Here is a 115,343-nt window from a genome sequence, read left to right as displayed (position 1 = left end):
GCTTTCAGGGCAATGGCTCGCTCTACGTCCTGTACGCTGCCAGAGACGTTGCTCACAGAAATAAGGCCAATCTCATTCAGGCCAGTCACGCAATCGGCGCTGGCAAACTCTGCAGACTGTGCGGTGGTGCTCACCAGACCGACGGAGAGCAGCAGTGACGTTAAAGCAAGAGATCGTTTCATAAATCCGCTCCTTTTACCTATTCCTGACCGACCCTGAATGATTTTAAGCGGGAAAAAGTCTACGGACGCAAAGCAGTGTAAATATCCTTTAAAAAACAATGCGCCATTACTGACGATACAAAATAGCCTGTCCATATCGCTGGCCAGGAACGATCGTCTCGTCATCCAGAAGGATGAGATAGTAGTCAGCCTTTGCCGCCGCCGCTTTGTCTTTGATCTCTGACTCGACGTCCATTGGCGAGCCACGCACCATCACGCTAATGGTTTCCATCTTCTGCAGACCCGACGTCTGGTTGCGGCTGATCTCCTGCGGCTGGTCACTGACCGGTGGCGCGGGATGCGGCGTACCCTGCAGCATGCTACAACCGCTAAGGATCAGCGCCAGAAAAAGAGGTGTGATTCGATGCATCGCTTTTTCTCGTTTGTCGATAGCCATTTTCCTGATAGCCATAGTGTAGTGCCTCTATTAATAACCTTATGGAGAATGTTCCCATTTTGTTAGCTCTCGCGTTATTTTCAGCTGTAAATAATGCGAAAGCGTAATGTACTTCTCACTGTTTTATTATACGCGCGGCGGCTTGCGTAGAGCATGAGGACGTGGCATACCAAAGACTTTATCAGGAGAGAGCCATGATTGAACTTGAAACGCGCCAGCTGGCAGGCAGTGAGATCCTGCACGCGACGCCTGCGGGAAAGCTTGCCGTACCTCTACCTACCGTGGTCTTTTATCACGGCTTTGGTTCCTCAAAGCTGGTCTACAGCTACTTCGCCGTGGCGCTGGCGCAGGTGGGGTTTCGGGTAGTGATGCCCGACGCCCGCGACCACGGGGCGCGCTTTAACGGTGATGAGCAGGCGCGGCTGGGCCAGTTCTGGCAGATCTTACAGAGCAACTTCCATGAATTTCCGACGCTGCGGGATGCGCTGGTGGACGAGGGCTGGGTTGCAGAGGGGCGTCTGGCAGTAGGCGGCGCGTCGATGGGCGGTATGACGGCGCTTGGCCTGATGACGCATCACCCGGAGCTGGTCTGCGTCGCTAGCCTGATGGGATCGGGCTACTTTACCTCGCTCGCCCGCACGCTGTTCCCGCCGCAAGCAGAGACGGCCGACGAGCTTAACGGCATTATCGCGCCGTTGGTGGAGTGGGACGTAGAAGGGCATCTGGCCCAGCTTGCTTCCCGCCCGCTGCTGCTGTGGCACGGTGAAGAGGATGACGTGGTACCCGCTGAGGAATCGCGCCGCCTGCACCGGGCGCTACAGGATGCAGATCGGGATCGGCATCTCACCTGCCGCTGGGAGGCGGGGGTCCGCCATCGCATCACCCCGGCGGCGTTGGAGGCAGCGGTAGATTTTTTCAGAGCGCATCTTTAAACGCACATTACCTTCACGCCCTGGGCCTCAAGCTGCTTAACCACCTCTGGGCTGGCCTGCTTGCCGGTGATGACAATATCGATCTGGTCAGCGCGGCTAAAGAGCATTCCGGCGCGCTCGCCGATCTTACTGCTGTCCACCAGCACCACCAGCTTGCCAACAACGTTAAGCATCTTCTGCTCGGCCATTGCCGTTAGCATGTCGGTTTTATAGAGACCGTCGGCGGTCAGGCCGATGCCGCTGGTAAACATCCAGTGTCCGGCATAGAGGCTGTTTTCGCTGCCCTGCGGGCTAAGCGTAATGGACTGACTCTTGTTGTACTGCCCGCCCATAATCACCACGCTCTCGTGCTCCTGCTCGATCAGGTAGTTCGCCAGCGGCAGATAGTTAGTAATGATCTGCACCGGCCTGCCGCACATCTCCCGCCCCAGCAAAAACGCCGTGGAGCCGCAGTTGATCACCACGCTTTCGCCCGCGTTAACCAGCAGCGCGGCCGCTTTGGCAATACGCACCTTCTCATCCAGATGCTGCGCCTGGTGAATATTCATCGGCGACCAGCGTGGCCGCTGTTGGCTGATAGCTTCTGCACCGTTGCGCACCTTTTTCAGCCTGCCGCTCTCGTCAAGCTTGGTGATGTCGCGACGTGCCGTAGCTGGAGAGACGCCAAGCCGATCGATAACCTGCTCAACGGTCACAAAACCAGTCTGTGCTAGCTGATCGAGTAAAATTTGGTGTCGTTGCGCTTCTGTCATGAGCTATTCCGATTAAACATGATTCTTTACGATACTATTTGAAATAGCCGTGGATTACTAAGCTTTGAGTTAAAAAGTGCCGGGCGTGGCCGGCACTCTCTGCATGTTACAGGAAAGATTTAAACGGTAGGTCCGGCTCACAGGTAAAGCAGTCATCAAACCCGCGTGGAAAATGGTATTCCAGATTGTCCTTGTCCAGCGGCCAGGTGAACTTGCCCCCCGGCTGCCAGATAAAGGGCTTAAAGCCGTACTTCAGGCGATCTTTTTTCATCTCCCACAGGACGCGGATCTCCTGCGGATCGGCCTGGAAGTTTGACCAGATATCGTGATGGAAGGGGATCACTACTTTGGTGTTTAGCGCCTCCGCCATGCGCAGGATATCGGCGCTGGTCATCTTATCGGTAATGCCGCGCGGGTTCTCACCGTAGGATCCCAGCGCCACATCTATCTGATGCTCATTGCCGTGCTTCGCATAGTAGTTCGAGTAGTGGGAGTCGCCGCTGTGGTACAGGGAGCCGCCCGGTGTCTTAAACAGGTAGTTTACGGCGCGCAGATCCATTCCGTCTGGCAGCACGCCCGCGGCTTTTTGATCCGCTGGCAGGGTGATGAGCGCCGTGCGGTCGAAAGCGTCCAGGGCATGGATCTCGATATCTTTTACCTTTACTACGTCACCCGGTTTCACCACGATGCAGCGCTCGCGTGGCACGCCCCAGCCGACCCACAGATCGACGCAGGTCTGCGGCCCGATAAAGGGCACATCGCTGGCGCAGTTCTGCATCACGGCGGCGGCGACGTTAACGTCGATATGATCGTTATGATCGTGGGTGGCCAACACAGCGTCGATCTGGCGGATAGCAAAAGGATCGAGCACAAACGGCGTGGTACGCAGGTTGGGCTGCAGTTTTTTCACGCCTGCCATGCGCTGCATCTGGTGGCCGGTTTTCATCAGCGGGTTGCCGTGGCTCTGCTTACCCGTGCCGCACCAGAGATCGATGCAGATGTTGGTGCTCCCTTCGGTTTTGAGCCAGATCCCCGTACAGCCCAGCCACCACATGGCAAAGGTGCCTGGGGCCACACGCTCCTGTGCAATCTCCTCATTCAGCCAGCTTCCCCATTCTGGAAAGGTATTCAGGATCCAGGATTCACGGGTAATGGTTTCCACTTTACTCATCGCGCTACTCCTTACGTGTAGTCATTATAAATCATTTTGTGATTTCTTTTGATTTATGCTGTCACCGTTTTATCAGCAATGCAACGAGAAAATGCGGCTTTAAAAATGCATTAGGGAATGCTGTTATGGACATCACCTTGATTTAAACGCATTGGTATTTATTTAACTATTTGATATTAATATGTATTAATCACATACATATATTACCGTATGTAACGTAGGGAAATAAATTGCGCGGCGCATCACAAATAATCATATTCAATCTTTTTGTGATTATTTTTGATGGGTAGAGTAGTGAGCACATCCCGTGCCGGGCTGCAAAGATCCGGCGCATCCACTCTCTGGAGAGCGTTATGGAGACCCTCTACACCCTCTTTACCGTGTTCTTTAACCAGGTCATGACCAACGCGCCGCTGCTGCTGGGTATTGTGACGTGCCTGGGGTATATCCTGCTGCGTAAAAGCGTGAGCGTTATCGTTAAGGGTACGATCAAAACGATCATTGGTTTTATGCTGCTACAGGCCGGATCCGGGATCCTCACCAGCACCTTTAAGCCGGTCGTGGCTAAAATGTCAGAGGTATACGGCATCAACGGCGCCATCTCTGATACCTATGCCTCAATGATGGCAACCATCGACCGGATGGGGGATGCCTATAGCTGGGTAGGCTATGCGGTGCTGCTGGCGCTGGCGTTGAATATTATTTACGTCCTGTTACGGCGCGTTACCGGCATTCGCACCATCATGCTCACCGGCCACATCATGTTCCAGCAGGCGGGGCTAATCGCGGTGTTCTTCTATATCCTCGGCTATCCGATGTGGACCACCATTATCTGTACCGCTGTGCTGGTGTCGCTCTACTGGGGGATCACCTCCAACATGATGTTCAAGCCTACCCAGGAGGTGACTGAAAATAGCGGCTTCTCAATCGGCCACCAGCAGCAGTTTGCCTCCTGGATTGCTTACAAGCTTGCGCCTTACCTCGGTAAAAAAGAGGAGAGCGTGGAGGAACTAAACCTTCCCGGCTGGCTGAATATCTTTCATGACAATATCGTCTCGACGGCGATTGTGATGACGGTTTTCTTCGGCGCAATCCTTATCTCTTTCGGACTCGATACCGTGCAGGCGATGGCGGGTAAAACTCACTGGACTATCTATATCCTGCAAACCGGCTTCCAGTTCGCGGTAGCCATTTTCATCATCGTACAGGGCGTGCGCATGTTCGTCGCCGAGCTGTCAGAAGCCTTTAACGGCATCTCCCAGCGGCTGATCCCCGGCGCGGTGCTGGCTATCGACTGCGCGGCTATCTATAGCTTTGCCCCTAACGCCGTGGTGTGGGGCTTCATGTGGGGCACGGTGGGCCAGCTGCTGGCGGTGGGTATTCTTATCGCCTGCGGCTCCTCGATCCTCATCATTCCCGGCTTTATTCCCATGTTCTTCTCCAACGCCACCATCGGCGTGTTTGCCAACCACTTCGGCGGCTGGCGCGCCGCGCTCAAGATCTGCCTGGTGATGGGGATGATTGAGATCTTTGGCTGCGTCTGGGCTATCAAGCTCACCGGCATGAGCGCCTGGATGGGGATGGCGGACTGGTCGATTCTGGCCCCGCCGATGATGCAGGGCATGACGCTGGGGCTGTGGTTTATGGGCGTCATCATCCTGATTGCACTGATCTATATGGTCTTCGCCGGACGCACGCTGCGTGCGGAAGAGGACGCGGAAAACGAGCTGGCAGAGCGTTCTGCCCAGTAAAAGGAGTGAAGTTATGACCGTACGTATTCTGGCAGTGTGTGGCTGCGGGCAAGGCAGCTCAATGATTATGAAAATGAAGGTCGATCAGTTCCTCACCCAGCAGGGGATCGCCCATACCGTTAACAGCTGCGCCGTCGGTGAGTATAAGAGCGAGCTGAATGGCGCGGATATCATCATCGCCTCAACCCATGTCGCCAGCGAAATCACGGTGACAGGCAACAAATACGTAGTGGGCGTGCGCAACATGCTCTCGGCGGCCGACTTTGGCCCGAAGCTGCTGGAGGTGATCCAGGCACACTTTCCCCAGGATATGAAGCAAGGATAAGTCATGAAACTACGTGATTCGCTGGCGCAAAACCACTCCATTCGCCTGCAGGCGGAGGCCGGGAGCTGGCAGGAGGCCGTGAAAATTGGCGTCGATCTGCTGGTGGACGCCGACGTGGTGGAGCCGCGCTACTACCAGGCCATTCTCGACGGCGTCGAAAAGTTTGGTCCCTACTTTGTGCTCGCGCCGGGGCTGGCGATGCCTCATGGCCGCCCGGAGGAGGGCGTCAAAAAAACCGGTTTTGCGCTGGTGACGCTTAAGACGCCGCTGGCGTTCAACCATGACGATAACGATCCGGTCGATATCCTCATCACCCTGGCGGCGGTAGATGCCCACACCCATCAGGAGGTCGGCATTATGCAGATCGTTAACCTGTTTGAAGATGAAGCTAACTTTGATCGCCTCCGCGCCTGCCGTAGCGAGCAGGAGGTCCTTGATTTAATTGATAACGCCACTGCGGCGGCTGTTTAAAAGGAAGACGATGATGTCATTACCGATGTTACAGGTTGCACTGGATAACCAGACCCTTGCCGATGCCTACGCCACTACGCGGCTGATCGCCGAAGAGGTGGACATTATTGAGGTGGGGACCATCCTCTGCGTAGGGGAAGGGGTACGCGCGGTGCGCGATCTCAAGGCGCTCTATCCGCATAAAATCGTGCTGGCCGACGCCAAGATTGCCGATGCCGGGAAGATCCTCTCGCGCATGTGCTTTGAGGCCAACGCCGACTGGGTCACCGTGATCTGCTGCGCAGATATCAACACCGCCAAAGGGGCGCTCGACGTCGCCCGGGAGTTTAACGGCGACGTACAAATCGAGCTGACCGGCTTCTGGACGTGGGAACAGGCGCAGGCGTGGCGGGAAGCGGGCATTCAGCAGGTGGTCTACCACCGCAGCCGCGATGCGCAGGCGGCGGGCGTCGCCTGGAGCGAGGCAGATATCAGCGCGATCAAACGTCTGGCGGAGATGGGCTTTAAGGTCACCGTCACCGGTGGGCTGGCACTGGAGGATCTGCCGCTGTTTAAAGGCATTCCGATCCATGTGTTTATCGCCGGTCGTAGCATTCGTGATGCTGCCGATCCGGTGCAGGCCGCGCGGCAGTTTAAACGCTCAATCGCCCAGCTGTGGGGTTAAGGAGCGGCTATGCTGTCGAAAACCGTGCCGCTTGGCATCTATGAAAAAGCGCTCCCCGCCGGGGAGTGCTGGTATGAGCGCCTTAATCTTGCGAAAACGCTGGGGTTTGATTTTGTTGAGATGTCGATCGACGAAACTGACGTCCGGCTGGCCCGGCTTAGCTGGAGCCAAGAGCAGCGTCTGGCGCTGGTAAAAGCGGTTGCTGAAACCGGGGTGCGGGTTCCCTCTATGTGCCTGAGTGCCCACCGTCGCTTTCCGCTGGGCAGTGAAGATGACGCGGTGCGAGCCGAGGGGCTGGAGATCATGCGTCGCGCTATTCAGCTGGCGCAGGACGTCGGCATCCGCGTGATCCAGCTGGCTGGCTATGACGTCTACTATCAGCAGGCCAACGACGAGACGCGCCGCCGTTTCCGTGATGGGCTGAAGGAGAGCGTGGAGATGGCCAGCCGTGCGCAGGTGACGCTGGCGATGGAGATCATGGACTATCCGCTGATGAACTCTATCAGCAAAGCCCTCGGCTATACCCACTACCTGAATAATCCGTGGTTTCAGCTCTATCCCGATATCGGCAACCTTTCTGCGTGGGACAACGACGTGCAGATGGAGCTGCGGGCAGGCAGCGGACATATCGTGGCGGTGCACGTGAAGGATACCCGTCCTGGCGTATTCAAAAACGTTCCTTTTGGCACCGGCGTAGTGGATTTCGAACGCTGCTTCCGCACGCTGAAAGAGAGCGGCTACTGCGGGCCTTACCTGATCGAAATGTGGAGCGAGACGGCGGCCGATCCGCTGCAGGAGGTGGCGAAGGCGCGGGCGTGGGTGTGCGAGCGCATGGCACGGGCCGGACTAGTGGAGGATACCCATGCAGCAGCTTAAACAGCAGGTTTTTGCGGCCAATCTGGATCTGCCCCGCCACGGTCTGGTGACCTTTACCTGGGGCAACGTTAGCGCCATCGACAGGGTACGCGGGCTGGTGGCTATCAAGCCCAGCGGCGTGAGCTATGAGGCGATGACGGTGGACGACATCGTAATAGTGGATATGCAGGGGCAGGTGGTGGAGGGTAAACTGCGGCCCTCTTCCGATACCGCCACCCATCTGGCGCTCTATCGGCGCTATCCCTCCCTCGGTGGCGTGGTGCATACCCACTCAACGCACGCAACCGCCTGGGCGCAGGCCGGGCTGGCTATCCCGGCGCTGGGCACGACCCATGCAGATTACTTCCTCGGCGATATACCCTGCACGCGGGCGCTAACCGAGGAGGAGGTGCAGGGCGAATACGAGCTAAACACCGGTAGGGTCATCATCGAAACGCTGAAGGAGCGCGAGCCGCTGCATACGCCGGGCGTGGTGGTCTACCAGCACGGACCTTTTGCCTGGGGCAAGAATGCGCATGATGCGGTACACAATGCGGTGGTGATGGAAGAGGTGGCGCGAATGGCGTGGATCGCGCGCGGCATCAATCCGGACCTGAAGCCCATTGATGATTACCTCATGGCTAAACACTTTATGCGCAAGCACGGTTCCCACGCCTATTACGGACAGAAGTAAACGTGCTTAACGCTGCTGGTATGCCGCAGGGGTAAGCCGCATACCCAGCAGCGTAATCACGCAGATAATCGCTCCTGCGTAGAAGGTCGAAGCGGCACCCAGCGTCTCCCACAGGATACCCGCGCCGGTGCTGGCCAGCAGCATCGCGATGCCGCTAATCAGATTGAACATGCCGAAGGCGGTGCCACGCAGCTCTGGCGGGGCGGTGTGGGCGATCATGGCAGCCAGCAGGCCCTGGGTCATGCCCATATGGATCCCCCACAGACCAACGCCGATCAGCAGCGTGCCCCAGTGCTGGCTGAGCGCTAGAGCGATGTCTGCGGCGATCAGCACCAGCAGTCCGGCTTGTAACAGGCCGCTATGGCTCATGCGGTCAGACAGCTTGCCAAACGGATAGGCCGTCAGGCTGTAGACCAGGTTCATGGCGACCATCACCAGCGGGATGGCGAAAAGCGGGATTCCCATCTGATTGGCACGCAGAACAAGAAACGCCTCGCTAAAGCGGGCCAGGGTAAAGATGGCTCCTAAGCCTACTACCCACCAGTAGGCAGCGCTGAGCTTCTTTAGGCTTTCCCGGCGCAGCGGGTTGGTCCGTTTATGGGCTACAGGGTTTTTGGGTTCGCGCAGGCCAAACCAGAGCAGGGCGATGGACATGACGCCCGGAATAACGGCCACCCAGAAGATAGCCTGAAAGTCGTTGTGCCAGACAAACATCAGAGCCACCGCCAGCAGCGGCCCGAGAAACGCGCCAACGGTATCCAGCGACTGACGTAGCCCGTAAGCCGCGCCACGGATCTCAGGCGGTGTGACGTCGGCCACCAGCGCATCCCGCGGTGCGCCGCGAATGCCTTTGCCGACGCGGTCGATCATCCGCGCGGTGAGCACCATGCCTGAGGAGCCTGCGAGGGCGAAGAGCGGCTTGCTTAATGCACCAAGGCCGTAGCCGAGCATGGCCAGCCCCTTGCGTTTGCCAAGGTAGTCGCTGAGCACGCCAGAGAAGACTTTAATAATCAGGGCGGTGGCTTCGGCCAGACCCTCGATGAGGCCAATAATAATAACGCTGGCGCCGAGGGTGGTGGCCATAAACAGCGGCAGCAGGCTGTGGATCATCTCTGATGAAACATCCATAAGCAGGCTAACGCCGCCGAGAACCCAGACGCCCCGCGGAATACGACTCAGCGTCGTGGAGCGGTATTCGGTATTAGTACTTTGCAGCGTGTGCCTCACTCTCTTGCGTTGGGGGCTGGCCAGCTTCACTGTCAGTGGCGTGATTGTGGTTTATATATACTACGCCTAAGCTCATCACGTCATCCATATTGCGTTCCGGATGCGGATCGACATGAATAGCCGCCGTTGCGCTGGTGCCCAGAAGCAACGTCGTCAGTAGTGGAATGGTCAATATTTTCATCATGTTGCACCCCAACTCACTCATCAACAGCTCTCTGATGCGCGATCGTAGAGGAGCCGCTCCTCACTCGCGTTCGGGCTTCTATAAAGTGTACTCACTGGCGGGAAAACTCACCGCGATCGTTTCTGCTGCAGTTGTACAAAAATTTACTGCAAGGCTGATTGAGCAAGCTTAGACCTGCCGAAAAAGTGCACTTCACGCTTTGTGCGAATTATTTGTGCAATCACCTTGAGTTCGTCTGGCTTCGCAAGTATGATTACGCGTCAATTTTTCAGCCGCCTTTCAAAAACGTTCCTTGCTTCCATGGGCCGCGGCTGACCCTGACAGGAGGCTGAATAATCCGTAAGGAGCAATTCGATGCGTCATTACGAAATCGTTTTTATGGTCCATCCTGACCAGAGCGAACAGGTTCCGGGCATGATCGAGCGTTACACTGGTGCTATCACTGCAGCAGAAGGCACGATCCACCGTCTGGAAGACTGGGGCCGCCGTCAGCTGGCTTATCCGATCAACAAACTGCACAAAGCACACTACGTTCTGCTGAACGTTGAAGCGCCGCAGGAAGCGATCGATGAGCTGGAAACTAACTTCCGCTTCAACGATGCCGTTATCCGCAGCATGGTTATGCGTACCAAAAACGCTGTTACTGAAGCATCTCCGATGGTTAAAGCGAAAGACGAGCGCCGTGAGCGTCGCGATGATTTCGCTAACGAAACCGCAGATGCTGAAGATGCTGGGGATTCTGAAGAGTAATTTCTGATGACCAACCGTCTGGTGTTGTCCGGCACCGTGTGCAGGATGCCCCTTCGCAAGGTCAGCCCATCAGGAATACCTCATTGCCAGTTCGTGCTTGAGCATCGTTCTGTGCAGGAGGAGGCCGGTTTTCACCGGCAGGCGTGGTGTCAAATGCCTGTAATAATCAGCGGGCAAGAGAACCAGGCCATTACTCACAGTATAACGGTCGGTAGCGCAGTTACCGTGCAGGGGTTCATTAGCTGCCATAAGGCAAAGAATGGCCTGAGCAAACTGGTTCTGCATGCCGAGCAGATTGAATTGATAGATTCTGGAGACTAGCCAAATGGCACGTTATTTCCGTCGTCGCAAGTTCTGCCGTTTCACCGCGGAAGGCGTTCAAGAGATCGACTATAAAGATATCGCAACGCTGAAAAACTACATCACCGAAAGCGGTAAGATTGTCCCAAGCCGTATCACCGGTACCCGTGCAAAATACCAGCGTCAGCTGGCTCGCGCTATCAAACGCGCTCGCTACCTGTCCCTGCTGCCGTACACTGATCGTCATCAGTAATCGGGCACGGTCCATTAATACGACTTTGAGAGGATAAGGTAATGCAAGTTATTCTGCTTGATAAAGTAGCAAACCTCGGTAGCCTGGGCGACCAGGTTAACGTTAAAGCGGGCTACGCTCGTAACTTCCTGGTACCGCAGGGCAAAGCTGTTCCTGCTACCAAGAAAAACGTTGAATTCTTCGAAGCACGCCGTGCTGAACTGGAAGCTAAACTGGCTGACGTTCAGAACGCTGCAGAAGCTCGCGCTGAGAAAATCAACGCACTGGGCACCGTTACCATCGCGTCTAAAGCTGGCGACGAAGGTAAACTGTTCGGTTCCATCGGTACTCGCGACATCGCTGACGCTGTAACTGCAGCTGGCGTTGACGTAGCTAAGAGCGAAGTTCGTCTGCCGAACGGCGTTCTGCGTACTACCGGTGAGCACGAAGTGGACTTCCAGGTTCACAGCGAAGTGTTTGCTAAAGTTATCATCAACGTGGTTGCTGAGTAATCTGCGACTCTCGTTTGAGATGACACCGAAACGCCTGCCTTGTGCAGGCGTTTTGCTTTTTGCGACCCCGCCGACACTCCCAACGGTGCCAGGTATCAATTCCTTCCCCCTTCACTGATAATAAATCAAAACACGATTTTAATTTTGGTGAGGAAATGGAAACAGTCTCTTCAGTACCGGTTTTTGCCCGTAGAAACGTCGCCTACGCCGGGGCTACGCTCTGCTGTCTACTCTGGGGCAGCTCCTATCCCGCAATCAAGAGCGGCTATGAACTCTTTGCTATTGCCACCGACGATATCCCCTCGAAGATCGTCTTTGCTGGCTATCGCTTTCTGTTTGCCGGACTTTTGCTGCTGTTGTTCGCGATGGCGCAGCGTAAACCTATCGCCCGGCTCAGCCCACGCCAGTATGGTCAGCTAGCGATTCTGGGCCTGACGCAAACCTCAATTCAGTACATTTTTTTCTATATCGGCCTCGCCTTTACCACTGGGGTAAAAGGCTCGATCATGAACGCCACAGGCACCTTTTTCAGCGTGCTGCTGGCCCACCTGATCTATAAAAATGACAGGCTAAGCTATAACAAGAGCATCGGCTGCGTGCTGGGCTTTACCGGGGTGATGCTGGTGAACTTCAATCACTCGCTGCTGGATTTCAGCTTTAGCATGATGGGGGACGGCTTTGTGGTGCTGGCGGCGTTTATTCTCTCCGCCTCGATGCTGTATGGCAAACGCATCTCGCAAACCGTTGACCCGACGGTGATGACCGGGTGGCAGCTGGCGTTTGGCGGCGGGGTACTGGTGCTCGGCGGCTATCTGACCGGCGGCACGCTGGTGGTCCATAGCGTGACGGCGGCGGTGCTCCTCGGCTATCTTACGCTGCTCTCATCCATTGCCTTCGCTCTGTGGAGCGTCCTGCTCAAGTACAACCGCGTCAGCATGATTGCGCCGTTTAACTTTGTGATCCCGGTAGCGGGCACGGTGCTGTCAGCGATCTTCCTGGGGGAGAACATCCTTGAGATGAAATACGCCATTGCGCTGGTGCTGGTCTGCTCGGGGATCTGGTGGGTTAATAAACCCAAAGCGTAATCGTAGCCCCGGTAAGCGCGAGCGCCACCGGGGAAAACGCCTGAAATCAGCGGGCGCGGATAAAGCTGCCGTTGGCCTGGCGGGTAAACAGCACCTCGCCATCGCCGGTTTCAATTGTCAGGCCGGTGACCACGCCACTGGCGTTCTGGCGGATCTTCACCACCTGGCCGGTTTGCAGCGTGCTGAGCGGCTTGCCGCTGCCCTCGACCTGCGCCATTGCATAGACGTCCGTCGCCGGCAGGTTATGATCGCGGAACAGCTGGGCCAGCGTTTGGCCAGACGCAATGCGGTAGGTCCGCCACTGCTGATCGATGCCTCCTGACTCCTGGAAGGGCTGCACGACGTTAGTCTGCGCGGTATTGCTTTGCGTATCTTCCGGCTGCTCCTGCTCCTGGATTGGCTCCGGGGCAACCGGCGCAACCAGCTGGGGATCGCTCACCGTTGGCGCGGCGGGCTGGGCTGTAGGTGCTGGCTGGGACGGGGCGATATCCAGCTGGGCGTCACGCCTGACCGGCGCATCGTCGGCGTTGTCCCCGGACGGCAGCAAGAAGCCAATGATAATCAGCAGAGCCGCAATAATAATGCCGCGACGGTGCGCAGGGGGCAGCGGATCCATAATGCGAAAGTTATCCGGCGCGTACCAGATTTTCGCCAGAGTCGGTTTCAGTGCAAATCGCCCGGGCATGGCTTTCCTCCTGCTCCGCGTCGTTATTTTCCTGTATCACTGAGTATAGATTGCTAACTGCCTGACTCGCGTAGTAAAGCGCTCTTTCGTGACCTGGGATCGGGAATAATCTTACCCCTCTCTATTGTTTCTTTTTCGCTGCGATTTGTCACCCTCCCTGCGACAAAGTTTTACCCGGTGCGGCGCGGCTGCTATGCTGCCCGCTACTTTTAATACGATGAAAGGAAAACCCATGACAACCCCGACGTTTGACACTATCGAAGCACAGGCAAGTTACGGTATCGGCCTGCAGGTAGGCCAGCAGCTGAGCGAGTCTGGCCTCCAGGGCCTGCTGCCGGAAGCGCTGGTTGCCGGTATTGCCGACGCGCTGGCAGGTAAACAGCCTGCTGTGCCGGTGGATGTTGTTCATCGTGCGCTGCGTGAAATTCACGAGCGTGCCGATGCGGTGCGTCGCGAACGCTTTGCCGCGATGGCGGAAGAGGGCGAGAAGTATCTGGACGAGAACCGCGAGCGTGAAGGCGTGAACAGCACCGAGTCCGGCCTGCAGTTCCGCGTCATCAAGCAGGGCGAGGGCGCTATCCCGGCGCGTACCGACCGCGTGCGCGTGCACTACACCGGTAAGCTGACGGACGGCTCGGTCTTTGACAGCTCCGTGGCCCGTGGCGAACCGGCTGAGTTTCCGGTTAACGGCGTGATCCCAGGCTGGATCGAAGCGCTGACCCTGATGCCGGTCGGCTCGAAGTGGGAGCTGACCATTCCGCAGAACCTGGCCTACGGCGAGCGCGGTGCGGGCGCATCGATTCCGCCGTTCAGCACCCTGGTGTTTGAAGTCGAGCTGCTGGAAATTCTGTAACGCTGCTAAACGATTCCTCTCCCCAAATGGGGGGAGGAAGCGACAATTCCGCATATCCTCCACTCTTTACAGAAATGTCGATACTTAATCTTGCAAATGCATTTTTTGCGTGTATTTTTGTGAGCCAAATCCAGGTAGTGGTGTGATATCACACTCATTTTTAACATAAGTGTAACATTGCTTTTAAATCGCAGTATTCATCCCTCCGATTCTTACCTAATATCGATGAGTCCACATTCAGGCGCCCTGCGGCGTCACGCAATGAAAGGCCAGAAGAGCCTCAACAACACAGACAGGTACAGGAAATAAACACATGGTAGATCAGATCAAAGTCGCTACCGACGAGCAGGCTCCGGCCGAGCAGTCGCTACGACGTCATCTTACAAACCGTCATATCCAGCTTATTGCCATTGGGGGTGCCATCGGTACCGGGCTGTTTATGGGATCGGGTAAAACAATCAGCCTTGCCGGCCCGTCGATCATATTTGTTTATATGATCATTGGCTTCATGCTCTTTTTCGTGATGCGCGCCATGGGCGAGCTGCTGCTGTCGAACCTCGAATACAAGTCGTTTAGCGACTTTGCTGCCGATCTGCTCGGTCCCTGGGCGGGCTACTTTACCGGCTGGACTTACTGGTTCTGCTGGGTGGTCACCGGCATGGCGGACGTGGTAGCCATCACCGCCTACGCCCAGTTCTGGTTCCCCGGACTGTCGGACTGGGTGGCCTCGCTGGCGGTGATCGCGCTGCTGCTGAGCCTTAACCTGGCGACGGTGAAGCTGTTCGGTGAGATGGAGTTCTGGTTTGCGATGATCAAAATCGTCGCCATCGTGTCGCTGATTATCGTAGGCGTGGTCATGGTGCTGATGAACTTCCAGTCGCCAACCGGCGTTGAGGCCTCCTTTACCCACCTGTGGGATGATGGCGGCTGGTTCCCGAAAGGGCTGAGCGGCTTCTTTGCCGGTTTCCAGATCGCGGTCTTTGCCTTTGTCGGTATTGAGCTGGTAGGCACCACGGCAGCCGAGACCAAAGATCCGGAGAAATCACTGCCACGTGCGATTAACTCTATTCCTATCCGTATCATTATGTTCTACGTCTTCGCGCTGATTGTGATCATGTCCGTGACGCCGTGGAGCTCGGTGGTACCGAACAAAAGCCCGTTCGTTGAGCTGTTTGTGCTGGTGGGCCTGCCAGCTGCGGCGAGCATCATTAACTTTGTGGTGCTGACCTCTGCGGCCTCCTCGGCAAACAGCGGCGTCTTCTCCACCAGCCGGATGCTGTTTGGCTTGGCCCAGGACGGCGTGGCACCGAAGAGCTTCGGCAAGCTGTCGAAGCGTGCCGTACCGGCTACCGGCCTGACCTTCTCTTGCATCTGCCTGCTGGGCGGTGTGGTGATCCTCTACGTGAACCCGAGCGTGATTGCGGCCTTCACCATGATCACCACCGTATCAGCGATCCTGTTTATGTTCGTCTGGACCATTATTCTCTGCTCATATCTGGTCTACCGTAAGCGCCGTCCGGAGCTGCACGCGAAGTCGATCTACAAGATGCCGCTGGGTAAGGTGATGTGCTGGGTGTGCATGGCGTTCTTTGCCTTTGTGCTGGTGCTGCTGACCCTGGAAGAGGATACCCGTCAGGCGCTGATCGTCACGCCGCTGTGGTTCGTGGTGCTGGGCGCATTCTGGCTGCTGGTCGGCAAGAAGCGCGTAGAGAGTTTCCGTAAGTAAGGTTTCTGGAAGTAATAGTCTGTAGGCCCGGCAAGCGTAGCGCTGCCGGGCCTTTTTGTTTACTCCCCGGCTAACGCGCGTGGGAAGAGCACGTTATTCTCCAGGCTGATGTGCTCCATCAGATCGTCAATCAGCTCGTTAATCCCGTTATACATCGCTTTCCACGTCGTGCAGGCCTCGGGCGGCGGCGTCACGTTATGGGTGGTGTGCTTGATCACCTCCAGCAGCTCACCCGCTTCATCGTGCTCACTCTCCATCACGCTTACCGGTCCCGCCGCATGGCTGCCCTGGCCCTGCTTGATCATCGGGAAGAGGATCCGCTCCTCCTTCATCATGTGGCTAGTCAGCTCCTCATGCAGCATGGTCAGGTATTTGGTCAGCCCACGCGGCACGTTGGGCTTATCGGCATGAACGCGCTCAACCTTGGTGGCCTGCAGGATCAGCTCTGGCAGCTGTTCGCGGTGCCTGTCGTGATAGCGCACGATGATGTGATCAATAATCTCGGCCAGCGGGGCTACGCGCCAGTCCTTGTCTACCGGCTGCTCGGCCAGCTTCGCCAGCGCCGTCTCAATTTCTTCAACATCCAGCGCTTTGCGCTGGGCCGCACGCGCCAGAGTCTGCTTACCGCCACAGCAGTAGTCCATATCGTACTGACGGAACAGGGCCGAGGCCCGGGGGATAGAGAGCGCCAGCTCACCTAAAGATTGATCGCGAAAGGCCATAGCAGTTACCTCAAGGGTTAAATAATAAGATGTATTTTAAATGCATCTTTAAACCAGCGCTATAACCCTTTAGCGGCAGGGGGAAAATGAGATGTACTTCACAATTATGTTCAAGAAGCCGCCATGCCTGCCGATAGATACAGGCCAGACAATATCCTGCACCTAAAAGGCAATACATGTTTAAACGTATGAAAGTCATTACCCTGCTGATTTCAGTCCTGCTGGCGCTTGGCGTCATGCAGGCGATCTCAGCCAGCGTGTTCATTACCGCGCTTAATAACGATAAAGATAATTTCAATGTCTCCCAGCTCTCCAGCCAGAACGTCGCTGAATTTACCGACGCATGGATTAGCCTGAACCAGGCCCGCGTGACCCTCAACCGGGGCATGCTGCGTCTGCAAAGCAGCGAGGCGAGCCAGATCAACGGCGGGCAACTCAGCGAGCTGGTTATCATCGCGAAAAACCTGCTGGCGGAGGCTAAAGACCATTACGACAAATACTATGCCCTGCCGGAAACGCCGGGGATGGACGAGCATCTGGCCGACCGCCTGGAAGAGCAGTATCGCAATTACTCTACCACCCTGGCTCAGATGAACACTTTCCTTGCCCAGGGCAAACTGGAAGAGATGTTCAAACAGAACGCCGAGCAGAAGCAGAAAGCGATGCAGGCGGTCTACCACGAGTGGCGTCAGGCACAGGCGGATCTGGCCAGCAAGGGCGTGAAAGATAATGAGAGCGACTACAAACGTATTCTGTGGATCCTCTCTGCGATCATGCTCATGGTCATTGCCGTGATTATTACCAGCTGGATTGCGATGCGCCGCGTGCTGCTCCAGCCGCTGGATGAGGTGCTCGGCCATATCCGCGCTATCGCCGCAGGCGATCTGACCCAGCCGATTGCCGCCGAAGGCAAAAACGAGATGGCGCTGCTGGCGCGTAACGTGAAGGAGATGCAAACCGCGTTGGCAAATACGGTCGGCGTGGTGCGTGACGGGGCCGACGTAATCTATACCGGCGCGAGTGAGATCTCTACGGGCAGCAACGATCTCTCCTCCCGTACCGAGCAGCAGGCCGCTTCCCTGGAAGAGACGGCGGCCAGCATGGAGCAGTTGACGGCCACCGTGAAGCAGAATGCCGACAACGCTCGCCAGGCTTCACGTCTGGCGCTGGATGCCTCTTCTACTGCGAAGAAAGGCGGCAGCGTGGTGGAGAAGGTGGTGCAGACGATGGACGAGATCGCCACCAGCTCCAGCAAAATTGCCCAGATCACGAATGTTATTGACGGGATTGCTTTCCAGACCAACATCCTGGCACTGAACGCGGCGGTAGAGGCAGCACGCGCGGGTGAGCAGGGACGGGGCTTTGCCGTGGTGGCTGGTGAGGTGCGTACTCTTGCCCAGCGCAGCGCCCAGGCGGCGAAGGAGATCAAGGGCCTGATTGATGCCTCCGGCGATCGGGTTGACGCCGGCTCCATGCTGGTCAACCAGGCCGGGGAGACCATGGCGGAGATCGTCAGTGCGGTCACCCGCGTGACCGATATCATGGGCGAAATCGCCTCCGCTTCTGACGAACAGAGCCGCGGTATCGATCAGGTTGGCCAGGCGGTAGCGGAGATGGATCGCGTCACGCAGCAGAACGCCTCGCTGGTGGAGGAGTCTGCGGCGGCGGCGGCGGCGCTGGAGGAGCAGTCCGCCCGTTTGAGCGAGGCGGTAGCGGTGTTCAAAACTACCCGTCGCCAGGCAGATATGGCTAACGCTTAACCGATAAATCGCCGGGCGGCACTGCGTTTGCCCGGCCTACTGCACCGGTTTTCCTCTGACGGCAAGCGTTACGCCAATCACCAACAGTAGAATACCTGATGCCGTCAGCAAAGGCGGCAAACTCTGGCGCAGCAGGAAGGTATAGAGCAGCCCCGCCAGGGTTTCAAAGACAATCAGCGGACCTAAAATTACCGTCGGCAGCTTCTGGCTGGCGATATTCCAGCACAGTGCGCCCACCCATGAGCAGAGCACGGCGATCGCCACCATCAATCCAACGAACAGGCCCGGACGGGGGCCAAACGGCAGCGTGAACTCGGGTTGCTGAACGCCTAACCAGCCGCATACCGCCACATATCCTATCAACGAAACCGGCAGGGTCACCAGCGCCTGCGCGGTTGCCCACATCATTGGATTTTTATCCGGGTTATCCCGCAGCCAGCGGGCATTACGCAGGGCATACCATGCCCAGCACACCACTGAGATGACGGCCAGTAGGATCCCGGAGACGTAGCGCCATCCGCCCGCACCCGTTACGCCGTGCCGCAGCTCGGCAATGTTAACGCACGCCAGGCCGATAGCGATACAGACCAGGGCGGGAACCATTTTCGACCACGCCAGCTTGCCGTCATGGCGGCTGTAGAGCAGGTTGGCGAAGACCGGGATCACCACGGGCAGAGTGCCGATTATCATGGTTGAGACAGGTGCACCGGTGCGCTGAATAGCGCTTGCCAGGCAGGCGTAATAGATCAGGTTGCCCATCATGGTCAGCTCCAGCGCGGTAAGCCAGTCCCGGCGGACTAGCTTTTTCAGGCGCTTACGACCCAGCCACGCCAGCGGCAGGGCGATAAGCCCCAGCGCCAGATAGCGCCCCATCGACTGTAGCAGCGCCGGGTACTCCGGCACGATCAGTGGTCCGACAAAAATCAATCCCCACATTAGACCTGCAAGCAGGGCATACAACACACCGCTAATCATTTGTTCCATCCATTTATTTAAATCTGCATGCAGTGTAAGAAGGCAGCGGCCGGCCGTATTGTACGAGATTGCGCATTAGCGCCGGACTACCTGTTTCTGGTAGCGCACCGGGGTGATGCCGTAGCGGCGGGTAAAAGCGCGGGTAAGGTGCGACTGATCTGTCAGTCCGGTGACAGCGGCAACGTCGGCGGCGGGCATCCCCTGGGTGAGAAAATCTTTAGCACGCCACAGGCGGATCGCCATCAGCATCTGGTGCGGCGTGACGTGAAAATGGGCCTTGAACTGGCGCTGGAAATGGTACGGACTCAGGGAGACCACCTGAGCCAGCTCCTCCAGGGTGAGGGTGTGCATATAGTTGTCGTGCAGGTAGTCGCGCACACGCTCGAAGCGGTGCGCGCCCTCCGCCTGCGCCGGTGCATGGCGAGCCAGCGGGCGGAAGGTGTCTATCAGATCCAGCAGCAGCCCCTGCTGGGCCAGCGGATCGTCGCTGTGCCAGAGGCTGTGGATCAGGACGCAGATCCGCCGGGAGCGAAGCGGATCGTAACGGGTGGCGTCAGCGAACCACCAGTGACGGATGCCGGTGACCTGCTCCAGCAGATCCGGTTCAAGGTAGATCATGCGGTAGCGCCAGCCGTCGTCGGCTGCCGCCTCGCCGGTGTGCAGCTCATCGGGATTCATAGTGACCACCGAGCGGGCCGGCGCGACGTGCTGCGCCCCGCGATAGCGAAAGCGCTCCGCGCCAGCCTCTATGGTGCCAATGCCAAAGGCTTCGTGGGTATGCGGCTCAAAGGCGTAGCGGGAGATATGGGCATGATACAGCTCCACACCCGGAAGCTGCGCCAGATGGCGAAAGCGGGCGCTGTCTTTTTCATCGCTGAACTGCTCCGGTACACCTTGCACTGGCTCTCTCCACGCGGGTCATTACTTCATTATCAGGAATGACCCACCGGGATGCTACAAAAATTAACGACTCTGTAACCTCAGACGATTTCGCGAATGCTGTCGTGAATTGGCGTGGTAGGGCGGCCAATCAGCGTGCTCAGCGTCCGGCTGTCGTCGAACAGACCCCCTTTTGCCGCGCCGACGTCGGAGTCTGCCAGCAGGTTAGCGAATGCTTCCGGCAGACCTGCCCCTTTCAGCGCTTCAGCAAAGTCGGCTTCGCTGAGGTTCTGATACACCACCGGCTTACCGCTCTGCTTGCTCAACGCTGCTGCCAGCTCGCTGAGGGTCCAGGCTTCATCGCCTGCCAGCTCGTATACCTTGCCCGCATGGCCTTCGCTGCTCATCACCTTAGCCGCCGCCGCTGCATAGTCAGCCCGGGTGGCGGAGGCGATTTTGCCCTCACCGGCTGAGCCGATAAACACGCCATGCGCTAACGCCGCTGGGGCGCTGGCCAGGTAGTTTTCGCTATACCAGCCGTTACGCAGCAGGGTGTAGGGGATACCAGAGGCTGCCAGGTTGCGTTCGGTTTCAATATGTTCAGCTGCCAGGCCCAGCGGGGAGCGATCGGCATGCAGCAGGCTGGTATAGGCGATGAATTTCACCCCCGCCGCCTTCGCCGCGTCGATGACGTTACGGTGCTGAACCGCGCGCTGGCCCACTTCGCTGGAGGAGATCAGCAGCAGCTTCTCAACGCCCTCAAGGGCGGCCGTGAGCGCGGCCCGATCGGTATACTCCGCCTGGCGTACGGTGACGCCCTGCTGAGCCAGGGTTTCGGCTTTCGCCGGGTTACGCACAATGGCCACCAGCTGGCTGGCGGGGACGGTTTTCAGCAGTTCAGTAAAGGTTAGCTGGCCCAGGTGGCCGGTTGCACCAGTAATGGCGATCATAGAATTTTCCTTCTTGTGGGTAGTGAGTTATGGCACACTAGCACCCTAACTAACTTTTAGTAAGTACGTACAAAAAGGTAAGTATGAAAATAACTAACGCACCCCAGACGCTAAGTGAACGGCTGCGCGAAGGTAATCTGTTCGCCGAGCAGTGTCCCTCCCGCGACGTGCTTAAGCATCTGACCAGCCGCTGGGGCGTGCTGGTGATGGTGGCCCTGCGCGACGGCACGCATCGCTTTAGCGATCTGCGCCGCAAGATGGGTGGCGTCAGCGAGAAGATGCTGGCGCAAACCTTACAGTGGCTGGAGCAGGACGGCTTTATCAACCGCGTGGCTTATCCGGTCGTGCCGCCGCACGTTGAGTACAGCCTGACGCCGCTGGGGGAAGAGGTGAGCGAGAAAGTCGCCGCGCTCGCCGACTGGATAGAGCTGAACCTGCCGGAGGTACTGGCGAGGCGCGACGAGCGGGCGGCGTAGGGTCGGAAATCGCCGGGCGGCGGCCTTCGCCTTGCCCGGCCTACGGGTTACTTCGCGTTTAGATTAACTTTGTAAATTGCGAACCCGATGTCATCGCTGCCGACCTGGCTCATCGGGTACTGGGCCTTCTCTTTGATAAACGCTGCCGCCTTGTCAGAAGGAGAGGTTTCGAAGCGAATATCCAGCGTCGTATCGCTGTGGATCGGTGCAAGACGCCAGTTGTTATCTGCCGCCGGGTGGATTGCCCCCGAGCGGGCTGACTCAGTGCTTATCCACGCCGCCAGCACGGAGCGGTTCTCATCCGGCGAGGCAAAGGCGATGTGACTGTCCCCCGTCCCGGCAAACTTGCCGCCGTAGGCGCGGTAGTTGTTAGTGGCAACGAGGAAAGTGGCGTTGGGATCGATGGGCTTGCCGTTGAAGGTCAGATTTTTAATGCGCTCCGCCTGCGGATTCAGACTCTGGCACTCGCCATCATAGCGAGCGGGCTGGGTAACATCGACCTGGTAATTGACGCCGTCAATCACATCAAAGTTATAGGTGCGGAAGGTATCCCAGTTAATCAGCGACTGCGGCTTGCTGCTGTGCGGATCGATCTGGTTAAACTGCCCGGCAGAGCACTCCAGCCACTCCTTCACCTCTTTTCCACTGGCCTTCACCACCACCAGCGTATTTGGGTAGAGGTAGAGATCGGCGGCGTTGCGGAAGGTCAGCTGGCCTTTTTCCACCTCGACGAAGCTGGCCGGATCGTTCTTGCGACCGCCTGCTTTGAATGGCGCGGCGGCAGAGAGTACCGGCAGCGAGGCCAGATCCGGATCGCCCTGAATATAGTGCTCTACGTAGGCCTTCTGCGCCATGTTGACGACCTGCACGGTGGGGTCATCCTGTACCAGCGACAGGTAGCTATACATGTTATCGGCAGACTGCCCGATGGGCTTGCTGACAAACTCCCGGGTAGCGTCGTGAGACTCTTTCAGAACGGAAATCAGCTTGCTGTCTTCTGCCGCCAGCGATTTCTTCGCCGCTGCGTCGTAGATGGGACGCGCCTCAGCGCGGGAGTGGGTCACCTGCCATTTGCCGCCGTCGTTGTTCAGCACCAAATCGACCACGCCGAGGTGATCTCCCCACATGCCGGGCATCACCGCCGGTACGCCGTTAAGGGTGCCGGTAGCGATATCCGCACCTTTGATATCGGCAAAGTCTTTACCGGGGAAGACCGCATGAGCATGCCCAAAGAGGATCGCGTCTACGCCGGGAACCTCGCTGAGGTAGTAGACTGAGTTCTCTGCCAGCGCCTTGTACGGCTCGGCTGAAAGTCCGGAGTGAGCAATTACTACCACGATGTCCGCCCCTTTGCTGCGCATCTCTGGTACGTACTTGCGTGCGGTCTCGGTAATATCGTTCACCGTCACCTTGCCGCTGAGGTTAGCCTTATCCCAGGTCATGATCTGCGGCGGCACAAAGCCGATATAGCCAATGCGCAGCGTCTGCGTTTTGCCCTCTTTATCCTTCACCGTGGTCTCTTTGATCAGGTAAGGCGTGAACAGCGGCTTTTGCGTTTTCGCGTCGATGATATTGGCATTCACGTAGGGAAACTTCGCTCCCGCCAGGGCGCGGTGCAGATAATCCAGACCATAGTTGAACTCATGGTTGCCGAGGTTACCCACCGCATAGTCAAGGGTATTCATCGCCTTATAGACCGGGTGTACCTCGTTCTGGGTTAATCCCTTCGCCGCCATGTAATCCCCCAGCGGACTGCCCTGAATCACGTCGCCGTTATCCACCAGCACGCTATTGGCGGCCTCCTGGCGAGCGGCATTAATTAGCGTCGCGGTGCGCACCAGGCCGAACTTCTCTGTCGGCGTATCTTTGTAGTAGTCAAAGTCCATCATGTTGCTGTGCAGATCGGTGGTTTCCAGCAGGCGGAGATCCACGGTGGCAGCCTGGGCACCCACCGCCGTCAGCATGGCCAGGAGCGTTGCGCTAAACTTAATCATCAGAGAGTCCTTTTAGATCTAATCCACAAAAGAGAATGTATTTACATCTGGTTGCTTACAAATTTGTGAATCTTGCCATAAAAGTGAGCGATAAAACCGCAGACGTGGTCACAGATGGCAGTTCTGGTCGTGATAGGGTATAAGTAAAACAACGAGTTAAAACCACTGACATAGAGAGGTGGAAAATGTTAGAAGCGATTTGTCAGCTTGCGCGGGAAGCGGGCGAAGCCATTATGCAGGTTTACGACGGGAACAGCCCGATAGACGTGAACCGTAAGACCGACGATTCACCGGTAACCGCGGCTGATATTGCGGCCCACAAGGTGATTGTTAAAGGTTTGCAAGCACTTACTCCTGATATTCCGGTGCTTTCGGAAGAGGATCCGCCTGCCTGGGAAGTACGTCAGCACTGGCAGCGCTACTGGCTGGTGGATCCGCTGGATGGCACTAAGGAGTTCATCAAGCGCAACGGCGAGTTCACCGTTAACATTGCCCTGATCGAGGAGGGTAAGCCGGTGCTGGGCGTAGTTTATGCCCCCGTACTGAAAGTCATGTACAGCGCAGCGGAAGGTAAGGCCTGGAAAGAGGAGAGCAACATCCGTAACCCGATCCAGGTGCGTGAAGCCCGCCCGCCACGGGTGGTGATTAGCCGCTCTCATGCCGCTAACGACAACGAGCTGAAAGAGTATCTGGAGCAGATGGGTGAACACCAGACCACGGCGATCGGCTCGTCACTCAAGTTCTGCCTGGTGGCAGAAGGTGAGGCACAGCTCTATCCACGCTTTGGGCCGACCAGCGTCTGGGATACCGCCGCGGGCCACGCGGTGGCCGTCGCTGCCGGGGCGCACGTCCATGACTGGCAGGGAAAAACGCTGGACTACACGCCGCGTGAATCCTTCCTCAACCCCGGCTTCCGCGTCTCAATTTTTTAACCTTTAGCTCTCCAGCAGCTTACGCAGCAGGGCAACTACCTGCTGCGACTCCTGCTGGGTGAGGGCACCATCTTTGGCGTAGTGCACCCGTCCCTCTTTATCCAGCACCGCGACGGCGGAGCTTTCTTCCTGCAGCTGCCAGGCTTTACGGGTTACCCCTTCGCTATCAACAATAAACTGTGACCAGGGGTAGAGCTGCTTATTGCTCTCAATGCTGCTGCGCACAAACATCGCAGATCCGGGAATAGCATCATCGGTATTGATGATTGTGGTGGTCTGGTACCTGTCGTGCGGTAAATTGGCGTTTTTAATCGCCTCGATCAGCGCGGCATTTTTATCCTTCGCCGAGGTGCGGCCAGCGATGTGCATCACCACACGCACTTTTCCGGTCAGCTGCGCGCTATTCCAGTTTTTATAGCTAAACTTATCATTGTTGAGGACCAGCTCGCCGCGATCGGCCACGCCAACGGGGGGAACGCGCTGGTTCTCTTCGAAGCGGTGGGCCGAAGCCACCAGCGGCAGCAGCAGGCAGGTTACAGCCAGAGTCTTGCGTAACGTCATCATGTTCCCCTTATTCAGTGCAGGTGATCCGACCACTTGGTCTCTGCCCTTAATGATAAATGCAATTAATCTTCTTTTCTCGCAAACCGGGTGCCAGTTTGCGGGTGAACGCACACATTTGCGCAAAAACCATGGCTTATACTGTCCTGATAAGTACTCGGAATAGAAAATTCTGATTAATTGTCATCAAACGGTAAATAAACTTATGCATGCTGGGTATCAATGAGTTTGTGGTCTATAGTCACTAGGCAACAAAATTTGCGTTCATCAAAGTCGAGCCAATTGTGGCGTCGCTTGAGCGTAAGATTTAGCAGGAGAGATAGAAGAATGAAAATTTTCCAACGTTACAATCCGCTCCAGGTAGCGAAGTACGTGAAGATCCTGTTTCGTGGACGGTTGTATATCAAGGACGTAGGCGCTTTTGAGTTCGACAAGGGTAAAATCCTGGTCCCGAAAGTAAAAGATAAGCAGCACTATTCTGTGATGTCTGAAGTCAATCGCCATGTTATGCGACTGCAAACCGATATGGCGTAAGCACGTGCTATGCAGTAGTTGAGTAATATAATAAGACGGCCCCAAATGGGGCCGTTGATGTTTCCAGGGAAGGGGCTTTACGCCGCGCCTTTGTTCTCGGCGTCTGGCAGCTTCGGCGTCAGCGGAGTAGGCTTGCTGTCGAGGCGGGTAACCAGCAGCTGATCGATGCGGTAGTTATCGATATCCACCACCTCAAACTTGTAGCCGGAGTACTTCACCGAGTCGGTGCGTTTCGGGATTTTACGCAGCATAAACATCATAAAGCCGCCGATGGTTTCGTAGTTGCCGGACTGCGGGAACTCGTCGATATCCAACACGCGCATGACATCGTCGATTGGCGTCCCGCCGTCGATGAGCCAGGAGTTCTCGTCACGGGCTACGATCTGATCCTCCTGTCCCTGACCGACCAAATCACCCATCAGGGTGGTCATGACGTCGTTGAGGGTAATGATCCCCACCACCAGCGCATACTCGTTCATGATCACCGCGAAGTCTTCCCCCGCCGCCTTAAAGCTCTCCAGCGCTTCGGAGAGGGTCAGGGTGTCTGGCACAATCAGCGTATTGCGGATCTGCACGCCGCTGTTCAGGGCCAGGCTCTGGTTGGCCAGCACGCGGTTAAGCAGATCTTTGGAATCGACGTAGCCCACGATGTGATCGATATCCTGATTACAGACCAGAAACTTGGAGTGCGGATGCTCCGCCACCTTGCTCTTCAGGCTCTGCTCATCTTCATGCAGATCGAACCAGATGACGTTTTCGCGCGAGGTCATGGATGACGGCACGGTGCGCGACTCCAGCTCAAACACGTTCTCAATCAGCTCGTGCTCCTGCTTACGCAGCACGCCTGCCAGCGCCCCGGCCTCAAATACCGCGTAGATATCATCGGAGGTAAGGTCGTCCTTACGCTCCATCGGCAGCTTGAAGATGCGGAAGATGACGTTGGCCAGCCCGTTAAAGAACCACACCAGCGGGCGGAAGATAAACAGGCAGAAGCGCATCGGGTTGATGATACGCAAAGCCACGGCTTCGGGCGCAATCATACCGATGCGTTTCGGGGTCAGGTCAGCAAAGAGAATGAACAGCCCGGTCACGAGGGTAAAGGAGAGAATAAAGCTCAGCCGATCCGCCAGCTCCGGCGACACCACGTTGAGCAGCACGCTGTAAAAGGCCGGTGAGAACGCCGCGTCGCCCACGATACCGCCGAGAATGGCGACGGCGTTAAGGCCGATCTGCACAACGGTAAAGAAGGTGCCGGGGTTTTCCTGCATTTTCAGGATGCGCTGGGCGTTGATATTGCCGTCGTCGGCAAGCAGCTTAAGTTTGATTTTACGGGAGGCCGCAAGCGAAATCTCCGACAGCGAGAAGAACGCACTTACGGCAATCAGACAAAGTATCAGTAGAATACTGTTTAACATATCTTATCCAGCCATCGGCCAGATCCTCAAGAAGGGAAGGTTGAAAATCCATGTAATACATCAGGTAAACGCCGATCCATAGCGAGTGGACCGGCGATCCAGGGCCTAGTATAGCGTAAGCCGGGGGAGGCCTGCCAGCATCGGGAGTACAATGTTTAAACAGAGGGGGCGTGGCAATTATTGATTTAATTAGCCCAAATATCAGACATAGCCCGCTAAAAAAGGGGCTTTATTAAAAAAAAGAAACTACTAGATTTATAAAAGTCAGGCTGGCTCTCCTTATTAATAATCAATATTATTGTTGAGGTATCATCATGAGTGCAAATTACTATTCACAAACGCCTAATTTTATTAGCGCCTCCTCTGAAGATGTCGATCCACGTACCCGTTTGTTTAGCTTTCAGCACTCGCTGGGACAGCTCATTGGTAATAATGCCATGGGGCCGGAGCTTAACTTTGCTATAAGCTACTCACCAACCTCGTCAACCGACGATTTTGGTTTAGGTATTGGCATATCCCTTCCGTTAACAATAGTCGATACCGTTAATCAACAGCTTTCATTGGCTTCGGGGGAAAGCTATAAGGTGGATTTCACTATGAATCCACCTGTCATTAAGCAAAATAAGATGCAAACCTTTACCCTGGTACAGATGGTTAACGATTACGGCACCACCTTTTACCGTCTTACCGAGCATGATGGTAGCGTGACTGACTTGAATACCTATGAATACGGAAAGTATATTCCAACAAGAATGTATACGGCGTTAGGCTATTCAATAAATATAAAATGGAAGAATACCTCGAAAGCATATGTAATAGATAATATTACGGACGATAGCGGAGTAACGCTATTGAAATGTAACTATGATTCATCACCGATACTGACCTTTTATCCTGGTTCTTCTGAAGAGTACTCCCTGACCCTGCACAAAACGAACAGTTATTTATCCGCTATTTCTCATTCAGGATTAAACGGTGGAAGCTGGCAATATTTTTATCAAGATATTGGCATCGGGGGAGATCTGCAGACGCTAGTAAAAACGCAGTCTATCACCGGGCTAATAAAAGAGGTTGTTTACAATAATGATAATAATATAACTAAAGGTATTATGCTGTTTCCTACGCAGTCGGGGCAACAACCGTTACCTGCCGTTACCCGATTAACGGTCTCTCCGGGCTTTGGTCAACCAGACATGGTGACCGACTATGGGCCAAACGACTCACAAGGGTTCCCTAACTATCTGGGCTTTGACTCGCCGGAGGGGGGTCAGTGGGATGCCACAACCGATTACGTCTATAGCCTGGCGGGTCAGGACTATTTCTACTCCACAACGCTAACGCAAACCGACAGCGATGGACAGAAGATCACGACAACCTACACCTACAATAACTACCATCTTTTAAGCAAGTTAGAGGTGCTGCAGGGTGACACTTCCTACGTTGTAAATACCTCGTACTATGCCGACGCCTGGCAGGCCGATCATCCTGATACAAGCTATGACGATCTGCCGGCACAGTATCAGTATCCGCAGACCCAAACATTAACGTGGAAGGACAGCAGTGGCACGCGTAGTGAATTGACCCAATACCAATACGATGATTTTGGCAATCTGACGCAGCAGATCGATCCCGACGGTACCCAGACCGACTATGAATTTTATAGCGCAGACGGCGAAGCGGATAGCGCCGACGGTTATACCGGGTGCCCTGCTGATGTCAATGGTTTTGGCAACCTGGTAAAAAGCAAAAAAGTAACCCCTGCTCCCTCGGATTATGACGATGTACCTGTTCGGGTAACGTATACTCGCTATAGCTCCTTCGATGCGCTTAACGATCGTCCTATGGTGACCGCGATTGTAAAAGATAAAGAGTCGCTGGTGAAAGTAATTGATAACGGTACTGGCACACCTGATAAACAGGCATTAATAACGAGCGATACGCAATACTATTCAGATATCAATTCTCAAAGCAACTATGGCTTGATTTATATTAAAACTACAAATGTTTATAATGCTGACTCAACGAACAATGGTTTAAAAAGTCCTGTAGAGTTCTCAAGCTCACAAGTTCATGTTTATACATTTCAAGATAACACCATTCAGTGTGACATGACTATTAACAGTTATGATGGTTATCAGTTGGAAAGCTCTATAAAACGCTCCTGCTATTCAGGGAAGCTGGTGTCATTGACTGAATTTTTAGGTGCGCAATATAATTTTTATTACGATACGGCTGGGCGTTTTTTAAGAAAAGTTAAGTTTGAGGGTAATGATAAGTATGAAATGACGACTACTGCTGAGTATAATATATCGACTGACAGCGACAAACCTAATCTCAGTACCACTTTTACTGATTATAATAACAGTGTCACTCGTTTAAGTCATGATGCGCAAGGCCGAGTTATCTCTATTGAAAAAAGTGCAATAGAGCAGATTAATAAAGATTTTGCAACAGTATTAACACGTAATTATGATTCGCTTGGAAGACTTTTGTATGAAACTGTTTTCGATAGTTATATCAATAGTTCTGGTTCTGTAGAAAGTTTTGAAATTAATGTTAAAAACGAATGTGACAATTGGGGCAAGCCATGTGCATATAATTTCTTCAGTGATAGTGATAACCCCGATGGCAGTGTTTATCAAAGGCGAGGTTTTCAATATACGCCTATTGATAATATTTTTAATAGATACATTCGTGCTGAAAGCGGCAATGTATCGTCAAATACCAAAGTTTTTCTTAATAACATGTATAAGCCAGAAACAGTCATCCATTATGATGTAGAGGGTAATGAATACAGCCGTTCATATTCTTATTATGATGGACTCAAGCGCCTGCGCCAATCCGTAGACGAAATGGGTTACACAACTGTTTATGAATATGATGATTTTGACCGAGCCTATAAAAGTACTTTTGCCGACGGCACAGTTATTGTTAATGAATATGCGCCGCAATTTAGCCTCGACATTGTGCAGAAGATTACTGTTATTGATAAATATGGCGTATCTAATGAGGTAGGTAGCCGTGAAATAGATGGCTTGGGGCGGGTGAAAAACGTAACGGTTGGCGGACGGCATGAGGTTTATACTTATATCGATAGCACGCTGGAACCTAATACATTCACCGATAGTTTGAATAGGGTCTTTACCTATACATATGATCCATTATTAGATAATGCAATAACCCATGTTAAAGCAAGCTATGATGATCAAATAATAAATCAAAACTATACCTATTTTTATGATAGAGGGCTACTTGATACTGCCACGGAAGATGATAAGAAGGCCAATTCATACACTTGGTTTACATCTGGGCAAATGGATACTGAAACTGTATTAAATAATTTGGGCACTAAAGTACCCGTTTACACATGGAGCGTATTGAATAAACCAGTAAGCTATACCGATATCGCAGATAATGCACAATGGTCAAGTTACTATGTTTCTGGAGTGAGGGTAGGTAAGCCTGAGACTATTACAGATCCAGTCGTCACGCTCTCATTCGATTATGACGAGTTTGGGCGACTGTATACTCAGAATGCTGAGTTGACAGACGGTAGCGCTAATCTTGAAACGAAAATCACCTATGATGATTATGGCCGCGAATATGTTCGTACCATTACCCCTGATAGCGGCGAAAAAATTACTATTACTACCCACTATTATGAGAATAATCAGGTTTTCACCGTTAAGATTGAACAGGGTTCGGAAACGCTAAGTTATAATGAATATTATTATGATACCCGTAATAGGATTCAGCTCCATAAATGCAGCGGCAATGTGCTGCCAAAAGATGGTTACGGGCAGGCATTTACTTCACAAGAATTTGAATATGATAGTCTGAATAATATCAAGACCTGCACCACAGTTAATGAGAGCGGTGTAACCGATACAGCAGAATTTATATATATAAATAGTAGCATTGACACCACTAATTCGTATATAAATAGCGACGATCCTACTCAGCTTACATCAATTAAGCACAGTGGAAATCCTGCGTATCCGACAGTTATTAATTTGGCCTACTATAGTGATGGACGACTAAAGTGTGACGAGGCTGGCCGTACTTTAACTTATGATGCATCGGGGCGTTTGATTAGCGTAGAGGCTTCTGACGGTACGCAAGCACGCTATGGTTATGATGGGCTGAATAATCTTATCTACCAATCAGTAAGCAGTGAAGAGCAATATCTTTACTACCGTGGATCTCAGCTAGTTAATCAGATCCGCCAAAGCGAGCAGCAGCAGGATCGAATTATTTCTGGGTTGGCGGGTAATGCTGCTGTAAGCCATGAAAAACTGTAAAAATATCGTCAGCGATATACTCAATCACTGGAGCATAATTATGTCTTTACAACTTATTGGCACTAATCAAACTAACAGCACGCTGATGGCTTACGAAGGCAATAATCAGTATGTTTCCCTTTATTCTGCTTTTGGATCTGTTAATAACTCACAGAATGGTCTGCTTCCAGGCTTTAACGGTGAGCGTCCCGATCCTTTCACTGGAGTTTCACATCTTGGAAATGGTTATCGCGGCTATAATCCGATTTTGATGCGTTTTACCTGCCCCGATAGCGAAAGCCCTTTTGGCATTGGTGGCATCAATCCCTATGCCTACTGTGAAAACGATCCTGTAAACCATACCGATCCAAGTGGGCATGGACTAATAGTTGATATGTTGACTATTGGCTTAAAGTCTCTTTTCAAATATTTATTTTCGGAAGAAACGTCAGAAGCAATGGCTAATATTATTGTAAGAACAACAAAAGGCGCATTGACATACGGTACACAGGTTGCAAAAAATATAGTTGATATTGTTGGGCGTGTTGAAGAAGGGAGTAACCCTCAGGCTGCTGCAAAACTTCAAACAGCGTCGTTCGCATTAGGCATTATTAATGGTATAACAACGCTGTATAGTTCAGCAACAGATATTATTGAGCAGACATTTAGAGGGCGCGGGAATCGAGGCTCTATTGATGTTCAAAGAGGACTTGAAAGGGGTACTCGTTTTGGCAGGGGCGGGAGAGAGGTTTTCTCAAGCCTTGGGAATTCCTTAGAGAGCAGATTTTCTACTTCCAACGGTAAATTAGGTCATGTTTTTGAAGATATATTCAACAGTCTTGTAGGTAGTGGAAGGCGTGAAGGCTCAATGTTTTCTTCCAAAAGTAAAACAAAGATAATTTATCAATTGATAAATAGTAGCTCTGCTATTATCTCAACAGTATTTGCAATAGCAAGCAGGGCTGTTGAAGAAAAAAACCCCGCTGCGGCGCAAAAACTGTCACTGGTATCTTCCATATTGGGTTACTTCAATCTTGGCATGAGTTTTGGGAGTAATGCACATGAATTTTATGGTGACCTCAAGGACCAAAAAAATGATTTTAAAATCATTGGCAATAAGATGAGTGATCATATTTCAAATGGCTTAAATAAAGCTTCATCTAAAATTCCTTCTCTAAGTAATTCTCGATAGAATTTAATATGTAGGGTTAATTTTAATAAGTTAGCTATAAATGATAGCAGCCCATGTTTAGTGGGCTGCTATTTAATAGCAACGCTTTTTCACCCCGCCGTCTGCGGCGGCAGACAGACCCCAATCCCACCGATTCCGCAGTAGCCATACGGATTCTTATGCAGGTACTGCTGGTGATCGTCCTCGGCATAGTAGAACGGGCCGGCGGTTTTGATTTCAGTGGTCACGGTACGATCGTCCCCGGCGGCGCGCATCGCCTGCTGGAAGCGGGTAAGGCTCGCCTTCGCGGCAGCGTCCTGCTCCGGTGTCAGCGGGTAGATGGCCGAGCGGTACTGGGTGCCGTGGTCGTTACCCTGGCGCATGCCCTGGGCAGGATCGTGGTTCTCCCAGAAAACCTGTAGCAGTTGCTCGTACCTAATCACGCTTGGGTCATAGACCACGCGCACGGCTTCGGCATGTCCGGTCTGGCCGGAGCATACTTCGCGGTAGGTCGGGTTTGGCGTATAGCCGCCCGCATAGCCTGCCGCAGTGCTATAGACGCCAGGCAGCACCCAGAACAGGCGCTCCACGCCCCAGAAGCAGCCCATCGCAAACAGCGCGGTCTCCATTCCCTCGGGAACGTTGGTCATTGAGTGTTCGTTAACGGCATGCAGGCTGGCAACCGGCATGGGTGTATTGCGTCCTGGCAATGCATCCGTTTGAGTAACAAGGTGTTTTTTATCAAATAGACTCACGGTGTGGCCTCCCAGGAACAGATATGTGATCGAGGTTGTAACGCAGCGTTGAATTGAACACAATAAATGCTGCAAATACGGCTAGATTTAAACATTAAGAAATATTGGGCTAGCCAGCCATTTTTCAACCCACTATGGTGGGAATTTGTTAAGCCGGGGAGCGGCATTTCGGTTTCCTTACCTCAGGAAGCCTGATATTCAGGAGAGAACGTGCCACACATCCGACTGATAGGTTTTGCCACTCTGCTGCTGGCAAGCGGGACGGCCTTAGCGGCAAACGTTCGTTTGCAGGTGGAGGGGCTAACGGGTGCGCTGCAAAAAAACGTCCGCGCCCAGCTCTCAACTATTGAGAGCGACGAAGTAACGGCGGACCAGCGTTTCCGCGCCCGCGTTGATGATGCTATCCGCGATGGATTAAAAGCGCTGGGCTACTATGAGCCAACCATCGATTTTGAACTGCGTCCACCGCCGGCGAAGGGTCGCCAGGTATTGATCGCCCGCGTCTCGCCCGGCACGCCCGTGCGCGTAGGGGGAACGGATGTGATCCTGCGCGGCGGGGCGCGCACTGACAGTGACTACCTCGACCTGCTAAAAACCCGTCCGGCAATCGGCACGGTACTGAACCACAACGACTACGACAGCTTCAAGAAGGGCCTGACCAGCGTCGCGCTGCGCAAAGGCTACTTCGACAGCGCCTTCAATAAAAGCCAGCTCGGCATCGCTCTCGACCGCCATCAGGCCTTCTGGGATATCGACTACGACAGCGGGCAGCGCTACCGCTTCGGCAAGGTGACCTTTGAAGGCTCACAGATCCGCGACGAGTATCTGCAAAACCTGGTCCCCTTTAAAGAGGGTGACGAGTATCAGACCAAAGATCTGGCGGAGCTGAACCGCCGCCTCTCCGCGACCGGCTGGTTTAACTCGGTGATTGTCGCCCCAGAGTTTGAAAAATCCCGCAAGACCAAGGTGCTGCCGCTGCATGGCGTGGTCTCACCACGAACACAGAATACGATAGAGACCGGGGTGGGCTACTCCACCGACGTCGGTCCGCGCGTGAAGGCCACCTGGCGTAAGCCGTGGATCAACTCCTACGGGCACAGCTTTACCACCACCACCAGCATCTCGGCACCGGAGCAGCAGCTCGACTTTAGCTACAAGGTGCCGCTGCTGAAAAACCCGCTGGAGCAGTACTACCTGGTGCAGGGCGGCTTTAAGCGTACCGATCTCAACGATACCGAGGCGGACTCCACTACTCTGGCACTCTCCCGCTACTGGGATCTCTCCAGCGGCTGGCAGCGCGCCATTAACCTGCGCTGGAGCCTGGATCACTTTACCCAGGGCAGCGTGACCAACACTACAATGCTGCTCTATCCGGGGGTGATGATTAGCCGGACCCGCTCCCGGGGCGGCCTGATGCCGACCTGGGGTGACTCTCAGCGCTACTCCATCGACTACTCCAACACCGCCTGGGGGTCTGACGTTGATTTCTCGGTCCTTCAGGCGCAGAACGTCTGGATCCGCACCCTCTACGATCGCCACCGCTTTGTGGTGCGTGGCAACCTCGGCTGGATTGAAACCGGCGACTTTGACCGCGTGCCGCCGGATCTGCGCTTCTTCGCCGGGGGCGATCGCAGCATTCGTGGCTATAAGTACAAATCGATCTCGCCCGAGGATAGCGAGGGCAAGCTGAAGGGGGCCTCGAAGCTGGCAACCGGCTCGCTGGAGTACCAGTATAACGTTACCGGCAAGTGGTGGGGCGCGGCCTTCGTTGACAGCGGCGAGGCAGTAAGCGATATCCGGCGTAGCGACTTTAAAACCGGTGCGGGCGTGGGCGTGCGCTGGGAGTCCCCGGTCGGGCCGGTGAAGCTCGACTTTGCTCTGCCCATCGCGGATGACGATAAACACGATCTACAGTTCTACATCGGTCTGGGGCCTGAATTATGAGTTTATGGAAGAAGATAAGCCTCGGAGTGGTGGTGTTTATTGTACTGCTGCTGGGGGCGGTGGCGTTTCTGGTGGGCACCACCAGCGGGCTGCATATTCTGTTCAAGGCCGCCAACCGCTGGGTGCCGGGGCTGGAGATTGGCCAGGTCACCGGTGGCTGGCGCGATCTGACCCTGCGCAATATTCGCTACGACCAGCCCGGCGTGGCGGTCAACGCCGGAGAGATCCACCTTGCGGTGAAGCTTGCCTGCCTGCGGGACAGCAGCCTGTGCGTCAACGATCTGGCGCTTAAAGACATCAACGTGACGGTAGACAGCACGAAAATGCCGCCAGCCGCCCAGGTGGAAGAGGAAGATAGCGGTCCGCTCGATCTCTCCACCCCGTATCCGATTACCCTCAGCCGCGTGGCGCTGAACAACGTCAATATTAAGATCGATAACACCACCGTCTCGGTGATGGATTTCACTACCGGTCTGAACTGGCAGGAGAAAAACCTGACCGTTAAGCCGACCTCGCTACAGGGGCTGCTGATCGCCCTGCCGAAGGTGGCCGACGTGGCCCAGGAGCAGATCGTCGAGCCGAAGATCGAGCAGCCGAGACCTGAGGAGAAGCCGCTCGGTGAAACGCTGAAGGATCTCTTCTCTAAGCCAGTGCTGCCGGAGATGACCGACGTCCACCTGCCGCTCAACCTCAATATCGAAGAGTTCCGCGGCGAGCAGCTGCGCCTCACTGGCGATACCGACATCCTGGTACGCAGCCTGCTGCTGAAGGTGAGCAGCATCGATGGCAATACCACCCTCGACACCCTTGATATCGACTCTAACCAGGGTACGGTCAATGCCAGCGGCACGGCGCAGCTGAGCAACAACTGGCCGGTGGATATCACCCTTAACAGCACCCTTAACGTCGATCCGCTCAAGGGCGAGAAGGTGAAGCTGAAGATCGGCGGCGCGCTGCGCGAGACCCTCGACGTGGGCGTGAATCTCTCCGGTCCGGTGGATATGGTGCTGCGGGCGAAGACGCAGCTGGCAGAGGCGGGGCTGCCCCTGAACCTGGATATCATCAGCGAGCAGCTCTACTGGCCCTTTACCGGCGAGCGGCAGTACCAGGCGGATGACCTGCGGCTGAAGCTGAGCGGCAAGATGACCGACTACACGCTCTCTTTCCGCACGGCGGTGAAAGGGCAGCAGGTTCCGCCTGCGACCATCACGCTGGATGCAAAAGGTAACGAGCAGCAGATCAACCTCGACAAGTTGACCGTCGCCGCGCTGGAGGGCAAAACCGAGCTGAAGGCGCTGCTCGACTGGCAGCAGGCCATCAGCTGGCGTGGGGAGCTGACCCTCAACGGCATCAATACCGCCAAAGAGGTGCCCGACTGGCCGTCGAAGCTCAACGGTCTGATCAAAACCCGCGGTAGCCTCTACGGCGGCAGCTGGCAGATGGAAGTCCCGGAGATGAAAATCACCGGCAACGTCAAGAACAACAGGGTAAATGTGAACGGTTCGCTCAAGGGCAACAGCTATATGCAGTGGACCGTGCCGGGGCTGCACCTTGAGCTGGGGCGCAACAGCGCCGACGTAAAAGGCGAGCTGGGCGTGAAGGCGCTGAATCTTGACGCCAACATTGATGCACCGGGGCTGGATAACGCCTTGCCAGGCTTAGGCGGCACGGCGAAGGGATTGGTGAAGGTACGTGGCACGGTGGATGCGCCGCAGGTGCAGGCGGATATCACCGCCAATAGCCTGCGCTGGCAGGAGCTATCCATCGCCCGCGTGCGCGTTGAGGGTGACGTAAAATCTACCGACCAGATCGCCGGTAACCTCACTGCTCGGGTGGAGCGTATTGTGCAGCCGGGCGTTAACCTGAGCCTGGTGACGCTGGACGCCAAAGGCAGCGAGAAGCAGCATGAGCTGAACCTGCGGGCGCAGGGCGAGCCGGTCTCCGGCCAGCTGCGGTTAGCGGGCAGCTTTGACCGGGCTAACCAGCGCTGGAAAGGCACCCTGAGCGATACGCGCTTTGCTACCCCGGTCGGGCCATGGTCGCTGAACCGCGCTATCGCCCTGGACTACCGCGGCGAGGAGCAGAAGGTAAGCATCGGGCCGCACTGCTGGACGAACCCCAACGCCGAGCTATGCGTACCTCAGACCGTGGATGCAGGCGCAGAGGGGCGGGCGGTGGTTAACCTGAACCGCTTCGATCTGGCGATGCTGAAACCCTTTATGCCGGATACCACCCAGGCCAGCGGATCGTTCAGCGGCCGCGCGGATGTCAGCTGGGATACCACTAAACCGGGTCTGCCGCAGGGTGAGGTCACCCTGGCCGGGCGCAACGTGCGGGTGACGCAAACCGTCAACGATGCGCCGCTGCGGGTGGCGTTTGATACGCTCAACCTCAACGCAAAGCTGCGCGACAACCGCGCCGATCTCGGCTGGATGATGCGCCTGACTAATAATGGACAGTTTGACGGTCAGGTGCAGGTGACCGACCCTCAAGGGCAGCGCAATTTAGGTGGTACGGTTAACATCCGCAACTTCTCCATCGCGATGATCAATGCCATCTTCTCGCGCGGTGAGAAGGCAGCGGGGACCCTCAATGCGAATCTGCGGCTGGCGGGCAACGTGCAGAGTCCGCAGCTGTTTGGTCAGATGGGGCTGAACGGCGTGGATATCGACGCCAACTTTATGCCGTTTGAGATGCAGCCTAGTCAGGTAGCGATGAACTTCAACGGCCAAAGCTCGACCCTACAAGGGGTGGTGCGCACCCGACAGGGTGAGATCAACCTGAGCGGCAACGCCGACTGGAGCCAGCTCGACAACTGGCGCGCGCGGATAGCGGCGAAGGGCAGCCGGGTACGCATTACCGTCCCACCGATGGTACGCCTTGACGCCTCCCCGGACGTGGTGTTTGAAGCCACGCCGCAGCTCTTTACCCTCGACGGCAGCATTGACGTGCCCTGGGCGCGTATCGTGGTTCACGAAGTACCAGAGAGCGCAGTGGGGGTCTCCAGCGACGAAGTCATGCTCAACAGCCAGCTGCAACCGGAGGAGCCGCAGAGCGCGGGCATCCCGATTAACAGTAATTTGACCGTTCACGTAGGTAATAACGTGCGTCTGGACGCGTTTGGCTTAAAAGCGCGCTTAACGGGCGATCTTAAAGTTGCTCAGGATAAACAAGGACTTGGACTTAACGGGCAAATTAATATTCCTGAAGGACGCTTCCACGCGTACGGTCAGGATTTGATTGTGCGCAAAGGTGAGTTATTGTTCTCGGGTCCGCCGGATCAACCTTTGCTTAACATCGAAGCGATCCGTAACCCGGAGTCCACCGAAAACGACGTGATTGCCGGTGTGCGTGTGACCGGAACCGCCGACGAACCGAAGGCGGAGATCTTCTCTGACCCGGCAATGTCGCAGCAGGAGGCGCTCTCCTATCTGCTTCGCGGTCAGGGGTTAGAGAGCACACAGAGCGACAGCGCAGCGATGACGTCGGCGCTGGTGGGCCTGGGCGTTGCCCAGAGCGGGCAGGTTGTGGGTCGAATCGGCGAGACCTTTGGCGTCAGCAATCTGGCACTGGACACGCAGGGCGTAGGCGACTCCTCCCAGGTGGTGGTCAGCGGCTATGTTCTGCCGGGATTGCAGGTGAAGTATGGCGTGGGTATTTTTGACTCTCTGGCGACGCTCACGTTACGCTATCGCCTGATGCCTAAGCTATATCTGGAAGCGGTGTCTGGCGTAGACCAGGCACTAGATCTGCTCTATCAGTTTGAGTTTTAGCAATGCGAATATTTGTTTACGGCAGTTTACGACGCAAGCAAGGTAACAGTCACTGGATGACTAATGCTCAATGGTTGGGCGATCACAGCGTTGAGGATTATCAACTCTACAGTCTGGGGCACTACCCAGGTGCGGTGCCCGGTCCGGGCCATGTGCTGGGCGAGGTTTACCGTATTGACGCCGAGACCCTGGCCGAGCTGGATGAGCTTCGCACCGCAGGTGGGGAGTACAAGCGTCAATTGATTCAGACACCGTACGGCAGTGCATGGATGTATGTGTACCAGCTTTCGGTAGATGAGCACACGCGGATAGAGACCGGGAACTGGTTAGACAGGGATCGGGATTAACAGCAGCGCCACCTTCGGGTGGCGCTGTTTTTATCCATAAAAAAACACCGCCGTAAGGGCGGTGTTTCTGTTTTTACTGCGGGCAGAGATTACTTCTTCGCAGCGCGCTCGAAAGAGGCCACGATTTCCGCTTTTGCCGCGTCGGCGTTATCCCAGCCGTCAACCTTAACCCATTTGCCTTTCTCGAGATCTTTGTAGTGCTCGAAGAAGTGGGTGATCTGCGCTTTCAGCAGCTCTGGCAGGTCGTTCACGTCTTTAATGTGATCGTACTCTTTGCTCAGCTTGGTGTGCGGAACCGCAACCAGCTTGGCATCTTCGCCCGCTTCGTCGGTCATCTTCAGCACGCCAACCGGACGGCAGCGAACCACTGAACCCGGCTGCAGCGGGTACGGGGTCGGGACCAGCACGTCAACCGGGTCACCGTCCAGGGAGAGGGTGTGGTTGATGTAGCCGTAGTTGCACGGATAGAACATCGCGGTAGACATGAAACGGTCAACGAACAGCGCGCCCGTGTCCTTATCGATTTCGTATTTGATCGGATCGGCGTTCGCCGGGATCTCGATAACAACGTAGATGTCTTCTGGCAGATCTTTACCCGCCGGTACGTTCAGTAAGCTCATGTTTGTTTCCTTTAAAATGTGTGGCAAACAAGTGCCGGGTATTATAGCCAACTCACGCCGAAAGTCTTCGCCTGTTTTTGTTTTCACCTCGCCGATTGCGCGTTTATCAGACCATTCAGATGACCGAAAAGTACATAACCTCAGCCGCATTTTTCATAGCTAAATGAAAGCGATTACAAACTTGTGATTAACGTTTTATTTACTTTTTTGAAGTGTGATGTAACGCAATTCGTTACATATTCCATTCGCTATAGTCTCTTCGCGAACATCTTTTAGCCAAACAATAATCACCCCTACGAGGACGTTATTATGTGGAAGCGCTTACTTCTGGTCACAGCAGTCTCAGCAGCCATGTCGTCTATGGCAATGGCAGCCCCGTTAACCGTCGGTTTTTCGCAGGTCGGCTCCGAGTCCGGCTGGCGTGCCGCTGAAACCAACGTCGCGAAAAGCGAAGCCGAGAAACGCGGCATTACGCTGAAAGTCGCCGATGGTCAGCAAAAACAGGAGAACCAGATCAAGGCGGTACGCTCGTTTATCGCTCAGGGCGTGGATGCCATCTTTATTGCTCCGGTGGTGGCGACCGGCTGGGAGCCGGTGCTAAAAGAGGCTAAAGACGCCGAGATCCCGGTGATCCTCCTCGACCGTTCCATTGATGTGAAAGATAAGTCGCTCTACATGACCACCGTTACCGCCAATAACGTGCTGGAAGGCCAGCTGATCGGTGAGTGGCTGATTAAAACCGTTGGCGACAAGCAGTGTAACGTCGTTGAATTGCAGGGCACGGTAGGGGCGAGCGTGGCGATCGACCGTAAAAAAGGGTTCGCTGACGCCATCGCTAAAGCACCTAATATCAAGATCATTCGCTCCCAGTCCGGCGACTTTACCCGCAGTAAAGGTAAGGAAGTCATGGAGAGCTTTATCAAAGCCGAGAACAACGGCAAGAACATCTGCATGGTTTACGCCCATAACGACGATATGGTGATCGGCGCCATTCAGGCTATTAAAGAGGCGGGCCTGAAGCCGGGCAAAGATATTCTGACCGGCTCCATCGACGGCGTGCCGGATATTTTCAAAGCGATGATTGACGGTGAAGCCAACGCCAGCGTCGAGCTGACGCCAAATATGGCTGGCCCGGCCTTTGACGCGCTGGAGAAATTCAAAAAAGACGGCACCCAGCCTGAGAAAATGACCATGACTAAATCGACGCTCTACCTGCCGGATACGGCAAAAGAAGAGCTAGAGAAGAAGAAAAATATGGGCTATTAAGCCCGGCGGTTCGTTTTCGGGGAGGCCATCATGACCACCGACCAACACCAGGAAATTCTCAGTACCGAGGGGTTAAGTAAATTTTTCCCTGGCGTAAAGGCGCTTGATAACGTCAACTTCAGCCTGCGCCGGGGCGAAATTATGGCCCTCCTCGGAGAAAACGGGGCCGGTAAATCGACGCTCATCAAAGCGCTGACCGGCGTCTATCATGCCGATCGCGGCGTTATTCGCCTCGAAGGGCAGGAGATCTCGCCTAAAAACACCGCCCATGCCCAGCAGCTGGGCATCGGGACAGTCTATCAGGAGGTTAACCTGCTGCCGAACATGTCGGTGGCAGATAACCTATTTATTGGCCGTGAACCACGGCGCTTTGGCTTTCTCCAGCGTAAAGAGATGGAGCGGCGCGCCACGGCGCTGATGGCCTCCTACGGCTTCTCCCTCGACGTGCGCGAGCCGCTGAACCGCTTTTCGGTGGCGATGCAGCAGATCGTCGCCATCTGTCGGGCTATCGACCTCTCGGCGAAGGTATTGATCCTCGACGAGCCTACCGCGAGCCTCGATACCCAGGAGGTGGCGATGCTCTTCACCCTGATGCGCCAGCTGCGCGCCCAGGGGGTAAGTCTGATCTTCGTCACCCATTTCCTCGATCAGGTGTATGAGGTCAGCGACCGCATCACCGTTCTGCGCAACGGCGGCTTTGTCGGCTGTCGCGAAACCCGCGAGCTGCCGCAGATCGAGCTGGTGAAAATGATGCTGGGGCGCGAGCTGGAGACCAACGCCCTGCAACGGGCGGGCCGGACGCTGCTCAGCGACAAACCGGTGGCCGCCTTTACTGATTTTGGCAAGAAGGGGACCATCGCGCCCTTTAGCTTCGAGGTGCGTCCCGGCGAAATTGTCGGCCTCGCCGGGCTATTAGGATCCGGGCGGACCGAAACCGCCGAGGTGATCTTCGGCATCAAGCCCGCCGACAGCGGTAGCGCGACGATCAAAGGCAAGCCGCAGACGCTGCGCTCGCCGCATCAGGCATCGTGTCTGGGGATCGGTTTCTGTCCAGAGGATCGTAAAACCGACGGTATTATCGCCGCCGCCTCGGTACGGGAAAATATTATTCTCGCGCTACAGGCCCAGCGCGGCTGGCTGCGGCCCATTCCCCGCCGGGAGCAGAATGAGATCGCCGAACGCTTTATTCGCCAGCTGGGGATCCGCACCCCCAGCGCCGAGCAGCCGATTGAGTTTCTCTCCGGCGGCAACCAGCAGAAGGTGCTGCTCTCACGCTGGCTGCTGACCAAACCCCAGTTCCTGATCCTCGACGAGCCGACGCGCGGCATCGACGTAGGGGCACATGCCGAAATCATCCGGCTTATTGAAACCCTGTGCGCCGACGGCTTAGCGCTGCTGGTGATCTCCTCCGAGCTGGAGGAGCTGGTCGGCTATGCCGATCGGGTGATCATCATGCGCGACCGCAAGCAGGTGGCAGAGATCCCGCTCGCGGAGCTGTCGGTTCCGGCGATCATGAATGCCATTGCGGCATAAGGAGTAGAGTGTGATGCCCCGTTCCCTTCCGCAAACCGGCCAGCCGAAGCGGCGCATAAGCTGGCCGACGGGTATGCCGCAGCTGGTGGCGCTGATCCTGGTGCTGGTGGTTGACAGCCTGGTGGCGCCGCATTTTTTCCAGATCGTTCTGCAGGATGGGCGGCTGTTCGGTAGCCCCATCGATATTCTTAACCGCGCCGCACCGGTCGCGCTGCTGGCGATTGGCATGACGCTGGTGATCGCCACCGGCGGGATCGATCTCTCCGTAGGGGCCATTATGGCCATCGCCGGGGCGACGGCGGCCTCAATGACCGTCGCCGGACACAGCCTGCCGATTGTGCTGCTGGCGGCAATCGGCAGCGGCGTGCTGGCCGGGCTGTGGAACGGCGTGCTGGTGGCCATTCTCAAGATCCAGCCCTTCGTCGCCACCCTGATACTTATGGTCGCCGGGCGCGGCGTGGCGCAGCTGATCACTTCCGGACAGATCGTCACCTTTAACGCCCCCAGTCTCTCCTGGCTCGGCAGCGGATCGCTGCTGCTCTTCCCGACGCCGGTGATTATCGCTCTGGTAACGCTAATTGTGTTCTGGCTCTTCACCCGCAAGACGGCGCTGGGCATGTTTATCGAAGCGGTGGGGATCAACATTCGCGCGGCGAAAAACGCCGGGGTAAATACCCGGGTGGTGGTGATGCTGACCTACGTGCTGAGTGGCGTTTGCGCCGCTATTGCCGGCATCATCGTCACGGCGGATATTCGTGGGGCGGATGCCAACAACGCCGGGCTGTGGCTGGAGCTGGATGCCATCCTCGCGGTAGTGATTGGCGGCGGCTCACTGATGGGCGGACGCTTCAACCTGCTGCTGTCGGTGGTCGGGGCGCTGATTATCCAGGGGATGAATACCGGGATCCTGCTGTCAGGCTTCCCGCCGGAGCTAAACCAGGTCGTGAAGGCCATCGTCGTGATGTGCGTGCTGATTGTGCAGTCGCCGCGCTTTATCGACCTGATTAAGAGGAGCCGTGGTCATGATAAAACGTAACCTGCCGCTGATGATCACGCTCGGCGTGTTCGTGCTCGGCTATCTCTACTGCCTGACCCAGTTTCCCGGCTTTGCCTCGACGCGGGTCATCTGCAATATACTGACCGATAACGCTTTTCTGGGTATCATCGCCGTCGGCATGACCTTTGTGATCCTCTCCGGCGGTATCGACCTGTCGGTGGGATCGGTGATCGCCTTTACCGGCGTCTTTCTGGCAAAAGCAATCGGCTTCTGGGGGATCTCACCCCTGCTGGCCTTCCCGCTGGTGCTGGCGATGGGCTGCGCCTTCGGTGCCTTTATGGGCCTGCTGATCGACGCCCTGAAGATCCCGGCGTTTATCATCACCCTCGCCGGGATGTTCTTCCTGCGCGGCGTCAGCTACCTGGTCTCTGAAGAGTCGATCCCGATTAACCATCCGATCTACGACACCCTCTCCAGCCTGGCGTGGAAAATTCCCGGCGGCGGTCGCCTGAGCGCGATGGGGCTGCTGATGCTGGGCGTGGTGGTGATAGGCATCTTCCTCGCCCACCGCACGCGCTTTGGTAACCAGGTCTATGCTATCGGCGGCAGCGCCACCTCGGCCAACCTGATGGGCATCTCTACCCGCAGCACAACGATTCGTATCTATATGCTCTCTACCGGGTTGGCGACGCTGGCGGGTATTGTCTTCTCCATCTACACCCAGGCGGGCTACGCCCTGGCGGGGGTAGGGGTGGAGCTGGACGCCATCGCCTCGGTGGTGATTGGCGGCACGCTGCTTAGCGGCGGCGTGGGGACGGTGTTAGGCACGCTGTTTGGCGTGGCGATCCAGGGGCTGATCCAGACCTATATTAACTTCGACGGCACGCTCAGCTCGTGGTGGACAAAAATCGCTATCGGCATTCTGCTGTTTATCTTTATCGCCCTGCAACGCGGCCTGACGGTGCTGTGGGAGAACCGGCAGAACTCTCCGGTAACACGGGTGAGCATTCCGGCAACGAAGTCATAACTTTTTGATATGGCTAAAAAATAACTAAAGCTTTCCCGGTAGCGGTCGATAACTGTTCGAATCAGCACTATCCACGCTACGAAGTCTCTCTGCTACCGGGATCGCCATTATGCTTAGAACGCTTTCGATTCGCACAGGCCTGCTCTCTCTGCTGGCCGTCATGACGTTACTTCTCCTTCTGGTCAGCGGCATGGGTATTTATGCCCTGAGCCAAAGCTCCTCCTCGCTACAGCGTATTAATCACCTCCAGGGTGAGCAGATAGCGCGCCTCAACGAAGGCTATACCCTGATCCTACGTGCGCGCAACGAGGCCGGGCAGGCGGTGCGCATGATGGAGGTCGGGCTGCTGGACGACGCGGGCAAGTCGGTCAAAAACATCAATAGCGAGGTCGCTCAGGCCCAGAAAGGGTTGCAGGCGACCATCGACGCGGGCGTAGAGGACGAGAGCGGCCAGGCGCTGCTGGCAGCGGTGGCTAAAAGCTATCAGGCCTACAATACCCAGGGCATCGTACCTATGCTAACGGCGCTCAATCAGCAGAGCGCGGACGACTACTACTCCCTGCTGGAGAATCAGCTGGTGCCGGTATCGCGTCAGTTCGATAACGATATGCAGGCCTTTATGAAGTGGGGTGAGGCGCGCGGCAAAGCGGAAGTAGACGCGGTGCAGGCGAGTAAAAAACGGGTGATGGCGCTGATCGTCATCGCCGCGCTGGCAACCGCCGGGATGATTGCGCTGGCGTGGCTGGCGCTACGTCATATGCTGCTCAGGCCGCTGGATGCCTCTATTCAGCAGCTGGAGCAGGTAGCGGCAGGTAATCTGACGCCTACCCAAGCCGATGCCGCCAGCAAGGAGTTCTCCCGCCTCAATGCTGCGATTGAGAATATGCGTCACGCGCTGGTGAGTTCGGTGACCCGCGTTCGCGATGCCAGCGCACAGATCGATACCGGCAGCCGGGAGCTGACCGCCGGTAACGTCGATCTGGCTCAGCGCACCGAATCTACTGCCTCCTCCCTTGAGCAGACTGCTGCCAGCATGGAGCAGATCACCGCCACGGTGAAGCAGAACGCCGCCAACGCCGAGCAGGCGCACCAGCTGGCGAAGACGGTCTCCGATACTGCCGATCGCGGCAGCGAAATGGTCTGCTACGTTATCGAGAAGATGCAGGATATCTCCGGCAGTTCGGCACGTATCGCCGACATTCTTAGCGTAATCGACGGCATTGCCTTCCAGACCAATATTCTGGCTCTTAACGCCTCGGTAGAAGCGGCGCGAGCGGGGGAGCAGGGACGCGGCTTTGCCGTGGTGGCGGGCGAGGTGCGTAACCTGGCGAGCCGCAGCGCCGATGCGGCGAAAGAGATCCGTACCCTGATTACCGACTCGCAGACTCACGTTGGCGAGGGCAGCAATCTGGCGATGCAGGCCGGTGAGACGATGGACGAGATCGCCAGCGAAGTGACGCGTATGACGAAGCTGATGCGGGAGATTGCCAACGCGTCCCACGAGCAGAGCCGGGGCATTGAGCAGGTAAATATTGCGGTGAACCAGATGGATGAGACCGCCCAGCAGAATGCGGCGCTGGTGCAGCAATCCTCTGCTGCGACCCACTCGCTGGAGCAGCAGTCCCGCGAATTGTTAGCCGCCATGGCTTCGTTTCGCCTGCAGGCCGCAGGCTAATGCAACTTACCCTCTCCAGGCGGAGAGGGTAGCATAACGGCGTTTTATGCGTCCGGGAACTCGCGCATAAAGCGCTCTACGTCTTCAACCATCGCTTTGGTGCCGACGAAGAATGGACGGCGCTGGTGCAGCGACTCCGGAATAATATCCAGAATACGCTCTTTACCGTCGCTCGCTTTACCGCCTGCCTGCTCGGCCAGGAAGGCCATCGGGTTGCACTCGTACAGCAGGCGCAGCTTGCCTTCCGGGTGGGTTGCAGTGCTCGGGTAGAGGTAGATCCCGCCCTTCACCAGGTTGCGGTGGAAGTCTGCCACCAGCGAGCCGATGTAGCGCGAGGTGTAGGGGCGGTGGGTAAGCTTATCTTCTTCCTGGCAGAACTTGAGGTACTTCTTCACGCCCTGCGGGAACTTGATATAGTTGCCTTCGTTAATGGAGTAGGTGTTACCCAGCTCAGGGAACTGCATGCGCTCCTGGCAGAGGGCGAAAACCCCGAGAGAAGGATCGTAGGTGAAGGCGTGTACGCCGCAGCCAGTGGTGTAGACCATAATGGTCGAGGAGCCGTAGAGCACGTAGCCCGCTGCGACCTGTTTGTTGCCCGGCTGCAGGAAGTCTTCCACGGTGACCGGGGTGCCTACCGGCGTGACGCGGTGGTAGATAGAGAAGATGGTACCGACGGAGACGTTAACGTCAATGTTGGAGGAGCCATCCAGCGGATCCATGAGAACCACGTATTTCGCGTGCTCATAGCCATCAAAAACAACGATCTCGTCCTCTTCCTCTGACGCGATACCGGCCACGATATTCCGCGCGCGCAGCGCCGCCTTCAGTTTCTCATTCGCGAACAGATCGAGCTTTTGCTGTACCTCGCCCTGCACGTTTTCGGCCCCGCTGGCCCCCAGAATATCGACCAGCCCCGCTTTATTGATATCGCGGTGGATGATTTTGGCGCCCAGCTTTATCGCCGACAGGAGCGAGGTCAGTTCCCCGGTAGCATGAGAGAAATCATGCTGCTTCTCGACGATAAATTCACCTAACGTTTTCATAACACTTTCCCTGCAATTAATGTGGAGTAAAGCGACTGTAGCAATACTAACAAAGATCTAAATTAATGCGCACAGGTGAATCGCGCCAGCAAAAGTGAGATTCCGCTTAAATGCATTTCTCTGTGCCGGACATGGGGGTAATATGAGCGCCAGTTAAAAGAAGGACAGACGTATGCGCATTCATATTTTAGGAATTTGTGGAACCTTCATGGGCGGGCTGGCGCTGCTGGCGCGTGCTTTAGGTCATGAAGTAACGGGATCGGACGCCAATGTGTATCCGCCGATGAGCACTCTGCTGGAGAAGCAGGGCATCTCCTTAATTCAGGGTTACGACGCCAGCCAGCTCGATCCGGCCCCGGATCTGGTGATTATTGGTAACGCCATGACGCGGGGAAATCCGTGCGTTGAGGCAGTGCTGGAGAAGAGCATCCCTTATATGTCCGGTCCGCAGTGGCTGCACGACTTTGTCCTGCGCGATCGCTGGGTACTGGCAGTAGCCGGTACCCACGGTAAAACCACCACCGCGGGCATGGCGACCTGGATCCTCGAAGCCTGCGGCTATAAGCCAGGCTTTGTGATTGGTGGCGTGCCGGGCAATTTTGACGTCTCTGCCCGTCTGGGCGACAGCCCGTTCTTTGTGATTGAGGCCGACGAGTACGACTGTGCGTTCTTTGATAAGCGCTCCAAGTTCGTGCACTACGCGCCGCGCACGCTGATCCTCAACAACCTTGAGTTCGATCATGCCGACATCTTCGACGACCTGAAGGCGATTCAGAAGCAGTTCCACCACCTGGTGCGTATCGTGCCGGGGCAGGGCAAGATTATTTTGCCGGAGAGCGACATCAACCTGAAGCAGGTGATGGCGATGGGCTGCTGGAGCGAGCAGGAGCTGGTAGGCGAGCAGGGCCACTGGCAGGCGAAAAAACTCACCACCGACGCCTCAGAGTGGGAAGTGCTGCTGGACGGCGAGCGCGTGGGCCGGGTGAAGTGGGATCTGGTCGGCGAGCACAACATGCATAACGGCCTGATGGCGATTGCCGCCGCCCGCCACGTTGGCGTCACGCCAGCGGACGCGGCCAACGCCCTCGGCTCCTTCGTGAACGCCCGCCGCCGCCTTGAGCTGCGCGGCACCGCTAACGGCGTCACCGTTTATGACGACTTCGCCCACCATCCGACTGCGATCCTCGCCACGCTCGCCGCGCTGCGCGGCAAGGTCGGCGGCACGGCGCGCATTATTGCCGTGCTGGAGCCGCGCTCCAACACCATGAAGATGGGCCTTTGCAAGGACGATCTGGCGCCGTCGCTGGGCCGTGCCGATGAGGTCTTCCTGTTACAGCCGCAGCATATTCCGTGGCAGGTGTCGGAAGTAGCAGAAGCCTGCGTGCAGCCTGCCCACTGGCATGGCGATGTTGATGCGCTGGCGGATATGATTGTGAAAACCGCCCAGCCGGGGGATCACATTCTGGTGATGAGCAACGGTGGCTTTGGTGGCATCCACCAGAAGCTATTAGACAAGTTAGCGCAGAAATAGCACTGTAAGCCGGGTAAGCGAAGCGCCACCCGGCGTTTACCAACTACTCTTCGGCTTCCGACAGCTCGCGCAGATACTGGAAGATCAGACGCGCGGACTTCGGCGGCTTATTGCCGTCACGCTCTTTCTGCGCGTTGCGGATCAGCGAGCGCAGCTGCTGGCGATCGGCGTTCGGCCACAGGTTTAATACCTCCGGCACCGCGTCGTCACCCTCGGCGATCAGGCGATCGCGAATGTGCTCCAGCTTGTGGAAGAACGCCACCTGCTGGTTATGGCGGTTTTTCAGCTTATCCAGCGCCTGGCGGATCGGATCGACATCGCGCTGGCGCAGCAGTTTGCCAATCAGCTGCATCTGGCGGCGGCGTCCCTCTTTCTTGATACGCTGCGCCAGCTCAATGGCGGCGCGCAGATCGTCATCCAGCGGGATCTTATCGAGGGCATTCTTGCCCAGGTCTACCATCTCTGCGCCGAGGCGTTTTAACTCTTCTGCATCGCGCTTAATTTCACTTTTACTGACCCAGATGATCTCATCATCTTCATCGTTGATATCATCACCGGGTACGTCATCGAGCCAGTCATCGGGCTGCTTGGTCATCTCAGGCTCCTTAAAAAAGAGGCTAATACTAACACCCTGGGAGCACACTGAGAATGGGTTCTCTGTTAGACTTCTTTAAAACTCCCCTTACATTATGGCATTGGCGATGAAAGTAATCACACAAGTTGCAGAGCAACGCAAAGCACTGGAAGAGGCCGTCTCCACCGCCCTGGGCTTAGCCGCAGGTAAATCAGACGGTGCGGAAGTAGCGGTATCGAAGACCACCGGTATTAGCGTCAGCACCCGCTACGGTGAGGTGGAGAACGTTGAATTTAATAGCGACGGTGCGCTGGGCATCACCGTTTATCACCAAAACCGCAAGGGCAGCGCCTCGTCTACCGACCTGAGTCCGGACGCGATCGCCCGTACCGTGCAGGCGGCGCTGGACATTGCTCGCTACACCTCGCCGGATCCCTTTGCCGGCGTTGCGGACCGCGAGTTGCTGGCATTTGACGCCCCGGATCTCGATCTGTTCCACCCGGCAGAGATTACGCCGGATGAAGCCATTGAGCTGGCCGCCCGCGCCGAACAGGCGTCGCTGAAGGCGGACAAACGCATCACCAACACCGAAGGCGGCAGCTTCAACAGCCACTACGGGATTAAAGTCTTTGGTAACAGCCACGGCATGCTGCAGAGCTACTGCTCCAGCCGCCATTCGCTCTCCAGCTGCGTCATCGCCGAAGAGAATGGTGATATGGAGCGCGACTATGCCTACACCATTGGCCGCGCGCTGGGCGATCTCAAGACGCCCGAGTGGGTTGGAGAGGAGTGCGCCAGACGCACCCTGTCTCGCATTGCGCCGCGCAAGCTCTCCACCATGAAAGCCCCGGTGATCTTCGCCAACGAAGTGGCCACCGGGCTGTTTGGCCACCTCGTCGGAGCCATTGCCGGCGGCGCGGTCTACCGCAAATCCACCTTCCTGCTGGACTCACTCGGTAAGCAGATCCTGCCGGAGTGGCTGACCATTGAGGAGCACCCGCACCTGCTGAAAGGGCTGGCCTCAACGCCGTTCGACAGCGAAGGGGTACGCACCGAGCGCCGGGACATTATCAAGGATGGCATCCTGACCCAGTGGCTGCTGACCAGCTACTCGGCGCGCAAGCTGGGGCTACAGAGCACCGGGCACGCGGGCGGCATCCATAACTGGCGTATCAAAGGCCAGGGCCTTAGCTTCGAGCAGATGCTGAAAGAGATGGGTACCGGGCTGGTGGTCACCGAGCTGATGGGCCAGGGCGTGAGCGGCATTACCGGCGACTACTCCCGCGGCGCGGCGGGCTTCTGGGTAGAGAACGGTGAAATTCAGTATCCGGTGAGTGAAATTACCATCGCTGGCAACCTGAAAGAGATGTGGCGCAATATGGTGACCATCGGTAACGATATTGAAACACGCAGCAATATACAGTGTGGTTCTGTGCTGCTGCCGGAGATGAAGATCGCCGGGCAGTAAGCCATTTTAAAAATAATAAAAGGACATGAGCAATGCGGAAAAAGTTGTTAGCGATGTTAGCCGTCTCCTCTTTAGTTCTGGCCTCCTCTGCCGCGTTTGCGGCAGATCTGGACGAGGATATGGAGACCCTGAACGACAATTTGAAAGTAGTACAGAAAACCAATGACGCGGCTGAGATGAAGGATGCGTTAACTAAGATGCGCACCGCCGCGCTGGACGCGCAGAAAGCGACCCCACCGAAAATGGAAGATAAAGCGCCGGATAGTCCGGAGATGAAGGACTTCCGTCACGGGTTTGATATTCTGGTTGGTCAGATTGACGGCGCACTGCAGCTTGCCAACGCCGGTAAGGTCAAAGAGGCGCAGGCGGCAGCGGAAGAGTTTAAAACCACCCGCAATACCTATCACAAGAAGTTCCGCTGATATATTTCAGGCGGGAGTCACCTCCCGCCTGGCCTGTTTTATTCCACCCCGCTATCAGGGTTATTATTCGCCTCGACGACCTTCACCTCCACCGAAGAAATAGCCTGCTGCAAATCCTGTCGCGTTATTCGCTGCCCGGACAGGGTATCAATAATTTCCTCGGTGCCATTCGGATATTTAGTGACTGAAATGAGACGGCCGCCATACAGCGGAATACCGGTTAATTCCATCGTATAGTCGGTCTTCTTTATCTCCTCTTGTTTTATCTGCTGCTGTTTATCGATCTCATCCTGCGTTTTAGACGTAAGCGTAATCTTCGTACTGCCGTCGTCAGAGTGAGTCTTATTATTGTCGCTATTAATCTCTGCTAATTTGCTGTTATTTAGCAGAGTGGATGGGTTATCGCCGTTAGATAAATGCGAATCACCCTGCGCGCTTACGGCGCTTATTTTATCTATGCTATTCATCATCATCTCCGGAAAATACTATGCTGTGCGAAACGCAGGGGAATAATGTCCCCTGGGGAGGTGACTACATCTGCGTTGGGTAAACGAGACAGAAAAGTTATCGGCAATAGCGGGAAATGATTTAATAAAAGCCTGCGCCAGATTAGCGCAGGTGGTGGACTACCTGATTGCTGCTGCCGCGCCAGATTAGCATCGGGTCTTTCAGATCCTGCACAAACTTACCGTCGATAAGCACGTTAATCAGATCGACGACCGCCAGCTGGTCGCGGCTTAGCTCGTCCAGCTTATAGCCGGTCCAGACCCAGATATCCTTTCCGGGACATTCGGCACGGATGCGCTGCACCAGGCGGAGAATATCCGGCACGTTTTGCGGATGGAGCGGATCACCGCCGGAGAGCGAGATGCCCTGGCGTTTAATTCGCGTATCGTTGAGATCGTTAACGATGCGATCTTCCATCTCAACGGTAAAGGGCTTGCCCGAGTTGAGCCGCCAGGTGCTTTTGTTATAGCACCCAGCGCATTCGTGCACGCACCCGGAGACAAATAGCGTGCAGCGCGTGCCGGGGCCATTAACAATATCGACAGGGTAATACTGGTGATACTGCATTACCCAATCTGCCCGTTACCCAAATGCTTGACGCGGCGCTTCACCTCTTCCTGCTTACCGGCGTTAAACGGCCGGGCATCCGGGCTGCCTAAATAGCCGCAGACGCGGCGGGTCACCGAGACGCGGGCGGCGTCGTGGTTGCCGCATTTCGGGCAGGTGAAACCTTTGCTGGTGCACTCGAACTCGCCGGTAAAGCCGCACTCGTAGCACTCATCGATCGGCGTATTGGTACCGTAGTAGGGCACATGCTGATAGCTGTAATCCCAGACATCCTCCAGCGCCTTCAAATTGTGCTGAATGTTGGGGTACTCGCCGTAACAGATAAAGCCGCCGTTGGCTAACGGTGGGTAGGGCGCTTCGAAGTCAATCTTGTCGTACGGGTTAACCTTCTTCTCAACGTCGAGGTGGAAGCTGTTGGTGTAGTAGCCCTTGTCGGTGACGCCCGGCACCACGCCAAATTCGGCGGTATCGAGACGGCAGAAGCGGTCGCAGAGGTTTTCACTCGGCGTGCTGTAGAGGCTGAAGCCGTATCCGGTCTCCTCTTTCCACCGATCTACCGCCTGGCGCATCCGCTCGACGATAGCGATGCCTTTGGCACGCAGCGTTTCGCTGTCGTACATATGCGTATCGCCACACAGGGCGTTAATGGTTTCGTGAATGCCGATATAGCCCAGCGAAATCGAGGCGCGACCGTTTTTAAAGATAGAGGCGATCTCGTCGTCGGCCTTCAGCCGCACGCCGCAGGCGCCTTCCATATAGAGAATAGGGGCCACGCGGGCCTTCACCCCTTCGAGGCGAGCGATACGGGTCATCAATGCCTTGCGGGCCAGCACCAGGCGCTCGTCGAGCAGCGTCCAGAACGCCGCCTCGTTGCCTTTCGCCTCCAGGGCGATGCGCGGTAGGTTGAGGCTGATCACGCCGAGGTTGTTGCGCCCGTCGTGGATCTGCTCCCCGTTCTCATCTTCATAGACGCCAAGGAAGCTGCGGCAGCCCATCGGCGTTTTAAAGGAGCCAGTCACCTTCACTACCTGGTCGTAGTTGAGGATATCCGGGTACATGCGCTTGCTTGCACACTCCAGCGCCAGCTGCTTGATATCGTAGTTGGCGTCGCCAGGCTTGTGGTTTAGTCCATCGCGGATGGCGAACACCAGCTTCGGGAACACTGCCGTTTTGCGGTTTTTACCGAGGCCGGCAATGCGGTTACGCAGGATTGACTGCTGGATCAGGCGCGATTCCCAGCTGGTGCCCAGCCCAAAACCGAAGGTGACGAAGGGCGTCTGGCCGTTGGCGGTGTGCAGGGTATTCACCTCATACTCCAGTGACTGGAAGGCGTCGTAACACTCTTTCTCGGTGCGTGAACGGGCATAGCCGTCGGCGTCCGGGATCTGCCACGCCTCCGCCGTCTTGTGGTGCTTGTTGAAGCTCTCGGTCACGAACGGGGCCAGCACCTCATCGATACGGTTGATGGTGGTACCGCCGTAGATATGGCTGGCAACCTGGGCGATGATCTGCGCGGTGACCGCCGTGGCGGTAGAGATAGACTTCGGCGGTTCGATCTCGGCGTTGCCCATCTTGAAGCCCTGGGTCAGCATCCCTTTCAGGTCGATGAGCATACAGTTGAACATCGGGAAGAAGGGGGAGTAGTCGAGATCGTGGTAGTGGATATCCCCGCGCTCGTGAGCCAGCACCACGTCACGCGGCAGCAGGTGCTGACGGGCGTAGTGCTTGGCGACGATACCGGCCAGCAGGTCGCGCTGGGTCGGGATCACCTTGCTGTCTTTGTTGGCGTTCTCATTGAGCAGGGCGGAGTTGGTTTGCTCTACCAGGCCGCGGATCTCCTGATTCAGGCGGCCGCGTTTCTCCCGGGAGATGTCGCGATCGTGTCGATACTCAATATAAGCCCTGGCCAGCTGCTTGTAGGGACCGGACATTAGCTGGTTTTCCACCGCGGTCTGGATCTCGCTGATGTCTACCTGCGAGCGCGCCTGCATCTGCGCTCTGACCACCTCTGCGACGGTAGCGCAATAGTCGGCATCATCAACGCCCGCCGCAGCGGCGGCGCGCAGAATCGCTTCCCGAATACGCTCTGATTTGAACTGTACCTTACAGCCATCTCGCTTCATCACATGCGGGGTCATGATCTCTCCATAGTTAAACGGTTATCCACGGTAGTGTTGGAATAATAGGCGATCACTACAATATGTAGCGCCGGGACGGCATTTTAAGTGCTACATATAGTGATTTGCATCAAACAAGTTTGCGATTTTATTGACCCAGGACAAGGTAAAACGGGGAGCGTACAGAGGGCGTGCGCTACAAGGAAATGTAAATATTATGAGAGAAAATGGCTTTGCTGGACGCGCAGGCGAACCTGCTCTGGTTTAGCGAACGTTTAATTATCCGGGCGTATCGTACCGCCCGAATAGCCACAAAAAGTGTAGCGCTATCCGTATACTACACGTCAACTTTACTCTTTACCTTACCGGAGGCGACATGGATCCCGATCCCACCCCTCTCCCGCGATGGAGAAACACTTTTTCCCGGTAAGCCGCTGTTCATTGCCTTACCGGGTGTGTAGGGCAGTGACGTCCTGAACGTTTCTGCATAAATTTTCAGTGCCTGTCAGGTACGGCTTCGCCACGCCTGATGGCAGAACTGCGCTCGCTCCGGCGAGTGCGGGGGACTTATTATGCTTATCAATATTACTCGCCGACTGCTTGCGCGGCTGAACCGCCACCTGCCGCGCCGTCTTGTGCAGCGCGATCCCTTGCCCAATGCGAAAAATCTGGCGGGCGCAGCCATTCCGCCGACCCTGACGGAGCAGTGCCTGCGCGCGGCCTCCATGGAGAAGCACAAACTATGGCGCGCGTTTAACTCACATCCCGAGGGGCTGAACGCAGCGGAAGTCGAAAAGAGCCGCGCCAGGCAGGGTGATAACCATCTCCCGTCGGAGACACCCGCGCCATGGTGGGTACACCTGTGGCTATGCTATCGCAACCCCTTTAACCTGCTGCTGACCGCGCTTGGCATTGTCTCTTACGCGACAGAGGATCTCTTTGCCGCGGGCGTTATCGCACTAATGGTGGCGATCTCTACCCTGCTGAATTTTATCCAGGAGGCGCGATCCACAAAGGCGGCAGATGCGCTTAAGGCGATGGTCAGCAACACCGCCACGGTTCTGCGCGTCATCAATGAGAAGGGCGAGAACGCGTGGCTTGAGCTGCCAATCGATCGGCTGGTGGTGGGCGATATTATTAAGCTGGCGGCCGGAGACATGATCCCGGCAGATTTACGCCTTGTTCAGGCGCGGGATCTCTTTGTCGCCCAGTCGTCGCTTACCGGTGAATCGTTGCCGGTTGAGAAGGTGGCCTCCAGCCATAACCCGCAGCAACCTAACCCGCTGGAGTGCGATACGCTGTGCTTTATGGGAACCACGGTGGTTAGCGGAAGCGCGCAGGCAATCGTCATTGCCACCGGGGGCAACACCTGGTTTGGCCAGCTTGCCGGGCGAATTGGCGAGCAGGAGAGCGAGCCAAACGCTTTCCAGCAAGGCATCAGCCGCGTCAGCCTGCTGCTGATCCGCTTTATGCTGGTGATGACGCCGGTCGTGCTGTTGATCAACGGCTACACCAAAGGCGACTGGTGGGAGGCGGCGCTGTTTGCGCTCTCGGTTGCGGTGGGATTAACCCCGGAGATGCTGCCGATGATCGTTACCTCCACCCTGGCACGCGGTGCGGTGAAGCTGTCCCGCCAGAAAGTGATCGTTAAGCATCTTGATGCCATCCAAAACTTTGGCGCAATGGACATCCTCTGCACTGACAAAACCGGCACGCTAACCCAGGATAAAATTGTGCTGGAGCACCACACCGATATCTCCGGCAACGTGAGCGTGCGCGTCCTGCAAAGTGCCTGGCTGAACAGCCATTACCAGACCGGGTTAAAAAACCTGCTCGACGTTGCGGTGCTGGAGGGCATCGACGAAGCGTCTGCCCGCACGCTTTCCAACCGCTGGCAAAAGGTGGATGAGATCCCGTTTGATTTCGAGCGACGCCGTATGTCGGTGGTGGTCAGCGAGCAGGCCGAGGCGCATCAGCTGATTTGCAAAGGCGCGTTGCAGGAGATGCTCAGCGTCTGTACTCAGGTGCGCTACCACGACGATATTGTTCCGTTGGATGAGACCATGCTGCGCCGCATCGGGCGCGTGACCGATAACCTCAACCGCCAGGGGCTGCGGGTGGTCGCCGTTGCCAGTAAAATCTTGCCGGCGCGGGAAGGGGACTACCAGCGCATCGACGAATCCGATCTGATCCTTGAAGGCTATATTGCCTTCCTCGATCCGCCGAAGGAGACCACCGCCCCGGCGCTAAAGGCGCTGAAGGCCAACGGCATCACGGTGAAAATTCTTACGGGCGATAGCGAGCTGGTGGCGGCTAAGGTGTGCCATGAGGTAGGGCTGGAGGCGGGCGAGGCGATCACGGGCAGCGATATTGAAACGCTCTCCGATGACGAGTTGGCCCGGCTGGCGAAACAGACCACGCTGTTTGCTCGCCTGACGCCGCTGCATAAAGAGCGTATCGTCTCGCTTCTGCGCCGCGAGGGGCACGTAGTAGGCTTTATGGGCGACGGCATAAACGATGCCCCCGCGCTGCGGGCCGCGGATATTGGCATCTCCGTCGATGGCGCGGTAGATATCGCCCGTGAGGCGGCGGATATCATCCTGCTGGAGAAGAGCCTGATGGTGCTGGAGGAGGGCGTTATTGAAGGCCGCCGTACCTTTGCCAACATGCTGAAGTACATCAAAATGACCGCCAGCTCCAACTTCGGCAACGTTTTTAGCGTCCTGGTCGCCAGTGCATTTCTGCCCTTTTTACCGATGCTGCCGCTGCATCTGCTGGTGCAGAACCTGATGTACGATCTCTCCCAGGTCGCGATCCCGTTTGATAACGTGGACGAGGAGCAGATCCGCAAGCCTCAGCGGTGGAACCCCGGCGATCTTGGCCGGTTTATGCTCTTCTTTGGCCCGATCAGCTCCATCTTTGATATTCTGACTTTCTGCCTGATGTGGTTTGTTTTTCATGCGAACACGGTGGCGTCGCAATCGCTGTTTCAATCCGGCTGGTTTGTCGTTGGGCTGCTGTCGCAAACTCTGATTGTGCATATGATCCGTACCCAGCGCGTGCCGTTTATCCAGAGCCGTGCCGGCTGGCCGCTGATGCTCATGACGCTGCTGGTGATGGGCATCGGCATTGCGTTGCCGTTCTCCCCGCTGGCGAGCTATTTGCAGCTTCAGGCCCTGCCGCTGAGTTACTTCCCGTGGCTGATTGCTATTCTGGCGGGGTATATGACGTTAACGCAGCTGGTCAAAGGCATTTATCGCCGCCGGTATGGCTGGCAGTAGGCGTTCGTCTTTCAGATCAGCTGCACAATACCGTATCCGAGGGCGCAGATAATAAGGACGATGGTGATCCAGCAAAACTGGTAAAACGCATTATTTGCCCCTAACCCATAGCGGGCGAGAGCGGTGTTTTCCGCTTTAATGTGCTTTGCCGATATAGTGCGAAAGCGGCGGATATAGTGAATGCAATAGAGCAGGAAGAGAGGAATAACCAGCGCGCCGATGGGTTTAGAGAAGACCAACGTGAGCAACAGGGCAACGGCGATGGAACCCAAAAAAACCTTCCCGGCGTGAGACTCGGCCTGTTTTAACTCGCGTCTGATGCCTTCAGCGTGTAACGCTTGCCAGCGGCGAAGCGTGCTTATGCTGAACCCATATTGCTCGCACAGTAGCTTGTCGGGCACGCCGTTTTTGGACTGGTAAAGAAAGTCGGCAATTTGCTCATCGGTAAAACGTGCTTTTGCCATTAACGTTCTTCTCTGGCTGGGCAAGAGGCGTAGAGCCGGGCGTCGTTGCGCCGCCCGGCGCTGCACCGACGATTAACGACGCACGGCGATCGCTTCGATCTCGATCTTCACATCTTTCGGCAGACGGGCCACTTCCACGCAGGAGCGTGCCGGGAAGGCCGCCTGGTGCTCATTAAAGAACGCTTCGTAGGTCGCGTTAACGGTGGCGAAGTCGTTCAGATCCTTTACGAACACCGTGGTCTTAACAATGTCGCCTACTTTCAGGCCAGCGGCTTCAACGATAGCCTTAACGTTCTCCAGCGACTGGCGCGCCTGAGCGGCGATATCGTCCGGCACGCTGCCGGTTTTTGGATCGACCGGGATCTGGCCGGAGGTGAGGATCATGCTGCCGAGATCGACCGCCTGAACATAAGGACCAATGGCTGCCGGTGCATTTTCCGTCGCGATAATTTTTGTCATCATTTCTCCTGAAGCGAATGGTAGTGAGGTTCCGCGCCATTATAGGCAGCGCGGAGGGGATGACCAATCTGAATTAGATGATGTTTATTAATGCTTAGTTCGCCAGCACCACCGTATGGGAGAACTCTTTTTCACAATATTTGCACTTCAGAGCAATGTCATTGGCGCGCTGCTTCACTGCAAAGCTGGAGAACACCGGCTCGGCATGACTGATGCAGTTGCTGTTGGGGCAGACCAGCACCGCCTCGATACGCGCCGGCAGATTAGGCCGCGATTTACCCACTACCTCATAGTCGTCGATGCGGTTTACCGTGGCGTGCGGGGCGTAGAGCGCCAGCTGGTTAACCTGCTCGTCGGTGAGGAAAGTGTTTTCGATCTTGATCAGATCTTTACGGCCCATCTCACCCGAGGGCAGGTTCAGGCCGATGGTGATCCGCTGATCGGTTTCGGTCAGCTTAAACAGGGTCAGGAGCTTAAAGCCCACCTGCGCCGGGATATGGTCAATCACCGTGCCGCACTTGATCGCTTCGACCTGCAATTTATTGTCGTGTGTCATCTCGTTTTCCCCCTCTCTTAAGCCAAATCGCGGTTGAGCACCAGCGCCAGCAGCGCCTGACGCGCATAGATGCCGTTGCCAGCCTGCTGGAAGTACCAGGCGTGCGGCGTCTTATCTACGTCGGTGGCAATCTCATCGACGCGCGGCAGCGGGTGCAGCACCTTCATATTATTGCGGGCGCTGTGCAGGTCGCTGGCGCGGAGGACAAACTGCGCCTTTACGTTGGCGTATTCGGACGGATCCAGACGCTCTTTCTGTACGCGGGTCATGTAGAGGATATCTACCTCCGGGATCACCTCTTCAATGCTGGCGTGCTGGCTCCAGGCAATCCCGCGCTCATCCAGCATATCGAGGATGTACTGTGGCATCGCCAGCGCATCGGGAGCGATAAACAGGAAGCGGTTGCCGTTGAACTTCGCCAGCGCCTGCGCCAGCGAGTGGACGGTGCGGCCATACTTGAGGTCGCCCACCATCGCAATGTTGAGGTTCTCCAGCCGCCCCTGGGTCTCCTGAATGGTGAAGAGATCGAGCAGGGTCTGGGTCGGGTGTTGGTTTGCGCCATCCCCTGCGTTCAGCACCGGAATGCCGCCAGAGAACTCGGTGGCCAGCCGCGCCGCGCCCTCCTGCGGATGACGCATCACAATGGCATCCACGTAGGTGCTGATAACGGAGATGGTATCCGCCAGGGTCTCGCCTTTTTTACCCAGCGAGGTGTTGCTGCTGTCGGAGAAGCCGACAACGCTTGCGCCCAGGCGGTGCATTGCGGTCTCAAACGACAGGCGGGTACGGGTCGAGGCTTCAAAGAAGCAGCTGGCGATCACCTTGTGCTTCAGCAGCTCCGGCTGCGGGTTAGCCTTCAGGCTGGCAGCGGTCTCCAGCACCTGTTCCAGTTCTTCGCGGCTGAGATCGTTTATGGAAATGATATGTTTCTGATAGAGCGGATTAGCCATGGTTATCTCCTGACGTCTGCGCAAAAAAAAGCCCCTCAAAAGAGGGGCTATAGAAATAGGTGAGCATTGGGAAGAAAAACGGCAGGCCAGCGCCCTCTTTCAGACGCGGTGAGACAGTGTGTCGAACGGACTTGACCATGCTTCCTCCCGGCAAATTGTCCGCGATTATACTCAGCTCATTAGATGAATCAAGCGATCGATGCGCTATTGATCGGAAGCAAACGGTTATTTTGCATATAAATGCATTTTTAATAGATGGTTAACGCGATTGTGCACCTGCGAAGTGCGCTGTACGTCGCGCGGGGCAACCCAGACGATGCTGCTGCCCGCCACGACGCCAAGAATTTCAGGCAGGGCGTGGTAGTCGAGGATACGGGCTACTGCCCGCCCGTAGCCTGCTGCCGTATGGATAAGAATGAACTCGCGGTTGTGCTCGACGTTGACCACCATATCGGAGAGGCAGCGCGCGGCATCCGGCGTCGGACGCAGCTGGGGATTAAGGGCATAGATCCGCTGCCCCTTAGCATTGCGGATCTTAATAATGCCCAGCAGCTTCAGCAGGCGCGACACCGTGGACTGGCTAATGGAGTCAAAGCCGTGCCGTTGGAGATCGCGACGGATCGCCTCCTGTGACAGGTAGCTCTTCTCGGTCACCAGGCGCTGGCAGACGGCAAGCTGCTGCTGTTCTCTGCTAGAGCAGTCGCGGTATTCCTTCATACTCTTTACTCCCTGTTGTGGTTAAAGCAGTGCCCCGAGGCTTAATATCAGGCAGATCAATACGGTCAGCATCAGCAACAGCGGCGCGATCCATTTCAGAAAACGGACGTAGGGCACGCGGGCAATGGCCAGACCGCCCATCACCACCGCTGAGGTGGGGGTGACCAGATTGACAATGCCGGACGCGGCCTGGTAGGTCGTCACTACCAGATCGCGATTAACGTTGGCAAAGTCCGCCAGCGGAGCCATGATCGGCATCGTCAGCACCGCCAGCCCGGAAGAGGAGGGCACCAGAAAGGAGAGCACCACCTCCAGCCAGTACATCACGTTAATAAACACCACGCTGGAGAGACCGCTCACCAGCCCTTCGGCGCTGTGCAGGATGGTATGGGTGATCATGCCCTTGTCCATCACCACCACGATGCCGCGAGCGATGCCGATAATTAACGCCACGCCCAGCAGATCCCGCGCGCCATCAATAAAGGTGGAGGTCAGCTCCTCCTCGCTCATGCGGGCCAGCAGACCGGTGACAATGGCCGCGCCGAGAAAGACGCCGGAGATCTGTCCCATCCACCAGCCCAGCACCGCCACGCCGTAGATCATCACCGCAAACGCGAGGGCGAAGATGACCAGGATCAGCTTGCGCGTGCCGGTGAAGACCAGATCCTGCTGGCGCTTACCGCCAAGGAAATGAGCGATGTTCTCCTCCTGCTTATCCGCCACGATGGATCGGCTGGGATCCTGCCGAACCTGACGCGCATAGCGCATCACCCATGCGACGCAGATAAGCCAGCCCGCCACCAGCAGCGCTACGCGCAGCCAGATGCCGTGAGTAAACGGAATGCCTGCCGCGTTGGCGGCAATCACCGTGGCAAAGGGGTTAATGGTCGATCCGAGGGTACCGATCCCCGCGCCCAGCAGCACGGTAGCAGCGGCCACCAGCGGATCGAAGCGTGCCGCCATCATCACCGGCACCAGCAGGGTGTAAAACGGCAGCGACTCTTCCGCCATGCCGTAAATCGTACCGCCGGCGGCAAACAGCCCCATCAGGATCGGGATCATCCACTCCTCTCGCCCGCTCAGCTTCTGCGTGACGCGTTCGATCCCGGCGTCAATGGCCCCGGTTTTATTGACGATCCCCAGAAAGCCACCGATGATCAGCACAAACAGCGCAACGTCAATGGCACCCGCCTGTCCGGTATCGGGATCGTACAGGCCGCTGATGGGGGCCATAATAACGGCAACGATCCCCTGCGGCTGGGCGGCAACGGGCGCATAGGTCCCTGCCACGGGCACCTCTTTACCGAGCGTCTCGTTCATCACCATCTGGTAGTGTCCGGCAGGGACGATCCAGCTCAGCGCGGCCACCAGCGCGATTAAGACAAACAGAATGGTGTAAGCAGAGGGGAATTTGAATCTGCGCATAGGGTTCTCTCCCTGTTTGGGCGTCGCAGATGCCGCGACGCCCGGGGTGGTTACTCGCCGAGGGTCGCCACCATCACCGCTTTGATGGTGTGCATCCGGTTCTCTGCCTCATCGAACACAATGGAGTGGGCGGATTCGAACACCTCCTCGGTGACCTCCAGCCCCTTCAGTCCGTAGGCCAGCTCAATTTCGCGTCCGACGGTGGTGTGCTCGTTATGGAAGGCGGGCAGGCAGTGCATAAATTTCACCTGCGGATTGCCGGTGGTCTCAATGACCTGCTGATTTACCTGATAGGGTTTCATCAGGCTGACACGCTCGCCCCACGCCTCTTTCGGCTCGCCCATAGAGACCCACACGTCGGTATAGAGGAAATCAACGCCGGCGACACCCTCAGCAACGTTTTCGGTGAGGGTAATTTTTGCCCCGGTTTCCCAGGCGATCTCCCGGCACTGCGCCACCAGCGCCTCTTCCGGCCAGAACGCTTTCGGGGCCACCAGCCGGATATCCATGCCCATTTTGGCCGCGCCAACCATCAGGCTGTTGCCCATGTTGTTCCGCGCATCGCCCAGGTAGGCAAAGCGCAGCTGAGAGAGGCGCTTACCGGGGGCGTGCTCCAGCATGGTCATCAGATCGGCAAGGATCTGCGTAGGGTGAAACTCGTTGGTCAGGCCGTTCCACACCGGGACGCCTGCGTACTCTCCCAGCTCTTCGACTATCGCCTGTCCATAGCCGCGGTACTCAATGCCATCGTACATGCGACCGAGCACGCGTGCGGTGTCTTTCATAGACTCCTTATGGCCAATCTGCGAGCCGCTCGGTCCGATATAGGTCACTTGCGCGCCCTGATCAAACGCCCCGACCTCAAAGGCGCAGCGGGTGCGGGTAGAGCTTTTCTCAAAAATCAGCGCGATGTTTTTACCGCGCAGGGTCTGCTTTTCACGGCCCGCTTTTTTGGCAGCTTTTAGCTCCATTGCTAAATCGATCAGGAAGTGGATCTCGTCTGGCGTAAAGTCCAGTAGCTTGAGAAAATTGCGTTTTTTCAAACAGATATTCATAACTCGTCCTTAAATATGTTTATTGCAGAGGGTCGTTACGGATCAGGGTTCCTCGCGCGCCGGCGAGAATGGCCAGTCCATCAGCCAGGGAGCCGATCCCGGCGATGCCGTCACAGGCCTTAACAAAGCGGCAGCAGGCGGCGACTTTCGGTCCCATCGAACCGGCGTCAAAGACAAGCCCGCTGAGCTGCTGCGGCGTAGCCTGGGTGAGCGGGCGCTGCTCCGGCGTGCCCCAGTTGAGATAGACCGCGTCGGCATCGGTGAGGATCAGCAGCGCGTCGGCTTCCAACTGGCGGGCCAGCAGCGCGGCGGAGAGGTCTTTATCAATGACCGCTTCAATACCGTGGTAGCCGTCAGCCTTCTCAACCACCGGCACGCCGCCGCCGCCGTTGCAGATCACCAGATGGCCGCGCTGGATAAGCGCCTCAACGGCATCGCGCTCGACAATGCGCATCGGCTGCGGGGAGGGGACCACGCGGCGGAAATAACTGCCGTCGGCCTTAAAACGCCACCCTTTTTCGGCGGCCAATGCCTCGGCCTGCGGCTGGTCATAAACCGGGCCAATGTATTTGGTGGGATTAGCCAGGGCGGGGTCGGCGGGATCCACCGCGACCTGAGTGAGCAGGACGCTTACTTCACAGCCGGGAAGCCTATTTTTCAGCGACTGTTGCAGCATGTAGCCAATCATTCCCTGGCTCTCGGCACCCAGCACATCCAGCGGGTAGGGCGTGACACCGGTATAGGCGCTGTTTTGCAGGGCCAGCAACCCCACCTGTGGCCCGTTGCCGTGAACCAGCACCACCCGCCAGTGCTGTGTAAGCTGGGCGATCGTCTCGGCGGCTAGATCGATATTCTTACGCTGAATCGCCGCCTCCAGCGGCTCGCCGCGTTTTAGCAGGGCGTTGCCGCCAAGGGCGACCACGAGGGTAGGTTTTATCTCCGTTTTCATTCTCAGCTCCTTGCCTTAGATCGCGTCGCGTTCCAGCGGACAGCTCATGCAGCGTGCGCCGCCACGGCCGCGTCCCAGTTCATCCCCTGGGATCGGCAGAACGGTGATCCCCGCCTTGTCGTACTTCTCGTTGGTCCAGACGTTACGCTCGTAGCCGATCACCACGCCGGGGCGCAGGGTCAGCACGTTATTGGCATCGTTCCACTGCTCCCGCTCGGCTTCAAAGGCATCACCGCCGGTGGTGATGAGCTGGATTTGCGTTACGCCAAGCGCTTTTTCCAGCGCCTGCAGCAGGGTGGTCTCCTGGCGACGGGCGATCCCGCCGTGACCGTCTGGCGTCAACGTCCAGCACTGCACGTCCGGGCGCACCACTTCCGGATAGACGGAGAAGGTGTCAATATCGATATGGGTCATCACCGTGTCGAGATGCATACAGGAACGGTGCTTAGGCAGCTCAACGGCGATAACGCGTTCGGCCTGGCGGTGCGTAAACAGGGAGGAGGCAAGGAACTCGACCCCTTGTGGCGTGGTGCGTTCAGACATGCCGATCAATACCGTACCCCGGCCAATCACTAATACATCCCCTCCTTCAAGGGTGGCGTGGTCGTAATTGATATCTTCATCACCGAAATATTTAATAAATTCGCCGTTAATAAAGTGCGGATGCCAGCGGTATATTGCCCGTAAATTATTGGTTTCACGCTGGCGAGCCGGTTTTGCCATTGGGTTTATTGAGACGCCGTTATATATCCAGCAGGAAGTGTCCCGGGTGAAAAGGTGGTTAGGCAGCGGCTTCATAATAAAATCATTTGAGGTATGAATATCCACAACCATATTGTTAATTGAAGCGGGTATTTCACCGTAGGTCAGCCCGCCGCTTAAACGTCGCGCCAGCTCGCGGTGGGGCATATCCGCCAGCCAGCGGCGCACATCGCTGGCAAATGCTGGGCCGAGGCGGTAATCAGATACCTGGGTTTGCAGCAGCCAGGCCTTGGCATCTGGCGTATCCAGCGTCTCGGTTAATAGATCGGTAAGTAACAACACTTCGACGCCCTGCTCACGTAGCGTATTAGCGAAAATATCGTGCTCTTCACCGGCGCGCTCAACGGATAATACATCATCAAATAACAGCTCCTGACAATTTGAGGGGGTCAGTCTTTTCAGGCTCAGGTTTGGGCGATGCAGCATGACGCTGCGTAACTGGCCAACTTCCGATCCGACGTAGTGTTTTTCCATAACTATTCCTTACGTTTTACGGCAATAAGAGGGGGAGGTTATGAAATGGGGTATTTCATAACGCACGGGGCTTCGCTGGATTTCGTGGCTATAGTAAATGTCTGTTGCATTAATAATGTGATGCTGTTCACGTGGAAAGGGGTATGGAATAACCCTGCTCAGGTTATTTGAGGTGACGCAGAGAATGCGGATTTGATTAAAATTACATTATGCATTACTACGCATTAGTCTTTATAAATATTTGAGATTGTTAATGATCTGTTGGTGTGCACCACCGAAAGGGGTTTTTATGCCATTGATATTATTGATTAAATTTCTGTGTTGGCATGCTTATGCATAAATAAAGTGATTTTATTTGTGTGCACTCTTTTGTTTAAAGATAATTATTCCTTTCATACAGATTTAATAGCAAAAAGTAACTTGTGACGCTGCGCTGGGTTTTTTAATTCTTACATCTAATTCAAAATGCTAAAGCCATTTATTTATAACTGGGTTCACCTTTTATGCATTCAGGATGCATATTGTTGTGCTTTTAATTAACATTGCATTAACTTATTTTATAATAACTATGCACAGATGGCGATCGAAGCAGAATACGCAGCGAAGAGAAGTAACACTAATTAGAATGGAAATAAGAATGATTTCATGATGGCGCTTCATACGTAAATGTAATAAATCGCTAAATTACATTTAGTACAGCCAGGCGTAATGGTATACGGCTTAATCTTCAAGGCGGGATAACATAACTTATGAATTTTTAAGGTAAATGTAAGTTAAAAGGCAATATGATATTACTGAGCAAAGTGGTATTTTCATGTAACAAAATGAAACGTTATTTCGCTTCGCGCAAAAAGTAATAGAAATTCTCGCGGCATCAATTTAGAATCGATTCCGATTGATAGAAATTATTAATCACTGTTAATAACTACCGCAATATTTGGGGTGGTGGCTAACCGGTTAGCGGCCGGGTAACCACCTGAAAAACGCATGTAGTTATGCGAGTTAGCGGCCTGCATAACGACTTGCTTTTACTAATCGTTTACAACAAATCGATTTTAACAAACATGATGAAAAAATCTATTCTTTCGCTCGTGATTGCAACAGCGATCGCATCTATTGCTACAAACGCGTTTGCTTCTGTTATTACCCCGACGGTTCAGGGCGACAGCGGCACTCTGACTGTTAGTCGCTAAAATATGAGTGACTTAGCGAAGCTGTTTCAACACACGCCTGCCGTCCCGGAAAACACGCCATTGATTAATTCAGCAGACCTCTTTGACGATGACGGCGTATTAATCCCGCAGCCGGCCTTATTCTGGGAGAGTAAACGGCGCGAAGAGAAAGTGCTTTTCGGTCATACCCACGGGCTATATGCGTTTCCAACCACCGAGCTTATCGGCACGGTTAAGAGGATAATCGATGGCCGTCGGGCCATCGAGATTGGCGCGGGCAACGGCGGCTATGCCCGGGCGCTGGCGATCCCGGCGACGGATAATCATCAGCAGGCGGATCCGAAATTTACCCGAATTTACCAGCTTGCCGGGCACCCGACGATTAACTATGGCCCACACGTTGAAAAGCTTGACGCTACGCTGGCCGTGGCTAAATACCAGCCAAACGTTGTTTTAGCGTGCTGGGTAACACATCTGTACGACCCGCGCCGCCATGAGCTGGGCGGTAACGTTATTGGCGTTGATGAGCAATCCATCATGGAGGCCGTAGACGACTATATCTTTATCGGTAATACCGATGTTCACAGCTCGAAGCCGCTGCTACAGGATCTGCATAACGGGCTGATCGCCACACATACCGTTGCGGAATATGTTGTCGGCCAGCCGATGCTGCAAAGCCGCGCCGCTCGGGGTTCAGAGTTTCTGTTAAGGCTGACGCGCAAGTGAAGAGCGCTGAATTTATCTTCAAGTGCATGGTGGTTGGGCTATGCCTGGCCATGTTAGTGGTCTTCTTTGTTTCAGTGCTGGCCGGGTTTGCCAATTAAACGATTTAAAAAGGATCGAAAGATATGAAAAAAGCTATTACGCCGATGCGTTTTGATCGCGTGACGTTAGGCCTGTGTGTCACTGGTCTGGCCGTCGGTATGGCGCTGACGCTTACCAGCTGTCAGTCCTCTGCCTCCCGCATGGCTGAATGTGAAGCGCAGGGCATCTCCCGCGATACCTGTTATCTGTCGGAACAGAATCGTAAGCAGAGCATCAATGCGGTTGCAGAGAAGCAGGCCATGGAGAACGCCGCTAATGCCGTGCAGCATGCGCAGGCAGCTCATCAGGCACCGGCAGAGTACAAACCCGGTAACCTGAAGCCGATTAACGTCAAAGCCCACGGTATCGAATTTAAGCGCAGCCGGGATGGCTTTGCCTACATCAACGGTAGCCTTGCCGCTAACGATGAAAACAATGCCGACGCCTCAGTCTATTCGGCAGGACTGTACACGGTCATCGTGTATAAGACGGGAAAAATTAACGCGATGAAAGAGGGGCAGTATGTAGGGCGCTTAAAGTAACGGACAATCGCCTGAGTTAATGAATACGCTTTTATGCGCTACCGCAAGGCTTCGGCAAAAAGCAGTGGTAGGGTAGCCAAAATTCTCGTATAAACGTTAAAAATGAAACAATGTTTTATATTGAGGGGTTACGTATGATCACAGGCAACATCCACAACCTTCAGTCCTGGCTGCCGCAGGAGCTGGCCCAGGCCATTGAGTACGTCAAACAGCACGTTAACGATGCGACGCCGACGGGCAAGCACGATATCGACGGCTCATGCCTCTTTTTCCTGCTCTCGGAAGATATGACCGAGCCGTTTGCCAAACGCCGCGCGGAGTACCACGCTCGCTATCTGGATATTCAGATCGTATTGAAAGGTCAGGAGGGAATGACCTACAGCACCCTGCCTGCCGGTACGCCGGACACTGACTGGCTGGCGGATAAAGACATCGCGTTCCTGCCGGAAGGGGAGCAGGAGAAGACCGTGGTGCTCAGCGAAGGGGATTTCGTGGTCTTCTATCCGGGCGAGGTGCATAAGCCGCTGTGCGCGGTGGGCAATCCGGCCCAGGTGCGTAAGGTAGTGGTGAAGCTGCTGGTGAAATAGAGAATACGCCGGGCGGCGGCATTCGCCTTGCCCGGCGTACATAGATTACTCGGCGAGGGTGGCGACCATCACCGCTTTGATAGTGTGCATGCGATTTTCTGCCTGGTCGAACACGATGCTGTTCGGCGACTCAAACACCTCGTCGGTCACCTCCATGCCGCCGTGCAGACCAAATTCCTCTGCCATCTGCTTGCCGAGCGTGGTCTGGTCGTCGTGGAAGGCGGGCAGGCAGTGCAGGAACTTCACCTGCGGGTTGCCGGTCAGGGCCAGCATCTGGCTGTTCACCTGATAGCCGCGCAGCAGCGCGATGCGCTCGGCCCACTTCTCTTTGGCTTCGCCCATCGATACCCAGACGTCGGTATAGATAAAGTCTGCGCCTTTCACCCCCTCGGCAATGTTCTCCGTTAGGGTGATCCTGCCGCCGTTCTGCTGTGCCAGCGCGCTGCACTCGGTTACCAGGCTCGCTTCTGGCCAGCAGGCCTCGGGGGCTACCAGACGCAGATCCAGCCCCACCAGCGCGGCGGCCTCCAGCATGGAGTTGCCCATGTTGTTGCGCGCGTCGCCGGCATAGACCAGCGTCATCTCGTTAAGGGCCTTGCCCGGCAGATGCTCCTGCATGGTCAGCAGATCCGCCAGCAGCTGCGTCGGATGAAACTCGTTGGTTAAGCCGTTCCACACCGGCACGCCAGCAAACTCAGCCAGCGCCTCGACGATCTCCTGGCCGTGGCCGCGATACTGAATGCCGTCATACATGCGGCCCAGCACGCGGGCGGTATCCTTAATTGACTCTTTATGCCCGATCTGGCTCCCGCTCGGCCCCAACCAGGTCACGCGAGCACCCTGGTCGTAGGCGGCAACTTCGAAAGAGCACCGGGTGCGGGTAGAGTCTTTTTCGAAGATGAGCGCGATGTTTTTGCCAACCAGCTTCGGAACTTCAGTCCCTTGTTTTTTATCTTTTTTAAGTTGGGCGGCGAGCTGGAGCAGGGCGTGAATTTCGGCAGGGGTAAAGTCGAGCAGTTTTAAAAAGTGTTTTTGGTAGAACGCAGACATGTTTCCCTCACATGGCTCAGGCCAATTATTGAATTAAAATTCACTTTATATGTCTAAATATTCATTTGCAAGCCTGTTTAACAAATCTTTTCCGCCAGGAGTGGAGGCATTGGCAACGGTATGTGAAAATAAGAGTATCTGCCGCACATTATGAGGAACAAGCTATGGCAAACCCGGAATTACTCGAAGAGCAGCGTGAAGAGACCCGTTTGATTATTGAAGAGCTGCTGGATGACGGTAGCGATCCTGATGCGCTCTACACCATCGAGCACCATCTCTCCGCTGACGATTTTGAAACGCTGGAGAAAGTGGCGGTAGAGGCGTTCAAACTGGGTTATGAAGTGACCGAGCCGGAAGAGCTGGAAGTGGAAGAGGGCGACACGGTGATCTGCTGCGACATTCTGAGCGAGTGCGCGCTGAATGCCGATCTGATCGACGCCCAGGTCGAGCAGCTGATGACTCTGGCAGAGAAGTTTGAAGTTGAATACGACGGCTGGGGCACCTACTACGAAGATCCCAATGGCGAAGAGGGCGAGGATGACGACGAGGATTACGTTGACGAAGATGATGACGGTACTCGCCACTAAGCAATTACGTAACAGGCTTTGATTGTTCGTGCGGCAGCGCCCGCTGCCGCACTGCAAGGAACTCCATGGACTACGCTCAAATACTCTCCCCGATACGCCATTTCCTGCACTGTCCAACGCCTCAGGCGTGGATCGACAAAGCCCGCGATCCGGCTAACCTTCCTCTGCTGCTGACCGACCATATGGTGTGCGAGCTTAAGGCCGCGCAAACGGCGATGCTGCTGGTACGCAAATACGTAGCGGACAAGAGCGGCGGCGATACGCTGCTTGAGTGGCTTAAGCCCTACGAGGCTTTTACCTTCCGTGAGGGACCGGAGCCGGACTTTGTCGCTCTTCACAAGCAGATTGGTAAAAGCGTGATGCCGCAGACTGACGATCCCTGGGGCCGCCAGCTGATCGACAGCATGGTGCTGCTGATTAAAGAGGAGCTGCATCATTTCTGGCAGGTGCGCGAGGCGATGGCAGCGCGAAATATTCCCTACGTCAAAATTACCGCCAGCCGCTACGCCAAAGGGATGCTAAAGGAGGTGCGGACCCACGAGCCGCTAACGCTGATTGATAAGCTGATCTGCGGGGCGTATATCGAGGCCCGCTCCTGCGAGCGCTTTGCTGCTTTAGCGCCCTTTCTGGAAGAGGACTTGCAGAAGTTCTATCTGTCGCTGCTGCGATCCGAGGCACGCCACTATGAGGACTACCTGAAGCTGGCCCAGGCGATATCACCTCAGGATATTACTCCCCGGGTGCGCTTTTTTGGTGAGGTGGAGGCAGCGCTGATTGCTACCCCCGACAGCGAGTTTCGTTTTCACAGCGGCGTTCCGGCCTGATTCAGGCCAGCGCTTTGAGCATCCGCACTTCACAATCGACGTGCCCGGTACAGCCCAGCGGCCCGTCGATGTGTTCAAATCCCAGATGCTCGTAGAGGCCAATCGCCTCCTTCAGGAAGGCAGTGGTCTCCAGATAGCAGCGGGTAAAACCCTGCGCACGAGCGTGATCCAGCGCGGCAAGCGCGAGCTTTTTCGCCATCCCTTTGCCGCGTACGGCGGGCAGGAAGTACATCTTTTGCAGTTCACAGATATCCGGTTCACTGCACTGGAGTGGCGCGATGCCGCCACCGCCCACTACCTGTCCATCCTGCTCAATCACCCAGTAGGCATGGTCCGGCTGGCTGTAGAGGGCATATAGCTCATCAAGATTAGGATCGGCCACGGTATAGCCTTTATCGGCGGTCAGGCCATACTCCGCTGAAACCTGGCGGATAACGGCGGCGATAGCCGCATTGTCTTCAGGCGTGATGCGGCGCATGTGCAGTTGAGTGGCAGTTGCAACATTCATGGTGAGGCTCTTTGTTGAGAAGTGCCCCTTACCAGAGAGGTAAGGGGCGGACGCGATTACAGCGCGCTGATAACGCCCTGCTGCTCGACCAGTTTGGTTTTCGCTTCGGCCAGGCTGCTCAGACGCTCACGCTCTTTGGCAACGACCGCTTCCGGCGCGCGCGCCACAAAGCCTTCGTTACCCAGTTTGCTCTCGATACGACCGATCTCTGCTTCAACCTTAGCAACTTCTTTCGCCAGACGCTCCAGCTCGGCGGCTTTGTCGATCAGGCCAGCCATCGGGATCAGCAGCTCTGCGCCGTCGATGATCTTGGTCACGGAGACCGGACCTTTATCATCGGCAGGCAGCAGGGTGATGCTCTCCAGGCGCGCCAGGGTCTGCAGGAAGCTGCGGTTATCGTTCACACGACGTGCCGCATCGCTGCTGCAGCCGCGCAGCAGCAGCGCCAGCGGTTTAGCCGGGGAGAGATTCATCTCGGCGCGGATGTTACGCACCGCGACAATCGCCTGCTTCAGCCACTCGGTATCCGCTACCGCTGCGTCATCAGCCTGTGCCGCATCGAACGCCGGGAACGGTTGCAGCATGATAGTGTCAGCGGTGTTACCGGTAAGCACCTTCACGCGCTGCCAGATGGTTTCGGTAATGAACGGAATAATCGGGTGCGCCAGGCGCAGCAGACCTTCCAGCACCGTAACCAGGGTGTTGCGCGTGCCGCGCAGCTCGGCTTCAGAGCCACCGTTCATCACCGGCTTGGTCAGCTCCAGATACCAGTCACAGAACTGGTTCCAGGTGAACTCATACAGGATGCCCGCGGCAATATCGAAGCGGTAGCTGTCCAGCGCTTCACGGAAGGCTTTCACCGTCTGGTTGAACTCGGCACGGATCCAGCGATCCGCCAGGGAGAAGGTCATCTCGCCGCCGTTGAAGCCGCAATCCTGCTCTTCGGTGTTCATCAGCACAAAGCGGCTGGCGTTCCACAGCTTGTTACAGAAGTTACGGTAGCCTTCCAGGCGCTTCATGTCCCAGTTGATGTCACGGCCGGTAGAGGCCAGCGCCGCCAGGGTAAAGCGCAGGGCGTCGGTGCCGTGCGGCTCGATACCGTTCGGGAACTGCTTCTCGGTGCGCTTGGCAATCTTCTCTGCCAGCTGCGGCTGCATCATGTTGCCGGTACGCTTCTCCAGCAGATCCGCAAGGGAGATACCGTCCACCATATCCAGCGGATCGATAACGTTGCCCTTGGATTTGGACATCTTCTGGCCTTCGTCGTCGCGGATCAGACCGGTCATGTAGATGGTTTTGAACGGGATCTGCGGCTTGCCGTCTTCATCTTTGATGAAGTGCATGGTCATCATGATCATGCGGGCGATCCAGAAGAAGATGATGTCGAAGCCGGAAACCATCACGCTGGTCGGGTGGAACTGGCGCAGGGCGTCGGTGTTCTCCGGCCAGCCGAGGGTTGAGAAGGTCCACAGCGCGGAGGAGAACCAGGTGTCCAGCACGTCTTCGTCCTGGCGCAGGGCGACGTCGGCGCTCAGGTTGTTCTCCTGACGCACTTCCTCTTCCGTACGGCCAACAAAGACGTTGCCTTCGCTGTCGTACCAGGCCGGGATGCGGTGACCCCACCACAGCTGACGGGAGATACACCAGTCCTGAATATCGCGCATCCAGGAGAAGTACATGTTCTCATACTGCTTCGGCACGAACTGAATGTCGCCGTTCTCAACCGCTTCCACAGCCGGTTTTGCCAGCACGTCAGCGCGGACGTACCACTGGTCGGTCAGCATTGGTTCGATCACTACGCCGCCACGGTCGCCGTACGGTACGGTCAGGTCGTGGGGTTTTACCTCTTCCAGCAGGCCGAGAGCATCAACGGCAGCCACCACCGCTTTACGGGCAGCAAAGCGCTCCAGGTTCTGGAACTCTGCCGGGATCTCGCTGGAGTAAACGGCGGATTCGTTACCTTTGGTATCGAACACCTCTGCACTTTCACGAATATCGCCGTCAAAGGTCAGGATGTTGATCATCGGTAGGGCGTGACGACGGCCCACTTCGTAGTCGTTAAAGTCGTGCGCCGGGGTGATCTTCACGCAGCCGGTGCCTTTCTCCATGTCGGCGTGCTCGTCGCCCACAATCGGAATACGACGGTTAACCAGCGGCAGCACCACGAATTTGCCAATCAGGTCTTTATAGCGCGGATCTTCCGGGTTCACCGCGACGCCGGTATCCCCCAGCAGGGTCTCCGGACGGGTGGTCGCCACCACCAGGTAATCTTTACCGTCGGCAGTTTTTGCGCCATCGGCCAGCGGGTAGCGGATGTGCCACATAGAACCTTTCGATTCGCGGTTCTCTACTTCCAGGTCGGAAATCGCGGTGCGCAGCTTCGGATCCCAGTTTACCAGGCGCTTGCCACGGTAGATCAGATCTTCTTTATAGAGGCGAACGAACACCTCTTTCACGGCGTTGGAGAGGCCTTCATCCATGGTGAAGCGCTCGCGCTCCCAGTCCACGGAGTTGCCGAGACGGCGCATCTGGCGGGTGATGGTGCCGCCGGACTCTGCCTTCCACTGCCAGATTTTATCGATGAAGGCGTCGCGACCGTAGTCGTGGCGGGTTTTTCCCTCTTCAGCGGCAATCTTACGCTCCACTACCATCTGGGTGGCGATACCGGCATGGTCCGTACCGGCCTGCCACAGGGTGTTTTTGCCCTGCATGCGCTGGTAGCGGATCATGGTATCCATGATGGTCTGCTGGAAGGCGTGGCCCATATGCAAACTGCCGGTCACGTTCGGCGGCGGGATCATGATGCAGAAGCTCTCCTGGCTCTCATCGCCATTCGGTTTGAAGTAGCCCTGCTGCTCCCAGTGCTCGTAAAGCGGCTGTTCGATATCTTGGGGGTTATATGTCTTTTCCATTATTTCCAGGTTGCCGTGTTCAGGTTGAAACCAGCCAGGCGATAGGCTTTATAGCGTTCGCGAGCCAGTTGTTTCAGAGTTTCTTCGTGAGGAACGAAGTCTATCACTTCTGTGAAAGCGGTGGCAAAATCTGCAAAGTTTACCCGCAGGCTGATCAGCAGATCGCGCGGGCTGCTGTTTCGTTTTTGCGGCCAGGCGATCTCCACCGGCGCACCGCCGCGCGGCCCTTCGCCCGCCAGATTATGCGGCACAAAGCTCTCCGCCGGACGCGCCCACAGGGCCTCGTCGAGGCGAATCGCCTGCTTTTCATCTTCGCAGGCGATCAGAATACGCTTGCCTGCGCGCCAACGTTCTGCGGCAATCTCACACACCAGTTGTTCAACGGCGCTTAAGCCATCCTGCTGCGTGTCATTGTCCAGAAGGTAGAACGTTGCATTCTTCATATATGGGGCTTCTTGTGGTCACTTTAAATGCGAAGCCGGGTGGCGCTACGCTTACCCGGCCTACGATTTACTGCTGTATTACGCTTACTCTTCGCCGTTAAACCCGGCGCGGTTCAGCAGGAACTGCGACAGCAGGGCGACAGGGCGGCCGGTTGCGCCTTTGGCTTTGCCGGAGCGCCATGCAGTACCGGCGATGTCGAGGTGCGCCCAGTTGTACTTCCGGGTAAAGCGCGACAGGAAGCAGCCCGCGGTGATCGCTCCACCCGGACGCCCGCCGATGTTTGCCATATCGGCAAAGTTGGACTCCAGCTGCTCGTAGTACTCGTCGCCCAGCGGCAGACGCCATGCGCGATCTCCCGCCTGCTCGGATGCGCCGATCAGCTCGTGTGCCAGCGGGTTGTGGTTCGACATCAGGCCGGTGATGTGGTGGCCGAGGGCAATCACGCATGCCCCGGTCAGGGTGGCGATGTCGATCACCAGCTCCGGATCGAAGCGCTCAACGTAGGTCAGGACGTCGCACAGCACCAGACGCCCTTCGGCATCGGTGTTCAGCACTTCCACGGTCTGGCCGGACATGGTAGTCAGGACGTCCCCTGGACGGAAGGCGCGGCCACCGGGCATGTTCTCACAGCCCGCCAGCACGCCGACCACATTCAGCGGCAGCTTCAGCTCGGCCACCATGCGCATCACGCCGTACACCGCCGCCGCGCCGCACATGTCGTACTTCATCTCATCCATGCCTTCGGCTGGCTTGATGGAGATGCCGCCGGAGTCAAAGGTCAGCCCTTTACCCACCAGCACAATCGGACGCGCGTCGGCATCAGTGCTGCCCTTGTATTCGATGACCGACATCAAGGATTCGTTCTGCGAACCCTGGCCCACCGCCAGGTAGGAGTGCATCCCCAGCTCGCGCATCTGCTGCTCGCCGATCACCCGGGTGGTGATGTTCTCGCTGTTAGAGTCCGCCAGCTGACGCGCCTGCGACGCGAGGTAGCCCGCGTTACAGATATTGGGCGGCATGTTGCTGAGATCTTTCGCCGCCTTAATGCCGCAGGCGATCGCCAGACCGTGCTGGATTGCACGCTCGCCGCTGGTCAGCTCCCGGCGGGTCGGCACGTTGAAGACCATCTTGCGCAGCGGACGACGCGGCTCGGATTTGTTGGTTTTCAGCTGATCGAAGCTGTAAAGCGTCTCTTTCGCCGTCTCTACCGCCTGGCGCACTTTCCAGTAGGTGTTGCGTCCTTTAACGTGCAGTTCGGTCAGGAAGCAGACCGCCTCCATCGAGCCAGTATCATTCAGCGTATTAATGGTTTTCTGAATAACCTGCTTGTACTGGCGCTCGTCCAGCTCACGCTCTTTCCCGCAGCCAATCAGTAAAATGCGCTCTGACAGGACGTTAGGAACATGGTGCAGCAACAACGTCTGTCCCGGCTTGCCTTCCAGCTCTCCACGGCGCAGCAGCGCGCTAATGTAGCCGTCGCTGATCTTATCGAGCTGCTCGGCGATAGGGGAGAGTCGGCGCGGTTCAAACACGCCAACCACGATGCAGGCACTCCGCTGTTTCTCCGGGCTACCGCTTTTTACACTGAACTCCATGCACTACGCTCCTGAATCTTAAAGACAACAGCCGGGGCTACGGATAGAATTGCAAGCTTTCGTAACTCATGTCCGCTGTTGCGGTGACTTCGTGTTAATCTTAGTTCGACACGTCAGAACATATCCTGAAACGTGCATCCGCTGAGTTTCTTATATCTTAGCGATGCTTTCGACGACTCAAGAGAATAAATGACGTTTAAGCCATGAAACAAGCGATTTTCCTGCAAAAAGACGGGTTTTTACGGGCGTATTTATAGTGATAATCATAAGATATCTGGTTCGGGAGACGCTAAAAAGTCAACTTGCGATCCTATTCATCCTGCTTCTGATCTTCTTCTGTCAGAAGCTGGTGCGGATCCTCGGTGCAGCCGTTGACGGTGATATCCCGACAAATCTGGTGCTCTCCTTACTGGGGCTGGGCGTACCTGAGATGGCGCAGCTGATCCTGCCGCTTAGCCTCTTCCTTGGGCTGCTGATGACCTTCGGCAAGCTCTACACCGACAGTGAGATCACGGTGATGCACGCCTGCGGCCTGAGCAAGGCCGTGCTGGTGAAGGCCGCGATGGTGCTGGTCATCTTCACCGGTATTCTCGCTGCCGTAAACGTGATGTGGGCCGGGCCGTGGTCCTCTCGTCATCAGGACGAGGTGCTGGCGGAAGCCAAAGCCAACCCTGGCATGGCGGCGCTGGCCCAGGGCCAGTTCCAGCAGGCCACTGACGGCAACTCGGTGCTGTTTATCGAAAGCGTCAGCGGCAGCGACTTCAACGAGGTCTTCCTCGCGCAGCTGCGGCCTAAAGGCAATGCCCGCCCATCGGTGGTGGTTGCCGACTCCGGCCAGCTGTCGCAGCGCAAAGACGGCTCGCAGGTGGTGACCCTGACGAAAGGAACGCGCTTTGAAGGCACCGCGCTGCTGCGCGACTTCCGCATTACCGACTTCCAGGACTACCAGGCGATTATCGGCCATCAGGCGGTGGCGCTGGATCCGGACGATACCGAGCAGATGGACATGCGTACTCTGATGCGCACCGACACGCCGCGGGCGAGCGCAGAGCTGCACTGGCGTCTAACGCTCATCTTTGCGGTATTTGTGATGGCACTGATGGTCGTACCGCTCAGCGTGGTCAACCCGCGCCAGGGCCGCGTGCTCTCCATGCTGCCAGCGATGCTGCTCTATCTGGTCTTCTTCCTGGTGCAGACTTCGCTGAAGTCTAACGGCGGCAAGGGCAAGCTCGATCCGATGATCTGGATGTGGGCAGTCAACCTGTTCTATCTGGCGCTGGCGGTTGCGCTCAACCTGTGGGATACGGTGCCGATGCGCCGGATACGCGCCCGTTTTGTGCGTAAAGGAGCGTTATAATGCAGGCTTTTGGCGTACTCGATCGCTATATCGGTAAGACCATCTTCACCACCATCATGATGACGCTGTTCATGCTGGTCTCCCTCTCCGGAATCATTAAGTTTGTCGATCAGCTTAAACGTGCCGGACAGGGGAGCTATGACGCGATGGGCGCGGGGATGTATACCGTGCTCAGCATTCCAAAAGATATTCAGATCTTCTTCCCGATGGCGGCCCTGCTGGGCGCGCTGCTGGGTTTAGGGATGCTGGCCCAGCGCAGCGAGCTGGTGGTCATGCAGGCCTCCGGCTTTACCCGTTTCCAGGTGGCGCTGTCGGTAATGAAGACGGCGATCCCACTGGTGCTGCTGACGATGGCCATCGGCGAGTGGGTTGCTCCCCAGGGTGAGCAGATGGCGCGTAACTACCGTGCCCAGGCGATCTACGGCGGTGCGATGCTCTCTACCCAGCAGGGACTGTGGGCTAAAGATGGCAACAGCTTTGTCTACATCCAGCAGGTCTCCGGCAACAACGAGCTGAACGGCGTGAGCATCTACAGCTTCAACGACCAGCGTCGCCTGCAGTCGGTGCGCTATGCGGCGCATGCGGCGTTTGATGAGCAGCAGAAGGTCTGGAAGCTGTCGCAGGTAGACGAGTCTAATCTTCAGGATCCGAAGCAGATCACCGGCTCCCAGACGGTAAGCGGCACCTGGAAGACCAACCTGACGCCGGACAAGCTGGGCGTGGTGGCGCTGGAGCCGGACGCGCTCTCCATCAGCGGCCTGCGCGACTATGTGAAGTATCTGAAGTCAACCGGGCAGGACTCTGGCCGCTACCAGCTCAATATGTGGAGTAAAATCTTCCAGCCGCTGTCGGTTGCGGTAATGATGCTGATGGCGCTGTCGTTCATCTTTGGCCCGCTGCGCAGCGTGCCGATGGGCGTGCGCGTGGTGACCGGGATCAGCTTTGGCTTCGTCTTCTACGTGCTGGACCAGATCTTCGGCCCGCTGACGCTGGTTTACGGTATCCCGCCGGTTATCGGTGCGCTGCTGCCGAGCGCCTCGTTCTTTGCCATCAGCGTCTGGCTGATGATGCGTCGGGCGTAATCTCACCTCCCCCCGCTCTTTTTAGGCGGGGGAAATTGCGCTTTCATACTTTGCGCTTCGTCACACCGTCTATGCTTTCCTTACGATTAATTAACCGTTCGGGAAGCTATGTCCAAATTTTTCTTCAACGACCGCAAGCAGCTGGTCAATGATGCCATCGAAGGCTTAATTATCTCCGCACCGCACGCTAACCTGGTGCGTCTGGATATCGATCCCGCTATCCGCATCGTCGCGCGGGGCGACTGGGATAAAGGCCGCGTGGCAGTCATCTCCGGCGGCGGCTCCGGCCACGAGCCAGCCCACGCCGGCTTCGTTGGCAAAGGGATGCTCACCGCCGCCGTCTGCGGGGACGTCTTCGCCTCCCCCAGCGTTGATGCCGTGCTTAACGCCATCGTTGCCGTCACCGGCGATCGCGGCTGCCTGCTGATCGTCAAAAACTACACCGGGGACCGCCTCAACTTCGGCCTCGCGGCGGAGAAAGCCAAACGCCACGGCCTGAAGGTTGAGATGGTGATCGTCGCCGACGACATCGCCCTGCCGGATAACAAGCAGCCGCGCGGCATCGCCGGGACGGCGCTGGTGCATAAGATCGCAGGCTACGCCGCCGAGCAGGGTAAATCCCTTGGTGAGGTGCGGGCGATAGCTCAACAGGCCAGCGACAGCGTCTGGAGCCTCGGGCTGGCAATGGAGACCTGCAACCTGCCGGGCAGTGGTGAAGAGGAGGAGAACCGCATCCAGCGCGGCAAGGTCGAACTGGGCCTCGGCATCCACGGCGAACCGGGGGCCAGCACCGTTGACAGCCACAACAGCAAAACCCTCATTGATACCCTCGTCGAGCCGCTGAAGGCGCAGGCGGGTAACGATCGCGTGGCGGTGCTGATCAACAACCTCGGCGGCGTCTCGGCGCTGGAGATGGCTCTGCTCACCAAAGAGCTGGCGCACTCGGCGCTGAAGGATCAGATTGCTTACCTCATCGGCCCCGCGCCGCTGGTCAGCTCCCTGGATATGAAAGGCTTTTCGCTCTCGCTGCTGCGCCTCAACGATGAGTTTGAGCGCGCCCTCAAGGCAGACGTCGAGACCGTCGGCTGGCAAAAACCGGTGGCCTTCGCCCCGGTGCGCACGGTTAAGCACAACGCGATTAACACCGGCATCGAGACCCAGCCCTCCGACAACCCGGAGGTTAGCGCCAGGGTCAAAGCCGCTACCGAGACGCTGATTAGCCTCGAGAACCGGCTCAACGCGCTGGATGCCAAAGTTGGCGACGGCGACACCGGCTCGACCTTTGCCGAAGGGGCGCGGGATATCGCCCAGCAGCTTGAGCAGGGTAAGCTCCCGCTGGACAACAGCGCCCAGCTCTTCCAGCTCATCGGTGAGCGATTGGCGACGGTGATGGGCGGCTCCAGCGGGGTACTGATGTCGATATTCTTCACCGCTGCCGGGCAAGCCATTCACGACGGGGCCAGCATCGCCGATGCGTTGCTGAAAGGCCTCAAGCAGATGAAACACTACGGTGGGGCGGATCTGGGTGACCGGACGCTGATCGACGCGCTACAGCCTGCCCTGGAGGCGTTGCAGAGCCAGGGTCTCAGCGCTGCGGTAGCAGCAGCCAAAGAGGGGGCGGAGAGCACCGCTAAGATGCAGAAAGCGGGGGCGGGGCGCTCGTCGTACGTTAACAGCGACAACCTGACGGGCGTCACCGATCCGGGTGCAGTAGCGGTAGCCGAAGTCTTTGCCGCCCTGGCGAAGGAATAAGGTTTATGGCCCGGCGTACTAAGCGCCGCCGGGCGTTTACGATTTAAAAATCCGCCTTCAACACCACGCGATAGCGAGCCTTGCCGTCACGAACGTGCTGCAGGGCCTCGTTGATCTGCGACATCGGGAACATCTCGGTCTGCGGGGCAACCTTGCTGCGACCAGCAAAGCGCAGCAGCTTGCGCAGCTCGTATGGCGTGCCGGTTGCTGAACCGGAGATGCTGCGGTCACCACCGATCAGGGTGAAGGCCGGAACCGGGAGCGGCTTCAGCACCGCGCCGACGGTATGGAAGTTACCGCCGTGGGCCAGCGCCTCGAAGTAGGGCTGCCAGTCGAGATCGACGTTAACGGTGTTGATAATCAGATCGAACTGGCCCGCCAGGGCTTTTAACGCCTCTGGATCGCGGCTGTTCACCACCTTATCCGCGCCGAACCGCAGCACCTCCTGCTCCTTCGCCGGGTTAGAGCTGAACGCCGTCACCTCGCAGCCCATAGCGTGCAGCAGCTTGATGGCGATATGACCCAGCCCGCCGATACCGATTACCCCGACTCGGCTGGTGGCGGTGATGTGGTGCATCAGCAGCGGTTTAAATACCGTGATGCCGCCGCAGAGCATCGGCCCGGCGGATTCAATATCGATGCTGTCCGGAAGCGGGATCACCCACTGCCAGTCGGCACGCAGCTTGTCAGCAAAGCCGCCGTGGTTAAGGATGGTCGGCGTCGCGCCTTCCAGACAGTTGATCTGGTTGCCGCTGATACAGGCATCGCAGTGGCCACAGCTACGCGCCGTCCAGCCGATACCCACACGCTGGCCTACCTTCAGACCCTTGTCCTGCGCCGCACTGCCCAGCGCCACTACGCGACCAATCACCTCATGTCCGGCGATCAGCGGATACTGGGACATGCCCCACTCATTGTCGATCATCGACAGGTCAGAGTGGCAGATCCCGCAGTAGTCTACCTGTACCTCAACGTCCCCCGCCTGCAGTTCGCCAGGATCGTACTCGTATAACTCCAGTTCGCTCCCAGCTTCTTTGGCGGCATAGCTTTTTATTGTGCTCATTGTGGTTTCCTCAGGTTCAGCGTTGAGTAGGAAGTGTAGAGCATGGGGTAGGGCGGCGCATGGGCGGAAGGTGCGAGATGGAAGTCTATTCAGACAGATGCTTACGCAGCAGCGCGTTCAGCCAGACCTCGTCGCGATCGGGACGTTTGTCCTGGGTCGTCCACTGCTCAACGATGCTCACCTGCGGCAGAGCTGATACCAGTGTTTGCAGGCCAGCCTCATTCAGATCGGTAAAATGGCGACCCTCTTTTTCCCGCTCGCTGGTGCCGTATTTAAACGACAGATACCAGACGCCGCCAGGCTTCAGGGCGCGGGCGAGACGATGCATCGCCTCGGACAGCTCGGCTTGGGGAAGGTGCAGCAGCGAGGCGCAGCACCAGATCCCGTCGTAGCGCTCTACAGCTTCCAGCGCGTTGAACGTCATCTGCTGAACCGGCAACCCGGTATAGGCCGTGGCAAGCTCCACCATCTCCGCCGAGGCGTCAAAGGCTTCCACCCGATAGCCCAGCGTGCTGAACGCTTTGGCATCGCGCCCAGAGCCACATCCTGCATCCAGTACGCATCCGCCAAGAGTAACAAGATGCAGGAAAGGCGCGTAGAGGGAGGACATATCCACCTCTACCGTCGCGTCAAAAAACGTCTGCGCGTTGCGCTGGTAATACGCCATCGTCATCTGAACATCACCTCTCCGGCAGCGACCGGCTGCCAGGTGTGGAACCGGCAGGCCAGAGCGGCGTTCCAGCGATCGTTTAAGAACATCCGCCGCACTGGCTCGCTCTTGCCGGTCTGGTTAATGATCGCCTCATGCAGCGGCAGCCTGCTATTAATAAAATACTCGTTGCGGGCATGGAGACGATAGAGCAGATCGAGGGCTGGAACTTGCGCGAACTTGCCATTCTCCCCCCGGTTGCAGGTCTGACAGGCCAGCACCAGGTTCCAGACGCCGTTGAGGTTCATGCCTGGCATCTCCTTCTGGGCAACCAGCGGGATAAAGTGATCTACATCGGCCAGCAGCGGATGCCCGGACTCCAGACTTATCGGCGCATTGCAGTAGAAGCAGTGCCCCTTTTGATAGCCGTTCAGGCTGTTGCGGCAGCTGGTGAGCGAGATGCGATAGCTGTTGAGCTGGGTGAAGAGGGTTTCACTTCCAGCGTCGTAATGTACGTCCAGCAGCTGCGGAGGCAGATCCATCTCCCAGGCCTTCTCAACCAGCCGCCAGCGGGCGTCGGTTTCATGCACCAGGTTGTGGAACTGCTGGGTCTCGGTCAGGCGGTAGAACTCATCCGTCAGACGGATGCCCTTGTGCTCCCGACGTTCGTTGATGAAGAACTGCTTCTCCAGCGGCCCGCCGTTGACATTGTGGAAGGCATCCAGCACTACCGAGAAGCCATAGCGAACCGTCATTCGGTACAGCTCATCCTCGTCAATCTCACCGAGGTTGTATTGCAGGCAGGCGGTAATCAGCTTGCCGGGTTTTTTGTCGTTGAGGATCTGCCGGGGGGCATTTTTCAGGTGCTCGCAGATGTGCCTGCTGAACGGCACGGCCAGATCGTCGAGCTTAACCAGGGTGTCGCTGCGATCGACATCATACAGGGCATGGGCCAAGGCGAACTTGTAGGTGGCAAAGTTGTTGCCAAAGAGGATCACGCCGCGCCAGTAATTCTCCAGCGTGGGATCGACCTGATAGAAGCGCATGCCTGCATCCTGATCTCTGTTGATGGGGTAACCCCAGGGGGTAACAGAATCAAATAACAATCAGGCGGTAATGTAAACCTCGGATTGTGTTGCAGGTTTTTGCGAGCAAGGGCGAGAGGATGGAAAAGAAGGGAAGGGGGCGGTGGTTTTTTATGCGGTTAGCGCTGGAGGCGGGAAGGGGAGCTTGCATGCCGATCCGCAACGGGTATAATGCATCCGCTATCTGTACATCCCCTTCAGTGCCGGAGTGGCGAAATCGGTAGACGCAGTTGATTCAAAATCAACCGTAGAAATACGTGCCGGTTCGAGTCCGGCCTTCGGCACCATCGGAACATCAATAGACGTCAACGGACGTCTTTTTTTGTGCCTAAAATCCAGTATTTAACCATCATTCCCGATATATTAACTCTCTCAAGGTCAACCGACTTCAACATACATCTACCAACAGATGTTGGTACAGATGATGGTATTTCCGGTTCGATAATGCTTGTAACAACAGGGAGGGGATAAGCATGGCGTTAACAGATATCAAGGTCAGAACAGCCAAGCCAACGGATAAGCAATATAAGCTGACCGATAGCAACGGTATGCATCTTCTCGTCCACCCAAATGGTTCAAGATACTGGCGTCTGCAGTACCGCTTTGGCGGAAAGCAAAAGATGCTGGCTTTAGGCGTATATCCTGAAGTTTCTCTTGCAGATGCCAGAGCTCGTCGCGATGAAGCTCGTAAGTTGTTGGCAAACAGCATCGATCCGGGAGATAAAAAGAAAAATGATAAGGTTGAGCTGGAAGAAGCGCGTACTTTCGAACAGCTCGCTATTGAGTGGCATGCCACAAATAAAAAGTGGTCGGAAGAACATAGCCGACGTGTGCTGAAAAGCCTGGAAGACAATCTCTTTCCTGCCATTGGCAAACGTAATATTGCCGAACTAAAAACGCGAGACCTGTTAGCCCCTATTAAAGCTGTAGAACTTTCGGGGAGGCTAGAAGTGGCTTCCCGGCTACAACAGCGAACTACTGCAATTATGAGATATGCCGTTCAGAGTGGTTTACTTGATTACAATCCTGCACAGGAAATGGTTGGTGCTGTTGCTTCAAGTAACAGGCAGCATAGACCTGCATTGGAGTTGAAACGTACCCCTGAACTGCTTCAACGTATTGACAGCTATACAGGCAGGCCACTAACTCGCCTTGCTGTTGAGCTAACTCTCTTGGTCTTTATCCGCTCCAGTGAACTACGTTTTGCCCGTTGGTCTGAGATCGATTTTGAAACATCGATGTGGACGATTCCTGCCGAGCGAGAAGCTATTGAGGGAGTAAAGCACTCACAGCGAGGTTCTAAAATGCGTACCCCTCATCTGGTTCCACTTTCCCGACAAGCTCTGGCGCTTCTTGAGCAGATAAAAATGTTCAGCGGTGATCATGAACTGATCTTTATTGGTGATCATAACCCTCGTAAACCGATGAGTGAAAACACAGTTAACAAGTCATTGCGAGTAATGGGATATGACACACAGGTTGAAGTGTGCGGCCACGGTTTCAGGACCATGGCATGTAGTTCGTTGATTGAGTCAGGATTGTGGTCGAGGGATGCAGTCGAACGGCAGATGAGCCATATGGAGCGTAACTCTGTGCGGGCTGCTTATATCCATAAGGCCGAGCATCTTGATGAGCGCAAACTGATGCTGCAATGGTGGGCTGATTTTCTGGATGTTAATCGGGAAGGGGTAGTGAGTCCGTTTGATTTTGCGAAAATTAATTCAGGGAAATAGATAAGCCTTATTGAGTATAGTATTTGCAACATACGACATAGTGTTGCTGGCGATCTATCTCCAAGAGGACCTTTGATAAAAAATGTCAGTAAAGCAGGCATCTGAACATGAGGATGGTTGGATGTCTGCTTTAAGCTTCACTGAATAGATTAACCAATACTCAATTTCATCTATTTACATACTTCAGGAAGCATGCTTTTAATTGGCGTGTTTTTGTGCAACTGTTCCCACGAAAATAATATCATCATCTTAATATATTTTCTCGATGCCATTTTAGATAGTGATGATGCTGTTCCGAGAATGGTGGGATATTTTCAGGTAGGTTTAGTTGTGTTTTTACTTCAAAATCAAGTTCGGTGCTAATTAGGATGTACCCATTATTACTAAATGACAGCCATCCTTGGTCAAAAAGAGCATCAATATGAGCTGCCAACATTATTCCATTATAAGGATCCAGTCGCTCATGACCATTCTGACACGCGGCCCAAGGCTTAATATGGCTAGCCCTTAATAGCGGTTGAAAAGAAATACCAGTTATAGGGCAGGCAGGGAACAGTTTAAGGCATTTTTTCCTGAATTCACCTTGTCCAAGCCTTGAAGCGACTAATCGTTCTTTCATCGTTTCATCCAGACTTTTATCTTGTTGAATAGGTAATATATCAGCCAGTTCTTGTTCTGAAGAGGTTATCGACAGCCAAGATAAAATTTTTTGTTCAATAAGTGACTCTGGTAGTTTGTTCATTTTGTTCATAACAATCTGAGCAGACAACGGGAGCTCGCTAGGAGAACCATCAGCATTCCGCCAGCCTGTGCGTACATCACTTAGCCAAGAATCAAAACGATCACGGTGGTTTTTTAGACTGTTATAAAATTCAATTCTCGTCTTACCTGCACCAAATGTTGAATAAAATAGTGATATTGCTGCTTTCCATGTATCAACATCCAGAGCTTCAGGAGGCTTTTTTTTTCCATACTTAGCGAGATACCAAGCTACTTCTAATAGTCCATTTTCAGATGCATTCAATTTTTTATCCTTAGTACGAAGATTCATTTTTATATCAAGCTGAATAAATTAAATCAGACTAATGATATTTGTGTTTATAAGAGAGTACAGATGATCACTAAGTGCTTCTGGAATCCCTCCGCCTGTAATAAGTACTCCTGCTTCAATATTTCTCTCCATAGCATACCCAGTTAGATTTGCGCTTGTAATAAAACAAGTGTGACCATCGGCAACAATTACTTTCGCATGCACGCGACCTTCTGAAAATTCATTGTTTTTATCATTCCAAGCGTAAATATGTGCGCCAGGTATAAGCGCCTGCATCTTACCGATTATATCAATATTGATACTGCCACCATGCTCTTGTGAAGATTCCAGCAACATTGTAATGGTAACGCCACGCTTTATAGCTATGTTCAATTCATTCACAATACTCGACACATCATAGGCAACAAAGCTGGTAATAAATAAAGACTGTTTTGCAGCATTAATTATTTGTAGCAGTACTTGTTCTGTACGGCGAACAGATACAAAAGGTGTCGTTGGGCCAGTCCATACAAGTTCAGTACTTTGCTCAGAGCTAACTTTAAAGTAAACATGGCTTGCAGCGAGAAGCATAGATGCTAGTTCATCTGAACTGACCATTGTGTTTTGCCATGCAATTGCTAGTCTCTCAATAGCGTTACTTGCCTTGGGAGTTCCTACTGCACTTGGCAGTACCAGCAGAGCCTTGCAGGCTTCAGTCCGTCGAATTCGGGTAGCGATCGCTTGTACCTTTTCAGGAGAAACCAGACAAACTAGAACGTTAACAGCATCTAAGAGTTCATCCATGTTAAAAACCCTTAAAAAATGCAGAGTGAATACGCTCAAGTGTTGGTATTAATAGCGATCGATCCAAATAGCGATTGCCTTGCTCACAGGAGGTTTCCGCTACCAGGCTACATGCATGGCAGGCCGCGGCATGTAACGACCGATCTTTCTCCGGGTTATGTTCAGAACATAGTGGGTCAGAAGAACAGATCTTAGAACGATTTAATGCTTGTACCAGTAGGCGACCAAGATTCTCTGGCTTACCAAGATCCACAAGGCCTCCCAGCGTGCCATCAGAATCAGCTGCTGCTGTGTAGATCAAGATACCAGCTTGTGGACTACCGTTTGAGGTATCAGCATAGATACGTTCGCGAATACTTGCTGCGTTATATCCACATTCCAGAGCTAGTTCACGGATCAACAAATGAGATAGGGTATGCAGCATGGCATATCGGATACCTGGGTAATCTTCATTCGGATCGAGATTACGAGAGTTGCGCCAACCGGTATGCCCACCACGAAGCATCTCGTCTACTTGCTTGACGGCATCCAGTGATTCCCAAGCTACAAGAGCCTTTTCATCGAATTGGATGAAGATACCTTCCCCATGCACCTGGTTAGCTGGCACCCATTCAGGTTTATTGCGAGCTAAGCTAGCCATCTGAGGACGTTCATTTATCTCTCCGGATCCTTCTGGTGCCTCTACTCGAGTAAAACCAAGCAGAGCATTAACCTCTCGTAGTCGTTCAAGTAATAATACACGGCTGATGTACGGTATGAATTGTGCTGGGGTTCCGATCTTCTTACTCATGAAGTGTGGATAATCCGTGGGAGGGTTGGCCTCCGTCAGCACTTCCCATTCTGGACCTTTGATATCGGCTTCACCGACAAATTCGCTATCGCCACCAGAACGATGCATTTCGATGGCTGACCAGATGTCTGACACGCTATATTTGTCGATTCCAGGGAGACTACTAGTTAGCTTGAGTGTTTGCACAACGATGGGAACCATGACTTCAGCTGTAATTGCTTCAAAGAACGGCCATCCGTCTTGAATCAGCTGACTGAGAGGATTCTTTGATTGGGGTATGGCCAATGCAGAAAGTGTGATCGGAAACCAGCTGTTTGTTGCTCCTAGCAGAACGGCCCGTGGTTCTTCACCGCAGTCAATGTCGAATTGATCCAAATGTGGGTGTCGACCTCGACAAGCTGGAAGGTTTTCTTTACCTGCTTTGCCGAAGGCATGGGCCATGCTTCGTGACGCCTCACAGCTATCACACCGTACCCACAGGTTTTCGGTTTGTAAGGATGCACCACTCTCAAAGAAGCGCAGTGTCCCTTTGCATGTACTATTACCACCATGGACAAAGTAGTGCCAGGGAAAGTCATCTAAGTGACCGTCACGACAGGCTAGCAGAAAACGTGCAGGAACGGCATCAGCATCCTTTGCTGGTAAATTCCCTTTAGAACCTGTACAGCCTTTGTGAACAAAGCGAGTTCGTTCGGCTCTGAACCGATCCTCTTTGATCTCAAGCAGACCATCATCAAAGGGCGATAGCAATCCACACTTTACACAGCGCATCCAGCGGGGAAAAGGCCGAACAGGTACACCTATGTTGGCCTCGGCTGACCAAGGGTCGACGAGCTCGCTTTTTTGAAAGGGTGGCATTCGCAAATTTTCGACTTGTGGGCCTAATACCTTCCGCACAGCAGCAAGAAGCCGGGCCTCTTGAATTGGCTGGCAGCGCTCTCGCTCCCACCGGTCAATACCGAGTGTCACTACTGATAGGCTTGGTAGATCGATTAGCGCGCCAGGCCCATAAGTCCATAGCAATTGGCTAGGGCGTACTTCGCCGACTGGAGTTTTGTTATTGATGATCATATTCAATCCTCGTCTTTCGTTGCAGGACGAGGTTTCCAATCGTGATCGTCCTTGATAAATTTGGTGTCCATAATCAGGCGTACACCAGACTCAACTTCTCGCATTGACATAGGTACAGTCCAGTTGTCCCAAGCCTGAAGCCCAGGTGATTTGATCAACGCCACAGTCTTGTCTTTATCAGGACCTCTCTTTTCATATCCCAAAATTCGGCCGCCTTTACTGGCCTCTTTGGCCCATTCGTCTGCACGCTCTTTCAGTTCATTTTCAGCTAACAGCTTACGTGCATTGTCTTCTGCGACATTGCCTGCACGAGTCGCTAAAACTTCAATTGCATGAGTGAGTTCACTCTGGTTTGACATATCCAATTTACCCGCACCTTCATTCGGGCTGAACTCGTTATTCTTCAGGCGCATAAGACTTAGTAACGACCCCGTCAAACCACGATCCATTGCACGTGGAGAGAATGGCGTTACCGATTGTGCCTCAACATGCTTGTAGAAGGTGGCGTGGTAATGTTCGAATGTTTCGTAGTGAGAGAGGTCACGCGGTCGGGCCCAAGTAAGTACGGTGCAGACTAGGCCAGGGAATGAACGTCCAACACGACTAGTAGCCTGAATATACTCGGCAGTTCCCTTAGGTTGTCCATTCACTGCCATCAAGCCGAGTCTATTCACATCGACTCCCACTGACAGCATATTGGTTGCCAGGACCACGTCAATAGCCCGAGTATCACCTTCCCGCCACTTCGTCACGTATTTACCTGCAGAGCTATCAAACTCGGCCTTAAACTTGACCTCAAGATTGTCGAGGTATTTTGGGATGTCCTGGCTAGATACGCGAGAAGTCAATTCGCGAATGTTGTTGACACTACGTTGTGCCAATGCAGGCCGTTCCACCATGCTCATTTGCACGCGATAGGAACGAGTCTGTACATCATCTTCTGCCAATCGCTTCATCCCGCCTAGTTCACGCAGCGAGTTGAAGTAGCCGACCATAGTCATATAAGGATCAGCAGGTTCACCGAAGTGGTCAAATAGCTCCTGTGCCGCAGTTAAGAAAGCGGTATAGACTCGAATAAGCATTGCTGGGCGCGAGCTACCGGGTGAGCAGACTCCCAGATAACGTCGCCCAAATTTATCCTTTATGTGGCGTTGAACTGAGAAGAAGTTGTCTTCCACATCTAGTCCATGTGGTGGGAATACCGAAACTTGGCGCATAAATACATTATTTACTTGCTCTTTGGCTTTGCGCACCGTCGCCGTTGAGGCGATGATTTTCGGTTTGACCGTTTTTCCGTTGAGCGTCCAGCTACACAGCTCGTCGACTGCAGTTTCATACAAACCTACCATGGTACCCAGTGGCCCACTTATCAGGTGGAACTCATCCTGGATAATTAAATCAGGCGGTCGGATAGGGGGGATGGCTTTCACTTTAGCGGAAGGTTGTCCTTTGAAAGCTTGGTGGTTTCCGGTGCAATTGGCCCCAGGCCAGAGTAAACCGTGCCGCTCACATTCTTTTTCAACTCGGCCAAAAAGAGTCCGCACTTGGCCACGCCATGCCATCATGGCGAACTTATCCACTGTGGCAATCATCATTGTCGGAGGACGATGGTAGATTTCTTCATCTACTACCAGTACTGGTATTCCTGGGTGTGGTTGCGTGCTGGATTTTCCCTTGGAAAATTCGCAGCGTCCTTTTTTGTCACCACAATAGACAAACGTTCGGCCGCCAGCTTTATCCTTTTTAACTTCGACATCTTGCCCAGGAACGATTTCGGTACCACACCATGGACAGCTGGTTAGTTGGACGGGGGAGGCTGTTCCTGCATTATAACTACCCGGATTACGTGTTTTTTCGATAGCATTATGGCTATCTTCAGTCGTTCCCGGAGTCACTTTATTGCCGACCCATAGGCCAATAGTGAATGGCTCCGTTCCGAGGGATTTATCACCCTTATTTAGTGCTTCGCGTCGCAGCACTTCCATTGCACAAATAAGTGCTGTAGCACGCTGGAACTGTTGCAGTGTCAGTAAACGAAGGGTGTAGCGCATGATTACAGTCAAACCACGCGAGCTATCGTACCCGCCTAGATTGCCCTGCATACGTCGAATGGCCATGGTGAAGGCGGCTACACCCAGATAGGCTTCAGTCTTACCACCCCCGGTAGGAAACCACAGCAGGTCCGCATAAGCCTCAATAGGTTTGACTCGGTCTGGGTGACACGGATCCGCAAGGGATGGAATCGACAGCAACAGAAAAGCTAACTGGAATGGACGCCAGCTGCGGTTCTTAAGAACATCGAACTTATCTAGGGTAACGTCCTCGCCTCGGCGCATGGCAAGTGCATACAAGCTGCGTATGCGTTGCGTGGCCATCGCTTGATTGGCAAAACGGAAGGCCGCCAGAGCATTCTCATTAGACTTAAGTGTATTGATACCTTCTTGCAGGCGGGTATGGATCTCCTGACAACGATTTATGGCCGTTTGTGCTTGGGTATCGAAGCCCTTGGCCTTGCTGCTCACATTCAAGTTCTGTTCATCAATCCAGGTAGCGTAGTCATTAGTTAGCACACTCAAGGCATCAACTAATGGATCAATGTCCAAAGTGGCTAGTCGTTGCATATCAAGCAGACCACTACTTACCATTTCTCGCATAGCAGGACGATCGGATAGCTCAAGCCCAGGAGTCTCAGTTGCCTGAACCTCGTACTGTGGCATCACTGTAGTACGCACTTCTGTGGCTAGTGTGACGTCATCCGCTATTTCTGCATGAACTGCAACTCCATGACCCACGGCGAACTCAACACGATCTCGGTAGATCATCTCAAGTGCTTCGCGCTCTGGGTCCATACCATCTGCATCTAGTACCGGTCTGCGCCTAAAAATGGCAGGCTTGGCAGCATCTTTCGCTGCTCGAACGATCAGCTCTGGTTGAAACACCCATGCTGTATCACGGTTTGTATCCGGTTCTTCCTGCGCATTAACGAGGAAGAGTGTAATCAGCCGATCACCATTGTCATTTTTGGCTCGAATAGAGCCCTGCACTCTAACTTCCGGGGAGGCACTATCCGGAGCATTGTGTGAAATCGAGCCTTCGATCAGGGGGAGTACGATCTTGCCGCCACAAGGAATGCGTTTCCAAACCTTAGCTTTTTGCCCATTGGACTTAAAGAATTGATGTTCATCATTTGGCACACGCTCATATCGCCCCCAACACGCTTCGATCTCGATCCGATCGACGTCGCCATCCACGCAGAAAGTCATGCCGAGGCTACTGGGCACCAATGACTGATTGCTGGCTGCATCAATCTCTTCTGCCGTATCGGTTTCGCCGCTACCAAGGACTGAGGGAGAGTTCACCTTTGCAGTCTTCGCCTTGACGATCAGGTCTGGCTCTTCATCTTCAATATCTTCAGCATCAATAGGATACTCCTGCCCTCTTTCGGCTGCTTCACGTGGTGCTAGCTTGCCAACTAGGTAGCGGTCGCGTACACCCATATCGACGATGAGTTCATTAGGGCCACCAGCAGGGCCAAGCAAGTCGTCCATCACAGCCAATTGCAGCAGTTCGCGGATATAGGTTTGATCCCCGATTTTTGGTATTTCAGCAATATTCGTATTTAGTGCATTTGGGAGCATTTCAATGAATTCTTTCCATTGAATACGACCAGAACTTCCTTTTGCTGGTAGTGTGAGTGAGGTCATACCAACCGAAATAGATGGCTTGACGTGCAACATGCGATCGAAAAACAGCGTAGTACTTTCAAGATCGGAACGAATACGCAGAATGCGTCCGATTCGCGTGATATGGCCTGAGGTATCTAGAATCACGATCCAATCGTCATTTGAGATGCCTTGATTGAGTTCTCGCTCGCCTTTTAAGCACTGCGTATAGAGGGCTAAGGTCGGATCTTTCACTTGGGCACGGTCAATCGCGAACCATGCATTAGGTGATCTGGTTGGTTTATCATTTATCATTATTTCCCTCCATACCGCTCTAGACGAAATTTTGAGCCGTGACAACAAGATCAACGGGGGTTGCGTTGATCATTAATGAACTACCTTTCTCAAACTCAAACTTAGTTTGAAATTAATGTTGGGGATTATTTTCGTGGCGTGCTTAATCTCTTAGCTTTAGCCGCTTTTACATGCAAGTCAGCAGCAAGTTCCTCCTGATAGCGAAGGCGATTCAGTTCTGACAACCGCTGCAGTACTTCGACACGGGCAGTCTCCGATATAGTGAAACGGACGCGATCTCTCTCGGGCAGATATGGTACTTCGTGGAAGCCGTGCCCGAGATCGAGATCGTCCCAGCCGTAGGCGTGTGTGACGCTGATGTCCATTTCACATTGCAATGCGCGTAATCCCTCAATACGGGGATCGCGTTCGGTGTGTGTATGGAAGCGATTATAAAACTTAGTCAGACCGATGCGATCAGCAAGCATAATTTCAATGCGTGCTTCATGGAACCTATTACCTAAGTCATCAAGCAAACAGTCCTTTACATCATTGAATCCATCCGGGAAAACGAATGGTTCAAGCGCATCTGTAGGGCTGTATCGCAAGTCTGTCTTGAGTCTTGATGCATGCTGCCATGCGAAGACAGCATGTATATTCGATTGTAACAGAGCAAAATTTCTACCACGATTGTGTGAGAACACAACGGTAGCATCTGAAAACACAATGTTGGAATCGACAAATGAGAAAGCTAGTGTCTTACTGACACGCGTGATCGCAATCACTTTTGAAGACAGTGCTCCATTGGGAGAGCAGTTATTTGGGTGGCATTCGAAATGATGACCACGACCAATTACATGGTAGAGTTCCGGACGATGGCGCCAGAACAACCACCACATAGACATGATGTCGCGGTAGGACTTTTCTTTGCTCTTACCCAGCCGCTCCAGGTACACATTTTCTTTGATCCATTCATAAGGTTCTTTGTAAGTAGCTGCTTTTTTTTCCGGCCAATCCCAGAAATTGATTACCCAACGGCTTGGTTTCTGCTCTGGGTCCGAATTGAGATCATCTCCGTTTATGAAGGGGAAGATCACCTCGGCGTTTCTAGGATCTGCATCCAACATCCTGCGAGCTTGAATAGGGGAGAGTAAGAAACCCTTACCTAGTACGATCGAGCCTTGATATGCTAAACCCGCGTTCGCTTTCAGTCGCTTCGGACTCCATTCTTCACGATCAGATAGGAATGCTGAAATGAAAGATTTCTTATTTCCGAGTAAATTGCGTTGACCTTTCCATACGCCCTTGTGGATATGCACACGGCTTGTAACGACAGCTGCTTTTCCTGGCCAAGGTTCGTTAGGATAGGCTGCGTAGATGATAGCTCCATCGTTCAGCATCCATTCAAGCCCACCTTTTCTAGTATCGCCCTCCGCAATAGAGTTTGTAGCAATAAATCCGAAACTACCACGGCCTCGAATAATATTCCAAGCACGGCGGAAGAAATGCGCTACCAAATCAGCGTTTTTACCAGCTCCCGGATGTTCAATGGAAAGCCAATCGTTGTAGGCAGCTCCTGTCACAGTGCTGATACGCTTTCCTCCAAGAAAAGGGGGGTTACCTACAATGCCATCAAATCCTCCACAATGCTCAAACACCTCAGGAAATTCTAATGGCCAATGGAAAGGTTTACGAGAAAGCTTACCGGTGGGCAAATCAGTAGAAAAAGCAGTGATTGCCCTTTGCTGCATTAACGCTAATTGTTCATTATCACCTTCCATAGCTTGCTCGGCTTGGATGGCAAGAGATGCTAAAGCTGTTTCCAATGCTACGGCATTGCCGCCAGTAGCAAATACTTCCCCAATAAACGCGTCTGCAATACATTCCGGCACATTTAGTCTGCCTCGTGCATTGGCATTCAGCTCTGCCATAGATTCCACATCGTGCATATTACGGATGGGTGTTTCACGTAATTGCTGGCGCAGCGCAATGGCTTCGTGTATGGCCTGCTTGATATCTTTACCAAACAGACGCAGCTGTCCTTGAGTTGTAGGACTCATCGAAAGCTGGGTAAGTTGATCCATCCGATGGATGCCTAGCAAACTGTCACCGCAACGTAAATTGTGGTCAAGAAACCCAAATGGTCGGCCCTTAGCTAACGTTACTAGCCAGATGGAAAGCTTGGCGAGTTCGACTGCCAGCGGGTTGAGGTCAACACCGTATAAGCAGCGCTCGGCGATGAGGCGACGGGCGATAACGATACGTGCATCAGTATCTCGTGGTAGTGGCTCCCTGGCGTCTAGATCTTCCAGTACGTCTCCGTCCACACTTATCATCCTTCCTGTTGCTTCAGCCTGCAACCAGGCTTCGACGAGACGATCGGCCAGCCAGCGACAAGCCTGTACCAGAAAAGCACCCGACCCCATGGCTGGGTCGCAGATCTTGAGGTCAAGCAGTTCGGCGGAGGATTTGAGTCGCCAGCCTTCACGCGGCGAACCTTCTGCAGGACCGACATAGGCCACCGGCGTCAGTGTCTCGGCGACGATGGCTTCGGTGAGCGACTTGGGAGTGTAGTGAGTGCCAGTCTCGCGTCGGTTGGAACCGCTTGTGACGATGAAGGCACCAGCGGGGTAGACTAGCGGATAACCCCAAGGGTCAGTGCGCAGCAGATGGGCATAAGGTTTGATACGGTCACGTAACTGGATGTCACCTTGGCAGGTAGTGAGTAGGCGATCAGCCAAGGTGTCATCGACATTTTTGTATAGGCTGTTGCGTACTCGGCTGACAGAACTGCCGGAGCGCTCTTGCAACAACTTCATTAATTGTTCGGCACCAGCAGTGTTCGCTGCATCCAGCTCGGCCAGTGTAACCCATGGATACTGTGATTTTTTGGTGGCATCCAGTTCCAGTGTGACTTCATCGGTGCGCCTTACGGTGCGTTCCAGCAGACCTTCATACACGTAACCGATTTGTTCGACGTCCAGTGCTCGATATGAGAGTGTTCGGCCCTGGAATTGCTGGATAGCCTCTAGCAACAACAGAACTGTGCGGTTATCAATCGGCAGTGGCTTGGTTGTATCTGTCCGCCAACTGGAACCTTTAGCCCGTCCTTCCAGAAAAGGAAAATGATCAGGATCGAATAGTGAACTACCCAGTGCAGGCAGACGAAGACTTTCATGTTCCACCCCGCAGAAAACAGCACGGAAGACCGCCAGCAGGCGCGACCAGGCGTCCCAGCGTCGTTCTAGGATTTCTTCGGGTACCTTGCGTAACTGCATACGTAAGGTGGAAAGTGCATAGTTGGCTTCGTATCGTTCATCGCCCAAAAGAAGCAGGCCGCGCTCCTCTGCTGAGAGCAGAAACACCAAGCGCATCATCACTGTCAGAGCCGCTTCATAGAGTTCGGATTCTTTTACGTTGTAAAGTAGTTCACGGTTGCGATCCTGATCAGCTTTATCAAGGGACTGGATTAATACTTCTACAGCGCGACGTACTTGTTCTCCCAGTGCATCGGTTACTTCATCCTGATATTTCAGAGAACTGTCGAACAATGCGGGTAGTTGTTCGGATTCATCGACGAAAAAACGGCGGATACCGAGCAGGTGCACGAAGGCCTGCAGTGTTATGGGCTCTAGGTTCCAGAGTCGAGCATACCAGCTGGCGAAGCTGGTGACAGCGCCTACAGGGGCATCCACCAGCATCCAGCGTTCGCCATTGGTCACCAAACCAAGGCGACACTCCCTGGAGCGGCACAGCTGAACCATACGTTCCGTGGGTGTAGTGGCCCATCCGTCTATTTTCAAAGTTGCGTCAAGATCGATATCTTGCGCATAGGTATGAATGAGCATCAAAGGCTTGTTCGCACATTGCTCGTCGACAATTGCTAGAGTTGGTGACAGAGCTACGCCATGATCAGGGAGAAAAGTGTTCAAGTTGGCGGCGCACCAATCTGTGCCCTTCAGTACATCGCCTTTCCCATCCTCATCAAACTCAAGGCCACGTGAAAGAACCTCTTCAATCCACGCGAAATGCAATTTGTTGAACTGAGAATCTTCTTGTTCCAGCGCTTCTCGCCACTCATCGTAAGCTTGGCGCAGTCGTTTACGCTTAGCTGCGTCTAGCTCTTCCAGCCCTTGCGGGAATGCATCTTTTAGTACTGGTACGGCAAGGAAGGGGCCTGAAATGTCGATTAGCGAGAGCCAATCATCGTGTATGCTGGCCATACTCATGCTTCCTCCCTATGAATAGTAGATTCAGGTACGAGGAAGATAACAGCAACAGGAAAAGTACGATCGTCGAGTTTAGCGTAGCGAGTTTCGATGGCTTGGATCTCCTGTTCACGCTCTTCAGGAATACGTGAAAGGCGAGCTTTCAGAGCTGCGGTGTCACGTTTGAGCTGGGTTCGTTCATCCTCTGAGAACAGTGAAAATTGCTCAGGTTGTTGATCTTTTTTTAATTCGATACAGATGGTTTTTTCAAGTTCATCAAGCACTGTGCTAATGTCCGTCAATTCTCGATTCTTACTGAGCTGAAGAGTATTACTCAAATCTTTGAGCCGGTCTTTTGACCTAGCGTTCACTGACTGTAAAATCGCGTGTTGAGCACGCTCAAAACGAATACGGATATCATCAAATAGTGAGTCAGAAGCTGTCATTGGCTTACTATTATCTAGCCATAGCTGGACTTTATTGACCCCTTCTTCACGGCGGAAGGATTTATCCCCAAGATAACCTCCAGCTGTTGTTAACTCTTCGTGGAGGCGATGGTAATTGCCTCCGGTGATGACCAGCCTTGAACTAACTACTACGGCAGGGCCATCAATTAGTGTGTCGGGCACCGAACGTACAGTAACACGATGCAACTTCTTCACGTCATCGCGAGCCCATACTTCTGCTCGTAACAGACGTAGGCACATCTGCACCAGTCGATGATTCAAATGAACGAGTACGACATCGTCACGCCCTTTCGCCACGGTATGGTCAAAGGTGATAGGGCGAGTTTGTAGAGTATAGGGATGGCGTAACCCCTCCAGGCAACGGGCCCAGGATCCTGACAATGCTGGCATTTTGAATGTTGAACCAGCTGGAGCATCCGGAAGAGCATAGGGCTCCAAATGTGGTCGGCCTGCCAAGGAAAGTCCCGTATTTACAGCTATAAGGATATGCTCTGGAGTGAGATGGAAATCGTTTTGAGTGGATAGTAGCCGGTCATGTAACCGGGCTATCCTTTCTTTCAGTTCACGCTCGACGCTTACGAATCGTTTAGTTTTGGCGATCCTAGCTTCTGCAATACGAGTATCAAGATCCCTAATAGATCCTTCAATCAGTTTCGACATCTGTGGCGCGATAACCGGATTGACGCTCCCCATGTCTGATCGCATAGATTCGAGCTTACGTAGAGCTCGGATGATGTCCCCACTATGACCTCCAATGCTAGCTTGGCTATTTTCATCACCATCGACAGGATGCCAAATCAATACTTCTTTCTGGCGTTGACCATGACGGTCAATACGACCATTGCGCTGTTCCATCACATTGGGGTTATAGGGGATCTCAAGATGGATTAGGCAGTTACAATGGTTCTGCAGGTCGATACCTTCAGATGCTGCATCGGTAGCAAGAAGAATACGAACGGCAGAGTCTTTGGGAGCGGTCTGGAAGGCTGCTTTTACTTTCTCACGTTCGTCCTGCGCTATGCCACCATGGAGGATCGCGAGGCGCTCCCCGCCAAATCCATGGCTGGCTAGGATCTCGTGTATCCACTGGAGGGTAGTGCGATATTCAGTGAATAGGATTACCCGGCACTCGTTCCATTGACCGTTTATTTTTAGATTGGTATCAAGCCAATTGAGTACGGCTTTAGCTTTGGAATCGACTTGGTTTCTGGCTATTTGTGCCCATTTACGTAGTTCACTCAGCATTTGTTGCTGGTCGGTCGTGAGCGGCTGAGCTCGACATGAAGCTTCTTCAACAGCCTCAGATTGCGCGTTCTCTACCTCTTGGTCGTTAGCGTAATCTTCATCAACACGAAGAATAGCTTTGCGCAAGATGCGGTCGTCCATCGGACTATTATCACTACGCAGGTTTCCATAAGTCAGACTAGCGATGTGTTTTTCGAGTGTTGATGCGAAGGCCGCAGGGGAGGAGAAGAGCCGTTTTTTTAGTAGCTGATTCACGAAAGCAGTTCCGAATGTGCTACCGGTTTTCTCTGCACCTAGTTCTCGGCTCTTGCAGTAGTCATTGAGTTTTGAGTGAATTTCGCGTTCTTTGGCGGTGTAGAAGATCGGTAAGGCTTCAAGCTTACGTTGGGCGTAAAGTAGATTGCCGTCAGCATCGACGAGATCGCTCTTGAGGCGACGAATCATTACTTGATTGAGCTGCTTATCGTCCGGGAGTATATTTCTGGCGAAACGTTGGTCATCCAGAAGTTCGAGCAGTGAGGTGAAGGATTCGGTATAGCCATTATGTGGCGTAGCGGTCAGAAATAACCTGTGCTGGAAGTGAGGACTGATTGAACGGATGAAGCGCGTTCTCTGACTCTCTAATGCGTAGTTTGCCCCAGCAGCCGGTGCGATATTATGTGCTTCGTCAATGACCAATAGATCGAACTTGCGTGGGTAGCTGCTATACAAGGGCAACACATCGCGCATAGCTCTCAAGCCTTCGCCACTTTTGGCCCAATCCATGGATGTGATCAGTCGAGAATGCGATGTCCACGGGTTGGCATGGATCCCTCGTTCTCGGCGTAATTGCTTGATATAGCGAGTGTCGACGATTTGAAATTCCAGTCCAAACTTTTCCTGCATCTCCATCCGCCACTTTTCCTGTAGCGACGCAGGGCAGATAATCAGAACTGTACGGGCTCGATGCCGAAGCAGCATTTCCTGAATGATTAATCCCGCCTCAATAGTCTTACCTAAACCGACATCATCGGCTATGAGGAGATTGACACGTGCCATATCAATTGCACGCACCAACGGATCGAGTTGGAAGTCTTCTATACTAACGCCACTGCGAAATGGGGCCTGCAGGAAGCCTCGGTTAGCATTAGTGGCTGCTCCCCAGCGCACTGCGTCAAGGAAAGCATCAAGAGTGCTGGAGTCGTCTTGGCCACTGATTGTGGGCAGCCCAGCCCGTTCAATAATCTGGGCACCTACCTCAATTTCCCAAATAACCTCAAGTTCTTCCCCCAAACCATCTTCATCAATAGATGACAAAGTTACTGCGTGCTGTTGAGCTGAGGCTGGTAACAATTGAGATGAAGTAACTTCCACAACAATCCATTGACGCCGACGGACCTCAACCAACTGACCGGGTTCTGGAATAGTTCGCTGTACTCGGATATCAGGTGTATTAGAAATTTCCATATTGTTTTCAGGCTCTAATTCAGATAACTAAATGATTTATATATATTTTATTTCACAGCGACCATTTTTACATTTGCAAGATGTGAATTAATGCTACGTGCAATTGCTCGGCCAAGTTCAACAGGAACTGCATTCCCGATTAGGCGCCCTAGAATCCTTAAACTTACCGGCCCATCATGGGGAATAAATGCATAGTTACGAGGAAAACTCTGAAGAATTGCCGCTTCTCTCAGGGAGATTGCGCGGTTCTGTTCAGGATGCCCAAATCGACCATTTCCGAAACCATAGCACTGCGTTGTCATGGTTGGTGCTGGTTTGTCCCATTCCATACGGCCATAAACACTAGCGTAAGTTCTGCCACTTTCTGTTCGATGACAATCGGCAACAAGATGTTCTGGCCAGTCACGCCAGGTTCCTCCTGGTTTTGAGGCCTTAATACGTTCCAGATTCTTATCTGACAATGTGGAGGTAACATGCAGTTTATCTCTTGGAGCGGCTTCACCAGCTTTTAATGCGCGCAGATGGCCTATAGCTTCTCTTACTGTTTTGGGTTTTGTACACGTTGGAGAAGACATTTTTATCTCGCCATGGAGTGATGCCAATAAAACCATTCTCTTACGTGTTTGTGGGACACCGAAATGAGTGCAATCAACAATGCTAAACCATACGCTGTAGCCAATACACTTCAATGCCTCGACGAAGTCGTGGAACACTTGGTGTTTAGCCACAGTAGGAACATTTTCCATCGTGATCACGTCTGGGCGGGTACCTTCTGCTAGGCGTGCAAACTCATACAGGAGCCCCCATTTACCATCCTTACCATCCGACTCATAACGCTGTGTATAGGTAGAAAATGGTTGGCAAGGCGCGCAGCCTGCGAGAATTTTGATGCCAGCATCGCCAAACAATGCATCTAATTCGGTTGTTGTTACTTTGCTTATGTCACGTTCTATAAATTTGGCATTGTTGTTTGATTCATAAGGAAATTTGCAGGCTGGATCCATGTCAATTCCTGCAACTACAGGTAAGCCTTCAAGTACAAGGCCATGCGTTAATCCACCTGCACCACAAAACAAATCGACACAAGATACTTTCTTCATTTAACTCTTCTCATCTTTTCAAAGACTTAGAGATACTCATAAATTAATTACTACAAGAGTATCAAGATCTTATTTCCACTTCATTAGTATTTGCACAACGTCCAAGATGCAACCATTTGCGAGCGCCTTCAGCTTACAACTTCCATGATGAAGTATTTTATGTATAAAAATACAGCATTTTGGGGCTGCATATAAATGGTGATTTTGCTGTTACCAGAGTCTTCTATGATTCATTCAACCGATGACCAGCGATCTAGACTGAAAAGCCCCATACCAGAAGTTGTTTGCTTGTATGATCTCATGAACAGCTGGTAGGGTAAATGAATACTGGATACAGGTTTGGTGCCTGGTTGTGGGCGTTGAACAAGATAGTGGCAGGTTGATAGTCCGCCTGCCTGATGTAGCACCCATCAACGAGGTTTATAATTGTGCGGAACGTACTTATTGGATTTCTACTTAAGGCTATTTCCCGAGCTCCACCTCAGAAAAATATACGTTATATTCCTCAAGCATTTGTTGCTGATGAGCCAATGCTAGCACGTCATTCCACTGCTCATTTTCATAAATAAGTGCCAACTTGAGTGAGTCCACCCTGCTCTGGTTACGCTCAATGAAACGAGCCCGTTTTTCAACATAGGGTTTGTTGCCGTACTCTGAGTTGATACTGCGTGAAACTAGCCCTAAATTACCAAAACAGTCCAGTATTTCAGAGCTCACTCGGTTGGAATCAAAATGCTCAGGCTGCTGTGGGGAAACATGCTCCACTGAATTCCTGGCCGTCATTCGGAATGCCTGCCAGGCACTCCCTTTTTGAAAGCGGTACCGCTCCCAAAGAATATATTCCAGCTTGTAAAACCAGTAGTGAGAAAATCCGGTTCCCTCATCAGCTTTCAGCACTGCCTGCATATCGCGGATCGAATAGCTATCGCACCATGGATTTAACACAAACGCACGGGTTCGTTCGATCAGTGGCTGTTCACTGCCACTGCAAAGCAAGTGATTGTCCAGATATTGCAGGTATCGGTGGGCACCTTCACCTCCATGGTTTAGTAGGTAACTAAGCAGGGGAGTTAGCCAGTAATGGGTAGTCAATTGCTGTGAGTGATAGAGCATGCTTTGTAACATAGCAAACCCGCTATCGGCATCACGGCTAGCGCGAATAAGGCTTTGGTAACCGTTCCGATTTTCATTCACTCGGAGGCGACGAATACCATGACTTTCTTCATTAGCATCATCGCTAATCCATTTGATGATATGTTTGTCAAACAGATAGCGGCAACGCCACAACAACTCGATAAAGCGACGTATCTGATTGGCTTGTTCTGATTTCTCACACTGGGCTAGCCCCGCCAGCCAATGAGTCTGGAAGATCTGTAACAGTTCTTTGTCTAGGATTTTGCTGATATCATCGCGTTGCTGATGTAACAGAAAAAGGCGTAAAACATGCTGTAAGAGCATGGAAAAGCCGATAATACTGCGTACATCATCGGCTTCATAGGCCTCGTTATTTTCAGAAGCATTGTTAGATGGCTCCGTCAGGAGTGTCTCATTATTAAGGATATCGTCTAATGAGTGGTGTCTGAGGTCTTGTTGTGTACCTAATTCCAGCAGTACGTCACGTATAACCAAGGGATCAGAGAGCATCTCCCGGTCTCGTTTAGCATCCTCGACATTATAAAGCGGGATCAGCTTTATTCCTTTAACGGTACGTAGGTTCTTTTCGACATAGGCCCCCATAAATGAGCAGGCATCCCACATCTGGCCATAGGCTTCGCGCTCAGCGCTATCTGGCAGTAACGCCAGCAAGCGAGCTTTCAAAATTTCATGGTGCTGCAGCTGCACACCGCGATTGTTGATGACCTCAAACAACTTGTTAAGGTCCGTGTTGGCCGGTACCAGGGTCAATACCAGTTGAACCCGATCACGGATGAACGTACCCAATTTGACAAGATCAATCCGGTGGGTGTCATCCGTTCTATGGGTGAAGTAACCCTCCATGACCTGCATTGCATAACTCAACGCAGCGGCCTTTTGCTCATCAGATGCAGCTCGGCCATCAAGTAAGGCTGCAAAAAAACGGCTTACCTCAGGGCGAATGGCAAACCGAATCCGCGGCTCACGACTATTTCCCAACTGGGCATAGAGAAAACAGGAAAGGGGATTTTGGCTTCGCTCACTGTTTTTCGATGATGAGAGCAGCCGCTCGATTACTACGCTAAGCAACCACAAGGTGGTAAAACGTTGCTGCCCATCAATCAGATCCAACAAGGGGTGCCCAGATTCTGTCCTTCCTTGCTCAATCACCAGCGTACTACCCAAGTAAAATACATCCTTGTCGGCATTACAGGCGTGGACTAGATCATCAAGTAATACTTTGATCTGGTCACTACCCCATACATAGAGGCGTTGATAGATAGGAATATTGAAAAGTCTTTTTTCATCAATGAGTTGAGCCAGTGACATTAATTTTGATTCATATTGCATCTACTTTTCCATCCCTAGCCAACCTTTAAGTACCCAACTGTCACCCTCAGGGATACCATCAAGATTGAAATAATCCAGCAACGCATTAAGGTAACGCCCCTGAACGCCCTTAGAGAGGACGATGGAGACAGCATTCCCGTATCCCTTACTACGTTCGATTTCAGAACGCAAGAATGCCATCACCTCTTGTGGGCGATAGGCCCCACATATCTCGTCAAGCAGATTGTAAGGAGCGTCACGTAAGTACTTGAGTGGTGATTCTTTAAAGATATAACTTTTCTCCAACCGTAATCCCCCCAACACCAGTTCCAAACCCACTGCAAAGGCTAATAGATGTTGATAACCAAAACGGTCGACATACATCAGAAGGGCCAAGTTAAAGAGCTCCTGCAAGTAATAGGCATTAGCACGTACCACACGTCGATAAAACTCTCGGAATGCCTCTAATTCGTGGCAGGTATTCTCTTGGTATAAAAGAGCATCAAGTAAAGAGGCATATTTTTGAGCGTAAAGGAAAAAACAGATGCCTTTATGAATGGGCTGGCGCAAGGTAAATGGTAAATTGGCCGCACTTTCACTAATTTGTAAAGGGTTCAATGCCAAGCGATAGTCATCGCTACTTTGCAATTTAAGGGAATTGGCAAATTGATTGTGATAACCCGGGTAGAGCGGGATCTCATCAATCTCACCACCACCAACACTCTGTTGTTGAAAGGCTTCCAGCAGACTATCGTGATCTTCACGCTCCATTTTCTTATTACCCCGCCAATTGCGGGCACGCCACAAATAGTACTGAAACAGCTCGGGTGCAAAATCTTGCTGTTCACAATCCTGCCGCCTAGGGCCTGCCATTTGAACATGCTCCCAACGTCGAGCACAGATTTGCTGCAATGACTCTACATGCCGTACGTTGGGCCCGTTCACAGCCCGCAGGTGATAAGCTTTGAGCAAATCAGTCGCTTTAAGTGGTACTCCGCGAAAATTCTGAGTATCAAAAAAGGTAAAAGCGAGATCTTCGCGCTCAACTGTGATCACCGTAAAACACAATTGCTCAACTATGGATGGCTCTAGAGCTGATTCACGATGTTCGCTCATTAGCTTGCGTGCTACTCGCAAATTACGAGCTGAGATGGGAGAGCGGTAATGAAATTCTAACCCTTTGGGTAATTCATTGTGCAAAGTATGATACAGCACTGCTAGGGTACTGAGGCGTTGTTGGCCATCGATCACATAGCGGGCTTTTTTTTCGTCATTCCGATGCAGCAATAGGGTACCTAGATAATAGACTTTCTGCCCATTGCCGCTGTGCCTGAACTCGTCCAAATCCTCTAGCAACTGATTGACCTTGTGTCTATCCCAAACATAGGGGCGTTGGTAGTGGTCGAGCTGTAAAGTTGCCCCATTGTCGCACAAAGTGGCAAAATCCATCATGCAGACCTCGACGGGCTGCTTAATCGTCATGATTGTGGCTCCAATGGCTGCTGGGTAAAGTCACTTAGCGGTTTTTCTTTACCATATCTTGATAAATAGGAAGAAATTTCCAGCAGCTCTTTTTTTGATGTCCTCATGTCCGCTCCCTATGAAGCATTTTTACATACCCATCGTTGCATGACATTATTGAATCAAGGAATGATAATGAACATATAATTTTTTGTATCGATGTGAGCTTATCCAACATCGCTTGATATGGCGCTAACATGTAGAATTTTAGGGGGCTAATCCTTCAGTACATCCCACTTCCGACAGTAGACCCCGTCTTACACACCGGGCATTTTTTCTCACCGCGAAAATCTACGCTGCACATGACGTACTGCCAGTCACGCATCGGCCATGTCATTCAGAACCGTCTAAAATAGGGCCTGAGTTTTGCTCTTTCCGTAATTAATCACAACGGCGGTATGTTTTGGTTTGATGTCAGCTTCGATATGTCAGACGTAAGCTTTCAAGTTGAGAGTGGCGGAATAAAAGGCGGCTTGAGTGGCGTAGATGGCAGGTATAGCGCTCGTAAGGGGGGCTGAGCCGTTTTAGTACCGATCAGGCTAGCGTTGCCGCCGAGAGCGAGAAAGGATTTAGCAAACATCATCCGACTCCTGCGGGTAGACGTAAGTCGATCCTGAAGCGTAGTGACCGGATGCGTCTATGCTGAGTTGATGATCAGCCAAAGCCCATCTCGGTTAAGATAATGGCAGAATCCTACATTCCGCCTAGATAACTGTTTTGAAGAATGGGCGAGTGGACCACCACCATTACCGCTAACATATCCTTAACTCGCACTTTTTTCCTTAGTCTGATATCCATCAGCACACGAGGACATTTTCATGATGATACATACTAGGTTATCTCAGTATGACTCAGAACATAGTTGCCCTAGGAACAGATTAGTAAACTGATTGACAACAATATCCTTTCACCTTTAATTACATGTATTAAAGATTCGATTTTGTCGGTAGTGCGATTTAATTAATTGCTAAAGCCTGCAGTTGCTGAGCTCTGAAAAGGTCATGTATGAAAAGAATATCAGTTGAATTTGGTACCACTCTTGATGTTTGCTTGAAGCTTCTGCTTTGGATCAACGCACAGCATCGACTTTTCATCATATTAGACCAAGGCCACTGATGTTCAACACCAAATTCGGGCCATTTAACGGATCTACCTGGGAAGGTCTTTGTCAGCAGGTCTTTAAGCGGAAGTATCAAGCTGAATGCTATCAGCAGATGCCAGCATCTCCAGGAGACTACGGCATAGAGGGCTACACCTCAGACACTGGGTGGGCATTTCAGTGCTATTGTCCTGAGAAGCACTACGAACGCACTGAGTTGTATGATAAGCAGCGCGACAAAATTACTACTGACCTTAGAAAGCTGAAAGATTACGGGCAGGAGCTTCAAACACGACTGGGAAGCACGAAGATTTCTCGATGGGTGTTTGTCACCCCCGAGATAGATCGTAATGCGCTCCTTGCACATGCAAAGGCCAAGGAAGCGGAAGTCCGTGCTTGGAAACTGCCCATCCTAACCGATGACTTCACAGTATTGCTCCACGATGGCGATCACTATTTGGTCGAAATTAATGAGGTACGTGCTGCCTGTGGAGAGGCTTTGGTCTTCGACGACACAGCACCAGTCCTAGCTGCCTTAACTGGTCAGCAAGAACAGTACGAGATAAACGTTCATCGTAAGTCAGGCTATCGACTCGCCGAAAAGGCTCAGGTGCCGGACTTTCAGACTCGCGTACAAATGCTTAGTCAGCGCACCATTGAGCAGTTCCTTGAGGCTGACGGATATTTCCGCCGTGTCGCATCAGCGTCACCAATGACACATGTGCGACTTATTCGCCTTATCAACGAGTACGAACAATACGTCATTGAAACTTCAGCTACTTGGTCTGGAACCGCAGAAGAGTTGACTATCCAAGTTCGTGATGGATTGGTAAAGATTATTTCCGACGAACTCGCACCTGAGTTTGATAAGGCCAACACTTTGAAAGTGGCAAGATACATGACCGCTCGGTGGTTGGCAGTCTGCGAGTTGGACTATGGTTGAGGTCAAGGAGCGAAAACGGCTTCGCTTCGAACGGCGACCGTCACCAGTATTAGCTGAACATAGGCCTATGTATAAGATTGGGCAAGTGTTGCTTATCCTGTCTCTGGCTTCTCGCGGAGGGAAGTCAAGTTTACCGCGCCTGCAACTATTCAACTGGGCTATGAAGTCGACCAAACGCCAGCAACAGTTGGTCCTAGCTGTTGAAGAGAAAATCTTGCAAGTTCCCGCATGGGGTTTCGATCCTGCATTAGCTATTGCTGTTCGACTTGCCATTGCGGAAGGCTTAATCATTGAAAACTCCTCTGGCTATGAGATTTCGACGGCTGGGAAAGTCTTTACCAAAGAAATATTGAAAGACTCCAATTTGTTCGGACGCGAGCGTTCGTTTCTATCTGATATCGGAAAAGGGCTGACAGAGAAAATGATCGAAGCAACTGCTAGTGGCTGGGAGGCACAGTGATCATTCGTGGCGTAAAATTCAGGGCTACCACTAATGAAGGGGAATATGGGTTTAGTTTCAACTTTGCGCGGACCCTGACCATCATCCGGGCCAAGAATTCAAGCGGGAAAAGCACATTATTCAACAGCTTGCTCTACGGTCTAGGCATGGAAGAACTTGTTGGGGGTAAAAATGAAAAGTCCCTTCCTTACGCCCTCAAGGAGTATATCGAATACAATGATCGTCGAATCCTAATCACAGCTTCGGAGATGATGCTTGAAATAGAGAGTCGCTCTGGAGAAATAGTTACGCTTCGACGTGCAATCAGGGATGCGGTGAGGGACCCTAGGCTCATTGAGGTATTTGCGGGAGCTCATTTAACTGAAAAAAAAGCATTTGGCGAAGCCAGGCCTACCTACGTGCACGATGGCGGTGGTGCTAAACGGCCCGAGGGTTTCCATCTTTTTCTTGAGCGTTTCTTGGATTTGAGTTTGCCGAGAGTGCCAACTACGAACGGTGGTGAGGCAAAGCTGTACCTACAGGTGGTTTTTGCAGCTTTAGCCGTGGAGCAGAAGCGAGGATGGACAGACTATATCGCGAACATTCCGTTTTTTGGCATTCGTGATGCGCGAACCAGAGTGGTTGAGTTCTTGCTTGGTTTGGATGTATTCGAGACGAACGCTACACGCAATCGGCTCAACGTCGAATCGGTTAAGATTGATGCTGACTGGCGCAAGCTTTATTCGGAGTTGCTACAGGAAACGAGTCCGCTTGGAACAGAAATCTATGGCGTTTCCTCAATCCCTTCGGCTCTCTTCAAAGAGGATGAGGCAAGCATCAGAAAACTGGCTGGCAATTCATCTGTTCCATTGAACGAGTACATCAGCCAACTACGATCCGAGTACGCTACCTTGCAGAAACAGGCTGAGCAGTATCATAAGACATCTGGGGTCGAGGCGATTCATAGCGTTACAGTTGCTATGGACGAACTGCAGGAACTTGTTATGTTGCATGAGCGTGCTACAACCTTCTACGCGGAGCAGCGAAGATCCCTGAAGGATTACGAGAATCTGCTCGTCGAGGCTAACGAGGACCTGGAACGGAACAAGACAGCAGCGAAGCTCCGTGACTTGGGTGCGAAGTACGATGTGGCGACCGCTATTGGTAAGTGTCCTACATGCAATCAGCCGGTTGAGGACACACTTTTGGCCGGGGCAGTGACTGGTCCCCAAATGGACTTAGCGGCCAATATCACCTATTTGGAGAGCCAACGTCGTATGCTTATACGTCAGATTGCTGGCTTGAAGAGTGGTTTGCAGGCGACTGACCTTCGAGTAATTGAGTTGGCTGCTCGTATAGCTAGCAAGCGTGACCTACTCGTCGCAATGCGCGGTGATATAACATCTGGAGCATCGGAGTCGAAGGCAATCGTGCGTCGACAGGTTCAGATTGAAGTTGAGGTAGAAGCGCTTGAGAAGCTCCAGATCACATCTATGGAGCTGTTAGCAAAATTCAGGCTGATTGCAGAGCGCATGAGCGTCAATCAGGCGACAAGAAGAGGCATGCCAAAAGAAAACTATAGCGAGGCAGACATCGAGCGAATCCGCCGCTTCCAATTAAATTTCAGAGCAAATGCTGGATCGTTTGGCTACGAAAGTGCTCCGATTAGAGAGATCGAAATCAGTAAGGACACGCTCATTCCATGCCTAGCCCAGATGGCATTAAGGGAGATACGGACTGACATTAAATCGGACTCTAGCGCCAGTGACTTTGTTCGCCTCATCTGGAGTTACTTGCTTGCCTTGTATCAGACCTCGACCATACCCTCATCCCTCGGAAATCATCCTGGCCTGTTGATGTTTGACGAGCCAGGACAACATTCAATGGCGGTTGGCAGTCAGCATGCTCTTCTCAAGCAACTAGCGAACGAAGCAAGCTTGCAGAGCATCGTCGCCGCCTCTTTCGATGAGTCGGAAGAAGTGTTCCGTCAGGCAACACAAGGCGTCCAATACACTCTCATCGAATGGGATGGCAAACTTTTGCAGCCCCAGTAAATGTGATAATCCTTTTTTCATCAGTGCCCATCATTCAGCCTTAACACCACATAGAAAACCCAATCTTTTGATTAGATTGGGTTATTCTTATCATTTTTTCAGTATGCCGTTTGCTGATGATTAGAGTGTTACCTAACTGAATCATATTGGGTGGGTTAAATGTATTTTTCGTTGCTGACTCTGTTCCACTCGATCACTCGCTTACGCCAATGAATGTCGATGGCTTGGGTGAAATCGGGTCGAACCAGCTTAGCGCGAGCTTCGCACCACTCTGCTGATTCTCGGCGGACCACAATACCCTCCAGTGGTCCTTTTCGATAATGACTTTGCTGCGTAATGACTAATTGCTTAAGTGAATTTAGGGAAGTTTTTATTTTGAGCAATTGCGGAACAGTAACCAAACCCGTGCTAGTGGCTAATGCATTACGGCGAGAGGTACTCCAGAAACGCCCCATAGCACGGTCATACACATCAAAGATCAGGAACCAATCAGGCAGTGCTACATAATCCAGAGAATGGCGCGCAGCGCACCATTCTCCGAACAAAATTATGTTTGGTGTAAGCATTGAGTATAGTGAGTCAGCATGCTGTACCAACCAGGATGGTAAGCGGGCAAACTGTCCAGTATGGGGCCCCGACAGATATTGACCTCTATTCTGGACTACTAAATTACCATTTGCGTCAAGCGACAAGCCAACATTTGCACCATCCAATTTTTCCTCTACCACAACTTCACCCGAAAGTAAGGATGCCACCTCACCGTGCGAAAGCACCTTATCATCGCGTGGTGAGCTATTACCCAGCCAAGCAAGGTGTGGGGTATGAGGAAAACGAAAGAATTTAGTAGTCATTAAGAAGCAACCTTTGAGCTATACCATTCATCGGGCAATAGTCTATGAAAACAAAGACCTATTCCTCTTAGTTGTTCTTCTGCTATGAACCAGTCAGTTTCTGCCCCATATACAATTGGTGGCACTTGGTCGAAAAGAATCTGTGCAGCCAGTGCACAAGCAGCCCATTTTCTATCCTCTCGATCTGATACCAGTGCTTCGTGCACAGGATCAAGCACAGCAATGTGCTCACCGTTTGCCTCAATCGAATTGATAGGTACATAAACGACCTGATTTCTATCTAACTTGTATTGCAAAACTTGCATGCCATATTCTTGCTCAAGAAAGTTGTAAGGCATGTTTCGTTCGTATTCGTCTCGTACTAGCCCTTCTTCATCTAGGACAATATTCTGCTCAGACTGTTCAAAAGAAGAAAGCCAGTCGTAAATCATTTCGCGCAGCTCAATCTCACTCGGCATGGCTCTCACTGCTTGATTTGACAACTCAGAGACAGCACTTGCTGCGAGCATAACATTGGTATCAACTAGGTACATTACCATCCCTCGCTCTTAATTCCTTTGCACGCTTAATGGCCAAGGCTGTCTGCTCTCTCGTCTCCCCCAGAGCATCTCCGAAGAAACCTTCTGGCCAGTTTTTCACACGACCAAAATCATCCAGCACTAAAGACCGCAGTTGTGCAGCTTTGCCTTCACGCTCAACAAAATACATTGCAGAATCTTTAGGGGTGATAAGTTGCTTAGCGATCAGTGTTTGCATCCGTCGGAACAGGTGCTCAGAGTGCGTTTCGACGATGAACTGAACATTTCGCTGCTTGCTGATCTCTACAAACAGCTCAGCTAACACAGACTGTGCAAGCGGATGCAGATGTATCTCAGGCTCTTCAAGGATAATTGTGCTGCCACTTGGTGCGAAATAGGCGATTATCAAGACAGGTAAGACTTGTGAAATTCCGATACCCACATCACGCAAATTTGCTTCTACACCATCACGGTGTACCACTAATTCATAGCGTGTCGAACGGCCCAGTTGTTTAACTTCTAACTTGTCGGCAACTTTCATCCGCACAAGCCACTTCGATACACCTTCAATAATGCGATTTTGGTCATCGCCTTTCATTAAGGCGCTGGCTAGGAGCACATCAAGCGCACGATGACCATCACTACCCACCTCACCCGGATTAGACTTGTTCCAAACATAATCTCGTTCAGGTTTCCGGCGTAATGGGCCAAGATAGACGATGTTTTCCAACTCACGGCGAATAGATAAACTCAAATCTTCAAGCAGTGCGCCATCATGACCCAATATTGCTATAGCTTCTGCAGACAACGATACCGAGCGCTCAGGACATAGGTGACGACCTTTACCCCGCGGTTGACCCTCTTCATCAACCATAACCGAATAAGCGCCTCTATCGCGACGTATAGATTTAAACTGGCGTTGACCGGTGCTGACGCTCCATTCCTTGATGGTCACTCCACCTGCAGAATTTTGACCATAACTACAGGAAAAACTTCCGTTATTGATTCGGGAAGGTGAATGGGGCTGAAAGGTGAAGTTCAATGAAAATTGGCGAGCACCCGCAAAATTTTTGTGTAACACATCGTCAAAATCGCCAAAATTAAAGATATCGTTGACTTCATCGCCACCAAGGTTGAGATATATGCTGCGATCGGGTGATTGCACGGTTTGCTTGAGTAGCAACAGACTTTGAATCAAAGTTGATTTGCCGGATGAGTTGGTGCCGAGCAACATTGTGACAGGCTTCAGGTCAATGTCACCCGTGTCTTGCCACGCCTTGAAATTTGTCAATTTTAGTCCGGTAAACATCAGTATAATTCTCCAGTTTCTGATTTATCCCACACTGCATGCAATAGACATTGGATTCGGTATTGTTTTACTTTTCTGGTCATATTACTACCTATCAATAAATGCATATTCGTGAGCTGGCCCAGCCATCTCCGACAGCTTTTATAGCTTAAGTTAACGATCCGCTGTCGTCGGTATACTTTCGGGGAGTGATAACCTAGCGCACTATGCAGGTGATTTTCTTTGTAATGCGTGAATGTTACTACTGGTTAACTTTTCGACTCCACTCCACTCCACTCCATTCAGTTTGCACGTTCCGATTAGGCTGTGCAGCAGCGGTCCCCCGCCCAGCCATCGTCTGCATAGTACATCAGTAACAGCCACTGGTTCAGAGCATACACGAACACTTTCGCCAGCTCAGAGGGTCGTGATAGGGTTTTCATATTTTCACGCAGCCAGCTTTCCAAGGATTTCAGCAGTGGTTTAGCTTTCTGCTGACGTTCGGCAAGGCTCTGCTCTGCCGGTAGTATCCTTATGGGCAGCGTGGCAAGGTATGAATAGCGCAGCCGCTATGCATTAGCGGAAGATGATTCGTTGTATGCAGTCTCTGCAGACCACCGGAATTAAGGAATATCAGTCCTGGCTGCAGCCAAATGAGCGTTCGGTATTGCTGTATCGCTTGGTGCGATGCTTTGCCATGTAGCTCAGACGGAAAGTCAGTGCATCCACTTTCTTTCTGAAATCCGGCTTATTGATTTCCAGAAAAGCCAGGGGGTTATCCGGAAAATGGACTAACGTCAGATACTCAGGCCAGTCTCGCTTCTTCATTGCACTCAGCCAGGCGTTTTGAATCAGGGATGCCAGACCTTTCCCCTGTTCATCGTAGCTTCCCAAAGCATTGAACGTGTCGGTGTTGACGAGGAGAGCCAGGTGATAATGCTTCTTGCCGCCCAGTTCCGGTTGCTCCAGCACCCAGACGTAACGTACTGAAGTACGATGGCTACGTTTCCCTTCCTTGGCTCTTCTCTGCCGATAAGCGGCTATCTGAGCTTTCAGTGAGTCGATAAAGCGGGACATCAGTCCCGGGCTCAAATCAGCATCGCTGGTAATACTGTCTCCCACATCCCCGTTTTCCGGTAAGTGCAAATCCACCCTGATAACTGTGGTTTGTGGATGATCCTGCAGTGAGTAAGAGAGCACCTCAGCGACTCTTTGCAGATAAACCACATTGAAAGGTGCCTGGCTTGGGTCGAGCTTCATAGGGTTAGTATTATCGAATATGAACACAGTGGTTTCCTCCACCTGTCGAGGAACAGCAGGCATGGTGCTGCTATCCCGTAAGGCAGGCTGGCATAATGGTTTGGTTGGGGGAATAGGGGGGGATGCTGATGTTCTTAGTTGATTGACCAACGACTGTCATGGTTGCACAGCATCATTCACAACATAAGTGTTATTAACTGATTGTATTGAAGTAATATATTACCTATCCGACATTATCATCATTCAGCGAGTCCTTTTGACACAAGGCTTAACTGATTGTTTTACCGTCAATAATCACTCCGAAGTTAGCTGTCTCATATAATAAGCATTTACAATGGAACAACGATGTTTCCTGCCAATACTTCAGAAGGTTAAATCAGTGGATCGACAACTGTGCGATACGCGAAAGTAACGTATTCATCCATTACGCTAGTTATCATCAGGTTCTCCTCCTGCCGCCCGATGATCCAGTTGCAAAGCTCCTCATAGGTCCCGCGCTTCAGATTGTCGGTCCAGTCATCAGGACAGTTTCCTAGCATCAAATCGTACCAGCACAACCAAACCATCTTCAGACGTAACTCAGAGCCACTGAACTGGCGGAACAGGCTGATAAGCTTATTTGCCAGAGGGCGCTGGTTTAATCGCACACACTCAGACAGCAAAATCCCCTCCAGCATGGGATGATGAGCTAGCAGATGCTCTTGGGTAAATAAACTGACGCTCAGGTCATCATTAACCGTCAGTGGGGCTGCTGCTCTGCCATAAATAATCCGGTGCAGGCACTGGGGAACAATCGCAATAACCTCTTCTGCTCCCGGAAACTTAAGGCTGCCAACCGTCAGGGTATGATGGTGGTAGATATTCTGGTGACACATACCTGACCTGACCGTTAACTTCGTAAAGTCGGTCAGCCAGGTCTGGTAGTATTTGTGAAGTTCTTCGTAACGCGGTTTATAGTCTTTCATGATACTTATTCCTTCAGGGGCAAATGACAGGCAGCAGAAAACCTCCGGATGAGACGGATAGTTATTTTCTTGCCAGTAGGATTAGTTAAGAGTGAGGTTATTTACGGGACTGTTCGACACGTTCCTGAAGCCAGGACTCCACCTCGCTCTTCCGCCATCGGGAGCTACGCCCCAGCTTGATAGGTTTGGGGAAGGATCCGTCCTTAATAAGCTTGTAAATCCACTTGTCTGTCATATGCAGCAGGCTGGTAATAAATGCCATGTCAATCAACTGGTCTTCGGTAAGTAAGGGATGCGTGTTCATGATTTAGTATCTCCGGTTAAGAAAGGTAACCCGGATGAGTGATATTTAATTGCGGTCACTGCTCCGGGGCATACCCATGGG

100 protein-coding genes, 1 tRNA gene and 1 pseudogene (1 of these 102 running past the window's edge) are annotated in these 115,343 nt (G+C 53.9%); 46 read left to right on the top strand and 56 right to left on the bottom strand.

The window, feature by feature from the left end; all coding sequences use genetic code 11:
• Together yjfN and bsmA are read right to left on the bottom strand one after the other, a co-directional pair.
• Positions 1–182: the 5' portion of a DUF1471 family protease activator YjfN gene (gene yjfN / locus RTN40_RS17120; protein ID WP_042388511.1), read on the bottom strand. 94 nt of this gene lie to the left of the window's left edge; only the first 182 of its 276 coding nucleotides appear in the window; it begins with the start codon at positions 180–182; its stop codon lies beyond the left edge, outside the window.
• A gap of 106 nt (positions 183–288) precedes the next feature.
• On the bottom strand, positions 289–618 hold the full coding sequence (gene bsmA / locus RTN40_RS17115) for a biofilm peroxide resistance protein BsmA (protein ID WP_312229546.1): 330 nt from the start codon (positions 616–618) through the stop codon (positions 289–291).
• A gap of 194 nt (positions 619–812) precedes the next feature.
• Here bsmA and yjfP point away from each other — a divergent pair, with 194 nt between their 5' ends.
• Positions 813–1,550 carry an esterase gene (gene yjfP / locus RTN40_RS17110; RefSeq protein ID WP_312229515.1) on the top strand — a complete coding sequence of 246 codons (738 nt, stop codon included), beginning with the start codon at positions 813–815 and terminating at the stop codon, positions 1,548–1,550.
• Here yjfP and ulaR read toward each other — a convergent pair.
• Both ulaR and ulaG read right to left on the bottom strand, forming a co-directional pair.
• On the bottom strand, positions 1,547–2,302 hold the full coding sequence (gene ulaR / locus RTN40_RS17105; RefSeq protein WP_312229514.1) for an HTH-type transcriptional regulator UlaR: 756 nt from the start codon (positions 2,300–2,302) through the stop codon (positions 1,547–1,549). The two genes, yjfP and ulaR, sit on opposite strands and share 4 nt — an antisense overlap.
• Before the next feature lie 106 nt (positions 2,303–2,408).
• Positions 2,409–3,473 carry an L-ascorbate 6-phosphate lactonase gene (ulaG, locus tag RTN40_RS17100; RefSeq protein WP_312229513.1) on the bottom strand — a complete coding sequence of 355 codons (1,065 nt, stop codon included), beginning with the start codon at positions 3,471–3,473 and terminating at the stop codon, positions 2,409–2,411.
• Positions 3,474–3,826: 353 nt separating this feature from the next.
• On the opposite strand from ulaG, the gene ulaA reads away from it, so the two are divergent.
• Genes ulaA through RTN40_RS17070 form a run of 6 tightly spaced genes read left to right on the top strand, consistent with a single transcriptional unit; the run spans position 3,827 to position 8,233 of the window.
• Entirely contained in the window at positions 3,827–5,224 is a 1,398-nt protein-coding gene (ulaA, locus tag RTN40_RS17095) for a PTS ascorbate transporter subunit IIC (protein WP_312229512.1), read from the top strand.
• 13 nt (positions 5,225–5,237) lie between these two features.
• Positions 5,238–5,549, top strand: coding sequence for a PTS ascorbate transporter subunit IIB (ulaB, locus tag RTN40_RS17090; RefSeq protein ID WP_312229511.1), 312 nt, complete (start codon positions 5,238–5,240; stop codon positions 5,547–5,549).
• Between the two features lie 3 nt (positions 5,550–5,552).
• Entirely contained in the window at positions 5,553–6,020 is a 468-nt protein-coding gene (ulaC, locus tag RTN40_RS17085; protein WP_312229510.1) for a PTS ascorbate transporter subunit IIA, read from the top strand.
• Positions 6,021–6,033: 13 nt separating this feature from the next.
• Entirely contained in the window at positions 6,034–6,684 is a 651-nt protein-coding gene (locus tag RTN40_RS17080; protein ID WP_312229545.1) for a 3-keto-L-gulonate-6-phosphate decarboxylase UlaD, read from the top strand.
• A gap of 9 nt (positions 6,685–6,693) precedes the next feature.
• On the top strand, positions 6,694–7,560 hold the full coding sequence (locus RTN40_RS17075) for an L-ribulose-5-phosphate 3-epimerase (protein ID WP_312229509.1): 867 nt from the start codon (positions 6,694–6,696) through the stop codon (positions 7,558–7,560).
• Positions 7,547–8,233 carry an L-ribulose-5-phosphate 4-epimerase gene (locus tag RTN40_RS17070; RefSeq protein WP_312229508.1) on the top strand — a complete coding sequence of 229 codons (687 nt, stop codon included), beginning with the start codon at positions 7,547–7,549 and terminating at the stop codon, positions 8,231–8,233. Before RTN40_RS17075 ends, RTN40_RS17070 begins: the two co-directional genes overlap by 14 nt.
• Positions 8,234–8,239: 6 nt before the next feature.
• On the opposite strand, the gene RTN40_RS17065 is transcribed toward RTN40_RS17070, so the two are convergent.
• Together RTN40_RS17065 and RTN40_RS17060 are read right to left on the bottom strand one after the other, a co-directional pair.
• A complete protein-coding gene (locus RTN40_RS17065; RefSeq protein WP_409418536.1) occupies positions 8,240–9,460 on the bottom strand; it encodes an MFS transporter in 1,221 nt (406 codons plus the stop codon).
• Positions 9,435–9,644, bottom strand: coding sequence for a hypothetical protein (locus RTN40_RS17060; RefSeq protein WP_312229507.1), 210 nt, complete (start codon positions 9,642–9,644; stop codon positions 9,435–9,437). Before RTN40_RS17060 ends, RTN40_RS17065 begins: the two co-directional genes overlap by 26 nt.
• 354 nt (positions 9,645–9,998) lie before the next feature.
• On the opposite strand from RTN40_RS17060, the gene rpsF reads away from it, so the two are divergent.
• From rpsF to RTN40_RS17035, 5 genes are all read left to right on the top strand, one after another.
• Entirely contained in the window at positions 9,999–10,394 is a 396-nt protein-coding gene (rpsF, locus tag RTN40_RS17055; protein ID WP_042388484.1) for a 30S ribosomal protein S6, read from the top strand.
• A 6-nt stretch (positions 10,395–10,400) separates the two neighbouring features.
• Entirely contained in the window at positions 10,401–10,715 is a 315-nt protein-coding gene (gene priB, locus RTN40_RS17050) for a primosomal replication protein N (RefSeq protein WP_042388482.1), read from the top strand.
• 4 nt (positions 10,716–10,719) lie between these two features.
• Positions 10,720–10,947 (top strand): 30S ribosomal protein S18, encoded by a 228-nt coding sequence (gene rpsR, locus RTN40_RS17045; RefSeq protein WP_000135199.1) that lies wholly within the window; start codon positions 10,720–10,722, stop codon positions 10,945–10,947.
• 41 nt (positions 10,948–10,988) lie between these two features.
• Entirely contained in the window at positions 10,989–11,438 is a 450-nt protein-coding gene (gene rplI / locus RTN40_RS17040) for a 50S ribosomal protein L9 (protein WP_238081777.1), read from the top strand.
• 155 nt (positions 11,439–11,593) lie between these two features.
• Positions 11,594–12,523, top strand: coding sequence for a DMT family transporter (locus tag RTN40_RS17035; RefSeq protein WP_312229506.1), 930 nt, complete (start codon positions 11,594–11,596; stop codon positions 12,521–12,523).
• A 46-nt stretch (positions 12,524–12,569) separates the two neighbouring features.
• Here the strand turns inward: RTN40_RS17035 and RTN40_RS17030 are convergent, their stop codons facing one another.
• The gene (locus RTN40_RS17030) at positions 12,570–13,208 is read right to left on the bottom strand and encodes a LysM-like peptidoglycan-binding domain-containing protein (RefSeq protein WP_312229505.1); all 639 of its coding nucleotides are present in this window, start codon (positions 13,206–13,208) and stop codon (positions 12,570–12,572) included.
• Positions 13,209–13,440: 232 nt separating this feature from the next.
• Between RTN40_RS17030 and fklB the strand changes: the two genes are divergently transcribed.
• Together fklB and cycA are read left to right on the top strand one after the other, a co-directional pair.
• Positions 13,441–14,061: an FKBP-type peptidyl-prolyl cis-trans isomerase gene (gene fklB, locus RTN40_RS17025; RefSeq protein WP_312229504.1), complete on the top strand. Its 621-nt coding sequence runs from the start codon at positions 13,441–13,443 to the stop codon at positions 14,059–14,061.
• A gap of 313 nt (positions 14,062–14,374) precedes the next feature.
• Positions 14,375–15,787 carry a D-serine/D-alanine/glycine transporter gene (cycA, locus tag RTN40_RS17020; protein WP_312229503.1) on the top strand — a complete coding sequence of 471 codons (1,413 nt, stop codon included), beginning with the start codon at positions 14,375–14,377 and terminating at the stop codon, positions 15,785–15,787.
• A 59-nt stretch (positions 15,788–15,846) separates the two neighbouring features.
• Here cycA and ytfE read toward each other — a convergent pair whose 3' ends face one another.
• Complete coding sequence (ytfE, locus tag RTN40_RS17015; protein WP_312229502.1) at positions 15,847–16,509, bottom strand: iron-sulfur cluster repair protein YtfE; 663 nt, start codon at positions 16,507–16,509, stop codon at positions 15,847–15,849.
• 176 nt (positions 16,510–16,685) lie between these two features.
• On the opposite strand from ytfE, the gene RTN40_RS17010 reads away from it, so the two are divergent.
• The gene (locus RTN40_RS17010; protein ID WP_312229501.1) at positions 16,686–18,269 is read left to right on the top strand and encodes a methyl-accepting chemotaxis protein; all 1,584 of its coding nucleotides are present in this window, start codon (positions 16,686–16,688) and stop codon (positions 18,267–18,269) included.
• A 36-nt stretch (positions 18,270–18,305) separates the two neighbouring features.
• Here the strand turns inward: RTN40_RS17010 and RTN40_RS17005 are convergent, their stop codons facing one another.
• From RTN40_RS17005 to RTN40_RS16995, 3 genes are all read right to left on the bottom strand, one after another.
• Positions 18,306–19,244: a DMT family transporter gene (locus RTN40_RS17005; protein WP_312229500.1), complete on the bottom strand. Its 939-nt coding sequence runs from the start codon at positions 19,242–19,244 to the stop codon at positions 18,306–18,308.
• A 75-nt stretch (positions 19,245–19,319) separates the two neighbouring features.
• The gene (locus tag RTN40_RS17000; RefSeq protein ID WP_312229499.1) at positions 19,320–20,144 is read right to left on the bottom strand and encodes an AraC family transcriptional regulator; all 825 of its coding nucleotides are present in this window, start codon (positions 20,142–20,144) and stop codon (positions 19,320–19,322) included.
• An 80-nt stretch (positions 20,145–20,224) separates the two neighbouring features.
• On the bottom strand, positions 20,225–21,073 hold the full coding sequence (locus tag RTN40_RS16995; protein WP_312229498.1) for an SDR family oxidoreductase: 849 nt from the start codon (positions 21,071–21,073) through the stop codon (positions 20,225–20,227).
• 83 nt (positions 21,074–21,156) lie between these two features.
• Here RTN40_RS16995 and RTN40_RS16990 point away from each other — a divergent pair, with 83 nt between their 5' ends.
• Positions 21,157–21,549 (top strand): helix-turn-helix domain-containing protein, encoded by a 393-nt coding sequence (locus RTN40_RS16990; protein ID WP_103818604.1) that lies wholly within the window; start codon positions 21,157–21,159, stop codon positions 21,547–21,549.
• A 47-nt stretch (positions 21,550–21,596) separates the two neighbouring features.
• Here RTN40_RS16990 and RTN40_RS16985 read toward each other — a convergent pair whose 3' ends face one another.
• On the bottom strand, positions 21,597–23,543 hold the full coding sequence (locus tag RTN40_RS16985; RefSeq protein ID WP_312229497.1) for a bifunctional 2',3'-cyclic-nucleotide 2'-phosphodiesterase/3'-nucleotidase: 1,947 nt from the start codon (positions 23,541–23,543) through the stop codon (positions 21,597–21,599).
• A 185-nt stretch (positions 23,544–23,728) separates the two neighbouring features.
• Here RTN40_RS16985 and cysQ point away from each other — a divergent pair, with 185 nt between their 5' ends.
• Positions 23,729–24,475 (top strand): 3'(2'),5'-bisphosphate nucleotidase CysQ, encoded by a 747-nt coding sequence (cysQ, locus tag RTN40_RS16980; protein WP_312229496.1) that lies wholly within the window; start codon positions 23,729–23,731, stop codon positions 24,473–24,475.
• 3 nt (positions 24,476–24,478) lie between these two features.
• Here cysQ and RTN40_RS16975 read toward each other — a convergent pair whose 3' ends face one another.
• The gene (locus RTN40_RS16975; RefSeq protein ID WP_312229543.1) at positions 24,479–25,036 is read right to left on the bottom strand and encodes a YtfJ family protein; all 558 of its coding nucleotides are present in this window, start codon (positions 25,034–25,036) and stop codon (positions 24,479–24,481) included.
• Between the two features lie 327 nt (positions 25,037–25,363).
• On the opposite strand from RTN40_RS16975, the gene RTN40_RS16970 reads away from it, so the two are divergent.
• Complete coding sequence (locus tag RTN40_RS16970; RefSeq protein ID WP_312229495.1) at positions 25,364–25,570, top strand: DUF1107 domain-containing protein; 207 nt, start codon at positions 25,364–25,366, stop codon at positions 25,568–25,570.
• Positions 25,571–25,647: 77 nt separating this feature from the next.
• Here RTN40_RS16970 and RTN40_RS16965 read toward each other — a convergent pair whose 3' ends face one another.
• Complete coding sequence (locus tag RTN40_RS16965; RefSeq protein ID WP_312229494.1) at positions 25,648–26,985, bottom strand: hemolysin family protein; 1,338 nt, start codon at positions 26,983–26,985, stop codon at positions 25,648–25,650.
• Between the two features lie 314 nt (positions 26,986–27,299).
• Between RTN40_RS16965 and RTN40_RS16960 the strand changes: the two genes are divergently transcribed.
• Positions 27,300–31,286: an RHS repeat domain-containing protein gene (locus RTN40_RS16960; protein WP_312229493.1), complete on the top strand. Its 3,987-nt coding sequence runs from the start codon at positions 27,300–27,302 to the stop codon at positions 31,284–31,286.
• Positions 31,287–31,326: 40 nt separating this feature from the next.
• Positions 31,327–32,457, top strand: a complete 1,131-nt coding sequence (locus tag RTN40_RS16955; RefSeq protein ID WP_312229492.1) for an RHS repeat-associated core domain-containing protein — start codon at positions 31,327–31,329, stop codon at positions 32,455–32,457.
• An 89-nt stretch (positions 32,458–32,546) separates the two neighbouring features.
• On the opposite strand, the gene msrA is transcribed toward RTN40_RS16955, so the two are convergent.
• Entirely contained in the window at positions 32,547–33,191 is a 645-nt protein-coding gene (msrA, locus tag RTN40_RS16950; RefSeq protein WP_312229491.1) for a peptide-methionine (S)-S-oxide reductase MsrA, read from the bottom strand.
• 210 nt (positions 33,192–33,401) lie between these two features.
• On the opposite strand from msrA, the gene tamA reads away from it, so the two are divergent.
• From tamA to RTN40_RS16935, 3 genes are read left to right on the top strand one after another with little or no spacing between them, the layout of a single operon-like run.
• Entirely contained in the window at positions 33,402–35,135 is a 1,734-nt protein-coding gene (gene tamA, locus RTN40_RS16945) for an autotransporter assembly complex protein TamA (protein ID WP_312229490.1), read from the top strand.
• On the top strand, positions 35,132–38,908 hold the full coding sequence (gene tamB, locus RTN40_RS16940) for an autotransporter assembly complex protein TamB (RefSeq protein ID WP_312229489.1): 3,777 nt from the start codon (positions 35,132–35,134) through the stop codon (positions 38,906–38,908). The genes tamA and tamB overlap by 4 nt, the downstream gene beginning before the upstream one ends.
• A 2-nt stretch (positions 38,909–38,910) precedes the next feature.
• Complete coding sequence (locus RTN40_RS16935; RefSeq protein WP_312212492.1) at positions 38,911–39,255, top strand: gamma-glutamylcyclotransferase; 345 nt, start codon at positions 38,911–38,913, stop codon at positions 39,253–39,255.
• Between the two features lie 89 nt (positions 39,256–39,344).
• Here the strand turns inward: RTN40_RS16935 and ppa are convergent, their stop codons facing one another.
• Positions 39,345–39,875: an inorganic diphosphatase gene (gene ppa, locus RTN40_RS16930; RefSeq protein ID WP_103818593.1), complete on the bottom strand. Its 531-nt coding sequence runs from the start codon at positions 39,873–39,875 to the stop codon at positions 39,345–39,347.
• Between the two features lie 309 nt (positions 39,876–40,184).
• On the opposite strand from ppa, the gene ytfQ reads away from it, so the two are divergent.
• The 5 genes from ytfQ to RTN40_RS16905 all read left to right on the top strand — a co-directional run bounded on the left by ytfQ (position 40,185) and on the right by RTN40_RS16905 (position 46,373).
• Positions 40,185–41,141: a galactofuranose ABC transporter, galactofuranose-binding protein YtfQ gene (gene ytfQ, locus RTN40_RS16925; protein WP_312212493.1), complete on the top strand. Its 957-nt coding sequence runs from the start codon at positions 40,185–40,187 to the stop codon at positions 41,139–41,141.
• 30 nt (positions 41,142–41,171) lie between these two features.
• Entirely contained in the window at positions 41,172–42,674 is a 1,503-nt protein-coding gene (gene ytfR, locus RTN40_RS16920; RefSeq protein ID WP_312212494.1) for a galactofuranose ABC transporter, ATP-binding protein YtfR, read from the top strand.
• A 10-nt stretch (positions 42,675–42,684) separates the two neighbouring features.
• A complete protein-coding gene (ytfT, locus tag RTN40_RS16915) occupies positions 42,685–43,710 on the top strand; it encodes a galactofuranose ABC transporter, ATP-binding protein YtfT (protein ID WP_312229488.1) in 1,026 nt (341 codons plus the stop codon).
• On the top strand, positions 43,697–44,698 hold the full coding sequence (yjfF, locus tag RTN40_RS16910) for a galactofuranose ABC transporter, permease protein YjfF (protein WP_312229487.1): 1,002 nt from the start codon (positions 43,697–43,699) through the stop codon (positions 44,696–44,698). Before ytfT ends, yjfF begins: the two co-directional genes overlap by 14 nt.
• 109 nt (positions 44,699–44,807) lie before the next feature.
• On the top strand, positions 44,808–46,373 hold the full coding sequence (locus tag RTN40_RS16905; RefSeq protein WP_312229486.1) for a methyl-accepting chemotaxis protein: 1,566 nt from the start codon (positions 44,808–44,810) through the stop codon (positions 46,371–46,373).
• Positions 46,374–46,417: 44 nt separating this feature from the next.
• On the opposite strand, the gene fbp is transcribed toward RTN40_RS16905, so the two are convergent.
• Complete coding sequence (gene fbp, locus RTN40_RS16900; protein WP_312229485.1) at positions 46,418–47,416, bottom strand: class 1 fructose-bisphosphatase; 999 nt, start codon at positions 47,414–47,416, stop codon at positions 46,418–46,420.
• Positions 47,417–47,588: 172 nt separating this feature from the next.
• On the opposite strand from fbp, the gene mpl reads away from it, so the two are divergent.
• Complete coding sequence (gene mpl, locus RTN40_RS16895) at positions 47,589–48,947, top strand: UDP-N-acetylmuramate:L-alanyl-gamma-D-glutamyl-meso-diaminopimelate ligase (RefSeq protein ID WP_312229484.1); 1,359 nt, start codon at positions 47,589–47,591, stop codon at positions 48,945–48,947.
• A gap of 43 nt (positions 48,948–48,990) precedes the next feature.
• Here mpl and yjgA read toward each other — a convergent pair whose 3' ends face one another.
• Positions 48,991–49,542, bottom strand: a complete 552-nt coding sequence (gene yjgA, locus RTN40_RS16890) for a ribosome biogenesis factor YjgA (protein WP_312229483.1) — start codon at positions 49,540–49,542, stop codon at positions 48,991–48,993.
• Positions 49,543–49,636: 94 nt separating this feature from the next.
• On the opposite strand from yjgA, the gene pmbA reads away from it, so the two are divergent.
• Positions 49,637–50,989 carry a metalloprotease PmbA gene (gene pmbA, locus RTN40_RS16885; protein WP_312229482.1) on the top strand — a complete coding sequence of 451 codons (1,353 nt, stop codon included), beginning with the start codon at positions 49,637–49,639 and terminating at the stop codon, positions 50,987–50,989.
• A 32-nt stretch (positions 50,990–51,021) separates the two neighbouring features.
• Positions 51,022–51,411, top strand: coding sequence for a cytochrome b562 (gene cybC / locus RTN40_RS16880; protein ID WP_312212501.1), 390 nt, complete (start codon positions 51,022–51,024; stop codon positions 51,409–51,411).
• Positions 51,412–51,449: 38 nt separating this feature from the next.
• On the opposite strand, the gene RTN40_RS16875 is transcribed toward cybC, so the two are convergent.
• The 3 genes from RTN40_RS16875 to nrdD form a co-directional block, all read right to left on the bottom strand.
• Positions 51,450–51,878, bottom strand: coding sequence for a hypothetical protein (locus RTN40_RS16875; RefSeq protein ID WP_312229481.1), 429 nt, complete (start codon positions 51,876–51,878; stop codon positions 51,450–51,452).
• 142 nt (positions 51,879–52,020) lie between these two features.
• Positions 52,021–52,485 carry an anaerobic ribonucleoside-triphosphate reductase-activating protein gene (gene nrdG / locus RTN40_RS16870; RefSeq protein WP_312229480.1) on the bottom strand — a complete coding sequence of 155 codons (465 nt, stop codon included), beginning with the start codon at positions 52,483–52,485 and terminating at the stop codon, positions 52,021–52,023.
• Positions 52,485–54,623 carry an anaerobic ribonucleoside-triphosphate reductase gene (gene nrdD / locus RTN40_RS16865; RefSeq protein ID WP_312229479.1) on the bottom strand — a complete coding sequence of 713 codons (2,139 nt, stop codon included), beginning with the start codon at positions 54,621–54,623 and terminating at the stop codon, positions 52,485–52,487. The genes nrdG and nrdD overlap by 1 nt, the downstream gene beginning before the upstream one ends.
• A gap of 355 nt (positions 54,624–54,978) precedes the next feature.
• Between nrdD and mgtL the strand changes: the two genes are divergently transcribed.
• Complete coding sequence (mgtL, locus tag RTN40_RS21035; RefSeq protein ID WP_409418540.1) at positions 54,979–55,032, top strand: mgtA regulatory leader peptide MgtL; 54 nt, start codon at positions 54,979–54,981, stop codon at positions 55,030–55,032.
• 142 nt (positions 55,033–55,174) lie between these two features.
• Positions 55,175–57,883 carry a magnesium-translocating P-type ATPase gene (gene mgtA, locus RTN40_RS16860; protein ID WP_312229478.1) on the top strand — a complete coding sequence of 903 codons (2,709 nt, stop codon included), beginning with the start codon at positions 55,175–55,177 and terminating at the stop codon, positions 57,881–57,883.
• A gap of 11 nt (positions 57,884–57,894) precedes the next feature.
• Here mgtA and RTN40_RS16855 read toward each other — a convergent pair whose 3' ends face one another.
• The 10 genes from RTN40_RS16855 to arcA form a co-directional block, all read right to left on the bottom strand.
• Positions 57,895–58,347 carry a transposase gene (locus RTN40_RS16855; RefSeq protein WP_312229477.1) on the bottom strand — a complete coding sequence of 151 codons (453 nt, stop codon included), beginning with the start codon at positions 58,345–58,347 and terminating at the stop codon, positions 57,895–57,897.
• Positions 58,348–58,419: 72 nt separating this feature from the next.
• The gene (ridA, locus tag RTN40_RS16850; protein WP_312212507.1) at positions 58,420–58,806 is read right to left on the bottom strand and encodes a 2-iminobutanoate/2-iminopropanoate deaminase; all 387 of its coding nucleotides are present in this window, start codon (positions 58,804–58,806) and stop codon (positions 58,420–58,422) included.
• A 94-nt stretch (positions 58,807–58,900) separates the two neighbouring features.
• A complete protein-coding gene (gene pyrI / locus RTN40_RS16845; RefSeq protein WP_312229476.1) occupies positions 58,901–59,362 on the bottom strand; it encodes an aspartate carbamoyltransferase regulatory subunit in 462 nt (153 codons plus the stop codon).
• A 17-nt stretch (positions 59,363–59,379) separates the two neighbouring features.
• On the bottom strand, positions 59,380–60,312 hold the full coding sequence (pyrB, locus tag RTN40_RS16840) for an aspartate carbamoyltransferase (RefSeq protein WP_312229475.1): 933 nt from the start codon (positions 60,310–60,312) through the stop codon (positions 59,380–59,382).
• Complete coding sequence (locus tag RTN40_RS16835) at positions 60,305–60,451, bottom strand: pyrBI operon leader peptide (protein ID WP_174435470.1); 147 nt, start codon at positions 60,449–60,451, stop codon at positions 60,305–60,307. The genes pyrB and RTN40_RS16835 overlap by 8 nt, the downstream gene beginning before the upstream one ends.
• Before the next feature lie 86 nt (positions 60,452–60,537).
• Positions 60,538–61,029, bottom strand: coding sequence for an arginine repressor (locus tag RTN40_RS16830; RefSeq protein WP_312229474.1), 492 nt, complete (start codon positions 61,027–61,029; stop codon positions 60,538–60,540).
• Positions 61,030–61,050: 21 nt separating this feature from the next.
• On the bottom strand, positions 61,051–62,454 hold the full coding sequence (locus tag RTN40_RS16825; RefSeq protein ID WP_312229473.1) for a YfcC family protein: 1,404 nt from the start codon (positions 62,452–62,454) through the stop codon (positions 61,051–61,053).
• Positions 62,455–62,504: 50 nt separating this feature from the next.
• Positions 62,505–63,509 (bottom strand): ornithine carbamoyltransferase, encoded by a 1,005-nt coding sequence (gene argF, locus RTN40_RS16820; RefSeq protein WP_312229472.1) that lies wholly within the window; start codon positions 63,507–63,509, stop codon positions 62,505–62,507.
• Positions 63,510–63,528: 19 nt separating this feature from the next.
• Complete coding sequence (arcC, locus tag RTN40_RS16815; RefSeq protein ID WP_312229471.1) at positions 63,529–64,458, bottom strand: carbamate kinase; 930 nt, start codon at positions 64,456–64,458, stop codon at positions 63,529–63,531.
• A 15-nt stretch (positions 64,459–64,473) separates the two neighbouring features.
• On the bottom strand, positions 64,474–65,694 hold the full coding sequence (gene arcA / locus RTN40_RS16810) for an arginine deiminase (RefSeq protein ID WP_312229470.1): 1,221 nt from the start codon (positions 65,692–65,694) through the stop codon (positions 64,474–64,476).
• Positions 65,695–66,890: 1,196 nt separating this feature from the next.
• Between arcA and RTN40_RS16805 the strand changes: the two genes are divergently transcribed.
• The 3 genes from RTN40_RS16805 to RTN40_RS16795 all read left to right on the top strand — a co-directional run bounded on the left by RTN40_RS16805 (position 66,891) and on the right by RTN40_RS16795 (position 68,799).
• The gene (locus RTN40_RS16805) at positions 66,891–67,592 is read left to right on the top strand and encodes a hypothetical protein (RefSeq protein WP_312229469.1); all 702 of its coding nucleotides are present in this window, start codon (positions 66,891–66,893) and stop codon (positions 67,590–67,592) included.
• Between the two features lie 143 nt (positions 67,593–67,735).
• Entirely contained in the window at positions 67,736–68,212 is a 477-nt protein-coding gene (locus RTN40_RS16800) for a hypothetical protein (protein ID WP_409418539.1), read from the top strand.
• A gap of 134 nt (positions 68,213–68,346) precedes the next feature.
• Positions 68,347–68,799 (top strand): YhcH/YjgK/YiaL family protein, encoded by a 453-nt coding sequence (locus RTN40_RS16795; protein ID WP_312229468.1) that lies wholly within the window; start codon positions 68,347–68,349, stop codon positions 68,797–68,799.
• Positions 68,800–68,844: 45 nt separating this feature from the next.
• Here the strand turns inward: RTN40_RS16795 and argF (RTN40_RS16790) are convergent, their stop codons facing one another.
• Complete coding sequence (gene argF, locus RTN40_RS16790) at positions 68,845–69,849, bottom strand: ornithine carbamoyltransferase (protein ID WP_312229467.1); 1,005 nt, start codon at positions 69,847–69,849, stop codon at positions 68,845–68,847.
• Positions 69,819–69,893, bottom strand: a complete 75-nt coding sequence (locus RTN40_RS21030) for a hypothetical protein (RefSeq protein ID WP_409418538.1) — start codon at positions 69,891–69,893, stop codon at positions 69,819–69,821. Before RTN40_RS21030 ends, argF (RTN40_RS16790) begins: the two co-directional genes overlap by 31 nt.
• Positions 69,894–70,013: 120 nt before the next feature.
• Here RTN40_RS21030 and rraB point away from each other — a divergent pair, with 120 nt between their 5' ends.
• Both rraB and miaE read left to right on the top strand, forming a co-directional pair.
• Entirely contained in the window at positions 70,014–70,436 is a 423-nt protein-coding gene (gene rraB, locus RTN40_RS16785) for a ribonuclease E inhibitor RraB (protein ID WP_312229466.1), read from the top strand.
• 65 nt (positions 70,437–70,501) lie between these two features.
• Positions 70,502–71,260: a tRNA isopentenyl-2-thiomethyl-A-37 hydroxylase MiaE gene (miaE, locus tag RTN40_RS16780; protein ID WP_312229465.1), complete on the top strand. Its 759-nt coding sequence runs from the start codon at positions 70,502–70,504 to the stop codon at positions 71,258–71,260.
• Position 71,261: 1 nt separating this feature from the next.
• Here miaE and RTN40_RS16775 read toward each other — a convergent pair whose 3' ends face one another.
• The 4 genes from RTN40_RS16775 to pepA all read right to left on the bottom strand — a co-directional run bounded on the left by RTN40_RS16775 (position 71,262) and on the right by pepA (position 76,719).
• Positions 71,262–71,768 carry a GNAT family N-acetyltransferase gene (locus tag RTN40_RS16775; protein WP_312229464.1) on the bottom strand — a complete coding sequence of 169 codons (507 nt, stop codon included), beginning with the start codon at positions 71,766–71,768 and terminating at the stop codon, positions 71,262–71,264.
• 56 nt (positions 71,769–71,824) lie between these two features.
• On the bottom strand, positions 71,825–74,680 hold the full coding sequence (locus tag RTN40_RS16770; RefSeq protein ID WP_312229463.1) for a valine--tRNA ligase: 2,856 nt from the start codon (positions 74,678–74,680) through the stop codon (positions 71,825–71,827).
• A complete protein-coding gene (holC, locus tag RTN40_RS16765; RefSeq protein WP_312229462.1) occupies positions 74,680–75,123 on the bottom strand; it encodes a DNA polymerase III subunit chi in 444 nt (147 codons plus the stop codon). Before holC ends, RTN40_RS16770 begins: the two co-directional genes overlap by 1 nt.
• A gap of 84 nt (positions 75,124–75,207) precedes the next feature.
• Positions 75,208–76,719 carry a leucyl aminopeptidase gene (pepA, locus tag RTN40_RS16760; RefSeq protein ID WP_312229461.1) on the bottom strand — a complete coding sequence of 504 codons (1,512 nt, stop codon included), beginning with the start codon at positions 76,717–76,719 and terminating at the stop codon, positions 75,208–75,210.
• A gap of 256 nt (positions 76,720–76,975) precedes the next feature.
• Here pepA and lptF point away from each other — a divergent pair, with 256 nt between their 5' ends.
• The 3 genes from lptF to RTN40_RS16745 all read left to right on the top strand — a co-directional run bounded on the left by lptF (position 76,976) and on the right by RTN40_RS16745 (position 80,910).
• Positions 76,976–78,076 carry an LPS export ABC transporter permease LptF gene (gene lptF, locus RTN40_RS16755; protein ID WP_312229460.1) on the top strand — a complete coding sequence of 367 codons (1,101 nt, stop codon included), beginning with the start codon at positions 76,976–76,978 and terminating at the stop codon, positions 78,074–78,076.
• On the top strand, positions 78,076–79,158 hold the full coding sequence (gene lptG / locus RTN40_RS16750) for an LPS export ABC transporter permease LptG (protein ID WP_312229459.1): 1,083 nt from the start codon (positions 78,076–78,078) through the stop codon (positions 79,156–79,158). The genes lptF and lptG overlap by 1 nt, the downstream gene beginning before the upstream one ends.
• A gap of 108 nt (positions 79,159–79,266) precedes the next feature.
• The gene (locus RTN40_RS16745; RefSeq protein ID WP_312229458.1) at positions 79,267–80,910 is read left to right on the top strand and encodes a dihydroxyacetone kinase subunit DhaK; all 1,644 of its coding nucleotides are present in this window, start codon (positions 79,267–79,269) and stop codon (positions 80,908–80,910) included.
• 43 nt (positions 80,911–80,953) lie between these two features.
• On the opposite strand, the gene RTN40_RS16740 is transcribed toward RTN40_RS16745, so the two are convergent.
• From RTN40_RS16740 to RTN40_RS16730, 3 genes are all read right to left on the bottom strand, one after another.
• Complete coding sequence (locus RTN40_RS16740) at positions 80,954–81,973, bottom strand: NAD(P)-dependent alcohol dehydrogenase (RefSeq protein ID WP_312229457.1); 1,020 nt, start codon at positions 81,971–81,973, stop codon at positions 80,954–80,956.
• A gap of 85 nt (positions 81,974–82,058) precedes the next feature.
• Positions 82,059–82,646 carry a class I SAM-dependent methyltransferase gene (locus RTN40_RS16735; RefSeq protein ID WP_312229456.1) on the bottom strand — a complete coding sequence of 196 codons (588 nt, stop codon included), beginning with the start codon at positions 82,644–82,646 and terminating at the stop codon, positions 82,059–82,061.
• Positions 82,643–83,668 (bottom strand): HNH endonuclease domain-containing protein, encoded by a 1,026-nt coding sequence (locus RTN40_RS16730; protein WP_312229455.1) that lies wholly within the window; start codon positions 83,666–83,668, stop codon positions 82,643–82,645. The genes RTN40_RS16735 and RTN40_RS16730 overlap by 4 nt, the downstream gene beginning before the upstream one ends.
• Positions 83,669–83,909: 241 nt before the next feature.
• On the opposite strand from RTN40_RS16730, the gene RTN40_RS16725 reads away from it, so the two are divergent.
• Both RTN40_RS16725 and RTN40_RS16720 read left to right on the top strand, forming a co-directional pair.
• Positions 83,910–83,994, top strand: a tRNA-Leu gene (locus RTN40_RS16725).
• Positions 83,995–84,180: 186 nt separating this feature from the next.
• Positions 84,181–85,440 carry a phage integrase central domain-containing protein gene (locus tag RTN40_RS16720; protein ID WP_312229454.1) on the top strand — a complete coding sequence of 420 codons (1,260 nt, stop codon included), beginning with the start codon at positions 84,181–84,183 and terminating at the stop codon, positions 85,438–85,440.
• Between the two features lie 244 nt (positions 85,441–85,684).
• Here RTN40_RS16720 and RTN40_RS16715 read toward each other — a convergent pair whose 3' ends face one another.
• The 9 genes from RTN40_RS16715 to RTN40_RS16675 all read right to left on the bottom strand — a co-directional run bounded on the left by RTN40_RS16715 (position 85,685) and on the right by RTN40_RS16675 (position 105,502).
• Positions 85,685–86,464 (bottom strand): HNH endonuclease, encoded by a 780-nt coding sequence (locus tag RTN40_RS16715; RefSeq protein ID WP_312229541.1) that lies wholly within the window; start codon positions 86,462–86,464, stop codon positions 85,685–85,687.
• Positions 86,465–86,512: 48 nt separating this feature from the next.
• Positions 86,513–87,274: a DISARM system phospholipase D-like protein DrmC gene (gene drmC / locus RTN40_RS16710; protein ID WP_161544355.1), complete on the bottom strand. Its 762-nt coding sequence runs from the start codon at positions 87,272–87,274 to the stop codon at positions 86,513–86,515.
• Between the two features lies 1 nt (position 87,275).
• Positions 87,276–89,135 (bottom strand): DUF1998 domain-containing protein, encoded by a 1,860-nt coding sequence (gene drmB / locus RTN40_RS16705; RefSeq protein ID WP_161544354.1) that lies wholly within the window; start codon positions 89,133–89,135, stop codon positions 87,276–87,278.
• Positions 89,136–89,137: 2 nt separating this feature from the next.
• Positions 89,138–93,112 carry a DISARM system helicase DrmA gene (gene drmA / locus RTN40_RS16700; RefSeq protein WP_312229453.1) on the bottom strand — a complete coding sequence of 1,325 codons (3,975 nt, stop codon included), beginning with the start codon at positions 93,110–93,112 and terminating at the stop codon, positions 89,138–89,140.
• Positions 93,113–93,237: 125 nt separating this feature from the next.
• Positions 93,238–97,320, bottom strand: coding sequence for an Eco57I restriction-modification methylase domain-containing protein (locus RTN40_RS16695; RefSeq protein WP_312229452.1), 4,083 nt, complete (start codon positions 97,318–97,320; stop codon positions 93,238–93,240).
• Complete coding sequence (drmD, locus tag RTN40_RS16690; protein WP_312229451.1) at positions 97,317–100,457, bottom strand: DISARM system SNF2-like helicase DrmD; 3,141 nt, start codon at positions 100,455–100,457, stop codon at positions 97,317–97,319. The genes RTN40_RS16695 and drmD overlap by 4 nt, the downstream gene beginning before the upstream one ends.
• A 47-nt stretch (positions 100,458–100,504) precedes the next feature.
• The gene (locus tag RTN40_RS16685; protein WP_312229450.1) at positions 100,505–101,557 is read right to left on the bottom strand and encodes a DNA cytosine methyltransferase; all 1,053 of its coding nucleotides are present in this window, start codon (positions 101,555–101,557) and stop codon (positions 100,505–100,507) included.
• A 462-nt stretch (positions 101,558–102,019) separates the two neighbouring features.
• Positions 102,020–104,041 carry a DUF262 domain-containing HNH endonuclease family protein gene (locus RTN40_RS16680; RefSeq protein WP_312229449.1) on the bottom strand — a complete coding sequence of 674 codons (2,022 nt, stop codon included), beginning with the start codon at positions 104,039–104,041 and terminating at the stop codon, positions 102,020–102,022.
• Positions 104,042–105,502, bottom strand: a complete 1,461-nt coding sequence (locus RTN40_RS16675; protein ID WP_312229448.1) for a DUF262 domain-containing protein — start codon at positions 105,500–105,502, stop codon at positions 104,042–104,044.
• Positions 105,503–106,656: 1,154 nt separating this feature from the next.
• Here RTN40_RS16675 and RTN40_RS16670 point away from each other — a divergent pair.
• From RTN40_RS16670 to RTN40_RS16660, 3 genes are read left to right on the top strand one after another with little or no spacing between them, the layout of a single operon-like run.
• Entirely contained in the window at positions 106,657–107,583 is a 927-nt protein-coding gene (locus RTN40_RS16670; RefSeq protein ID WP_312229447.1) for a hypothetical protein, read from the top strand.
• A complete protein-coding gene (locus RTN40_RS16665) occupies positions 107,576–108,043 on the top strand; it encodes a hypothetical protein (protein WP_312229446.1) in 468 nt (155 codons plus the stop codon). Before RTN40_RS16670 ends, RTN40_RS16665 begins: the two co-directional genes overlap by 8 nt.
• A complete protein-coding gene (locus RTN40_RS16660) occupies positions 108,040–110,076 on the top strand; it encodes an ATP-binding protein (RefSeq protein WP_224227662.1) in 2,037 nt (678 codons plus the stop codon). Before RTN40_RS16665 ends, RTN40_RS16660 begins: the two co-directional genes overlap by 4 nt.
• 155 nt (positions 110,077–110,231) lie before the next feature.
• Here RTN40_RS16660 and RTN40_RS16655 read toward each other — a convergent pair whose 3' ends face one another.
• From RTN40_RS16655 to RTN40_RS16625, 7 genes and pseudogenes are all read right to left on the bottom strand, one after another.
• A complete protein-coding gene (locus RTN40_RS16655) occupies positions 110,232–110,927 on the bottom strand; it encodes an RNA ligase family protein (RefSeq protein ID WP_312229445.1) in 696 nt (231 codons plus the stop codon).
• Entirely contained in the window at positions 110,927–111,460 is a 534-nt protein-coding gene (locus RTN40_RS16650) for a hypothetical protein (RefSeq protein ID WP_312229444.1), read from the bottom strand. The genes RTN40_RS16655 and RTN40_RS16650 overlap by 1 nt, the downstream gene beginning before the upstream one ends.
• Positions 111,447–112,754: a DUF3696 domain-containing protein gene (locus tag RTN40_RS16645; protein WP_312229443.1), complete on the bottom strand. Its 1,308-nt coding sequence runs from the start codon at positions 112,752–112,754 to the stop codon at positions 111,447–111,449. Before RTN40_RS16645 ends, RTN40_RS16650 begins: the two co-directional genes overlap by 14 nt.
• Before the next feature lie 326 nt (positions 112,755–113,080).
• Positions 113,081–113,269, bottom strand: a pseudogene (locus RTN40_RS16640) (transposase); the annotation flags it as partial.
• A 97-nt stretch (positions 113,270–113,366) separates the two neighbouring features.
• Positions 113,367–113,993, bottom strand: a complete 627-nt coding sequence (locus RTN40_RS16635; RefSeq protein WP_409418537.1) for an inovirus Gp2 family protein — start codon at positions 113,991–113,993, stop codon at positions 113,367–113,369.
• 371 nt (positions 113,994–114,364) lie between these two features.
• A complete protein-coding gene (locus tag RTN40_RS16630) occupies positions 114,365–114,958 on the bottom strand; it encodes a hypothetical protein (protein WP_312229441.1) in 594 nt (197 codons plus the stop codon).
• A gap of 97 nt (positions 114,959–115,055) precedes the next feature.
• Positions 115,056–115,262, bottom strand: a complete 207-nt coding sequence (locus tag RTN40_RS16625; protein WP_312229440.1) for an AlpA family phage regulatory protein — start codon at positions 115,260–115,262, stop codon at positions 115,056–115,058.
• Between the last annotated feature and the right edge of the window lie 81 nt (positions 115,263–115,343).

The organism is Pseudescherichia sp., assembly GCF_031987975.1.
In the GTDB taxonomy this organism is placed as follows: Bacteria; Pseudomonadota; Gammaproteobacteria; order Enterobacterales; family Enterobacteriaceae; genus Pseudescherichia.
This window is presented reverse-complemented; position numbering and strand designations above follow the sequence as displayed.

Coding starts and splice junctions, on each gene's coding strand:
- RTN40_RS17005 (WP_312229500.1), bottom strand. CDS start 19,244: ATGATTAGCGGTGTGTTGTATGCCCTGCTTGCAGGTCTAATGTGGGGA.
- ridA (WP_312212507.1), bottom strand. CDS start 58,806: ATGACAAAAATTATCGCGACGGAAAATGCACCGGCAGCCATTGGTCCT.
- RTN40_RS16770 (WP_312229463.1), bottom strand. CDS start 74,680: ATGGAAAAGACATATAACCCCCAAGATATCGAACAGCCGCTTTACGAG.
- RTN40_RS17075 (WP_312229509.1), top strand. CDS start 6,694: ATGCTGTCGAAAACCGTGCCGCTTGGCATCTATGAAAAAGCGCTCCCC.
- bsmA (WP_312229546.1), bottom strand. CDS start 618: ATGGCTATCGACAAACGAGAAAAAGCGATGCATCGAATCACACCTCTT.
- RTN40_RS16645 (WP_312229443.1), bottom strand. CDS start 112,754: ATGTTTACCGGACTAAAATTGACAAATTTCAAGGCGTGGCAAGACACG.
- drmD (WP_312229451.1), bottom strand. CDS start 100,457: ATGGAAATTTCTAATACACCTGATATCCGAGTACAGCGAACTATTCCA.
- priB (WP_042388482.1), top strand. CDS start 10,401: ATGACCAACCGTCTGGTGTTGTCCGGCACCGTGTGCAGGATGCCCCTT.
- nrdG (WP_312229480.1), bottom strand. CDS start 52,485: ATGCAGTATCACCAGTATTACCCTGTCGATATTGTTAATGGCCCCGGC.
- cybC (WP_312212501.1), top strand. CDS start 51,022: ATGCGGAAAAAGTTGTTAGCGATGTTAGCCGTCTCCTCTTTAGTTCTG.
- yjfF (WP_312229487.1), top strand. CDS start 43,697: ATGATAAAACGTAACCTGCCGCTGATGATCACGCTCGGCGTGTTCGTG.
- RTN40_RS16665 (WP_312229446.1), top strand. CDS start 107,576: ATGGTTGAGGTCAAGGAGCGAAAACGGCTTCGCTTCGAACGGCGACCG.
- RTN40_RS16805 (WP_312229469.1), top strand. CDS start 66,891: ATGAGTGACTTAGCGAAGCTGTTTCAACACACGCCTGCCGTCCCGGAA.
- rraB (WP_312229466.1), top strand. CDS start 70,014: ATGGCAAACCCGGAATTACTCGAAGAGCAGCGTGAAGAGACCCGTTTG.
- RTN40_RS16655 (WP_312229445.1), bottom strand. CDS start 110,927: ATGACTACTAAATTCTTTCGTTTTCCTCATACCCCACACCTTGCTTGG.
- RTN40_RS16775 (WP_312229464.1), bottom strand. CDS start 71,768: ATGAATGTTGCAACTGCCACTCAACTGCACATGCGCCGCATCACGCCT.
- rpsF (WP_042388484.1), top strand. CDS start 9,999: ATGCGTCATTACGAAATCGTTTTTATGGTCCATCCTGACCAGAGCGAA.
- RTN40_RS16735 (WP_312229456.1), bottom strand. CDS start 82,646: ATGACGATGGCGTATTACCAGCGCAACGCGCAGACGTTTTTTGACGCG.
- RTN40_RS16990 (WP_103818604.1), top strand. CDS start 21,157: ATGAAAATAACTAACGCACCCCAGACGCTAAGTGAACGGCTGCGCGAA.
- drmC (WP_161544355.1), bottom strand. CDS start 87,274: ATGGATGAACTCTTAGATGCTGTTAACGTTCTAGTTTGTCTGGTTTCT.
- RTN40_RS16985 (WP_312229497.1), bottom strand. CDS start 23,543: ATGATTAAGTTTAGCGCAACGCTCCTGGCCATGCTGACGGCGGTGGGT.
- RTN40_RS16955 (WP_312229492.1), top strand. CDS start 31,327: ATGTCTTTACAACTTATTGGCACTAATCAAACTAACAGCACGCTGATG.
- RTN40_RS16680 (WP_312229449.1), bottom strand. CDS start 104,041: ATGCAATATGAATCAAAATTAATGTCACTGGCTCAACTCATTGATGAA.
- cycA (WP_312229503.1), top strand. CDS start 14,375: ATGGTAGATCAGATCAAAGTCGCTACCGACGAGCAGGCTCCGGCCGAG.
- ulaR (WP_312229514.1), bottom strand. CDS start 2,302: ATGACAGAAGCGCAACGACACCAAATTTTACTCGATCAGCTAGCACAG.
- RTN40_RS16695 (WP_312229452.1), bottom strand. CDS start 97,320: ATGAGTATGGCCAGCATACACGATGATTGGCTCTCGCTAATCGACATT.
- fbp (WP_312229485.1), bottom strand. CDS start 47,416: ATGAAAACGTTAGGTGAATTTATCGTCGAGAAGCAGCATGATTTCTCT.
- pepA (WP_312229461.1), bottom strand. CDS start 76,719: ATGGAGTTCAGTGTAAAAAGCGGTAGCCCGGAGAAACAGCGGAGTGCC.
- RTN40_RS16835 (WP_174435470.1), bottom strand. CDS start 60,451: ATGGTCAAGTCCGTTCGACACACTGTCTCACCGCGTCTGAAAGAGGGC.
- RTN40_RS16625 (WP_312229440.1), bottom strand. CDS start 115,262: ATGAACACGCATCCCTTACTTACCGAAGACCAGTTGATTGACATGGCA.
- ulaC (WP_312229510.1), top strand. CDS start 5,553: ATGAAACTACGTGATTCGCTGGCGCAAAACCACTCCATTCGCCTGCAG.
- fklB (WP_312229504.1), top strand. CDS start 13,441: ATGACAACCCCGACGTTTGACACTATCGAAGCACAGGCAAGTTACGGT.
- RTN40_RS16800 (WP_409418539.1), top strand. CDS start 67,736: ATGCGTTTTGATCGCGTGACGTTAGGCCTGTGTGTCACTGGTCTGGCC.
- RTN40_RS17070 (WP_312229508.1), top strand. CDS start 7,547: ATGCAGCAGCTTAAACAGCAGGTTTTTGCGGCCAATCTGGATCTGCCC.
- holC (WP_312229462.1), bottom strand. CDS start 75,123: ATGAAGAATGCAACGTTCTACCTTCTGGACAATGACACGCAGCAGGAT.
- pyrB (WP_312229475.1), bottom strand. CDS start 60,312: ATGGCTAATCCGCTCTATCAGAAACATATCATTTCCATAAACGATCTC.
- RTN40_RS16630 (WP_312229441.1), bottom strand. CDS start 114,958: ATGAAAGACTATAAACCGCGTTACGAAGAACTTCACAAATACTACCAG.
- RTN40_RS16935 (WP_312212492.1), top strand. CDS start 38,911: ATGCGAATATTTGTTTACGGCAGTTTACGACGCAAGCAAGGTAACAGT.
- rpsR (WP_000135199.1), top strand. CDS start 10,720: ATGGCACGTTATTTCCGTCGTCGCAAGTTCTGCCGTTTCACCGCGGAA.
- RTN40_RS16825 (WP_312229473.1), bottom strand. CDS start 62,454: ATGCGCAGATTCAAATTCCCCTCTGCTTACACCATTCTGTTTGTCTTA.
- argF (WP_312229472.1), bottom strand. CDS start 63,509: ATGAATATCTGTTTGAAAAAACGCAATTTTCTCAAGCTACTGGACTTT.
- ytfQ (WP_312212493.1), top strand. CDS start 40,185: ATGTGGAAGCGCTTACTTCTGGTCACAGCAGTCTCAGCAGCCATGTCG.
- drmB (WP_161544354.1), bottom strand. CDS start 89,135: ATGATCATCAATAACAAAACTCCAGTCGGCGAAGTACGCCCTAGCCAA.
- RTN40_RS16685 (WP_312229450.1), bottom strand. CDS start 101,557: ATGAAGAAAGTATCTTGTGTCGATTTGTTTTGTGGTGCAGGTGGATTA.
- ytfR (WP_312212494.1), top strand. CDS start 41,172: ATGACCACCGACCAACACCAGGAAATTCTCAGTACCGAGGGGTTAAGT.
- RTN40_RS16720 (WP_312229454.1), top strand. CDS start 84,181: ATGGCGTTAACAGATATCAAGGTCAGAACAGCCAAGCCAACGGATAAG.
- RTN40_RS16830 (WP_312229474.1), bottom strand. CDS start 61,029: ATGAAGGAATACCGCGACTGCTCTAGCAGAGAACAGCAGCAGCTTGCC.
- tamB (WP_312229489.1), top strand. CDS start 35,132: ATGAGTTTATGGAAGAAGATAAGCCTCGGAGTGGTGGTGTTTATTGTA.
- rplI (WP_238081777.1), top strand. CDS start 10,989: ATGCAAGTTATTCTGCTTGATAAAGTAGCAAACCTCGGTAGCCTGGGC.
- drmA (WP_312229453.1), bottom strand. CDS start 93,112: ATGATAAATGATAAACCAACCAGATCACCTAATGCATGGTTCGCGATT.
- RTN40_RS16730 (WP_312229455.1), bottom strand. CDS start 83,668: ATGCGCTTCTATCAGGTCGATCCCACGCTGGAGAATTACTGGCGCGGC.
- ulaA (WP_312229512.1), top strand. CDS start 3,827: ATGGAGACCCTCTACACCCTCTTTACCGTGTTCTTTAACCAGGTCATG.
- ulaB (WP_312229511.1), top strand. CDS start 5,238: ATGACCGTACGTATTCTGGCAGTGTGTGGCTGCGGGCAAGGCAGCTCA.
- RTN40_RS16675 (WP_312229448.1), bottom strand. CDS start 105,502: ATGACGATTAAGCAGCCCGTCGAGGTCTGCATGATGGATTTTGCCACT.
- RTN40_RS17010 (WP_312229501.1), top strand. CDS start 16,686: ATGTTTAAACGTATGAAAGTCATTACCCTGCTGATTTCAGTCCTGCTG.
- ulaG (WP_312229513.1), bottom strand. CDS start 3,473: ATGAGTAAAGTGGAAACCATTACCCGTGAATCCTGGATCCTGAATACC.
- ytfE (WP_312229502.1), bottom strand. CDS start 16,509: ATGGCCTTTCGCGATCAATCTTTAGGTGAGCTGGCGCTCTCTATCCCC.
- pmbA (WP_312229482.1), top strand. CDS start 49,637: ATGGCATTGGCGATGAAAGTAATCACACAAGTTGCAGAGCAACGCAAA.
- RTN40_RS16875 (WP_312229481.1), bottom strand. CDS start 51,878: ATGAATAGCATAGATAAAATAAGCGCCGTAAGCGCGCAGGGTGATTCG.
- lptG (WP_312229459.1), top strand. CDS start 78,076: ATGCAGGCTTTTGGCGTACTCGATCGCTATATCGGTAAGACCATCTTC.
- miaE (WP_312229465.1), top strand. CDS start 70,502: ATGGACTACGCTCAAATACTCTCCCCGATACGCCATTTCCTGCACTGT.
- RTN40_RS16960 (WP_312229493.1), top strand. CDS start 27,300: ATGAGTGCAAATTACTATTCACAAACGCCTAATTTTATTAGCGCCTCC.
- RTN40_RS16975 (WP_312229543.1), bottom strand. CDS start 25,036: ATGACGTTACGCAAGACTCTGGCTGTAACCTGCCTGCTGCTGCCGCTG.
- RTN40_RS16670 (WP_312229447.1), top strand. CDS start 106,657: ATGTTCAACACCAAATTCGGGCCATTTAACGGATCTACCTGGGAAGGT.
- arcC (WP_312229471.1), bottom strand. CDS start 64,458: ATGAAAACGGAGATAAAACCTACCCTCGTGGTCGCCCTTGGCGGCAAC.
- RTN40_RS16970 (WP_312229495.1), top strand. CDS start 25,364: ATGAAAATTTTCCAACGTTACAATCCGCTCCAGGTAGCGAAGTACGTG.
- pyrI (WP_312229476.1), bottom strand. CDS start 59,362: ATGACACACGACAATAAATTGCAGGTCGAAGCGATCAAGTGCGGCACG.
- RTN40_RS16905 (WP_312229486.1), top strand. CDS start 44,808: ATGCTTAGAACGCTTTCGATTCGCACAGGCCTGCTCTCTCTGCTGGCC.
- argF (WP_312229467.1), bottom strand. CDS start 69,849: ATGTCTGCGTTCTACCAAAAACACTTTTTAAAACTGCTCGACTTTACC.
- cysQ (WP_312229496.1), top strand. CDS start 23,729: ATGTTAGAAGCGATTTGTCAGCTTGCGCGGGAAGCGGGCGAAGCCATT.
- RTN40_RS16965 (WP_312229494.1), bottom strand. CDS start 26,985: ATGTTAAACAGTATTCTACTGATACTTTGTCTGATTGCCGTAAGTGCG.
- ppa (WP_103818593.1), bottom strand. CDS start 39,875: ATGAGCTTACTGAACGTACCGGCGGGTAAAGATCTGCCAGAAGACATC.
- RTN40_RS16795 (WP_312229468.1), top strand. CDS start 68,347: ATGATCACAGGCAACATCCACAACCTTCAGTCCTGGCTGCCGCAGGAG.
- RTN40_RS16740 (WP_312229457.1), bottom strand. CDS start 81,973: ATGAGCACAATAAAAAGCTATGCCGCCAAAGAAGCTGGGAGCGAACTG.
- RTN40_RS17060 (WP_312229507.1), bottom strand. CDS start 9,644: ATGATGAAAATATTGACCATTCCACTACTGACGACGTTGCTTCTGGGC.
- RTN40_RS16650 (WP_312229444.1), bottom strand. CDS start 111,460: ATGTACCTAGTTGATACCAATGTTATGCTCGCAGCAAGTGCTGTCTCT.
- RTN40_RS17030 (WP_312229505.1), bottom strand. CDS start 13,208: ATGCCCGGGCGATTTGCACTGAAACCGACTCTGGCGAAAATCTGGTAC.
- RTN40_RS16745 (WP_312229458.1), top strand. CDS start 79,267: ATGTCCAAATTTTTCTTCAACGACCGCAAGCAGCTGGTCAATGATGCC.
- RTN40_RS16855 (WP_312229477.1), bottom strand. CDS start 58,347: ATGGCAAAAGCACGTTTTACCGATGAGCAAATTGCCGACTTTCTTTAC.
- RTN40_RS16995 (WP_312229498.1), bottom strand. CDS start 21,073: ATGATCGCCATTACTGGTGCAACCGGCCACCTGGGCCAGCTAACCTTT.
- yjgA (WP_312229483.1), bottom strand. CDS start 49,542: ATGACCAAGCAGCCCGATGACTGGCTCGATGACGTACCCGGTGATGAT.
- yjfP (WP_312229515.1), top strand. CDS start 813: ATGATTGAACTTGAAACGCGCCAGCTGGCAGGCAGTGAGATCCTGCAC.
- mpl (WP_312229484.1), top strand. CDS start 47,589: ATGCGCATTCATATTTTAGGAATTTGTGGAACCTTCATGGGCGGGCTG.
- RTN40_RS17035 (WP_312229506.1), top strand. CDS start 11,594: ATGGAAACAGTCTCTTCAGTACCGGTTTTTGCCCGTAGAAACGTCGCC.
- RTN40_RS17080 (WP_312229545.1), top strand. CDS start 6,034: ATGTCATTACCGATGTTACAGGTTGCACTGGATAACCAGACCCTTGCC.
- mgtA (WP_312229478.1), top strand. CDS start 55,175: ATGCTTATCAATATTACTCGCCGACTGCTTGCGCGGCTGAACCGCCAC.
- RTN40_RS16635 (WP_409418537.1), bottom strand. CDS start 113,993: ATGAAGCTCGACCCAAGCCAGGCACCTTTCAATGTGGTTTATCTGCAA.
- nrdD (WP_312229479.1), bottom strand. CDS start 54,623: ATGACCCCGCATGTGATGAAGCGAGATGGCTGTAAGGTACAGTTCAAA.
- arcA (WP_312229470.1), bottom strand. CDS start 65,694: ATGGAAAAACACTACGTCGGATCGGAAGTTGGCCAGTTACGCAGCGTC.